The organism is Streptomyces sp. NTD107, assembly GCF_059510435.1.
This window is the reverse complement of record NZ_JCAJZV010000010.1, coordinates 1-113,562: the sequence shown is the minus strand read 5'-3', so window position 1 is coordinate 113,562 and position 113,562 is coordinate 1. Positions and strand designations below refer to the sequence as shown.

99 protein-coding genes, 2 tRNA genes, 2 pseudogenes and 1 riboswitch (1 of these 104 only partly in view) are annotated in these 113,562 nt (G+C 72.2%); of the genes and pseudogenes, 49 read left to right on the top strand and 54 right to left on the bottom strand.

Annotated elements, in window-relative coordinates; all coding sequences use genetic code 11:
• Both AC5WRL_RS20415 and AC5WRL_RS20410 read right to left on the bottom strand, forming a co-directional pair.
• Positions 1-270: the 5' end (the start) of a helix-turn-helix domain-containing protein gene (locus AC5WRL_RS20415; RefSeq protein WP_496090061.1), read on the bottom strand. 960 nt of this gene lie to the left of the window's left edge; the window shows 270 of its 1,230 coding nt (coding positions 1-270); its start codon is at positions 268-270; the stop codon falls past the left edge of the window.
• A gap of 209 nt (positions 271-479) precedes the next feature.
• A tRNA-Leu gene (locus AC5WRL_RS20410) sits at positions 480-561 on the bottom strand.
• A gap of 398 nt (positions 562-959) precedes the next feature.
• On the opposite strand from AC5WRL_RS20410, the gene AC5WRL_RS20405 reads away from it, so the two are divergent.
• Together AC5WRL_RS20405 and AC5WRL_RS20400 are read left to right on the top strand one after the other, a co-directional pair.
• The gene (locus AC5WRL_RS20405) at positions 960-1,739 is read left to right on the top strand and encodes an ABC transporter ATP-binding protein (protein WP_496090060.1); all 780 of its coding nucleotides are present in this window, start codon (positions 960-962) and stop codon (positions 1,737-1,739) included.
• Between the two features lie 57 nt (positions 1,740-1,796).
• Positions 1,797-4,337 (top strand): ABC transporter permease, encoded by a 2,541-nt coding sequence (locus tag AC5WRL_RS20400; protein ID WP_496090059.1) that lies wholly within the window; start codon positions 1,797-1,799, stop codon positions 4,335-4,337.
• Here the strand turns inward: AC5WRL_RS20400 and AC5WRL_RS20395 are convergent.
• Both AC5WRL_RS20395 and AC5WRL_RS20390 read right to left on the bottom strand, forming a co-directional pair.
• Entirely contained in the window at positions 4,324-5,643 is a 1,320-nt protein-coding gene (locus AC5WRL_RS20395; protein WP_496090058.1) for a class I SAM-dependent methyltransferase, read from the bottom strand. The genes AC5WRL_RS20400 and AC5WRL_RS20395 overlap by 14 nt on opposite strands.
• 175 nt (positions 5,644-5,818) lie before the next feature.
• Positions 5,819-7,207, bottom strand: a complete 1,389-nt coding sequence (locus AC5WRL_RS20390; protein WP_496090057.1) for an NAD(P)/FAD-dependent oxidoreductase — start codon at positions 7,205-7,207, stop codon at positions 5,819-5,821.
• Between the two features lie 312 nt (positions 7,208-7,519).
• Between AC5WRL_RS20390 and AC5WRL_RS20385 the strand changes: the two genes are divergently transcribed.
• Complete coding sequence (locus tag AC5WRL_RS20385; protein WP_496090056.1) at positions 7,520-7,669, top strand: hypothetical protein; 150 nt, start codon at positions 7,520-7,522, stop codon at positions 7,667-7,669.
• Between the two features lie 7 nt (positions 7,670-7,676).
• Here AC5WRL_RS20385 and AC5WRL_RS20380 read toward each other — a convergent pair whose 3' ends face one another.
• From AC5WRL_RS20380 to AC5WRL_RS20345, 8 genes are all read right to left on the bottom strand, one after another.
• On the bottom strand, positions 7,677-8,618 hold the full coding sequence (locus AC5WRL_RS20380) for a Ppx/GppA phosphatase family protein (RefSeq protein ID WP_496090055.1): 942 nt from the start codon (positions 8,616-8,618) through the stop codon (positions 7,677-7,679).
• On the bottom strand, positions 8,615-9,163 hold the full coding sequence (locus tag AC5WRL_RS20375; protein ID WP_496090054.1) for a DUF501 domain-containing protein: 549 nt from the start codon (positions 9,161-9,163) through the stop codon (positions 8,615-8,617). The genes AC5WRL_RS20380 and AC5WRL_RS20375 overlap by 4 nt, the downstream gene beginning before the upstream one ends.
• Before the next feature lie 5 nt (positions 9,164-9,168).
• Positions 9,169-9,678: an FtsB family cell division protein gene (locus tag AC5WRL_RS20370; RefSeq protein WP_496090053.1), complete on the bottom strand. Its 510-nt coding sequence runs from the start codon at positions 9,676-9,678 to the stop codon at positions 9,169-9,171.
• Between the two features lie 103 nt (positions 9,679-9,781).
• The gene (gene eno, locus AC5WRL_RS20365) at positions 9,782-11,062 is read right to left on the bottom strand and encodes a phosphopyruvate hydratase (RefSeq protein ID WP_496090052.1); all 1,281 of its coding nucleotides are present in this window, start codon (positions 11,060-11,062) and stop codon (positions 9,782-9,784) included.
• A gap of 307 nt (positions 11,063-11,369) precedes the next feature.
• Positions 11,370-12,059: a transglycosylase family protein gene (locus tag AC5WRL_RS20360; RefSeq protein ID WP_496090051.1), complete on the bottom strand. Its 690-nt coding sequence runs from the start codon at positions 12,057-12,059 to the stop codon at positions 11,370-11,372.
• A 3-nt stretch (positions 12,060-12,062) separates the two neighbouring features.
• Positions 12,063-12,207, bottom strand: a riboswitch (cyclic di-AMP (ydaO/yuaA leader).
• Positions 12,208-12,554: 347 nt separating this feature from the next.
• Positions 12,555-13,562: a LysM peptidoglycan-binding domain-containing protein gene (locus AC5WRL_RS20355; RefSeq protein WP_496090050.1), complete on the bottom strand. Its 1,008-nt coding sequence runs from the start codon at positions 13,560-13,562 to the stop codon at positions 12,555-12,557.
• Between the two features lie 154 nt (positions 13,563-13,716).
• Positions 13,717-14,991, bottom strand: coding sequence for a cytochrome P450 family protein (locus AC5WRL_RS20350; RefSeq protein ID WP_496090049.1), 1,275 nt, complete (start codon positions 14,989-14,991; stop codon positions 13,717-13,719).
• Positions 14,992-15,001: 10 nt separating this feature from the next.
• Entirely contained in the window at positions 15,002-16,396 is a 1,395-nt protein-coding gene (locus AC5WRL_RS20345; protein ID WP_496090048.1) for a sensor histidine kinase, read from the bottom strand.
• A gap of 64 nt (positions 16,397-16,460) precedes the next feature.
• Here AC5WRL_RS20345 and AC5WRL_RS20340 point away from each other — a divergent pair, with 64 nt between their 5' ends.
• Both AC5WRL_RS20340 and AC5WRL_RS20335 read left to right on the top strand, forming a co-directional pair.
• Positions 16,461-16,793 (top strand): hypothetical protein, encoded by a 333-nt coding sequence (locus tag AC5WRL_RS20340; protein ID WP_496090047.1) that lies wholly within the window; start codon positions 16,461-16,463, stop codon positions 16,791-16,793.
• Between the two features lie 15 nt (positions 16,794-16,808).
• Positions 16,809-16,881, top strand: a tRNA-Gln gene (locus tag AC5WRL_RS20335).
• A gap of 62 nt (positions 16,882-16,943) precedes the next feature.
• Here AC5WRL_RS20335 and AC5WRL_RS20330 read toward each other — a convergent pair.
• From AC5WRL_RS20330 to AC5WRL_RS20320, 3 genes are all read right to left on the bottom strand, one after another.
• Positions 16,944-18,209, bottom strand: a complete 1,266-nt coding sequence (locus AC5WRL_RS20330; protein WP_496090046.1) for a serine/threonine-protein kinase — start codon at positions 18,207-18,209, stop codon at positions 16,944-16,946.
• Positions 18,206-18,883, bottom strand: a complete 678-nt coding sequence (locus tag AC5WRL_RS20325; protein ID WP_496090045.1) for a hypothetical protein — start codon at positions 18,881-18,883, stop codon at positions 18,206-18,208. Before AC5WRL_RS20325 ends, AC5WRL_RS20330 begins: the two co-directional genes overlap by 4 nt.
• 78 nt (positions 18,884-18,961) lie before the next feature.
• Positions 18,962-20,851 carry an N-6 DNA methylase gene (locus AC5WRL_RS20320; RefSeq protein WP_496090044.1) on the bottom strand — a complete coding sequence of 630 codons (1,890 nt, stop codon included), beginning with the start codon at positions 20,849-20,851 and terminating at the stop codon, positions 18,962-18,964.
• A 169-nt stretch (positions 20,852-21,020) separates the two neighbouring features.
• Between AC5WRL_RS20320 and AC5WRL_RS20315 the strand changes: the two genes are divergently transcribed.
• Both AC5WRL_RS20315 and AC5WRL_RS20310 read left to right on the top strand, forming a co-directional pair.
• Positions 21,021-21,704: a DUF4352 domain-containing protein gene (locus AC5WRL_RS20315; protein WP_496090043.1), complete on the top strand. Its 684-nt coding sequence runs from the start codon at positions 21,021-21,023 to the stop codon at positions 21,702-21,704.
• Between the two features lie 117 nt (positions 21,705-21,821).
• Positions 21,822-22,394, top strand: coding sequence for a hypothetical protein (locus tag AC5WRL_RS20310; protein WP_496090042.1), 573 nt, complete (start codon positions 21,822-21,824; stop codon positions 22,392-22,394).
• 79 nt (positions 22,395-22,473) lie between these two features.
• Here AC5WRL_RS20310 and mfd read toward each other — a convergent pair whose 3' ends face one another.
• On the bottom strand, positions 22,474-26,028 hold the full coding sequence (gene mfd / locus AC5WRL_RS20305; protein ID WP_496090041.1) for a transcription-repair coupling factor: 3,555 nt from the start codon (positions 26,026-26,028) through the stop codon (positions 22,474-22,476).
• Between the two features lie 241 nt (positions 26,029-26,269).
• Here mfd and AC5WRL_RS20300 point away from each other — a divergent pair, with 241 nt between their 5' ends.
• Complete coding sequence (locus tag AC5WRL_RS20300) at positions 26,270-26,788, top strand: hypothetical protein (RefSeq protein WP_496090040.1); 519 nt, start codon at positions 26,270-26,272, stop codon at positions 26,786-26,788.
• On the opposite strand, the gene AC5WRL_RS20295 is transcribed toward AC5WRL_RS20300, so the two are convergent.
• The 3 genes from AC5WRL_RS20295 to AC5WRL_RS20285 form a co-directional block, all read right to left on the bottom strand.
• Positions 26,778-27,374, bottom strand: a complete 597-nt coding sequence (locus tag AC5WRL_RS20295; protein WP_496090039.1) for a Uma2 family endonuclease — start codon at positions 27,372-27,374, stop codon at positions 26,778-26,780. The genes AC5WRL_RS20300 and AC5WRL_RS20295 overlap by 11 nt on opposite strands.
• A 97-nt stretch (positions 27,375-27,471) precedes the next feature.
• Positions 27,472-28,092 carry a TetR/AcrR family transcriptional regulator C-terminal domain-containing protein gene (locus AC5WRL_RS20290; protein ID WP_496090038.1) on the bottom strand — a complete coding sequence of 207 codons (621 nt, stop codon included), beginning with the start codon at positions 28,090-28,092 and terminating at the stop codon, positions 27,472-27,474.
• Between the two features lie 47 nt (positions 28,093-28,139).
• Positions 28,140-30,749, bottom strand: coding sequence for an ABC transporter permease (locus AC5WRL_RS20285; protein WP_496090037.1), 2,610 nt, complete (start codon positions 30,747-30,749; stop codon positions 28,140-28,142).
• Positions 30,750-31,055: 306 nt separating this feature from the next.
• On the opposite strand from AC5WRL_RS20285, the gene AC5WRL_RS20280 reads away from it, so the two are divergent.
• The 4 genes from AC5WRL_RS20280 (at position 31,056) to AC5WRL_RS20265 (ending at position 35,302) form a co-directional block, all read left to right on the top strand.
• Positions 31,056-32,183 carry an acyltransferase family protein gene (locus AC5WRL_RS20280; RefSeq protein ID WP_496090036.1) on the top strand — a complete coding sequence of 376 codons (1,128 nt, stop codon included), beginning with the start codon at positions 31,056-31,058 and terminating at the stop codon, positions 32,181-32,183.
• 63 nt (positions 32,184-32,246) lie between these two features.
• Positions 32,247-33,563: a DUF6716 putative glycosyltransferase gene (locus tag AC5WRL_RS20275; protein WP_496090035.1), complete on the top strand. Its 1,317-nt coding sequence runs from the start codon at positions 32,247-32,249 to the stop codon at positions 33,561-33,563.
• Positions 33,564-33,650: 87 nt separating this feature from the next.
• Positions 33,651-34,310 carry a SurA N-terminal domain-containing protein gene (locus tag AC5WRL_RS20270; protein WP_496090034.1) on the top strand — a complete coding sequence of 220 codons (660 nt, stop codon included), beginning with the start codon at positions 33,651-33,653 and terminating at the stop codon, positions 34,308-34,310.
• Positions 34,307-35,302, top strand: coding sequence for a nucleoside triphosphate pyrophosphohydrolase (locus AC5WRL_RS20265; protein ID WP_496090033.1), 996 nt, complete (start codon positions 34,307-34,309; stop codon positions 35,300-35,302). Before AC5WRL_RS20270 ends, AC5WRL_RS20265 begins: the two co-directional genes overlap by 4 nt.
• A gap of 128 nt (positions 35,303-35,430) precedes the next feature.
• On the opposite strand, the gene AC5WRL_RS20260 is transcribed toward AC5WRL_RS20265, so the two are convergent.
• Positions 35,431-36,225 (bottom strand): TetR/AcrR family transcriptional regulator, encoded by a 795-nt coding sequence (locus tag AC5WRL_RS20260; protein ID WP_496090032.1) that lies wholly within the window; start codon positions 36,223-36,225, stop codon positions 35,431-35,433.
• Between the two features lie 246 nt (positions 36,226-36,471).
• On the opposite strand from AC5WRL_RS20260, the gene AC5WRL_RS20255 reads away from it, so the two are divergent.
• Complete coding sequence (locus tag AC5WRL_RS20255) at positions 36,472-37,995, top strand: FAD-dependent monooxygenase (protein ID WP_496090031.1); 1,524 nt, start codon at positions 36,472-36,474, stop codon at positions 37,993-37,995.
• 46 nt (positions 37,996-38,041) lie between these two features.
• Here the strand turns inward: AC5WRL_RS20255 and AC5WRL_RS20250 are convergent, their stop codons facing one another.
• Complete coding sequence (locus tag AC5WRL_RS20250) at positions 38,042-38,518, bottom strand: SUKH-3 domain-containing protein (protein ID WP_496090138.1); 477 nt, start codon at positions 38,516-38,518, stop codon at positions 38,042-38,044.
• A 156-nt stretch (positions 38,519-38,674) separates the two neighbouring features.
• A pseudogene (locus AC5WRL_RS20245) lies at positions 38,675-39,112 on the bottom strand (YwqJ-related putative deaminase); the annotation flags it as partial.
• 133 nt (positions 39,113-39,245) lie between these two features.
• Here AC5WRL_RS20245 and AC5WRL_RS20240 point away from each other — a divergent pair.
• The 7 genes from AC5WRL_RS20240 (at position 39,246) to AC5WRL_RS20210 (ending at position 47,409) form a co-directional block, all read left to right on the top strand.
• Positions 39,246-40,223 carry an SMI1/KNR4 family protein gene (locus tag AC5WRL_RS20240; protein WP_496090030.1) on the top strand — a complete coding sequence of 326 codons (978 nt, stop codon included), beginning with the start codon at positions 39,246-39,248 and terminating at the stop codon, positions 40,221-40,223.
• 7 nt (positions 40,224-40,230) lie between these two features.
• A complete protein-coding gene (locus AC5WRL_RS20235; RefSeq protein WP_496090029.1) occupies positions 40,231-42,750 on the top strand; it encodes an SUKH-4 family immunity protein in 2,520 nt (839 codons plus the stop codon).
• A gap of 96 nt (positions 42,751-42,846) precedes the next feature.
• On the top strand, positions 42,847-44,310 hold the full coding sequence (gene glmU / locus AC5WRL_RS20230; protein WP_496090028.1) for a bifunctional UDP-N-acetylglucosamine diphosphorylase/glucosamine-1-phosphate N-acetyltransferase GlmU: 1,464 nt from the start codon (positions 42,847-42,849) through the stop codon (positions 44,308-44,310).
• Positions 44,311-44,455: 145 nt separating this feature from the next.
• Positions 44,456-45,433, top strand: coding sequence for a ribose-phosphate diphosphokinase (locus tag AC5WRL_RS20225; RefSeq protein WP_496090027.1), 978 nt, complete (start codon positions 44,456-44,458; stop codon positions 45,431-45,433).
• Between the two features lie 189 nt (positions 45,434-45,622).
• Complete coding sequence (locus tag AC5WRL_RS20220; RefSeq protein WP_496090026.1) at positions 45,623-46,219, top strand: 50S ribosomal protein L25/general stress protein Ctc; 597 nt, start codon at positions 45,623-45,625, stop codon at positions 46,217-46,219.
• A gap of 62 nt (positions 46,220-46,281) precedes the next feature.
• A complete protein-coding gene (gene pth / locus AC5WRL_RS20215) occupies positions 46,282-46,884 on the top strand; it encodes an aminoacyl-tRNA hydrolase (RefSeq protein WP_496090025.1) in 603 nt (200 codons plus the stop codon).
• 42 nt (positions 46,885-46,926) lie between these two features.
• Positions 46,927-47,409, top strand: a complete 483-nt coding sequence (locus AC5WRL_RS20210) for a hypothetical protein (RefSeq protein ID WP_496090024.1) — start codon at positions 46,927-46,929, stop codon at positions 47,407-47,409.
• A 1-nt stretch (position 47,410) separates the two neighbouring features.
• Here the strand turns inward: AC5WRL_RS20210 and AC5WRL_RS20205 are convergent, their stop codons facing one another.
• Positions 47,411-48,367, bottom strand: coding sequence for a DMT family transporter (locus AC5WRL_RS20205; RefSeq protein ID WP_496090023.1), 957 nt, complete (start codon positions 48,365-48,367; stop codon positions 47,411-47,413).
• A 10-nt stretch (positions 48,368-48,377) separates the two neighbouring features.
• On the bottom strand, positions 48,378-49,661 hold the full coding sequence (locus tag AC5WRL_RS20200) for an MFS transporter (protein ID WP_496090137.1): 1,284 nt from the start codon (positions 49,659-49,661) through the stop codon (positions 48,378-48,380).
• 82 nt (positions 49,662-49,743) lie between these two features.
• Here AC5WRL_RS20200 and AC5WRL_RS20195 point away from each other — a divergent pair, with 82 nt between their 5' ends.
• The 3 genes and pseudogenes from AC5WRL_RS20195 (at position 49,744) to AC5WRL_RS20185 (ending at position 52,611) form a co-directional block, all read left to right on the top strand.
• A complete protein-coding gene (locus AC5WRL_RS20195; RefSeq protein WP_496090022.1) occupies positions 49,744-50,712 on the top strand; it encodes a GlxA family transcriptional regulator in 969 nt (322 codons plus the stop codon).
• Between the two features lie 36 nt (positions 50,713-50,748).
• Positions 50,749-51,471, top strand: coding sequence for a hypothetical protein (locus AC5WRL_RS20190; protein ID WP_496090021.1), 723 nt, complete (start codon positions 50,749-50,751; stop codon positions 51,469-51,471).
• Positions 51,464-52,611: pseudogene (locus tag AC5WRL_RS20185) on the top strand (dihydrofolate reductase family protein). The gene AC5WRL_RS20190 and the pseudogene AC5WRL_RS20185 overlap by 8 nt, the downstream one beginning before the upstream one ends.
• Here AC5WRL_RS20185 and AC5WRL_RS20180 read toward each other — a convergent pair.
• Positions 52,577-52,789 carry a DUF397 domain-containing protein gene (locus AC5WRL_RS20180; RefSeq protein WP_496090020.1) on the bottom strand — a complete coding sequence of 71 codons (213 nt, stop codon included), beginning with the start codon at positions 52,787-52,789 and terminating at the stop codon, positions 52,577-52,579. The pseudogene AC5WRL_RS20185 and the gene AC5WRL_RS20180 sit on opposite strands and share 35 nt — an antisense overlap.
• Positions 52,786-53,649, bottom strand: a complete 864-nt coding sequence (locus tag AC5WRL_RS20175) for a helix-turn-helix domain-containing protein (protein ID WP_496090019.1) — start codon at positions 53,647-53,649, stop codon at positions 52,786-52,788. The genes AC5WRL_RS20180 and AC5WRL_RS20175 overlap by 4 nt, the downstream gene beginning before the upstream one ends.
• A gap of 144 nt (positions 53,650-53,793) precedes the next feature.
• On the opposite strand from AC5WRL_RS20175, the gene AC5WRL_RS20170 reads away from it, so the two are divergent.
• Together AC5WRL_RS20170 and AC5WRL_RS20165 are read left to right on the top strand one after the other, a co-directional pair.
• Positions 53,794-54,114: a hypothetical protein gene (locus AC5WRL_RS20170; RefSeq protein ID WP_496090018.1), complete on the top strand. Its 321-nt coding sequence runs from the start codon at positions 53,794-53,796 to the stop codon at positions 54,112-54,114.
• Between the two features lie 231 nt (positions 54,115-54,345).
• Complete coding sequence (locus AC5WRL_RS20165) at positions 54,346-54,828, top strand: hypothetical protein (protein ID WP_496090017.1); 483 nt, start codon at positions 54,346-54,348, stop codon at positions 54,826-54,828.
• On the opposite strand, the gene AC5WRL_RS20160 is transcribed toward AC5WRL_RS20165, so the two are convergent.
• Together AC5WRL_RS20160 and ppc are read right to left on the bottom strand one after the other, a co-directional pair.
• A complete protein-coding gene (locus AC5WRL_RS20160; RefSeq protein WP_496090136.1) occupies positions 54,777-55,280 on the bottom strand; it encodes a GNAT family N-acetyltransferase in 504 nt (167 codons plus the stop codon). The two genes, AC5WRL_RS20165 and AC5WRL_RS20160, sit on opposite strands and share 52 nt — an antisense overlap.
• A gap of 89 nt (positions 55,281-55,369) precedes the next feature.
• A complete protein-coding gene (gene ppc / locus AC5WRL_RS20155; RefSeq protein WP_496090016.1) occupies positions 55,370-58,126 on the bottom strand; it encodes a phosphoenolpyruvate carboxylase in 2,757 nt (918 codons plus the stop codon).
• A gap of 272 nt (positions 58,127-58,398) precedes the next feature.
• Here ppc and AC5WRL_RS20150 point away from each other — a divergent pair, with 272 nt between their 5' ends.
• Together AC5WRL_RS20150 and AC5WRL_RS20145 are read left to right on the top strand one after the other, a co-directional pair.
• Positions 58,399-59,469 carry an acyl-CoA desaturase gene (locus tag AC5WRL_RS20150; protein WP_496090015.1) on the top strand — a complete coding sequence of 357 codons (1,071 nt, stop codon included), beginning with the start codon at positions 58,399-58,401 and terminating at the stop codon, positions 59,467-59,469.
• A 7-nt stretch (positions 59,470-59,476) separates the two neighbouring features.
• Positions 59,477-60,169 carry a TetR/AcrR family transcriptional regulator gene (locus AC5WRL_RS20145; RefSeq protein ID WP_496090014.1) on the top strand — a complete coding sequence of 231 codons (693 nt, stop codon included), beginning with the start codon at positions 59,477-59,479 and terminating at the stop codon, positions 60,167-60,169.
• Positions 60,170-60,394: 225 nt separating this feature from the next.
• Here AC5WRL_RS20145 and AC5WRL_RS20140 read toward each other — a convergent pair whose 3' ends face one another.
• From AC5WRL_RS20140 to AC5WRL_RS20125, 4 genes are all read right to left on the bottom strand, one after another.
• Entirely contained in the window at positions 60,395-60,799 is a 405-nt protein-coding gene (locus tag AC5WRL_RS20140) for a rodlin (RefSeq protein WP_496090013.1), read from the bottom strand.
• 143 nt (positions 60,800-60,942) lie between these two features.
• A complete protein-coding gene (locus AC5WRL_RS20135) occupies positions 60,943-62,841 on the bottom strand; it encodes a rhamnogalacturonan lyase (RefSeq protein ID WP_496090012.1) in 1,899 nt (632 codons plus the stop codon).
• Positions 62,842-62,946: 105 nt separating this feature from the next.
• The gene (locus tag AC5WRL_RS20130; protein WP_496090011.1) at positions 62,947-63,315 is read right to left on the bottom strand and encodes a VOC family protein; all 369 of its coding nucleotides are present in this window, start codon (positions 63,313-63,315) and stop codon (positions 62,947-62,949) included.
• A complete protein-coding gene (locus AC5WRL_RS20125; protein WP_496090010.1) occupies positions 63,312-64,115 on the bottom strand; it encodes a trans-aconitate 2-methyltransferase in 804 nt (267 codons plus the stop codon). The genes AC5WRL_RS20130 and AC5WRL_RS20125 overlap by 4 nt, the downstream gene beginning before the upstream one ends.
• An 87-nt stretch (positions 64,116-64,202) precedes the next feature.
• On the opposite strand from AC5WRL_RS20125, the gene AC5WRL_RS20120 reads away from it, so the two are divergent.
• The 8 genes from AC5WRL_RS20120 (at position 64,203) to AC5WRL_RS20085 (ending at position 71,827) form a co-directional block, all read left to right on the top strand.
• Positions 64,203-64,703, top strand: a complete 501-nt coding sequence (locus AC5WRL_RS20120) for a MarR family winged helix-turn-helix transcriptional regulator (protein WP_496090009.1) — start codon at positions 64,203-64,205, stop codon at positions 64,701-64,703.
• A gap of 209 nt (positions 64,704-64,912) precedes the next feature.
• Positions 64,913-66,328 (top strand): outer membrane protein assembly factor BamB family protein, encoded by a 1,416-nt coding sequence (locus AC5WRL_RS20115; RefSeq protein WP_496090008.1) that lies wholly within the window; start codon positions 64,913-64,915, stop codon positions 66,326-66,328.
• Positions 66,329-66,367: 39 nt separating this feature from the next.
• Positions 66,368-67,840: a hypothetical protein gene (locus AC5WRL_RS20110; protein WP_496090007.1), complete on the top strand. Its 1,473-nt coding sequence runs from the start codon at positions 66,368-66,370 to the stop codon at positions 67,838-67,840.
• Between the two features lie 56 nt (positions 67,841-67,896).
• The gene (locus AC5WRL_RS20105) at positions 67,897-68,844 is read left to right on the top strand and encodes an SDR family NAD(P)-dependent oxidoreductase (protein ID WP_496090006.1); all 948 of its coding nucleotides are present in this window, start codon (positions 67,897-67,899) and stop codon (positions 68,842-68,844) included.
• A gap of 197 nt (positions 68,845-69,041) precedes the next feature.
• Complete coding sequence (locus AC5WRL_RS20100; protein ID WP_496090005.1) at positions 69,042-69,239, top strand: hypothetical protein; 198 nt, start codon at positions 69,042-69,044, stop codon at positions 69,237-69,239.
• On the top strand, positions 69,236-69,964 hold the full coding sequence (locus AC5WRL_RS20095) for a MerR family transcriptional regulator (protein ID WP_496090004.1): 729 nt from the start codon (positions 69,236-69,238) through the stop codon (positions 69,962-69,964). The genes AC5WRL_RS20100 and AC5WRL_RS20095 overlap by 4 nt, the downstream gene beginning before the upstream one ends.
• A 68-nt stretch (positions 69,965-70,032) precedes the next feature.
• A complete protein-coding gene (locus AC5WRL_RS20090) occupies positions 70,033-70,974 on the top strand; it encodes a bile acid:sodium symporter (RefSeq protein WP_496090135.1) in 942 nt (313 codons plus the stop codon).
• Between the two features lie 232 nt (positions 70,975-71,206).
• Positions 71,207-71,827, top strand: coding sequence for a DUF4232 domain-containing protein (locus AC5WRL_RS20085; RefSeq protein ID WP_496090003.1), 621 nt, complete (start codon positions 71,207-71,209; stop codon positions 71,825-71,827).
• A 277-nt stretch (positions 71,828-72,104) separates the two neighbouring features.
• On the opposite strand, the gene AC5WRL_RS20080 is transcribed toward AC5WRL_RS20085, so the two are convergent.
• Complete coding sequence (locus AC5WRL_RS20080) at positions 72,105-72,755, bottom strand: LuxR C-terminal-related transcriptional regulator (RefSeq protein ID WP_496090002.1); 651 nt, start codon at positions 72,753-72,755, stop codon at positions 72,105-72,107.
• 328 nt (positions 72,756-73,083) lie between these two features.
• Here AC5WRL_RS20080 and AC5WRL_RS20075 point away from each other — a divergent pair, with 328 nt between their 5' ends.
• Positions 73,084-74,004 carry a sterol desaturase family protein gene (locus AC5WRL_RS20075; RefSeq protein WP_496090001.1) on the top strand — a complete coding sequence of 307 codons (921 nt, stop codon included), beginning with the start codon at positions 73,084-73,086 and terminating at the stop codon, positions 74,002-74,004.
• Here the strand turns inward: AC5WRL_RS20075 and AC5WRL_RS20070 are convergent.
• The 13 genes from AC5WRL_RS20070 to rsmI form a co-directional block, all read right to left on the bottom strand.
• Positions 73,974-74,276: a hypothetical protein gene (locus tag AC5WRL_RS20070; protein WP_496090000.1), complete on the bottom strand. Its 303-nt coding sequence runs from the start codon at positions 74,274-74,276 to the stop codon at positions 73,974-73,976. The genes AC5WRL_RS20075 and AC5WRL_RS20070 overlap by 31 nt on opposite strands.
• A 65-nt stretch (positions 74,277-74,341) precedes the next feature.
• Entirely contained in the window at positions 74,342-75,511 is a 1,170-nt protein-coding gene (galK, locus tag AC5WRL_RS20065) for a galactokinase (RefSeq protein ID WP_496089999.1), read from the bottom strand.
• Positions 75,508-76,485, bottom strand: a complete 978-nt coding sequence (gene galE / locus AC5WRL_RS20060) for a UDP-glucose 4-epimerase GalE (RefSeq protein WP_496089998.1) — start codon at positions 76,483-76,485, stop codon at positions 75,508-75,510. The genes galK and galE overlap by 4 nt, the downstream gene beginning before the upstream one ends.
• Positions 76,482-77,537, bottom strand: coding sequence for a galactose-1-phosphate uridylyltransferase (gene galT / locus AC5WRL_RS20055; RefSeq protein WP_496089997.1), 1,056 nt, complete (start codon positions 77,535-77,537; stop codon positions 76,482-76,484). The genes galE and galT overlap by 4 nt, the downstream gene beginning before the upstream one ends.
• A 205-nt stretch (positions 77,538-77,742) precedes the next feature.
• Positions 77,743-78,315, bottom strand: a complete 573-nt coding sequence (locus AC5WRL_RS20050; protein ID WP_496089996.1) for an AAA family ATPase — start codon at positions 78,313-78,315, stop codon at positions 77,743-77,745.
• Positions 78,312-79,007: a response regulator transcription factor gene (locus tag AC5WRL_RS20045; protein WP_496089995.1), complete on the bottom strand. Its 696-nt coding sequence runs from the start codon at positions 79,005-79,007 to the stop codon at positions 78,312-78,314. Before AC5WRL_RS20045 ends, AC5WRL_RS20050 begins: the two co-directional genes overlap by 4 nt.
• Entirely contained in the window at positions 79,004-80,413 is a 1,410-nt protein-coding gene (locus AC5WRL_RS20040; RefSeq protein WP_496089994.1) for an outer membrane protein assembly factor BamB family protein, read from the bottom strand. Before AC5WRL_RS20040 ends, AC5WRL_RS20045 begins: the two co-directional genes overlap by 4 nt.
• Positions 80,414-80,728: 315 nt before the next feature.
• On the bottom strand, positions 80,729-82,591 hold the full coding sequence (locus AC5WRL_RS20035; protein ID WP_496089993.1) for an ABC-F family ATP-binding cassette domain-containing protein: 1,863 nt from the start codon (positions 82,589-82,591) through the stop codon (positions 80,729-80,731).
• A 2-nt stretch (positions 82,592-82,593) separates the two neighbouring features.
• Positions 82,594-83,529, bottom strand: a complete 936-nt coding sequence (locus AC5WRL_RS20030) for a 4-(cytidine 5'-diphospho)-2-C-methyl-D-erythritol kinase (RefSeq protein ID WP_496089992.1) — start codon at positions 83,527-83,529, stop codon at positions 82,594-82,596.
• Between the two features lie 291 nt (positions 83,530-83,820).
• Entirely contained in the window at positions 83,821-84,693 is an 873-nt protein-coding gene (rsmA, locus tag AC5WRL_RS20025; protein ID WP_496089991.1) for a 16S rRNA (adenine(1518)-N(6)/adenine(1519)-N(6))-dimethyltransferase RsmA, read from the bottom strand.
• Entirely contained in the window at positions 84,686-85,528 is an 843-nt protein-coding gene (locus AC5WRL_RS20020) for a TatD family hydrolase (protein ID WP_496089990.1), read from the bottom strand. Before AC5WRL_RS20020 ends, rsmA begins: the two co-directional genes overlap by 8 nt.
• 45 nt (positions 85,529-85,573) lie before the next feature.
• Complete coding sequence (locus tag AC5WRL_RS20015; RefSeq protein WP_496089989.1) at positions 85,574-85,879, bottom strand: hypothetical protein; 306 nt, start codon at positions 85,877-85,879, stop codon at positions 85,574-85,576.
• A 32-nt stretch (positions 85,880-85,911) separates the two neighbouring features.
• Positions 85,912-86,790: a 16S rRNA (cytidine(1402)-2'-O)-methyltransferase gene (gene rsmI / locus AC5WRL_RS20010; RefSeq protein ID WP_496089988.1), complete on the bottom strand. Its 879-nt coding sequence runs from the start codon at positions 86,788-86,790 to the stop codon at positions 85,912-85,914.
• Between the two features lie 31 nt (positions 86,791-86,821).
• Between rsmI and AC5WRL_RS20005 the strand changes: the two genes are divergently transcribed.
• The 3 genes from AC5WRL_RS20005 to AC5WRL_RS19995 all read left to right on the top strand — a co-directional run bounded on the left by AC5WRL_RS20005 (position 86,822) and on the right by AC5WRL_RS19995 (position 91,245).
• Positions 86,822-88,567, top strand: a complete 1,746-nt coding sequence (locus AC5WRL_RS20005) for a dolichyl-phosphate-mannose--protein mannosyltransferase (protein ID WP_496089987.1) — start codon at positions 86,822-86,824, stop codon at positions 88,565-88,567.
• Positions 88,568-88,631: 64 nt separating this feature from the next.
• Complete coding sequence (locus tag AC5WRL_RS20000) at positions 88,632-90,275, top strand: penicillin-binding transpeptidase domain-containing protein (RefSeq protein ID WP_496089986.1); 1,644 nt, start codon at positions 88,632-88,634, stop codon at positions 90,273-90,275.
• 28 nt (positions 90,276-90,303) lie between these two features.
• Positions 90,304-91,245 carry a ribose-phosphate diphosphokinase gene (locus AC5WRL_RS19995; RefSeq protein WP_496089985.1) on the top strand — a complete coding sequence of 314 codons (942 nt, stop codon included), beginning with the start codon at positions 90,304-90,306 and terminating at the stop codon, positions 91,243-91,245.
• A gap of 99 nt (positions 91,246-91,344) precedes the next feature.
• Here the strand turns inward: AC5WRL_RS19995 and AC5WRL_RS19990 are convergent, their stop codons facing one another.
• On the bottom strand, positions 91,345-93,582 hold the full coding sequence (locus tag AC5WRL_RS19990) for an MMPL family transporter (RefSeq protein ID WP_496089984.1): 2,238 nt from the start codon (positions 93,580-93,582) through the stop codon (positions 91,345-91,347).
• A gap of 187 nt (positions 93,583-93,769) precedes the next feature.
• On the opposite strand from AC5WRL_RS19990, the gene AC5WRL_RS19985 reads away from it, so the two are divergent.
• The 3 genes from AC5WRL_RS19985 (at position 93,770) to AC5WRL_RS19975 (ending at position 97,954) form a co-directional block, all read left to right on the top strand.
• The gene (locus tag AC5WRL_RS19985) at positions 93,770-97,090 is read left to right on the top strand and encodes a S41 family peptidase (protein ID WP_496089983.1); all 3,321 of its coding nucleotides are present in this window, start codon (positions 93,770-93,772) and stop codon (positions 97,088-97,090) included.
• Positions 97,091-97,162: 72 nt separating this feature from the next.
• Positions 97,163-97,342 carry a hypothetical protein gene (locus AC5WRL_RS19980; protein ID WP_496089982.1) on the top strand — a complete coding sequence of 60 codons (180 nt, stop codon included), beginning with the start codon at positions 97,163-97,165 and terminating at the stop codon, positions 97,340-97,342.
• A 93-nt stretch (positions 97,343-97,435) separates the two neighbouring features.
• Positions 97,436-97,954 (top strand): pyridoxamine 5'-phosphate oxidase family protein, encoded by a 519-nt coding sequence (locus AC5WRL_RS19975; RefSeq protein ID WP_496089981.1) that lies wholly within the window; start codon positions 97,436-97,438, stop codon positions 97,952-97,954.
• Here AC5WRL_RS19975 and AC5WRL_RS19970 read toward each other — a convergent pair.
• The 5 genes from AC5WRL_RS19970 to AC5WRL_RS19950 all read right to left on the bottom strand — a co-directional run bounded on the left by AC5WRL_RS19970 (position 97,933) and on the right by AC5WRL_RS19950 (position 103,596).
• Complete coding sequence (locus AC5WRL_RS19970; RefSeq protein ID WP_496089980.1) at positions 97,933-98,385, bottom strand: ankyrin repeat domain-containing protein; 453 nt, start codon at positions 98,383-98,385, stop codon at positions 97,933-97,935. The two genes, AC5WRL_RS19975 and AC5WRL_RS19970, sit on opposite strands and share 22 nt — an antisense overlap.
• 7 nt (positions 98,386-98,392) lie before the next feature.
• Complete coding sequence (locus AC5WRL_RS19965) at positions 98,393-99,793, bottom strand: LCP family protein (protein WP_496089979.1); 1,401 nt, start codon at positions 99,791-99,793, stop codon at positions 98,393-98,395.
• Between the two features lie 88 nt (positions 99,794-99,881).
• Positions 99,882-102,575: a magnesium-translocating P-type ATPase gene (mgtA, locus tag AC5WRL_RS19960; RefSeq protein WP_496089978.1), complete on the bottom strand. Its 2,694-nt coding sequence runs from the start codon at positions 102,573-102,575 to the stop codon at positions 99,882-99,884.
• On the bottom strand, positions 102,559-102,960 hold the full coding sequence (locus AC5WRL_RS19955; RefSeq protein WP_496090134.1) for an ArsR/SmtB family transcription factor: 402 nt from the start codon (positions 102,958-102,960) through the stop codon (positions 102,559-102,561). Before AC5WRL_RS19955 ends, mgtA begins: the two co-directional genes overlap by 17 nt.
• 36 nt (positions 102,961-102,996) lie before the next feature.
• Complete coding sequence (locus tag AC5WRL_RS19950; protein ID WP_496089977.1) at positions 102,997-103,596, bottom strand: TetR/AcrR family transcriptional regulator; 600 nt, start codon at positions 103,594-103,596, stop codon at positions 102,997-102,999.
• A gap of 95 nt (positions 103,597-103,691) precedes the next feature.
• On the opposite strand from AC5WRL_RS19950, the gene AC5WRL_RS19945 reads away from it, so the two are divergent.
• Entirely contained in the window at positions 103,692-104,687 is a 996-nt protein-coding gene (locus tag AC5WRL_RS19945) for an ABC transporter permease (RefSeq protein WP_496089976.1), read from the top strand.
• A gap of 1 nt (position 104,688) precedes the next feature.
• Here the strand turns inward: AC5WRL_RS19945 and AC5WRL_RS19940 are convergent, their stop codons facing one another.
• Positions 104,689-105,183, bottom strand: coding sequence for a GNAT family N-acetyltransferase (locus tag AC5WRL_RS19940; protein ID WP_496089975.1), 495 nt, complete (start codon positions 105,181-105,183; stop codon positions 104,689-104,691).
• 97 nt (positions 105,184-105,280) lie between these two features.
• Between AC5WRL_RS19940 and AC5WRL_RS19935 the strand changes: the two genes are divergently transcribed.
• From AC5WRL_RS19935 to AC5WRL_RS19910, 6 genes are all read left to right on the top strand, one after another.
• Positions 105,281-105,466, top strand: a complete 186-nt coding sequence (locus AC5WRL_RS19935) for a hypothetical protein (protein ID WP_496089974.1) — start codon at positions 105,281-105,283, stop codon at positions 105,464-105,466.
• Positions 105,467-105,828: 362 nt separating this feature from the next.
• On the top strand, positions 105,829-106,644 hold the full coding sequence (locus AC5WRL_RS19930; RefSeq protein ID WP_496089973.1) for an exodeoxyribonuclease III: 816 nt from the start codon (positions 105,829-105,831) through the stop codon (positions 106,642-106,644).
• Positions 106,645-106,863: 219 nt separating this feature from the next.
• Positions 106,864-107,862 carry an ABC transporter permease gene (locus AC5WRL_RS19925; RefSeq protein ID WP_496089972.1) on the top strand — a complete coding sequence of 333 codons (999 nt, stop codon included), beginning with the start codon at positions 106,864-106,866 and terminating at the stop codon, positions 107,860-107,862.
• A gap of 56 nt (positions 107,863-107,918) precedes the next feature.
• Positions 107,919-108,794 (top strand): carbohydrate ABC transporter permease, encoded by an 876-nt coding sequence (locus AC5WRL_RS19920; RefSeq protein ID WP_496090133.1) that lies wholly within the window; start codon positions 107,919-107,921, stop codon positions 108,792-108,794.
• Positions 108,795-108,811: 17 nt separating this feature from the next.
• Positions 108,812-110,476 (top strand): extracellular solute-binding protein, encoded by a 1,665-nt coding sequence (locus tag AC5WRL_RS19915; RefSeq protein ID WP_496089971.1) that lies wholly within the window; start codon positions 108,812-108,814, stop codon positions 110,474-110,476.
• Positions 110,477-110,610: 134 nt separating this feature from the next.
• Positions 110,611-112,476: a Dyp-type peroxidase gene (locus AC5WRL_RS19910; protein ID WP_496089970.1), complete on the top strand. Its 1,866-nt coding sequence runs from the start codon at positions 110,611-110,613 to the stop codon at positions 112,474-112,476.
• Between the two features lie 12 nt (positions 112,477-112,488).
• On the opposite strand, the gene AC5WRL_RS19905 is transcribed toward AC5WRL_RS19910, so the two are convergent.
• Positions 112,489-113,562 carry an LLM class flavin-dependent oxidoreductase gene (locus AC5WRL_RS19905; protein ID WP_496089969.1) on the bottom strand — a complete coding sequence of 358 codons (1,074 nt, stop codon included), beginning with the start codon at positions 113,560-113,562 and terminating at the stop codon, positions 112,489-112,491.

Sequence of the window (113,562 nt, the reverse complement as noted above, 5' to 3'; positions counted from 1 at the left end):
GACCAGTTCCTCCAGCTGATCCTGGCGCAGGGAGTCGAAGAACGGCTGTCCGGTCAGGTCCGTGACCGGCACCCGCAGGGCCCGGGCGCAGGCGGCGGTCAGGGTGGGGGTGGCGGCCCGGTGGCCGGATTCGACCTTGGTGATGGCGCTGTACGAGACGTGGGCCCGCTGGGCGAGGCCCTGCTGGGTCAGCCCGCGCTGGAGGCGGATCGCCTGGATGCGCTTGCCGATCGCCGCGTCGTACCGGCTGCTGTCACTGCTCTCGGACATGATGAACTCTCCCATCCGAACGGGACATTCAGACGGTACCGCCCGGCGCGACCCGGGCAACAGCGATCGGCTGCCTTCGCGCACCGCGCGAGCCGCGCACCGGGTGTTCTTGACTCGTTCGTGGTGCGTTCGGGTCGGTGTGCGAGCCTTCGGCGGCGGCGCCGCCGGTGCGTGGCCGTTTTCGCAGGTCAGTCGCTTGGGGGGTGGTGTGCCCGGAGCCGGACTTGAACCGGCACGACCCGAAGGTCAGCGAGTTTTAAGCTCACCGTGTCTGCATTCCACCATCCGGGCACAGAATCCCCAAGCCGTACCAAGCGCGTGCGCGCAACAGGGTGAGTCTGAGCTTATCCGGGTCACGAGCTGCTAACACCGGTGCCTGGCACCGTTGTTGTCTGATTTTATGAGCCCCTGATGGTCCATCAGCTGCGGACCCGGCCCTCAGCGGCCTCTCCGCCCGTGCCCGACCCCCTGAGGAATGACGCAAATCAACCCTCGGAAGCACCAGGGGTGACGTCATACCCAGGGATGACGGGCCGGTCCCGCCCGTAGCCCTCAAGAAGGCCACACAACCACCAGCGGGACGGATCCCAGGGGGGCGGGCGGGCGGAAGGATGGGGCGTGGGGATTCGTGGGCGCGCCGTCCGCGCCGCCCGTCACCCGCAGCCCGTCCCATCCGACAGGAGACCACCGTGTCCACCATCGTCACCGAGACCCCGACCACGCCGACCGGCTCCGCGGCGGCCCGGGCCACGGACCTCACCAAGATCTATGGAGAGGGCGAGACCAAGGTGGTCGCGCTCGATCATGTGTCGGTGGAGTTCCGGGCCGCCGAGTTCACCGCGATCATGGGGCCCTCCGGGTCCGGCAAGTCGACCCTGATGCACTGCATGGCCGGGCTCGACTCCATCTCCGCCGGGTCCGCGCGGATCGGCGACACCGAGCTGACCGGGCTCAAGGACAAGAAGCTGACCCAGCTGCGCCGGGACCGGATCGGGTTCATCTTCCAGGCGTTCAACCTCCTCCCCACCCTGAACGCCCTGGAGAACATCCGGCTCCCCATGGACATCGCCGGCCGCAAGCCCGACCAGGAGTGGCTGGACCGGGTCATCGAGACCGTCGGGCTGTCCGGGCGGCTCAAGCACCGGCCCGCGCAGCTCTCCGGCGGCCAGCAGCAGCGCGTCGCCGTGGCCCGCGCGCTGGCCAGCAAGCCGGACATCATCTTCGGTGACGAGCCCACCGGAAACCTCGACTCCCGGGCCGGCGCCGAGGTGCTGGGCTTCCTGCGGAACTCGGTGCGCGAGCTGGGCCAGACCGTGGTGATCGTGACCCACGACCCGGTGGCCGCCTCGTACGCGGACCGGGTGGTCTTCCTCGCCGACGGCCGCATCGTGCACGACATGGCCGAGCCCACCGCCGACCGGGTGCTGGAGCACATGAAGCAGTACGACGCGCGCGGCCGTACCAGCTGACCCGAGCCACCCACCCCGCTTCCGCAGACTTCACCCACCATCTCCCGGGACCGCTCCATGCTCCGTACCGCCCTGCGCAATGTGCTCGCGCACAAGGCCAGGCTGCTGATGACCACCCTCGCCGTACTGCTCGGTGTGGCGTTCGTGTCCGGCACCCTGGTGTTCACCTCGACCATCTCCTCCGCGTTCCAGAAGAGCGCCGAGGAGGGCCTGACCCATGTCGATGTGGCCATCCGGCCCGACAACGACGCGAAGGCCGCCGGACCCGGCGGCGCCGCCGACCTCAGCCAGGATCTGCTGACCGAGGTCACCGCGCTGCCCGGCACCGGCACCGCCATAGGTGAGGCGTCCGGCTTCGCCGCCCTCGCCGGCAAGGACAACAAGCTGGTCGGCGGCGGCTTCGACTCCCGGGGCGCCAACTACTACCCGGGCCCGGACGGGGCCGGCGAGGACTCCCGCTACCCGATGGCCTCCGGCCGGGCGCCCGAGCAGGCCGGGGAGATCGCTCTCGACGCCAGGACCGCCGAGCGCACCGGCTACGCCGTGGGCGACACCGTCCGGCTGTCGGTCAACGGCCCGGTCCGCGAGGAGACCGTCACCGGCATCTTCACCACCGACGACGGCAATGTGGCGGCCGGCGGCACCCTGGTGCTGTTCGACAACGCCACCGCGCAGAGCCTGTACACCGCGCCCGGCGCGTACGACCAGATCACCGTCGAGGCCGCCGAGGGCACCACCCAGCAGCAGCTCAAGGACGCGATCACCGCGCTGCTGCCCGCCGACGCCGAGGCCATCACCGGCCAGCAACTGGCGGACGACCAGGCCGCGATGATCAACTCGCAGATGAGCGTGCTGCGCACCGTGCTGCTGGCCTTCGCCGGCATCGCGCTGTTCGTCGGCATCTTCATCATCGCCAACACCTTCACCATGCTGGTCGCCCAGCGCACCAAGGAACTCGCCCTGCTGCGCGCCGTCGGCGCCAGCCGCCGCCAGGTCACCCGGTCCGTCCTGATCGAGGCGCTCGTCGTCGGCGCGGTCGCCGCCGTGTCCGGGCTGCTGATCGGCGTCGGCGTCGCCGCCGGGCTGCGCGGGCTGATGAACGCCTTCGACCTCACCGTCCCGGACGGCCCGCTCGTCGTCACCGGAATGACCGTCCTCGCCTCGGTCCTGGTCGGCGTCGGCGTGACCATGCTGGCCGCCTATCTGCCGGCCCGCCGCGCCGCGAAGATCCCGCCGGTGGCCGCGATGAGCAGCGTGCACGCCGCCGCGACCACCCGCGGTCTGCTGGTACGGAACACCCTCGGCTCGATCCTGGCCGCCGGCGGTGGCGCCCTGGTGCTGGCCGGCACGACCATGGACGACAACGGCGCCACCATGGGCCTGGGCGCGGCCGTGCTGGTGGTCGGGGTGTTCGTGCTCACCCCGCTGCTGTCCCGCCCGGTGATCGCCGCCGCCTCCCCGCTGCTGCGGATCGGCGGGATCTCCGGCAAGCTGGCGCGGCTCAACGCGGTGCGCAACCCGCGCCGTACCGCCGCCACCGCCTCCGCCCTGATGATCGGGCTCACCCTGATCACCGGGATGACGGTCATCGCGGGCAGCGCCCAGAAGGCCATCGACAAGCTGGCCGCCGAGTCGATCACCGCCGACTATGTGGTGTCCACCGCCAACTTCACCCCGCTCGCCCCGGAGGTCGCCGACACCCTCGCCGAGCGCTCCGACGTCACCGCCGTCTCCCCGCTGCGCGCCGCGCCCGTCTACCTGGACGGCTCCACCAAGGACGAGTATCTGACGGGCGTCAACGGCGACTCCATCGCCGGCCTCGTCAAGCTGCCCTTCGACGCCGGCTCCTTCGACGGCCTCACCGGCGACAGCGCGGTGGTCGACTCCGACACCGCCGAGAAGCACGGCTGGCAGCTCGGCGACAGCTTCGGCGTCACCTACGAGGACGGCACCCCGGGCGAGCTGACCATCACCGGCGTCTACGAGGCCAACGAGATGATCGCCGGGATCATGCTTGACAACGCCACCCTCGCACCGCACATGCAGCGCGTGCAGGACTTCCAGGTGATGGTCAGCACCACCGGCGGGGTCTCGGACGCCACGAAGACGGCGCTGGAGGAGGCGCTGGGCAACAACCCGGCGATCCTCGTCCAGGACAAGCAGGACATCTCCGAGGACATCGCCTTCATGTTCACCCTGATGCTGAACATCCTGTACGGGCTGCTCGCGATGGCCGTCATCGTCGCCATCCTGGGCGTCATCAACACCCTGGCCATGTCGGTCTTCGAACGCCAGCAGGAGATCGGCATGCTGCGCGCGATCGGCCTGGACCGGCGCGGCACCAAGCGGATGGTCCGTCTGGAGTCGGTGGTGATCGCCCTGTTCGGCGGCGTGCTCGGCATCGGCCTGGGCGTGTTCTTCGGCTGGGCGGTGGGCGAGATGATCGGCGCCTCCATGGACACCTACGAGCTGGTGCTGCCCTGGGAGCGGATGGGTGTCTTCCTCGCCCTCGCCGCGCTGGTCGGCGTCCTGGCCGCCCTGTGGCCGGCCAGGCGCGCCGCCAGGCTCAACATGCTGATGGCGATCAAATCGGAGTGATCCAGTCGCGGGTGCGCAGCGGCATGCCGGACGATCCGCCGGGGGTCATCCGCACCGCGAGAACCTGGTTGACGCCGATGCGCGCCCGCTCGAACGCCAGCGCCGAGGCGGCCATGTACAGGCGCCACACCCGGGCCCGGCCGGGGGTGGTCAGCCGGGTCGCCTCGGGCCAGCGGTCCTCCAGGTTGCGGACCCACTCGCGCAGTGTGAGGGCGTAGTGCTCGCGCAGCGCCTCCACGTCGCGCACCTCGAACCCGGCCGCCTCCAGGAGGGACACGGTGCGGCCGACCGGGGCCAGCTCGCCGTCCGGGAAGACGTAGGCGTCGATGAAGGCGTCCACGTGGTACCGCTTCTCGCCCCGCTCCCCGCCGGGAGCGGGGCGGCGCCCGATCTGGTGGTTCAGCAGCCGGCCGCCGGGGAGCAGCAGCTCGTACAGGCGGGCGGCGTACTCGCGGTAGCGGTCGGCGCCCACGTGTTCGGCCATGCCGACCGAGGAGATGGCGTCGTACGGGCCGTCCCCCGTTTCGCGGTAGTCCTGGACCCGGATCTCGACCCGCTCCTCCAGGCCCTCCTCGGAGATCCGGCGGCGGGCGTGCGCGGCCTGCTCGGCGGAGAGGGTGATGCCGGTGGCCCGCACCCCGTAGTCGCGGGCGGCGTGCAGGACGAGGGCGCCCCAGCCGCAGCCGACGTCCAGCAGCCGCTGGCCCTCGCGCAGATCGAGCTTGCGGCAGATCAGGTCCAGCTTGGCCCGCTGGGCCTCCTCCAGGGACGCGGTCTTGTCGTCCCACACGGCACACGAATAGACCATGGACGGGCCCAGCACCAGGCGGTAGAAGTCGTTTCCCACGTCGTAGTGGTGGGAGATGGCGCGCCGGTCGCGGCGCAGCGAGTGCAGCGGGCCGCCGCGCCGGTGCCGCATCTCCTCGCGGGGCGGGGGCGGGGGCAGTCCGGGGCCGGCCAGCGCGGCGAACTCCCGTACGGCGGCGAGCCTGCGCCGCCCGGTGGGTGCGGCGACATCGCCCGCGGCGCGCTCCCACACGAGGGGGGCGAGGGCGCCGAGCACCTCGTACAGGTCGCCTTCGACGTCGATGTCGCCGGCCACCCAGGCGCGGGCGAGGCCCATCTCTCCCGGCTTGTACAGCAGCCGGCGCAGGGCCCGCCGGTGCCGCAGCACGATCACGGGCCCGCCCTGGTCCCGGTCCCCCGGCGGCCCCGCCTCGCTGCCGTCCCAGGCCCGGATCCGTACCGGCACAGTGGCGCCGAGCATCTGCTCGGCGAGAGCGACAAGGCGAGGGGCAACGGCCATGCGGACACACCTCCGTCACGGGGAGTGGGGCATTCCCACCCACCATGGCATGAACACCCGTGTTTTCCGGGAGATTCCGCCAGGGGTGGTGCGCCGCGGGGCGATCCGGGGCCGGGAATGACGAAGGGACCCCGGCTTCCGCCGGGGTCCCTCGTCTGGGGTGCTGGTCGGTGTGTCAGCCGGCCGTGGCCTTGGGCTGGTCGGCCTTCTTGGCCTGGGCCGCCGCCGTGACCGGGGCCGCCGCCTCGTAGAACTCCTCGCGCGGGTTCTCCATCGCGCCGAGCGAGACGACCTCGCGCTTGAGGAACATGCCGAGCGTCCAGTCGGCGAAGACCCGGATCTTGCGGTTCCAGGTGGGGACCGCCATGCCGTGGTAGCCGCGGTGCAGATACCAGCCGATGCGGCCCTTGAAGCGCAGCGTCATCTTGCCGAACTTGAGCGCCGCGACGCCCTTGTGCAGGCCGAGGCCCGCCACCGCGCCCTTGGAGGCGTGCTTGTACTCGCCCTGCGGGAAGCCGCGCATCCCGGAGATCACGTTGTCGCCCAGCGCCTTGGCCTGGCGCAGCGCGTGCTGGGCGTTCGGCGGGCACCAGGCGTTCTCGACGCCCTGGGCGCGCAGCACGAGGTCGGGGACCTGGGCGTTGTCGCCGGCCGCCCAGATGTAGTCGGTGCCGCGGACCTGGAGGGTGCCGTCGACGTCGACGTGGCCGCGCGGGCCCAGCGGGATGCCGTAGCGGGCGAGCGCCGGGTTGGGCTTGACGCCGGCCGTCCACACCAGGGTGTTGGAGTCGACCACGACGCCGTTGTTGAGCTCCACGTGGCCGTCGACGCAGGAGTTGAGGGAGGTCTTGAGGTGGACCTCGATGCCGCGCTTCTTGAGGTGTTCCAGACCCCACTCGCCGAGCTTGGGGCCGACCTCGGGGAGGATCTTGTCGGCCACGTCGACCAGCAGGAAGCGCATGTCCTCGCGCTTGATGGAGGCGTAGTACTTCGTGGCGTCGCGGGCCATGTCCTCGACCTCGCCGATGGTCTCCGCGCCGGCGAATCCGCCGCCCACGAAGACGAAGGTCAGCGCCTTGCGGCGGACCTCCTCATCGGTGGTGGAGTCGGCCTTGTCGAGCTGTTCCAGCACGTGGTTGCGCAGCCCGATGGCCTCTTCGACGCCCTTCATGCCGATGCCCTGCTCGGCGAGCCCGGGGATCGGGAAGGTACGGGAGACGGCGCCGAGCGCCACCACCAGGTAGTCGAAGGGCAGTTCGTACGGGGCGCCGACGATCGGGGCCACCGAGGCGACCTTGCGGTCCTGGTCGATGGAGGTGACCCGGCCGGTCAGCACCTCGGCCTTGGGCAGAACGCGACGGAGCGGCACCACCACGTGCCGCGGGGAGATGCTGCCGGCGGCAGCCTCGGGGAGGAAGGGCTGGTAGGTCATGTACGACCGCGGGTCGACGACGGTGACAGTCGCCTCGCCGTAACGCATCTTCTTCAGGATGCGGCGGGCGGCGTACAGACCGACGTACCCGCCACCCACGACGAGGATTCGGGGACGCTCCGTGGTGCTCATGCCATCGAGTATCCACCCACCCCCGGGGGGCACCTCGTGAGGCCCTTCACAAGGTTCACAGACCCCTCTGTTACACTACGCGCCCCTTTCGGGGCCTTACCCCCGCGACCTGCGGAGTTGTCCCCCGGCCCGGGGGCGGATGGCGGGTGGGCCGGTGGCCCGGGGGCCGGGTGGATCACGATTCGGCCGTCCCCGCGCACTCACCACGGCGCGCCCATGTGAAAAACTTCACGAAGGTCCTCGCCGGTCGGGCGCCCGCGCCCGGACCCCTACGGTGAAATCCTCCACCGATCTACGGAAGGACCGTTCGCCGTGCCCGAGTTCTCCACCCGCCCGCCGGCGCCCGCGCCGCCGCCACGCCCGATCGCCGCCCCGATCGACCGGCTGCTGGTGGGCGCCGGCTGTCTGCTGGTGATCGGGGCGCCGCTCTTCGCGCTCGCGTCCTGCACCGTGTGGCGTTAGGCCGTCCCTAGGGCCTGGGACCCCGCTCCACCGCGCTCCACAGCAGTCCGTCCAGGATGTCGTGCTCCGACACCACCACCTCCGCCGCCCCGCTGCGCGCCATGATCCGGGACAGGATCAGCGCGCCCGCGCCGATCACATCGGTGCGGCCGGGGTGCATCACCGGGATCGCCGCGCGCTCGGCATGGCTCGCGGCCAGCAGCCGGTCGGAGATCGCCCGCACCGTGCCGGCCGGAATCCGGGAGTGGTGGATCGCCGCCGGGTCGTACGCGGGCAGTTCCAGGGCGATCCCGGCCACCGTGGTGACCGACCCGGCCAGGCCCACCAGGGTGTCCGCCTCGGTCAGCGGCACGTCCCGGGCCGCCTCGTCCAGCGCGGCATCGATGTCGGCGGTCATGGCGGCGAGCTGAGGAGCCGTCGGCGGATCCGCCAGCGCGTGCCGCTCGGTGAGCCGTACGCAGCCGATGTTCACGCTGCGGGCGGCACGTACCGCCCTGTCCCCCAGTACGAATTCGGTCGAGCCGCCGCCGATGTCCACCACCAGCGCGCTGCCCAGGCCGGCGCCGGACAGTTCCCGGGTCGCGCCGGTGAACGACAGGGCCGCTTCCTCATCCCCCGTGATGACTTCGGGACTCACCCCCAGGATGTCCCTGATGCCCGCGACGAACTCCGCCCGGTTCCGGGCGTCCCGCGTCGCCGAGGTCGCCGCGAACCGGATCCGGTCCGCCGGCACTTTGTGTTCCTCGATCGCCGCCGCGTACCGGCGGCAGGCCGCGAACGTACGCTCCAGCGCCTCCGGCGCCAGCCGCCCCGTACGGTCCACGCCCTGCCCCAGCCGGACGATCTCCATCCGGCGGTCCAGCTCCCCCAGCGCCCCCGTGGCCGGGTCGGCGTCCGCGATCAGCAGCCGGACGGAGTTCGTACCGCAGTCGATCGCCGCCGCCCTCATGCGGCCGGCTCCTCGGCGCTCACACACGGGCCCTTGCGCCACCACTGGGGAAGCATCGCGATCGCCTCGTCGCCCAGCGGGTTGACCCCCGGGCCGGCCGCCAGCGAGTGCGCCACCAGCACATGCAGGCACTTCACCCGGTCCGGCATCCCGCCGGCGCTCGGGAAGCCCTCCAGCACCTCGATGGCGTCCCGGCGCGCGAGATAGTCCTCGTGGGCCGCCCGGTACGCCGCCGCCAGCTCCGGGTCGGTGGCCAGCCGCGCCGTCATCTCCTTCATCACCCCGTTCGCCTCCAGGGTGCCGATCGCGGACGCGGCCCGCGGGCAGGTCAGGTAGTACGTGGTGGGGAAGGGGCTGCCGTCCTCAAGCCGGGGCGCGGTCTCCACCACATCCGGGTTGCCGCACGGGCAGCGGTGCGCCACCCCGCGCAGCCCGCGCGGAACCCGGCCCAGCTGGGCCGCCACCGCGGCGGTGTCGGGGTCGGTGGCGGCGTCGGTGGCGGCGTCGGTCTCGGTGTCGGTGTCGGTGTCCGTGTGGTTCTTCATCGCTCTCATTGTTTCAGGGGGGCCGCTCGGTCGGCCTTGTCGATGCCGTCCCACAGATTGTCGTACCAGGGGCGGTTGGCCGGGGCACCACGGTTGCGGAGCCGGTCCTCCGCGGCCTCCTCCTGGGCGCCGGGCGGATCCGGCAGGATGAAACCGGTCTCCCCGGGCCGTACGTAATGGAGGTGACGGCGCGCCTGCTGCTCCACGTACGCCGGGTCCTGCCAGCGGGCCTTCTCGTCCCGCAGCTCCTCCACCCGTTCCTTCGCCTCCGCCGCCTTGCGGCGTTCGTCGCCGATCTCCGAGCGCTGGGACACGTACTGCCGCAGCGGATAGGCGAGCGCAACGATCAGCGCGCAGATCACCAGCGCCAGCAGCGCCGCCCGCCCGGTGAGCCGGCTGCGGCGTACGGGGCGGCGCAGCCGCCGGTTCTGCGCCCGGTAGACGCGGGCGGCGGCCTGCTCGCCCAGCGCCCTGATCCGGGTCGCGGTGGAGAACCGGTCCCGGTTCGCCGCCACATCAGCCTCCCCGTCGCCCCTGTCCTGTACAAACAGCTGTCCCCGCCACCGTACGGGACGGGTGGCGGGGACGGTGGCAGCGGCGTCGGGGTTCGGTCCCGGATCAGCCCTGGAAGCGCGGGAAGGCGCTGCGGCCCGCGTACACGGCCGCGTCGTCCAGGATCTCCTCGATGCGCATGAGCTGGTTGTACTTGGCGACCCGCTCGGAACGGGCCGGCGCACCGGTCTTGATCTGGCCGCAGTTGGTGGCGACGGCCAGGTCGGCGATGGTGACGTCCTCGGTCTCGCCGGAGCGGTGCGACATCATGCAGCGGTAGCCGTTGCGCTGGGCCAGCTCGACGGCGTCCAGGGTCTCGGTCAGCGAACCGATCTGGTTGACCTTCACCAGCAGCGCGTTGGCGGTGCCGGCGTCGATGCCGCGCTGGAGCCGCTCGGGGTTGGTGACGAACAGGTCGTCGCCGACGATCTGCACCTTGTCGCCGAGCTGGACGGTGAGGGTGTGCCAGCCGTCCCAGTCGTCCTCGTGCAGCGGGTCCTCGATGGAGACCAGCGGGTACGCCTCGACCAGCTCGGCGTAGTAGGCGGTCATCTCCTCGGCGGTGCGGGACTTGCCCTCGAAGGTGTAGACGCCGTCGCTGTAGAACTCGCTGGCCGCCACGTCCAGGGCGAGCGCGATGTCCTGGCCGGGGGTGTAGCCGGCCTTCTGGATGGCCTCGATGATCAGGTCGAGGGCCTCGCGGTTGGAGTCCAGGTTCGGGGCGAAGCCGCCCTCGTCGCCCAGGCCGGTGGACAGGCCGCGCTCCTTGAGGACGGCCTTGAGGGTGTGGTACGTCTCGGCGCCCCAGCGCACCGCCTCCGAGAAGGACTCGGCGCCGATCGGGGCGATCATGAACTCCTGGATGTCCACGTTGGAGTCCGCGTGCGAACCGCCGTTGAGGATGTTCATCATCGGCACCGGCAGCAGGTGCGCGTTGGGGCCGCCCAGGTAGCGGAAGAGCGGCAGGTCGCGGGACTCGGACGCGGCGTGCGCCACGGCCAGCGACACGCCGAGGATGGCGTTGGCGCCGAGGGAGGACTTGTCGGCGGTGGCGTCGAGGTCGAACATCGCCTGGTCGATCAGGCGCTGCTCGGTGGCGTCGTAGCCGACCAGCTCGGGGCCGATCTGCTCGATGACGGCCAGTACGGCCTTCTCCACGCCCTTGCCCTGGTAGCGGCCGGCGTCTCCGTCGCGCAGCTCAAGCGCCTCGAAGGCTCCGGTGGAGGCGCCCGAGGGGACAGCGGCGCGGCCGGTACTGCTGTCGTCGAGGCCAACCTCGACCTCGACCGTGGGGTTGCCTCGCGAGTCGAGGATCTCGCGGGCTACGACGACGTCGATGGACGGCACAAGGGGCTCCTTCGTCTGGCTGGACGTCTTATGGCGTCTTGAAACCCTCTGAGCCTAACCGGCCGCCGTCCCGGCGCCGCTCACAACCTCGCCACAATCTGCCGGATGGTTGGCATTTCCGCTGGTCAGGTGCGGTTTTGGCGCAAGGCATCTTTTTGTTTAAGAGCGGAAGAAAACCCGGCGCGGGGCGGCTGAACGGCAGATTGCGCTGCCGTACGAGCCGCCCCGCGCCGCCGGGTTGCCGATCGCGTCCGCCAGGGTGCGGATCGCGTCGCCGATCACGTCGCCGATCGCGTCGCCGGTCGGGTCAGAGGGCGAGCTCCTGGCCGGGGAAGATCAGGTTGGGGTCGTCGCCGACGACGGACTTGTTCTGGTGGTACAGCTGCTGCCAGCTGATGCCGTGGGCGGCGGCGATCTTGGACAGCGTGTCGCCGGACACCACCGTGTAGGTGTCGCCGGAGGCCGCCGGGGCGCTCTCGCTGACGGTCTCGGCGGCCTGCGGGGCGGGCGCCGGGGTCTCCTCGACGGGGGCTTCCCGCACGGGGGCCGGGGCCTCCTCGGCCGGGGCCGGGGTCTCGGTGGTGGCGCCGCCACCCGGGTTGACGTCGGCGGCCGGGCCGCCGGCGGACAGACCCGCCCGGGCGCCGCACACCGGCCAGGCGCCGGGGCCCTGCATGGACAGCAGCACCTCGGCGGTGGCGATCTGCTGCTCCTTGGTGGCCTGGTCGGCCTGGGAGGCGTACTGGGTGCCACCCGCCGCCGCCCACGAGGAGTTGGAGAACTGGAGGCCGCCGTAGTAGCCGTTGCCGGTGTTGATGGACCAGTTGCCGCCGGACTCGCACTGGGCGACGGCGTCCCAGGTGTCGACGGAGGCGGCGTGGGCGCCGGTGGCGCCGATCAGGGGGATGGCGACGGCGGCACCGGTGACACCGGCGGCGGTCGCGAGGCGGGTCGGCTTGGAGGGACGGCGGTGACGGCCCTTACCGGAGAACAGCATGACGATCCTTCTCACCGGACGCCTGCGAGGTGAGCTGTCGGGTTCGGGTCAGTGAGTTGCCCGGCCGGGACGGATGGGCTCCGTCCCGGCTTCACCCCAAGCCGCTCCGGTCCGGCCCGCTCCGGGGAGGAACGGGTCGTTCTCGGTTCGGCGTTCCGCTTCCCCGGCTGCCTGCTGGCCGCCGGGTGACGGACTGGGTCCCCCGCTCCTGCCAAGCGGTTGTGGCGCAGTGGTGGTCCCCCGGCCGGCGGCAGGATTCGGCGTACGGCCAGAGCACCCGGTGTGTAAAACCGAGCGGGGGACACTAAACACACGCCGAATCACGATTCAAGAACGATGAAGATCGCGGCGCGGGCGTGGCTTGACTCCGAACGGGGGATGTTCGCGCAGGTCAGCGGGGAAACGGACAGTGTGGACCAGTCGGGCGGCATCGTCTCATAAGGAGACGATGGTCACACTTAACACCATCCGGAAGTCGCTCCCCGCCACCGGCCCTTAATCGCCCGTTACGCCCAACTCAAGCTGAAGACCTGGGACTATATGATCGGGGTTGTCCCCAATGACCGATTCATTCGCCGCGTAGAGCGCCGGCCAACCACCGTCCACCGTGAGGGCATCGGCGATCCCGGAGAGCGTGTCACCGGTCAGCACCTCGTACGGGCCGCTCTCGCTCTCACCCTCGGCGGCGTCCGGGGCGCTGTCGCCGGACTGCTCACCCGTGGCGGGCTCGGTGCGCTCCCCCGCGCGGTCGGCCGGGCGATCGGCGTGCCGTCCGGCGCCGTCCGCGTTCTCACCCGGCTGGCTGTCCGGTTCGGTGGCCGCGCCACCCCGGTGGCGGCCGGTGCCGGAGCCCTCCGTCGTGCCCTCGGCGGACGCACTGTCGGCCGGCGCGTCCGCGGCCGGATCGGTGGCCTTCCCGGTGGACTTCTCACCCGCCGGGTCCGTCGCCCCGCCGGCCGGCGCGCCAGTGGCGGGCTTGCCGGTGCCGGAACCCGCGTCGCTCGCCTCGTCCGCCGCCCCGCCGGGCACCGTGCCGCCGCCGATCCCGCTCTCGGTGGCCTCCGGGGCCCCGGCCGGGTCGGCCGGGACCCCGGCGTCCGCCCCGGCCTCCTCGCCGCCGGTGCGGAACTCCTGCCACAGCCCGGTGGACACCGCGCAGCTGGGGAACGCGGACTTGCCCTGCGCCGCCAGCATCCGCTCGGCCACCGTGATCTGCTGCGCCCGGGAGGCGAGGTCGGGGCGCTCGGCGAAGTCGGTGCCGCCGTGCTCCTCCCACTGCGCGAGGGGGATCTGGAGCCCGCCGTAGTAGCCGTTGTCGGTGTTCGCGGTCCACACCCCGCCGCTCTCGCACTCGGCGGCGGCGTCCCAGGTCTCGGGGGTGACCGCGCCGGCGGATGTCGCGCCCAGCAGGGGCAGTGCGAGACCCGCTCCGGTGACGCCTGCTGCCACCACGAACGCGGGGGCCTGCTTGGGACGACGATGACGACCTGTGCCGGAGCGCATGTGACTGCCTCTCGTGCGAACGACGTGGAAACGGTGCTGCGATGACGCGATGGTGCGATGACGCATGGCCGCAGTGGTGCGGTTGAGCGCAGAACCTAGCTCGCCCGCCTGTGCGATCACAAGCTGATCCCGTGGAGATCACATACAGATCACACTACTGACTGTGCGTCACATGGCTGGATGTGAACTCTACCGGCAGTGAGCGCAGCCCCCGCATGATCAGGCCACCCCGCCAGCGCAGATCATCCGGATCCACCGCAAGCCGGATATCCGGCAGTTCGGTCAGCAGCATCCCGATCGCCGCCCGCCCCTCAAGCCGCGCCAACGGGGCGCCCAGACAGTAATGAATGCCGTGCCCGTACCCCAGATGCTGATTGTCGCGGCGGCCCAGATCCAGCACATCGGGCCGCTCGAACCGGCGCGGATCACGGTCCGCCCCGGCCAGCACCACCAGCACCGGATCACCCGCCGCCACCGGCTGACCGCCCAGCACGAGCGGCTCCCGCGCGAACCGCCAGGTGGCCAGCTCCACCGGGCCGTCGTACCGCAGCAGTTCCTCCACCGCGCTCGCCAGCAGCGCCTCCTCACCGGCCGCCAGCGATCGGCGCAGACCGGCCAACTCCGCCGGATGGCGCAGCAGCGTATACAGGCCATTGCCGATGAGATTGACCGTGGTCTCGAACCCGGCGAACAGGAGGATGAACGACATGGCCGCCGCCTCCTCCTCCGTCAGATGTTCGCCGTCGTCCGAGGCCCGGATCAGCTCAGAGATCAGGTCGTCGCCGAGATCCGCCCGCTTGCGGTGGATCAGCTCGCCCAGATAGGCCCGCATCCGCTTCACCGAGCGCCCGACCCCGCCCCGCTTTCCCGACGGATGCAGCATCATCCCGGCCCAGTCGCGGAAGTCGTCCTGGTCCTCCGGTGGGACACCGAGCATGTCGCAGATGGCGTAGATCGGCAGCGGGAACGCGAACTCATGGATCAGATCCGCCTCGCCCCGCCCCGCGAAGGAGGCGATCAGGCCGGCCGTCAGCTCCCGCACCCGCGGCTCGAAGGCCGCCACCCGGCGCGGCGTGAACGCCTTCGCCACCAGCCGGCGCAGCCGGGTGTGATCGGGCGGATCGATGTTCAGCAGATGCGTCATCACATTGGCGCCGCGCTCCCCCGGGATACCCACTCGCCCGCTGTGGTGCGCCTGGGCGCTGTGCCGGTCCGGGTTCTTGCTCAGCCGCGGATCGGCGAGCGCGGCCCGGGCGTCCGCGTACCGGGTGACCAGCCAGGCCGCCACCCCGCTGGGCAGCTCCGCCTTGTACACCGGGGCGTTCTCCCGCAGCCAGGCGTACGCGGGATACGGGTCGGCGCCGAATTCCCGGCTGAACAGGGCGGGCGTCGGGGACGGGCCGGGCGAAGGGGGTGGGGTCGTCTGCACCCGTACGACGCTAACCGGCCGCCGGCACCGCCCGGACGGCGGCCGGGGAACGGTCCCGGTCCGGGATCACCGCCGAGACCCGGAAGCCGCCGCCGTCCACCGGCCCGGACACAAAACCGCCGCCCAGCGCGGTGACCCGCTCCCGCATCCCCACCAGGCCGTTGCCGCCGGACGGCAGCGCCGCCCGGCCACCGCCGGGGTCGCCACCGCCGAGCGGGGCCGGCGCCTCGTTGAGCACCTGCACCGCCACCTCGCCGTCCCGGTGCGCCAGCCGCACCCGGGCGGCGGCGCCGGCCGCGTGCTTGTGCACATTGGTCAGCGCCTCCTGCACCACCCGGTACGCGGTGGACTCCACCTGCGCCGCGTAGCAGCGCGGCTCGCCCTCCACCGACAATTCCACGGCCATCCCGGCCGCCCGGGACTGATCCACCAGTGAGGCCACCTCACTCAGCCGCGGCCCGCCGGCCGCACCGCCGCCCACCCCGCGCCGCCCGGCCGCCGCGATCTCCGCCAGCCGGGCGGCGGCATCCGCGCTCCCGCCCGCGCCCGCGCCGGGCCCCGGCTGCTCGCCGGGCGTCTCGCGCAGCACCCCCAGCATGGTCCGCAGCTCGGTCAGCGCCTGCCGCCCCATGTCCGCGACCAGGCCCGCGTTCTTCTCCGCCTTGCCCGGATCCTTGGCCACCACCGCCTGGAGCGCCGCCGCGTGCACCACCATCAGCGACACCCGGTGCGCCACCACGTCGTGCATCTCGCGGGCGATCCGCCGCCGCTCCTCGCCGCGCGCCCACTCGGCGCGCTCCTCGGCCCGCTCGGCGAGCAGCCCCAGCTCCCGCTCCAGACCGTCGGCCCGGTCGCGCAGCGACTCCACCAGCCGGCGGCGGGCGCGTACGTACATGCCCAGCAGCACCGGCGGCACGGTGGACGCCACCCCGAACAGAATCGCCACGAACGGCTTGAACCACATCGGTATCGGCTGCTCGCGCAGCCCGGCGTCCTGGTCGATGAGGAGGAAGGTCACCAGGGCGGTGCCCACGCACAGCATGGACGCCATCGCCCCGGTGATCCGGCGCGGCGCCTCGGTCGCCGCGAGGGTGTACAGACCGATGACAGCCATGGCCATGCCCATCTGGGCGGGCAGCACCGCGATGGACACCAGGATCACGGCGAGCGGCCACCGGCGCCGTACCAGCAGGGTGGCCCCGGCCAGCGCGCCGAGCAGCGCGGCCGGCAGCACGGGCAGCCCGGTACGGCCGGCGAACGATATCCCCTGGAGGGTGCACTCGGCGGCCGAGCCCAGCGCCAGCACCACATCCAGCGCGACCGAGCGCCGCCGCTCCCACCACCACAGCACGGCGCCGCCCCCCGGCCCCGCCTCCCCGCCCCTGTCCGCCCCCGGCTCGCTCATACCACCCACCCTACGGGCGCGGTCCACCCCATTTCCGCCCCCCGACCGAATCGCGCCCAGCCACGTGGGCAGCGAGAAAGGTCTGACCACGGCCCAGCGGGCGGCCTTTCTGATGGTCGTCGCGCAGTTGGCCGCCGACCTCCGGGAAGGCGTACCGCCCCGCCCGTCGCCGCGGGTCAAGAAGACGCAGGGGCACGACGGGGGGTGGGAAATCTCCTGGGCGCCGGACGAGCCCGCCACCTTTCCGTACGGCGAGCCGCTTCACAAGGGCGACCCGCACATCATGTGGCGGCGCATCGGCACCCACGCCCGTCTCCGTCCGGCCCTGAACCCCGCCAGGGGCGGTGAAGTGCCGTTGGGGGGCGTGGATTCCGAGTGGTGGGGTGGGCTCGGGTAGGGTCTGTCCCGGCGATCCGCCGTGGGGTAATCGGTAGCCCGCAGGACTTTGAATCCTTGTAGTGCTGGTTCGAGTCCAGCCGGCGGAGCACAGCCGCAGCGGGGCCCGGTCACCGGCCGGGCCCCGCTCTTTCGCGCCCGCCTCGCCGCGTCAGCGGTGACCCAGCAGCCGCAGGCACTCCGCCTCGTCCGAGCGCAGCTGGATCACGGTCTGGTCGTACGGGCCGCGCTCGGTGGTGAAGTCCTGGAGCAGCCGCTGGATCTCCGGCAGCGCGCGGGCGTACTGGGCGGTGGCCATCAAGGTGGCGGCGTACTGCTTGCGCAGCGTGCGCACCACCGGCGAGTGCTGGCCGTAACGCACGGCCGCCCGCGGCAGGGTGTGGCTGAGCAGTTCCGCCGCCTGCGCGTAGTGGTGCTGGGCCAGCAGCCGCCGTACCTCCTCCACCACCGCCGACAGATCCTGCTCGCGACCGCGCGGCCGGGTGGCGGGCCAGGGCGACATCGGCTGCCGGAACGGCCGGCTGGGGTCCATGGGGACGGCGGGCGGCGCCCCGGCCATGCCGGGGGCGGGCAGCAGCGGGGTGAGCGCCGCGAAGACCTCGTGGGCGTCGGCCGGGCGGCCGAAGGGGTCCTTCGCGAGCAGCCGGTGGATGAGCACGGCGAGCGAGGGCGGGGCGTCGGGGCGCAGCTGCTGGAGGGGCAGCGGGTCCTCGTGCAGCTTCTTGTAGAGCAGCCCGGCGGCGTTCGGGGCGCGGAAGGGTGCCTGCCCGGTGAGCAGTTCGTAGCCGATGGCGCCGAGCGCGTACAGATCGGCGGCCGGGCCGACCGGGGGGCCGCCCACCGCCTGTTCGGGGGCCATGTAGACGGGGGTGCCGAGCAGCGCGCCGGTACGGGTGAGGCGGGTCTCCTCGTGTTCGCCGTGCACGGCGGCGATGCCGAGGTCGAGGATCGTGACCCGACCGTCCATGCGGATCATCACATTGCCGGGCTTGAGGTCGCGGTGGACGATCTCCACGGCGTGGACGGCGGCGAGCGCCGAGCACAGCTGGGCGAGCGTGGCCACGGCCCAGGGCCAGGGGTAGGGGTCGTGTTCGGCGAGATGGTCGGAGAGGTCGCTGCCGTCGATGAGCTGCATGACCAGATACAGCTCCTCGCCCTCACTGCCCGCGTCGTGCACGCCGACCAGCCCCGGGTGGTCGATGCGGGCGGTGGCGCGCGCCTCGCGCAGAAAGCGGCGGCGCAGCTCGTCGGGGTCGGTGGTGCCGGACAGGGAGGCCAGCCGGTTGGCGTGCAGCAGCTTGACGGCGATGCGGCGCGCGCCGAGCGCGGTGTCGTGGCCGGCCCAGACCTCCCCCATCCCGCCCTTGCCCAGCGGCTCGGTCAGTTCGTAGCGGCCGGCCAGCAGCCGGGGGCTCACCGGTTACCGCCTTCTTCGTCCTTCCGGAGGTACGCGCCCAGTTCGTCGAGTTCGTCGGCGACCTGCCGCATCCGGGGCGAGGCGGGCGGGGCGGGGGTGTGGGGCGGGTGGGGTGCGTGGGGTGCGTGGGGCAGGGGCCCGGGCTGGAGCGGTGGCTGGGCCCCGTAGTGCGGCGACGGTGCGTACTGCGTGGGCGGTGCGAACCGGGTCGGGGTGTACGCGACGGGTGCGGCCGGGACGCGCCCCGGGCGCTCGAAGCGGTCACCGCGTACCGCGTGAACGGTGGCGACCACGATCAGCGAGAGCCAGCAGAAGGCGAACAGCGAGGACACTTCCGTGACGTCGGAATCGTCGCCCGAGGCCGCCTTCACCCCAGCGCCCGCGCCCGTGCCGGTGCCCGTCCCGGTGCTCGGGAAGGATTCCAGCCAGAGCAGCAGACCGACCGACACCAGCACGTACCCGCACAGGACCGCCCAGTCCACGCCGCGCTTGCGCTGGAGGGCGAAGCGCAGCATGGGCACCCAGGTCAGCAGCCCGAAGGAGAGGGTGGGGATGGCGGCGAACAGTGCGCGGACGATGAGCGCCCGCGCACCGGGGCCCCTGGGTGGTGCGACCGGTCCCGGCTTCGGCACCGGCGGGGGGCCGGCCGGCGAAGGCGGCCCATACCCGTACATCTGCATTCCCCGTCCACCCGTTCGGTCAATTCTCGCGGACGAGGATGATATCCGGGGCCGGGCGGTACGGTCGCCCGGTCATTCGCCGGGCGGCAGTGTCCCCTCGGTGAGGCCGTCGACCGTTCCCTGGGCCAGTTGCCGGCCGAGATCGGCGGCGTGCCGCAGCGCCTCCTCGAAGGCGGCCAGATCGCGGAACCGGCGGCCGTAACGGCGCTGGGTCGCCAGCGGCAGCCGGGGCACCTTCAGCCGGCGCACATCAACGCGCGTTGCGCTGGACGCGTAGCTGCTGGCCTGCCGGGTGTTGGCGGTGCCGCGCAGAAAGCCGGCCAGGAACCAGGGGTCGAGGGCGGCGGTGTCCGGGCGCAGCAGCGACACCCGGCGGTCCGGCTGCTCCCCGCCCGCGTCGTCGGTGACGACCTGGGTGGGGGAGCCGTCCAGCAGCAGCGGGACGAGAACGTCGCCGGGGCGGGTGGCGGGGGGCGGTTCGCCGGCGGCGGTGTGGGCGTGCAGTTCGAGGGCGCCGGTGCGGATCAGTTCGCCGATGGTGACGGTGGACCAGTGGGCGCCCGGCGAGTCGGCGTCGATGTCGGGGTGGACGACGGCGGCCAGGGAGTGGGTACGGCGCAGGGTGCCGCGCAGTTCCTTCTGTACGGCGGTGAGCGCGGCGGTGCCGGTGGCCTCGGCGGGCGGCGGGAGATGGCGGGCGGGGGCGAGATCGACCTCGTCGTCGAGGAGGTCGATGACGGGCAGGGCGCGCCGGGTGCCCGGGACGGCGCCGATGTCGCCGTCCCGCTGGAAGTCGTGCCAGGCGTCGAGGATCGTACGGCGCAGCCCGTCCCAGTCGAGGTCGGCGCGGGCGCCGCTGGGCGGGCGATAGGTGGTGGCGGTGTCCACGACCAGCAGCCGGGGGTCGGGGGTGGCGGAGCCGTCCGGCTTGCGCAGCACCCACAGATGGAGGGGGAGGCTGTGCGGCGCGGCGGCACCGGCCGGCAGCGCGATGACGGCGCGCAGGGCGCCGCGGCGCAGCAGGGCGCCGCGGACCCGGCGCCCGGTACGGCGGGAGGCGGCGGCGGGCGGCATCAGCACGACGGCGGTGCCGCCGGGGCGCAGCCGGGCCAGGGCGTGCTGGACCCAGGCCAGTTCGGACTCGGCGCGGGCGGGCAGGCCGTACTCCCAGCGGGCGTCGTAGGTCAGCTCGGCGTGGCCCCAGTGGCGTTCGTTGAACGGAGGGTGACACAGCACGGCGTCGACCGTGAGGTGCGGGAAGGCGTCGGCGAGCAGGGTGTCGCCGTCCCTGACCTGGACGGTGGCGGCGCCGCGCAGCGCCAGGCGCAGGGCGCCGAGGCGGGCGAGGACGGGGTCGGTGTCCTGCCCGTACAGCTCGGTGGGCGCCTCGCGCTGCCGCCGGGCGGCGGCGAGCAGGCCGCCTGCTCCGCAGGCGGGGTCGAGCACGGAGCCGGCCGGGCCGGCGAGGGCGGCCATCAGCGCGGCGGTCTCGGGCGGGGTGAGCGTGAGCCGGGCGGCGGCGCCGTCGGTGTAGCGGCCGAGGGCGAACTCGTACGCGTCGGCCGGGCCGATCTCCGCGGCGAGCGCGGCGGCGGCGGCGGTGAACGGGCTCTCGCCGGCCACGGGGGTGGTGGCCCCGGGTTCGGCGTCGTGGGCCAGGTAGTGCTCGCCCAGGGCGATGAGGGCGCCGGTCTGGCCGGCCGGGTCGGCCTCGATCAGTTGCCACAGCCGTTCCCGTGGCGGTACTTCGGCGAGCTTGCCGTGGTCGCGCAGCCACTGCTCGATCTCGGCGAGGGAGAAGGTGGGGCTGGTGTCGGTGCCGCCGACGGGGCGGGGGAAGTGTGCGTAGCGGCGCCGCCAGTTGCTGACGGCGGCGCGGCCGACGCCGGCGAGACGGGCGATCCCGGCCGCGGTGACCTCGGTGACCTCGGTGTTGTGCCCCGGCACCTGCATCACTCCCATCCCTCTTCCTGTTGTGTAACGGACCTTACCTACCCCAACCTGCCCACTCGATACACGGGAGCCAAAGTTCTACTCATTATTTCTCGTGTTGACTCGGTTCACAGGCTGTGCTGTGATTACGCCATCGGTCCACCAAAGGCCGTGACAGCACATCAGGAGGGGACTCACCATGACCGCCACCGTCACACCGCAGCAGACGCGGACCCGGACCCGCGCCCAGATCCGTACGCCCTTCCGCCGGCAGCGGCTCCAGGCCCTCGCCGGCCTCGCGGCCGTCACCCTGGCCATGGGCGCGCTGACCGCTTGCAGCGAGGACCAGCCGGTGAAGAGCGACGGCGGAACGGAGAGCACGGGCAACGGCGGCGCCGCCGGCGGTGGCGGGACCGACGACGCGGGCGACGACACCTCGGCCGACACCGGCTCCGACACCGGCTCCGACACCGGCTCCGACACCGGCTCCGGATCGGACTACTTCGACCTCGACAGCGTCGCCATCTGGGAGGACACCGGCCTGGAGATCAGCGTCAACGAGATCTCCGCCTACACCCCGGGCGAGTACGCGCTGCTGGAGAACGAGGACTACGACGCCTACAAGGTGGAGTTCAGCCTCACCAACAGCGGCACCGAGCGGCTCAGCACCCTGCTCATCCTCCCCACCGGCTACGACGAGAACGGCGTCGAGGCCGCCCGCATCTACGACGGTGACGTCGGCATGGGCTTCCAGGAGAACGTCGACCCCGGGGTCACCGTCACCGCCGAGTACGCCTTCGAGGTCCCGCCGGGCAGCACCTCGTTCACCGTCGAGATCGGCGACCTGCTGGACGAGCCGGCCGTCTGGAAGTTCGAGCTCTGACGCCCCCCGGCCGACCCGGCCGGCCCACCCCTCACAGCCGGGGTGCCGTACCGCTCACGGCACCCCTCCTCACCCAGCCCCACTCCAGCAAGTCCCACGACCAAGGACTCTGATCTCATGTCGCACGCGCCGAACGCCGCGTACCAGCAGCAGCCGCAGCACCAGCAGCAGTACCCCGCCGCCCCTCCCCACCACGGCCGGGGCGGCACCGGCGGCACCCCGAAGAAGCCCGCCACCCTGCTCGCCATGCTCGGCACCGGACTGCTGAGCGCGCTGGTGGCCGTCATCGGCTCGGTCATCGTCATCAGCGGCGGCTCCGACCTCGCCAAGGACAACCTGGAGAGCATCTTCGGACCGCTCGGCGACCCGGACGACTACTTCACCCAGCTGCTCGTCGACGAGCGCAGCGACCAGCTCATGGCCCGCGCCATCCTCGTACTCACCGGCGCCCTGTTCATGCTGCTCTTCGTGCTGCTCTCCCACAAGGGCGCCACCTGGGCCCGGGTACTGACCACCCTCAACGCGCTCGGCCAGATCGGCTCGCTGATCGTCTTCGTCGGCGACGAAGCCCCCGGCTCCATGGTCGCCACCGGCTGGATCGCGCTGATCGCCGCCGCGGCCCTGATCGTCACCACCTGGCTGCCGGCCAACGGCCGCTATGCCAAGGAGCTGAAGGCCGCCCGCCGCTGACCGCACCGCACCACTTCGCGGCGCACCAAGGGCCCCCGGTACGTACCGTCGTACGTACCGGGGGCCCTTGGCCGTGCGCTCAGGACCCGGGGATCGTGGTCAGGAACTCCCCCGTCCACGCCAGCAGCTGCCGCCCCGTCAGCGGCTTCCCGCCGATCTTCGCCGTCGCCGGCCTCGGCACCAGCACCTGCCCCGTCGCCCGCTTCACCACCGACCCCGGATACACCCGCGTCAGCCGCAGCTCCTGCGACTCCCGCAGCTCCACCGGCGAGAACCGGATCTTGTTCCCCTGGAGCGTGATGTCCCCCACCCCGCACGCCCGCGCCAGCATCCGCAGCCCCGCCACCAGCAGCAGATTCTCCACCGGCTCCGGCAGCGGCCCGTACCGGTCCGTCAGCTCCTCGCGCACCGCCGCGATGTCCGCCTCCGTCGTCGCCGCCGCGATCGACCGGTACGCCTGCAACCGCAGCCGCTCCCCCGGCGCGTAGTCGTGCGGCACATGCGCGTCCACCGGCAGCTCGATCTTCACCTCAAGCAGCGACTCCTCCGGCTCCCCGCCGCCGGCCCCCGCCTCCAGCGTCGCCCGGTAGTCCGCCACCGCCTCGCCGACCATCCGCACGTACAGGTCGAAGCCCACCCCGGCGATGTGCCCGGACTGCTCCCCGCCCAGCAGATTGCCCGCGCCCCGGATCTCCAGGTCCTTCATCGCCACATACATGCCCGCGCCCATCTCGGTGTGCTGCGCGATGGTGGCCAGCCGCTCGTGCGCGGTCTCCGTCAGCGGGCGCTCCGGCGGATACAGGAAGTACGCGTAGCCGCGCTCCCGCCCCCGCCCCACCCGGCCGCGCAGCTGATGCAGCTGCGACAGACCGAAGGTGTCGCCCCGCTCCACGATCAGGGTGTTGGCGTTGGAGATGTCGATCCCGGACTCCACGATCGTCGTCGACACCAGCACATCGAACTTCTTCTCCCAGAAGTCCACCACCACCTGCTCCAGCGCCGACTCGCTCATCTGCCCGTGCGCCGTCGCGATCCGCGCCTCCGGCACGATCGCCCGCAGCCGCGCCGCCGCCCGGTCGATGGAGTCCACCCGGTTGTGGATGTAGAAGACCTGGCCCTCGCGCAGCAGCTCCCGGCGCAGCGCCGCGCCGATCTGCTTCTCCTCGTACGGGCCGACGAACGTCAGCACCGGGTGCCGCTCCTCCGGCGGCGTGGTGATCGTCGACATCTCCCGGATGCCGGTCACCGCCATCTCCAGGGTGCGCGGGATCGGCGTCGCCGACATCGTCAGGACGTCCACATTCGCCCGCAGCTTCTTCAGTTGCTCCTTGTGCTCGACGCCGAACCGCTGCTCCTCGTCCACGATCACCAGGCCGAGGTCCTTGAACCTCACCTCGGAGGAGAACAGCCGGTGGGTGCCGATCACCACATCCACGGTGCCGTCCCGCAGCGCCTCCAGGGTGGCCCGCGCGTCCGTCTCCGACTGGAAGCGGGACAGCGCCCGTACCGACACCGGGAACTGCGCGTACCGCTCCGAGAAGGTGCCGAAGTGCTGCTGTACGAGCAGGGTGGTGGGCACCAGCACCGCCACCTGCTTGCCCTCCTGCACCGCCTTGAACGCCGCCCGCACCGCGATCTCGGTCTTGCCGTACCCGACATCGCCGCAGATCAGCCGGTCCATCGGGACGGACTTCTCCATGTCCTCCTTGACCTCCCCGATCGTCGTCAGCTGATCGGGGGTCTCGGCGTAGGGGAAGGCGTCCTCCAGCTCGCGCTGCCAGGGGGTGTCCGGGCCGAAGGCGTGCCCGGGCGCCGCCATCCGCGCCGAGTACAGCTTGATCAGGTCGGCGGCGATCTCCTTGACCGCCTTCTTCGCCCGCGCCTTGGTCTTGGTCCAGTCCGCGCCGCCGAGGCGGTGCAGGGTGGGGGCCTCGCCGCCCACGTACTTGGTGACCTGCTCCAGCTGGTCGGTGGGCACGAACAGCCGGTCGCCGGGCTGGCCGCGCTTCGCCGGCGCGTACTCCACCAGCAGATACTCGCGGGTTGCGCCCTGCACGGTGCGCTGCACCATCTCGATGTAGCGGCCCACCCCGTGCTGCTCGTGCACGATGTAGTCGCCGGCCTCCAGGGTGAGCGGGTCCAGCGTCTTGCGGCGCCTGGCCGGCATCCGGGCGCCGTCCCGGCCGGCCGCCTTCTGGCCGGTGAGGTCGGTCTCGGTGAGTACGGCGAGGCGCAGCGCCGGGTCGGTGAAGCCGTGCTCGACGGCGCCGCGCGCCACATGCACGACGGACGGGGCGATCGGGTCCCCGGCCGGCAGGCCGCTGACCGCCGGCCGGGCGGCGATGCCCTCGCCGGTGAGCACCTCGGCGGTACGGGCCGCCGGCCCCTGCGCCTCGGTGAGGTAGACGACGCGCCAGCCGTCCGCCAGCCAGCCCTTGGTGTCGGCGAGCGCGCGCGCCATGTCGCCCCGGTAGGACTCGGCGGCCCGCAGGCCCAGCCGGATGGTGTCGTCCTCGGCGGTGACGTCCGCGCTGAACGGGCTGACCGTCCACCACGGCATGCCCAGCTCGGCGGCGTGCTCGCGCACCTCGGCGATGCCGCGCAGCGAGGCCGCGCCGACATCGATGGGCGCCTCGCCGCCGCCGGCGGTCGCCGCCCAGGAGGCCATCAGGAACTCCTGGCTGGTGGCGACCAGGTCGGCGGCCCGGGTACGGACCCGCTCCGGGTCGCACACCACCGCCATCGATCCGGCGGGCAGCACGTCCAGCAGCAGCTCCATGTCATCGACCAGGACCGGGGCGAGGGACTCCATGCCGTCCACGGCGATGCCCTCGGCGATCTTGCCGAGCAGTTCGCCCAGCTCGGGGTGCAGCTCGGCGAGCGCGGCGGCCCGCTCCCGTACGGCGTCGGTCAGCAGCAGCTCGCGGCAGGGCGGCGCCCACAGGCCGTGTTCGGCGATCTCCAGGGAGCGCTGGTCGGCGACCTTGAAGTAGCGGATCTCCTCGATCTCGTCGCCCCACAGCTCGACCCGCAGCGGGTGCTCCTCGGTGGGCGGGAACACGTCGAGGATGCCGCCGCGCACCGCGAACTCGCCGCGCTTCTCCACCAGCTCGACGCGCTGGTACGCGGCGGCGGCGAGGGCTGCGGTGACGGCCTCCAGCTGTACGGTCTGGCCGCCGCGCAGGGCGACCGGCTCCAGGTCGCCGAGCCCTGCCACCTGGGGCTGGAGCACGGAGCGGATCGGCGCGACCACGACGGAGACCGGCCCGGCGCCCGGGTCGTCGGTACGGGGGTGGGCCAGGCGCCGCAGCACGGCGAGCCGGCGGCCGACCGTGTCGGCGCGCGGCGAGAGCCGCTCGTGCGGCAGCGTCTCCCAGGACGGGAACTCGGCGACCGTGTCCGGTGGCAGCAGCGAGCGCAGCGCGGCGGCCAGGTCCTCGGCCTCCCGCCCGGTGGCGGTGACGGCCAGCACCGGGCGCCCGGCGCCGCGCGCCAGGGCGGCGACCGACAGCGCCCTGGCGGCGGGCGGCCCGACGAGATCGACCTGCCGCCGGCTGCCGCCGCGCGCGGCGGCGACCGCCTCGGCGAGGGCGGGGTCTTCGATGACGGCGTCGAGCAGGCCGTGCAGGCTCATGGGAGATCCATCCGGTCCGGTCACGGGGGCGGGCGAGGCGGGGGCGGGGCGCCACGGGGGCACGCGCAACAGCCCGGTACGGGCGCCGCACCGGGTTTCCTTCAGCCTACGCCCCCACACCTCCACCCAAATGGGTGCATCGTGCAAGCGGATGGATACGGGGGGTGAGCGGTGGTAGAGGGCGCCGGGGACGGGGAACGAACCCTGTGGGTCGTTCGCGTCAAAGCTACGGGGTGGTCGGGTGTACAGGCAGCGGGGCACGTACGCGCGTACCCGGCGCCGCAGACCGGGCCGGGGCCGGGGCCGCCCGCTCACCTTCCGCTCGCTGGCGGCGATCGCGCTGGGCATCACGCTGGGCGCCTTCGCCGGGCAGTGGTACCTGGACCGCACGCTGAACCACGCGGCGGGCGGCTGGCGGGAGAGCTCGTGCGAGGAGGCGTACGCGGCGGCCGGCTTCGACCCGCCGGCCGACCCCACGGACACCCGCTGCGCGGCGCGCCGCACCGGCGGCTACGCGGCGGTGTTCACGGTGCCCGGCGAGGAGTTCGAGGACTGGCTGCGCCGCGAACACGGCCTGACGGAGACGGCACTCCACCACCCCCACCCCCGCCCCCCGGCGGACACCTCGGCGGACCACACCTTGAACTGGTCCCCGCCCGACCGCGCCCCCCTGCTGACCCCCACCCTGGGCGGCGTGACGGTCACGGCGTATGTCACGGACGACGGCACCACCCGGGTCCGCTGGCTCTTCAACGGCTGAGCAGCAGGTCCGCCTCGATCTCGATCTTCGCGCCGATGGACTCGGGCAGAACGAGCGACTCCCCCGGCCGGTACACGGACCGGCTGCGATACTCACCACCCACCGGACCGGTGAGAACGACGACCTCGTTGTGCTTGCGGTCACCGATCAGATAAACCGGCACGGAGGCGGCGGCATACGCATCGCGCTTGCGGTGCAAGTCGTCGCGCCAGTTGGAGGAGGTGATCTCGACCACCATCCGGAAGACGGAAGGCCGGTAACAGTTGAAGCCGACCAGATGATCCTTGTAGTCGTCGTCCACCACCGCCAGATCGGGGGCGGCATGGTCCTCCCGGCCGGTGGGCAGCCAGAGCCCGATGGCTTGGATGACCTGGGTCTCACCGCCGTGCAGCGACGCCAGTGCCAGCGTCAGACCGGTGAGCGAGGAGCCGTGGGGTCCGTCTGCGGGGGGATTCACGATGAGCTGCCCTTCGAGGATTTCCGAACGGTAGCCGGGCAGTACCTGGTTGGTCAGCTCGGCCAGATCCATGAGGGTCTTGGCGCGCGCCACCACGGGCAGATCCGTTCGCTCGGGGGCAACAGTCATGTCGTTCCTCCTGCGGGACTCGTCGGCCATATCGCCTCTCCTTCCATCATGAAATCCGCTCACTCCCACCCGAATCGATTCTGCTACGCGGGACACGTCAACGGGGGGAGGTGGTCAGACCGTCCAGGAGGAAGTCCAGGCCGGTGTGGAATTCCTCGGCCGGGGGGACGGGGCGGGCCTCGGTGGCGGTCGCTGTCAGGAGGGGGTACGTGTCCGGGGGGAGGGCCGTCAAGGCGGTCGTCGCCGGGCCGGTCAGGGGGGCCAGGTGTTCGTTCTGGAGGGCGCCGGTCAGGTACGCGAGCAGGGCGCGCAGGGCCAGGGCGCGGCGGCGGGGGGTGAAGCCGGCGGTGGTGAGGATCCGCAGGGCGGCCTCGGACCACCGCTGGACGGCGGCCGAGGTGTGCCGGTGGGTGACGGTGAGCGGTACGACGCCGGGGTGTACGGCGACCGCCGCCCGTACCCGGTCCAGCAGGGCGGCGAGCTGGCGCTGCCACGGCTCGCCGGCCGGCGGCGCCGTGTCGACGGCGCCGAGCACCAGGTCGACGACCTGCCGCTCCAGGGCCTCGCGGTCCGGGACGTAGCGGTACAGCGACATGGTGGCGATGCCCAGTTCGGTGGCCACCGCGCGCATGGACAGGCCGCCGAGCCCGTCGCGGTCGATGACGGTGAGGGCGGCGGTCGCGAGCTGCTGCGAGGTCAGCGAACGGGGACGAGGCACGGCGGAAAAGCGTACACCATACGCTCACCGCTGCCCCGTCCCTCCCCTTACTCCGTGCCGATCGCCGACAGGATGTTCATCCGGCCGGCCCGGAACGCCGGGGCCAGCGCCGCCACCAGGCCCACCAGCGCCGCCCCCGCGAACACCGCCGTGATCACCGGCCACGGGATCTCCAGCACCGGCATCCCCTCCAGCGCCATCAGCCGGTGGCTCGCCCACGCCCACGCCAGCCCGAGGCCGAGCCCCAGCAGCGCGCCGAACAGCGCGATCACCACCGACTCCAGCCGGATCATCCGCCGCAGCTGCCGCCGCGACAGCCCGATCGCCCGCATCAGACCGATCTCCCGGGTGCGTTCCACCACGGCCAGGGCCAGGGTGTTCACCACCCCCAGCACCGCCACGATGATGGCGAGCGCCAGCAGCCCGTACACCATGTTCAGCAGCTGCCCGATCTGCGCGCGGATCTGCTCCTTCAGCTCGTACTGGTCGAGCAGTTCCATCTGCGGGTACGGCTCCAGCGCGGTCTCCAGCGCCGCGCGCGCCGCGTCCGCCTGCCCGCCGCGCGCCGTGACGAACAGCATCCGGGGCAGCGGCAGCGCCTCGTCCGGTACGTGGGCCCGCGCCGTCTCCAGCGAGATGGTCCATACGCCGCCCTCCAGCGAGGACTTCTCGGTGATCGCCCGCACCGTCAGCGTGGCGGTCGCGCCCCGGTCGAAGGCGACGCTCAGCTCGTCACCCACGCCCAGACCGAGATCGGCCGCCGCGTCCTCGTCGATGGCGATGCCGTCGCCGCCGGCCTCGTACACCCGCTCCTGGTCACCGGCGGCCGTACCGATCGTCAGATCGGACAGCATGCTGGGCTGCGCGGCGGCCAGCTGGCGCCGCGTCACCTTCCCGTCCGGCGTGGTGGCCTCGGCGGCCAGCACCCGGTACTCGGTGACCGAGGCCAGCAGGCCGTCCCGCGCCCGTACGTTCTCCACCGCCGCGCTCACATCCGGCAGCACCGGGCCGAAGTTGGCCGGGCTGAGCATGAAGTCCGCGCCCACCGAGGCGTCGATCTCGCGGGTCGCCGAGGCCACCATCGAGGAGCCGACCACCGAGAGACCCGACACCAATGCCAGTCCGATCATCAGCGCGGAGGCGGTGGCCCCGGTACGGCGCGGGTTGCGCAGCGCGTTCCGCTCCGCGAGCCGCCCCACCGGCCCGAACACCCGCAACAGCAGCAAGCTCAACACCCGTACCACCAGCCCCACCAGCACCGGAGCGGCCAGGATCAGACCGACCAGGCTCAGCACAATGCCCAGCGCCAGATACGGCACCCCGGCCGAGGCCACCTCCACCGTCGCGGTCCCGGCCAGCAGCGCCAGGCCCGCCACCGACAGCACCCCGGCGACCACCACCCGTGCCCGCCCCGCCCGGGTATCCCCGGGGGTGCCGGCGTCCCGCAGCGCCGCCATCGGCGTGATCCGCCCGGCCCGCCGGGCCGGCACATAGGCGGCCAGCACCGTCACCAGCGTGCCGACCAGCACCCCGATCACCGGCACCGACCACCCGATCGTCAGCTCATCGGTGCTGAGGTTCATCCCGAACGCCCGCAGCGCCGCCATCAGCCCCACCGCCAGACCCACACCCGCCGCGAAGCCCAGCACCGAGCCGATCAGCCCCAGCAGCAGCGCCTCGGTGATCACCGAGCGGTTCACCTGCCGCCGGTCCGCCCCGATCGCGCGCAGCAGCCCGATCTCCCGGGTGCGCTGGGCGACCAGCATCGAGAAGGTGTTGACGATGAGGAAGACCCCGACCAGCAGCCCGATCCCGGCGAAGCCCAGCAGGATGTACTGGAGGACGTCCATCACCTGGCCGATGGCGTCCCGGCTGTCCTCCACATACTCCTGGGCGGTACGCAGCTGGTACGTGTCCGGGCCGACCGCCGCCGCGACCGCGTCGCGCAGTTCGCCGTCGGTACGGGAGCCGTCGCCGTCCACGTACAGCTCGGTGTAGGCGTCATCCCCGCCCAGCAGGAACTCCCGCGCGGTCGGCAGATCGACGTACAGGACGGTGGCGCCCGGGTTGGTGACGGTGAACGCGGCGATGCCGCTGATCCGTACCGGGAAGTCGCCGAACGCGGTCAGCACCCGCAGCGGATCGCCCACCGACAGGCCCTTCCTGCCCGCTGTGTCGGCGTCCACCATGATCTCGCCAGGACCGTTCGGCGGCGCCCCCTCCCGTACCTCCATCGAGCGCAGCTCCACCTCCGACCAGCTGCTCGCGATGGTGGGCGCGCCGGTGGTCGGCCCGATGCTCTCGTTGGCGGCGTCCACGACCACCGCGAGCGGCGAGGACACCGTGCCGGTGACCCCCGCCACCCCCGGTACGGCCGCGATCTCGCCGGCCAGCGCGGCCGGTACGGTGTCGGGCTTGCCGACCGCCGACGGCATGTCGAAGCCACCGCCCCCGCCGGAACGTTCCGCCGTCGCCGGACCCACCATCACATTGGAGGCCGTGGCACCGAACAGCCTGTCGAACGTCGTGTACATGGTCGCCGTCAGCACCAGCGTCCCGCACACGAACGCCACCGACAGCAGCACCGCCATCCCCGACAGCGCCATCCGGCCCTTGTGCGCGTACAGGTTGCGCACCGAGGTTCTGAGCACGGTCATGCCGCCACACCCCTCCGCCCACTCCACTCAGGCAAACTCCGCCATTCAGGCTAGAAGCCGCCGTCTCTCCTGTCGTCGTCCGCCCGGACGAGACCCCGGCACGCCACTACCTAGGGGCGATCCAGGGGCCGCCCCTGACCCGGTACCGCCCGTTCACCCGGGCGTTCCCCGCCGTGCATCCAACGGCGCCCCGGCCTCGCTAACCTCCCCCGGCCCCATCCCGTTGTCCCGCCCCGCCAACCCCCGCCAACCCGAGCCATCCCGAGCCATCCCGAGCCATCCCGAGCCAACCCGAGGTCGCCCGCCATGCGTCTGCCCATCCCCCGGCAGCGATTCCGCACCCGTGCCAGCCGAGCCAGCCGCGACCCGCACTGGGACAACATCCGCTATTTCTCCGGCGTCCTCGTCGTCTTCGGACACACCATGGACTCCATAGCCGACCGCGACGGACTGCGCTGGCTGTACCTCGCCAGCTGGGCCATGCGCGTCCCGGTCTTCGTCATGGTCGCCGGCTACTTCTCCAGCGCCGGCGCCCTCACCCCCCGCGAGGGCCGCCGGCTCCTGGAATCCGTCCTGGTCCCGTACCTGGCGATCGGCCTGCTGCACACCCTCCAGCGGCACTACTACGACGACAACGGCGAATGGACGTACTACACCGTCGAACCCGCCTGGGGCCTGTGGTTCCTGCTCTCCCTGCTGGTCTGGCGGGCCGGCCTGCCCTACCTCGCCCAACTGCGGTACCCGCTCGCCACCTCCGTCTTCGTCGCCCTGCTGGCCGGCTACGTCGCCGACTTCGGCACCGCCTTCTCCTTCTCCCGCACCCTCACCTTCCTCCCCTTCTTCCTGCTGGGCTGGCGACTGCGGCAGGGCCTGTTCCAGGACGCGATGCGGGCCGCCTGGAGCCGGTACGCGGCCCTCGCCGTCCTCGCCGCCACCCTCGTGCTGACCTGGGCCTACCGCCACGACATCAAGCTCGGCTGGCTGTACATGAAGGGCCCTTACGGCAAGGGCCACCTCTTCGACGCGCCCTGGGCGTGGACCACCCGGGCCGGCGTCCTGGCGGCCGGCGTTCTCATCGCGCTCGCCTTCATCCGGCTCATCCCGCGCCGCCGCATCCCCGTCATCACCTACCTCGGCGCCGGCGGCCTGTACATCTACCTGCTGCACCCCCTGATGCTGCGCCCGCTGCTGAACCGGTACGGCGTGGACTGGGTGGGCCCCTGGCCCGAGCAGGCCGCGCTGCTGCTGTTCGCCATCGTGCTCGCCTCGCTGCTCGCGACCGCGCCGGTACGGTGGCTGGCCCGCCCGCTGGTACAGCCCAGGCTGGGCCGGCTGTTCCGGCCCGAGACCGCGCCGCGCCCCAAGGCGCCCGCCGACAAGCCGGACACCTCTGGTTCACCCACACGCCAACCGGAGGTCGCGCAACGGGTGTAGACATGGACGGCGCCCAGCACGACCGAGGACCTCGCGTCCCATCGAAGGGAAACGTAAACAGAGATGGGAAGCGGAACCCCACGCGTCGTCGTTCTCGCCGACTCCGACAGCCGCTGGAAGTGGGCCGCCTCGGTCGCCAGGCGGATCGCCCCCGAGCACGCGATCGACGCCCGCTTCCTGGCCGTCGCCACCACCCCCACCGCACGGCAGATCGCCGAGGTCGGCATCGTGCCCGACACCACGGCCGTCGTCAGCTGCGTGGAACTGCTGGCGGACCCCGCCGTGCACGCCGCCGACCTGGTGGTGCTGGGCACCACCGGCGGCACCGTGCTCTCGCTCATCCACTCCCTCGGCGTCGCCTGGGAGGGCCGCCCGCACCGCCCGCTGCTGGTCACCGGCTACGTCGGCGTCGTCTACGAGAACCTCGTCGACGGACTGCTGCTGCGCGTCGGCTCCGATCTGGTCCTCGCCAACTGCGCCCATGACGCCGAACGGTTCAGGGGCGTGTACGCCAGCATCGGCGCCGACCCGGCGGACATCGTCGAGGCCGGCCTGCCCTTCCTCGGCGGCGCCCCGTACGACCCGCCCGCGGTCTTCGGCTCCTTCGGCCGCAAGGACGCCACCCGGCCGTTCACCGTCACCTTCGCCGTACAGCCCTCCGTGCCCGGCACCCGGGCCGCCCGGCTCGGCATGCTGGAGAAGCTGGCCCGGCACGCGAGCCTGCACCCGGACCGCGAGGTCCTCATCAAGCTCCGCAACCGCCCCGGCGAGGCCGTCACCCACACCGAACGCCACTCGTACCAGTCGCTGTACGAGGAGCTGACCGCCCCGCCCGCCAACCTCACCCTCCAGTACGGCGACATGGGCGAGGTCCTGGACCGCACCGACCTGCTGGTCACCGTCTCCTCCACCGCCGCCATGGAGTCCATCCACCGGGGCATCCCCACCGCGATCCTCACCGACTACGGGGTCCGCGAGGCGCACGGCAACCACTACTTCATCCACTCCGGGCTGCTCGCCTCCTGGGCCGAACTCGACAAGGGCCTCATCCCCACCGTCGATCCCGAGTGGGCCGCCAGCCGCGGCGTGGGCCACCCCGACCCGTACGCCGCCGCCCGCGCCCGGATCGCCGAACTGCGCGCCGCCGCGCCCGGCACCCTCCCCGCCACCCGCCCCTACTACACGCCGCGCAGCGCCGCCGACTACCTGGAGACGCTGCTCAACCGGCGGGGCCTCGGCCTGGACGGCAAGGCCCTGCCACCCAGCCACGACCGCCCGGACACCGCCGTACGCCGCCTCATCCGGCGCGGCGCCGGCGGCCTCTACCAGGTCGGCCGCAAACGCGTCGCCCCGGTGATCCGGCGGCTCGCGAAGGGTTGAAAGCGGGGCCGCTCAGGGTAGTCAGCGCGGTGCAGCCTGCTTAAGATCGATCCGACCCGGATAGACCGCCACTCGCGGGGAGCCGCAATGAAGCGCCGCACCACTGCCCTGTCCGTCACAGCCGCCGCCGTGCTGGTGGCCGCGCCGCTGCTCACCGGCTGCTCCACCGGCGCCCATCCGGGCGCGGCGGCCGTGGTCGGCGGGGAACGTATCTCCATCTCCCAGGTGCAGGGCCAGGTCGAGGCGGTACGCGCCGAACAGCGCGAGCAGCCCAACGCCGACGAGCTCATCGCGGCCAGCAGCACGCTCACCAGGGAGACCGTCAACTTCCTCGTCTACCTCCAGGTCGTGGACCGCGCCGCCCAGTCGCAGGGCGTGGAGGTGACCCGCCGCCAGGTGCAGGAGGCCCGCGCGGAGGCCGAGGCCAACGCGGGCGGCCCCGAGGCGCTGGCGCAGAGCGCGCTCACCGCGCAGGGCGGGCTGCCGCTGACCTCCGCCCAGATCGACGACGTGCTGCGCAGCAACCTCCAGATCCAGGGCATCGCCGCCCGGCTCGGGGTCCTGGAGGACCCGCTGGGCGGCGAGAAGGTCGGCCAGTTGCTGGCGGAGACCGCCGAGGAGGTCGGGGTGGACATCAATCCCCGGTACGGCACCTGGGACGCGCAGACCGTGGGCCTGGTGGACCTGCACGAGCCCTGGCTGCGGATCACGGACCGCGATCAGCAGGCGGTTACGCTCGGCGGGTGACTTCCGTCGATTCCACCGGGTCCGCCGGGTCCACCGGCCGCATCGTTCTGCTGACCACCAGCCACCGGGTGGCGCCCGGGCTGCTGTCCTGGCCCGCCTGGCAGCTGCTGCGCACCGCCGACCGCGTGTACGCGCGGGACGGGGGTCATCCGCTGCTGCCGTACCTCAAGGAGGCGGGGGTGACGGCGCACGGCGCGGCGCCGGGCGCGGCCGGGCTGCTGGAGGAGTGCGCGGGCGGCCGTACGGTCGTGGTGCTGGCCGGCGCGGACGGCGAGCGGCGGCTGACCGACGAGCTGGCCGCCCTGGCCGGCTCGGGCCGGCATCCGATGCCCGCGCTGGAACTGCTGCCGGGCGCGTACGACCTGCCCGGCGCCCGGCTGCTCGACCTGGTGCAGGTGATGGACCGCATCCGCAGCGAGTGCCCGTGGTCCTCGACGCGGACCCACCAGGATCTGGCGAAGCACGGCCTGGAGGAGATGTACGAGCTGGTCGAGGCGATCGAGGCCGGTGACCGGAGCGAGCTGCGCGAGGAGCTCGGTGATGTGCTGCTCCAGGTGGTCTTCCACGCGCGGATCGCGCAGGAGGACCCGGAGGAGCCGTTCGACGTGGACGATGTGGCGGGCGGCCTGGTGGCGAAGCTGATCCACCGGCACCCGCACATCTTCGGCGACGAGCACGCCGAGACGCCGGAGGAGGTACGGGAGTTGTGGCTGCGTACCAAGGCGGAGGAGAAGCGGCGCGACTCGGTGACCGAGGGCATCCCGCTGAGTCAGCCCGGCCTGGCCCTGGCGGCGAAGCTGGCGGGCCGGGCCCGCACGGCCGGGCTGCCCGCCGAACTCCCCGCCCCCACCGGCCCCGACGACTTCGGCGCGCGGCTGCTGGCCCTGGCGGCGGAGGCGGAAGCGGCCGGCGTGGACCCGGAGACGGCCCTGCGCACGACGGCTCGCGCCTACCGGGAGACGATCCGTGCGGCGGAGACACCGGCCTCGTGACGTACCGCCGCCGAGGGCGGGCCGGGCCGCCCTCGGCGGGACGGGTTCCCGGTTCGTGTCGTGGATACCGTCGTCCGTGAGCGCCGGGCGATCGCGCGATGCCCCGCGCGCCGGTGCCGGCTTCCCGGTCAGGCCGGGACGCGCGCCGTGGCGTCCCCGGGGCCGGCGGTGTGGCGTTCCAGGCCCGCGACGAGGAGGTCGAGGCCGAAGCGGAACTCCTCGGTGAGGGGTACCGAGGTGAGGGCGGTGGCGGCCCGCGAAATGGCCGGGTACGCGGTGGGGTCCAGGTTCCGGTAGAAAGCGGCGAGTTGGGGGGCGGCGTCGGGTGACGCGGCCGTGGGGCCGTGCTGCTGGGCGGCGAAGCCGATGACGTAGTGGCCGACGGCGGTGAAGGCCCGGGCCGCGAGGCCGGCCGGGACGCCGTGGTGCAGCAGGGCGCGCAGGACGTGTTCGCGCCGGGCGAGTCCGTTGGGACCGACCGGGACCTGGGCCATGAGCGGCGCGACGATGTTGGGGTGACGACACAGGGTGTCGTAGAAGCGGTGCGCCATGACGGTCAGCACTTCTTGCCAGGTGTCGAGGGCGTCGAGGGTGTCGAGGGTGTCGAGGGCGTCGGGGTCGCCCGGGCCGGTTTCCCCCAGGACGCGGTCGACGAGGTGGGCCAGGATCTCGTCCTTGCCCGCGAAGTGCCGGTAGAGGGTGGCGGTGCCGGAGCCGAGGGCGTCGGCGAGCATGCGCAGGGTGAAGGCGTGGACACCGTGCGCGTCGACGAGGCGCAGGGCCGTGGCGATGATGTGGTCGGCGTCCAGCGCGGGGCGGCCACGGCGGGGGGTGTCGCGCGCGGCGGGGCGGTCGGCCCACCAGGCCGGGCTGCCGGGTGCCGCCGCGCCGGCGGGGGTGTCCGGGGTGGCGGCGGTGGTCATGTCCGGGAGCCTTCCGGTCGGGTGTGCCGCGGGCCCGCGTCGCGTTTTGGTCATGGCGTAGCCACATTACCGTCCGTCGCTCCGGTGCCGCCCCTGGGGCGGGGGCCCGGCGTGGACCGCGCCACTAAAAACGGCTACGGTGTAACCATAATTGTTTCGGATACACCGTAGCCGCTGAAGAGGGCGCGGCAGGCCCGCGGCACTCCGCGCCGCCCTCCCCGGCGAGACCACCGGAGAACGATCACCATGAACGATCAGCGCAACGACATCGACGTCCTCATCGCCGGAGCCGGCCCGACCGGCTCCACCCTGGCCGCCGACCTGCTCCGTCGCGGCCTGCGCGTCCGCCTCATCGACAAGGCGCCGCACGCCTTCACCGGCTCCCGCGCCAAGGGCCTCCAGCCCCGGACCCAGGAAGTCCTCGAAGACCTCGGAGTCCTGCACGAAGTACTCGCGGAAGGCGGCCCCTACCCACTGGCCGGTCTGCACTTCGGGCCACTCACCGTGCCGTGGCGCATGCAGCGCACGTACCGGCCGACCCCCGACGTGCCCCACCCCAACATCTGGCTGCTGCCACAGCACCGCACCGACGCCGTACTGCACCGCCACCTCGACCGCCTCGGCCTGCGCGTCGAATTCGGCACCGCGCTGGAGGACTTCGGGCAGGACCCCGGCGGCGTGACCTCCACCCTGGCCTCCGGCGAACGCGTACGCAGCAGCTACCTGGTGGGCGCCGACGGCGGCGCCAGCACCGTACGGAGCCGGGCCGGCCTGCGGTTCACCGGAGAAACCGATGACTCCGACCGCACCCTTCTCATCGACGGCACCATCGACAACCTGTCCCGCGACCGGTGGCACATGTGGCCGCGCACCCACGGCACATCCGTCGGAGCCTGTCCGCTGCCCCACTCCGACCAGTTCCAGATCATGATCAAGCTACGGCCGGACGAGACGGTGGACCTCGGCCACGCGGCACTCGCCGCCCGTCTGCGCACACTCACCGGCCTGCGGCTGCGCGACATCACCTGGACCTCGGTCTTCCGGCCCAACGTGCGCCTGGCCGAGCACTACCGCACCGGCCGCGTCTTCCTGGCGGGCGACGCCGCCCACGTCCACACCCCGGCCGGCGCGCAGGGACTCAACACCGGAGTGCAGGACGCGTACAACCTGGGCTGGAAGCTGGGCCAGGTGATCGCGGGCGCGCCCGAAACCCTCCTCGACAGCTACCAGGCCGAGCGGCGGCCGGTCGCCGCCCGCGTGCTCGGCACCTCAAGCGAGCTCTACCGGAACCTCCGCCGGCACCGCCTGGCCGGCCTCAAGCGCGGCGACGAGGAGCGACAGCTCTCCCTCTCCTACCGGGGCGGCCCGCTCGCCCCCGCCCCCGCCGCCGACACCACCGCCGCGTCCAGGACCCTGGCCGCGGGCGACCGGGCACCCGACGCGCCCTGCGCCGGACCCGGCACGGCGCGCCGCCTCTTCGACCTCTACCGGGGGCCGCACTTCACCCTGCTGGCCTTCGGCGCCGAGGCCGCCGCGGCGCTCCCAGGACTGACCTGGCCCACCGGCGGCGCCGCGCTCCACCGCTACCGGGTCGGCGGCCACGACGGGCCCGGCGACACCGTCGTCGACACCACCGGTGCCGTGGCCGACCGCTACGGCATCACCGGGGGCCTGGTCCTGGTACGGCCGGACGGATATCTCGCCGACATCATCACGACCGACCGCATCGCCGCCTTCGGCACCACGGTCACGGCGCTGGCCCCGGCCTGAGCCGACTGCGGGACGGGCGCGGGCGCCGGCGGCGGCCCGCCGGACGTCAGCCGGCCTCTCCCGATCCGGGCACCGGGCCGAGCAGCCGGGTCGGTTCCGCGCCGGTCAGCAAGGTGGTGAGCGCGGTGCGCAGGTCGGGACCCAGGTACCAGTCACCGGTGTGGTCCAGGGCGTACACCCGCGCCTCCCGGTCCATCGCCAGCAGCGCCGTGCCGCCGCCCTCCGCGCCCAGCGGGCACAGCTGTGTCCCCAGCGCCCGGCCCAGGTCGCCCAGGGTGCGGGCCCAGTGCAGGCCGCGCAGCGGGTCGATGACCACCGAACTGGGCGCGTACCGGCGGCCGGGTCCCATCGGATGCAGCCGCAGGCCGCCGAACTCGGCCCAGGTCTCGAACGCCGCCGGGAACAGCGCGTGCGGATGGCCCAGCGGTGAGCGGTGGCCGCTGAGGGTGTCGGCCCAGCGCTCCGCCTGTTCGATCAGCCGGCGGCCGGGGTGCCAGCCGGCGTAGCCGAGCACCTGATCCAGATCCGGATGCGGATCGGGGTGCGGATCCGGATCCGGGTCCGGGTCCGCGCGCTGCCGGGTCGCCTCGGCCGGCAGCCGCAGGGTCAGCGTCGGGCCGGTGGCCCCGGCCGCCGCCTCCGGCGCGCTCCCGCTGACGCTCTCCACCCCGAAGTGCGCCAGCAGCGCGGTGCAGGAGCGGCAGTGCGGCGCGTACGTGCCGTGCCGCGGGTCGCCGTCCTCCCTGATGTGCCGGGTGGTGATCACCGCGCCGCGCAGCAGCCGGGCATCACCGCCCTCGCCCAGATGCCGGGAGATCAGCGCCACCTCGGGGCAGCGCCCCGCGTGCCGCTCCCGGTCGGCGGCGCCGAGCCGGTCCAGTAACTCCCGCACCTGCGGATGCAGTCCCGGGGCGGCCCCGGCCGACCGGATCGCCGCCGTGCCCTTGAGGGGCTGCTCCCGCCCGGGCAGGGACAGCGCGGCGGCGGTGGTGGGCAGGATGCCGTCCCGCCGGTGTCGCAGCGCGGGGGCGGCGGGCCCGGCAGCCGCCCGGCCCTGGCTCTCAAGATCCCGAATCACCCGGCATCCTCGCCTTTCCTCCCCCGGTCCTCCCCACATTGCCGATCAGCTTGCCACAACCGGCTGTCACAACGGCTTAAGCAGCCCTGGGGCAGTGCCCATGACACCTACACCTCGTAGGCTGTCCGCGAACAGCGTGACCGCGCGCAGGAGCAGCAGGGGGCCAAACGCCATGACGACAGGTCGGCTCGGGCAGCACGCCGCGCCACCGAACGGGGCCTATGCGGGACAGCTGGTGCAGTTCCCGGACCCGGTACGGGCGGCCCGCTTTCCGCAGGGCGTCCGGGTGGACGCGGAGGGGTTCCCGGACTTCTCCCCGTTCGCCAGAGCCGCCGCCGAGATCGCCGAGCCCCCCGAGGGCTTCGGCATCGACGAGCTGCGGCTGACGGACTACGTCTCGGCCAACGCCGCGCTGCACGCCGCCGGACACGAACTGTGGGCCGACCTGCCGCCGGTGGCCACCCCGCACGGCTGGACCTGGCACCATGTCGCCCGCTCCCGCCGGCTCGAACTGGTCCCGGTCGAGGTGAAGGCGCTGCTGCGGCACCATGCGGGCCTCGCCACCACGGCCGTCGACCAGAACAAGCGCGGCACCCGCCCGCTCCAGGACCCCAAACCGGTGCATTTCGCCGCCCCGTACTCGGTGGCGGTGGAGGAGGACCGACTGCGCGCGGCCGAGGACAAGCTGGGCTACCGGCTGCCCGGCGCGTACCGCTCGTTCCTCAAGGCGGCCGGCGGCTGCGCCCCGGTGGGTCTGGCGCTGGACGCCGAGCTGGGGCTCCTGATCGACCAGCCGTTCTTCACCCTGAGGGAGGAGGCGGCGGTCAACGATCTCGTCTACATCAACAAATGTCTGCGTGATCATCTGACGAAGGACTATCTCGGGGTCGCGTTCGTCAACGGCGGGATCATCGCGGTGAAGGTCAAGGGCGACGACGGCATCGGTTCGGTGTGGCTGTGCGCCTACGACGACGCCCGGGACCGCGACGGGCTGACCGTCCAGGAGCGGGTGGAAACCCTGCTGCTGCCGTGCGGGGCCGATTTCGACGAGTTCCTGCTGCGACTGGCGGGCCGGCCGCCGGAGCTGGAGACGGTGGCCGATCTGATGGTGGACGGCGGCTTCGCCCGCGCCGTCCCGGTGGAGGGGTGAGGCGGCGATGGTGACCTTCGCACAGGCGCAGGAGCGCGCCGACCGCTGGGTGAACGGCTCCACCACCGGGGAGCGCAGCCGCGAGGTGCGGGTGCGCGAGTTCGATCTGGGCTTTGTGGCCTGGGCCGAGGACTGCGGCGGCAAGCTGGTGATCGCGCGGGACAGCGGTGAGTCCACGCTGTGGCCGGCGCTGCCGGTGAGCGAGGTGATCCGGCGGTACGAGGAGACGTACGGCGCGGCGGTCGCCGCCGCACCGGCGGCGGGTGACGGCGCGGCCGGGCGGATGGACCTGGAGGCCACGTCGTTCCTGCTGACACCGCCCGACTGGCTCCAGGCGGCGGCGGACCGGGCGAGCGGGGCGGCATCCGCGCCGGATGCCGGCGCCGACGCGTGGGCCGGCACCGACACCGGCGCGACGCCCTCCCCGGGCGGCCAGGACCCCGGCCCCGACGCCGGGCCGGCCGCCTCCGGTGACCCGGGTGAGGACGCCGATGCCGAGGCGGGCACCGGCACCGGCGCCGGCCCCGACGTGTGGGCTGGCACCGACACCGGCGGGGCGCCTTCCCCGGGCAGCCAGGACCCCGGCGCCGACGCGTGGGGATCTTCGCCGGGCGACTGCGAGGCCGAAGCCGACTCCGGAGCCGAGGCTGCCGAAGCCGAAGCTGCCGAAGCCGAGGCCGACCCGTGGGCCGGCACCGACACGGGAGCGGGGGCGCACTCCGCCGGCGGATCGGTGTGGGACGCCACCGACACCTCCGGCAGTGGTACGGACATGGCGTCCGTGGCACCGCCCGCCACCGTGTTCTCGCCGCCGGTCGTGCTGGACCGGGAGCCCCCGGCCGGGCTCGGCGGCCAGGAGAAGCCGGCCCCGGCGCAGCTCGCCTCGGAGGCCCGTACCTCCGTGATGCCGCAGGGCAGCGCGCTGCCCAGGACCGCGCTGCACGACGCGCTCCCGCCGGGCGCCCCCGCGCAGCAGCCGCCCGTACCGCCGGTGCCCGCGCCGGCGGTCCGCACCGGCGGCGGGGCGGCCGATCTGGCCTCCGCCGACACCGCCAAGGCGGCCATGGCGCCCACCGCCCCGCAGGGCGGCCCGTCCCGGCCCGGCCCCGGGGTGCCCCCGCCGCCGCCCCCCGCGCCCAGCCTCCCGGGGGCGCCGGGCGGCACCACCGGCGGTGCCGGAGCCGGTGGTGGCGGCGCCGACGCGTATATCCCCACCCAGCAGGTCACCCCGGAGGAGATCGCCGCGCTCAAGGCGGCGGCCTCCCGGCCCACCTCGCCCAACCCCGCCGTTCCCCCGCCGCCCGGCGGCCCGACCGGCGGCGCCGCCGCCAACGTGCACGCCGCCGCCACGATGCTCTCCCCCGCCCCCGGCGGCCCGGGCATGGGCGACACCGGTGGCGTACCGTTCCCGCCCCCCGCACCCGCCGGGCCCGGCCACGGCACCCCGCCGCCGCCACCCCCGGGACCGGCGATCCAGGCGCCCGGCGGCCCCGGCACGCCACCACCGCCCGCCCCCGCCGTGCAGGGGTACGGCTATCCGCACACCGGCCTGCCCACCGTCGGCTCCGGCTACATGGCGGTGCTCCGCTACCGCGCGCCCGACGGCTCCGAGCAGCAGCTGATCCGCCGCTCCGCCCCCGGCATGCCGCACCCCGAATGGCAGCTGCTGCGCGAGCTGCACGCCATGAACGTGCCGCCGCACCAGGTCCTGGAACTCCACACCGAGCTCCAGTCCTGCGAGCTGCCGGGCGGCTACTGCGCCCGGATGATCCGCGACAACTGGCCGCAGGTGCGCATCACGCACACCGCCCCGTACGGCCACGACCACACCACCCGGCAGGCCGGCGTCCGCCACCTCGTCGAGCACCAGGACGAGCTCCAGCAGTTCGCGGACGGCCCGCCGCGCTCCGCCCCCGTACGGGCCCCGCTGCCGCATCAGCAGCCGGCCCCGGCCGTCGGTCTCGACGTCATCGGGCAGGAGCTGGCCGAGGCGTACGGCCCGCAGGCCGTCTTCCGCTACGACCAGCAGTCGGTCTCCCGGCAGGGGGTGCCGGAGATCGTGGCGCACACCCTGCTGTGGTCGGGGCTGCCGCTGGAGATCGCGCCGATCTTCTGGGCGCACGCGCAGCCGGGCCGGCTGGTGCCCACCCTCGCCGAGGTGGCGGTGGAGCGCGGCGTGCAGCCGGCGCCGGACGCGGGTTCGTACCTCGTGATGGGCACCGACTTCGGCAAGCAGCTGTGCGTGCAGTACGGCACGGCGCACATCGTGGCGGTGCCGCTGGAGGCGGGCCCCGGCGGCGCGGTGGCGACGCCGCAGTTCGTGAACGCCTCGCTGCCGCAGTTCGTGCGGTCACTGGCGCTGCTGGGCCGGATGTGGCGCCTGCGGTACGGGCTGAACCCGGAGCAGGCGGGGCGCTGGACGACGGACTTCCAGGCGCAGCTGGCCTCGCTCGACCCGCAGGCGGTGGCCGATCCGGAGAACTGGTGGTCGGTACTGCTCGAACAGATGTGGGACGGTCTGCTCTAGGGGGTGGCGATCGGCCGGATGCCGCGGGACCTCCGGGTCGGGGGTCCTGCGGTTATCCTGCGGGAACCGGCCATTTCCATCGAAGGGCACAGTCACGTGAGTTCCGTTCGTCCGGCAGCCGTCATCGTTCTCGCAGCGGGCGCGGGGACCCGCATGAAATCCGCCACCCCCAAGATGCTGCACGAGATCTGCGGCCGGTCACTGGTCGGCCATGTGGTGACCGCCGCCGGTGAGCTGGACCCGGAGCGCCTTGTCGTGGTCGTGGGCCACGCGCGGGAGCAGGTCACGGCCCATCTGTCCGAAATCGCCCCGGCGGCCTTGACGGCGGTGCAGGAGAACCCGAACGGCACCGGCCACGCGGTCCGGGCCGCGCTCGCCGAGCTGGGCGGGGCGGGTGAGCTGTCCGGCACGGTCCTGGTGACCTGTGGCGACACCCCGCTGCTGACGGCCGGCACGCTGGCGGACCTGGCCGGTACCCACGCCGCCGAGGGCAACGCGGTCACGGTGCTGACCGCCGAGGTGCCGGACCCCACCGGCTACGGCCGGATCGTGCGCGACCCGGCGGACGGCTCGGTGACGGCGATCGTGGAACAGCGCGACGCGGACGGGGCCCAGCTGGCCATCCGGGAGATCAACTCCGGCGTCTTCGCGTTCGACGCCCGCCTGCTGGGCGAGGCGCTGGCGCAGCTGTCCACGGACAACAGCCAGGGTGAGGAATACCTCACCGATGTGCTGGGCATCCTGCGCGCCGCGGGCCACCGGGCGGGCGCGGCCCGGGCGGCCGACCACACCGAGATCGCCGGGATCAACAACCGGGTGCAGCTGGCCGCCGCCCGCCGGCTGCTGAACGACCAGTTGCTGGAGCGGGCGATGCTCGCCGGCGTCACGGTCATCGACCCGGCGACGACCTTCATCGACGCGACCGTGACGTTCGAGCCGGACGCGGTGATCCACCCGGGCAGCCAGCTGCTGGGCACCACCCACATCGGGGGCGGTGCCGAGATCGGGCCGAACACCCGGCTGACGCACACCTCGGTGGGCGAGGGGGCCACGGTCTCCAACACGGTGGCGGACAGCGCGCGGATCGGCGACGGCGCGAGCGTGGGCCCGTACGCCTATCTGCGCCCGGGTACGGTGCTGGGCCGTTCGGCCAAGGCGGGCACGTTCGTCGAGCTGAAGAACTCCACGGTCGGTGAGGGTACGAAGGTGCCGCATCTGACCTATGTCGGGGACGCCACGATCGGTGACTTCACCAACATCGGTGCGGCGAGCGTCTTCGTGAACTACGACGGGGAGTCGAAGCACCACACCACGATCGGTTCTTACTGCAAGACCGGCGCGGACAATATGTTTGTGGCGCCGCTCACGGTCGGGGACGGTTCTTATACGGCGGCGGGTTCGGTCATCACCAAGGATGTGCCGGCGGGTTCACTGGCGGTGGCCCGTGGGCAGCAGCGGAATGTGGAGGGCTGGGTGGCCCGCAGGCGCCCGGATTCCCCGGCCGCGCGGGCGGCCGAGGCGGCCCGGGCGGCCGGCGAGCACAAGCCGTCCGACAGCTGATCGGCGGGCCGGCGCGGGGGCCGGGTCCGTGCCGGGCGCTGTCCGAAGGGCGAACCGTGCCAAGCCGCCGCGATGGGCGGGAAGTACCGTAGAGGTGCCCCGAACGGGCCGATACGCGCAGAAGCGGACTCCAAGGAGACACACTGTGACCGGGATCAAGACGACCGGCGAGAAGAAGATGATGCTCTTCTCCGGCCGCGCCCACCCCGAGTTGGCGAAGGAGGTCGCCGCCGAATTGGGCGTGGGTCTGGTCCCGACCACGGCCAGGGAATTCGCGAACGGCGAGATTTACGTACGTTTTCAGGAGTCGGTGCGCGGTGCCGACTGTTTTCTGATCCAGAGCCACACGGCGCCGATCAATACCTGGATCATGGAACAGCTGATCATGATCGATGCCCTGAAACGGGCCTCCGCGCGCAGTATCTCCGTGATCATTCCGTTCTATGGCTATGCCCGGCAGGACAAGAAGCACCGGGGCCGCGAGCCCATCTCGGCCCGGCTGATGGCGGATCTGCTGAAGACGGCCGGCGCGCACCGGATCATCACCATGGATCTGCACGCCGACCAGGTGCAGGGCTACTTCGACGGCCCGGTCGACCACCTCTTCGCGCTGCCGGTGCTCACCAACTACATCGGCGGGCGGGTCGACCGCGACAAGCTGACCGTGGTCTCCCCGGACGCCGGGCGGGTACGGGTCGCGGACCGCTGGGCGGACAAGCTGGGCGCGCCGCTGGCGATCGTGCACAAGCGGCGTGACCCGGATGTGGCGAACCAGGTGACGGTGCACGAGGTGGTGGGCGATGTGGACGGCCGGGTGTGTGTCCTGGTCGACGACATGATCGACACCGGTGGCACCATCTGCGCGGCGGCGGACGCGCTGTTCGCGAACGGCGCGGAGGACGTCATCGTGGCGGCCACCCACGGGGTGCTGTCGGGGCCGGCCGCCGACCGGCTGAAGAACTCCAAGGTGTCCGAGTTCATCTTCACCAACTCGCTGCCCACCCCCGGTGAGCTGGAGCTGGACAAGGTCACCGTGCTGTCGATGGCGCCGACCATCGCCCGCGCGGTGCGCGAGGTCTTCGAGGACGGCTCGGTGACCAGCCTGTTCGAGGGCGACGCGTAAGACGCGTAGCCGATTCGGGCGCCGCCTCCCCCGCCGGGTAGACTTCCCGGGTTGCTCGGCGAGGGAGGCCCTTCGGGGTCGTCCGTAATCGACGCGCTCATGCTGTACACAGCAGGTCGCAGCAGGTCAGGTCCCTACGGGCCGGGTGACACGAGTACCGTCCAGCACCCGATACCCAGGGAGAACACCATGGCCGATGTGAAGATCGCCGCCGAGATCCGCGAAGAGTTCGGCAAGGGCGCCTCGCGCCGCATCCGTACCGCCGACAAGGTTCCGGCCGTCATCTACGGGCACGGCGCCGACCCCGTGCACGTCACCCTGCCGGGCCACGCCACCATGCTGGCGCTGAAGAACTCCAACGTCCTGATCACCCTGGACGTCGCCGGCCGCGAAGAGCTGGTCATCCCCAAGGCCGTGCAGCGCCACGCGCTCAAGGGTCACCTCGTCCACCTCGACCTGCTGGTCGTGAAGAAGGGCGAGAAGGTCAACGTCGAGGTGCCGCTGCTCACCGAGGGCGACCTGGCCCCGGGCGCCGGTCTGCTGGAGCACGTGCTGTCCGCGCTGCCGGTCGAGGCCGAGGCCACCCACATCCCGCAGTCCCTCACCGTCTCCGTGCAGGGCCTGAACACCGGCGACTCGGTGCTGGCCAAGGACGTGCCGCTGCCCAAGGGCACCACGCTGGCCATCGACGGCGACGACATCGTCGTGCAGGTCGTGCAGGCGCAGGCCGAGGAGCCGGCGGCGGGTGCCGGCGAGGGCAACGGCGAAGAGGCCGCGTCCGCCTGAGCCGACCGACCGGCTCACCCGGTGAACCCGGGCCCGCGATCGCAGGATCGGAGGATGGAAGGATGCGGAGCATGAGTGAAAGCACCTCACCCTCCCCGTCCCCCTCCCCCTGGCTGATCGCGGGCCTGGGAAACCCGGGGCCGCAGTACGCGGGCAACCGCCACAACGTCGGCTTCATGGTGGCCGATCTGCTGGCCGACCGGATCGGCGCCACGTTCAAGGCGCACAAGTCCCGGGCGATGGTGGCGGAGGGGCGGCTCGCCGGCCACCGGGTGGTGCTGGCCAAGCCGATGACGTACATGAACGTCTCCGGCGGCCCCACCGGCGCGCTGAGCGCCTTCTACAAGATCCCCGCCGAGCGCGTCATCGCCGTCCACGACGAACTCGACATCGGCTACGGCGTGCTGCGCCTCAAGCTGGGCGGGGGCGACAACGGCCACAACGGTCTCAAGTCGCTGACCGCGACGCTGGGCCGCGACTACCACCGGGTCCGTTTCGGGGTGGGCCGCCCGCCGGGGCGGATGGAGGTGGCGGCGTTCGTGCTCAAGGACTTCTCGGCCGCCGAACGCAAGGAACTGGACTACTTCGTGGACCGCGCCGCCGACGCGGTGGAGGCCCTGATCGCCGAGGGCCTGGAGCGGGCGCAGGGTACGTACAACGGCTGAGGGGGTTGACCCCGCGTACGGGCTTGGCCAAGGATCTGCGCCATGCCCGTCAGACGCAGCCGACTGCGGCGAGCAGGGGAGAGCGCGTTCGGCGCGCTGCTGCTCACCCGGATCATCGTGATGACGTTCCTCGCCCTGCTGCTGATCGTGGGCGGGGCCTGGAGTTCGTGGGACACCGCGCGGCACGCGCTGCGCTCCGCGGACCGGGAATCGGGCGCCATGCTGCTGGATGCCTGCGACCGCGAGCGCTGCACCGGCCGCTTCGAGCCGACCGGTGAGACCGTCGTCCTCAGGCAGCCGATCGCCCGCGCGCCCGGCGAGACCGTGCCGGTGGCGCTGCGGCCCGGCACGGTGGAGGCGGTACGGACCGGGGCGCCCGGCGTGCTGTACGCGTCGCTCCCGCTGGCCGGTGCCCTTCTGCTGGCCGCCGTGGTGATCGCGGGCGGGCTGCGGATGTACCGCACCGCGTGGACCACGGCCGGCGCGGGCGTCGCGCTGCTGGCGGCGGCGTTCGTGCTGTGGTGAGTCAGCGGGCGGTTTCGGGCGCGGCCTCGGGCGCGGGCGCCGGGGCGGGTACGGCCGTACGGTCCCGGTCCCGGGGCCGGGAGCGGGAGACGGCGACCCCGGCGAGGCACAGCACGCCACCGAGCAGGCCGAGGACACCCGGCACTTCGCCCAGCAGCACCCAGGCCATCAGCACCACGAGCGCGGGGACCACATAGGTGGTGGCGCTCATCTTCCCGGCGGTGGTGCGGGCCAGCGCGTACGCCCAGGTGGTGAAGGCCAGGGCGGTGGGGAACACCCCCAGATACACCATGTTGAGCGTGGCGGACGCCGGGGCGTCGGCGACCTCGGCCACCAGTTGCCCGGTGAACGGCAGCGCGGCGACGAGCCCGGTCAGCGCGCTGAAGGTGACCACCTGGAGCGGCCCGGCGTGCGCGAGCGCCGACTTCTGAAGCACCACGCCGGCCGCATACGACAGGGCGGCCAGCAGACAGAGCAGCACCCCGAGGCTGGACGCGTCTCCCTCACCGGACAGCGAGAACCCGACGACGATCGCTCCGAGGAAGGAGACCCCCATCCCGGTCAGCAGGGTGCGCGGCAGCCCCTCCCCCAGCATCCGGCCGCCGATGACCGCGACCAGCAGCGGCGCGACATTGACCAGCATGGCGGCGGTACCGGCGTCGACCTCCTGCTCGCCCCAGTTGAGCGCCACGTTGTAGACCCCGAACCACAGAAACCCGGAGGCCAGGATCCACGGCCAGGCCGCCCGGGCCGGCCACCCCACCCGGCGCACCAGACAGAACACCGCGAGCACGACCACGGCGGCGAGCAACCGCCCCAGCGTCAGCGCCCCGGGGGAGTAGGCTTCCCCCGCACTGCGGATGGACACAAACGCCGAGGCCCACAGCACCACGGTCACCCCAGCGGCGCCCAGCGCCAGCCACTTCTGCCGCCCGCTGTCAGGCGCATCGCTGCTCATGGTGCTGACATTAGACGGTGGTTGCCCGCCCCTTCAATACACTTCCGGCATCCGCTGCCGGCTCGGCCGGGGGCCTGATCCCCATCACCAGCAACGCGGCCAGCGCACACAGCACCCCCGAGGAGATCCAGGCCAGGTCGTAGGAGCCGGTGACATCCCGGATCGCCCCGGCGCCGAAGGCCACCACCGCCGCCCCCAACTGGTGGGAAGCCAGCACCCAGCCGAAGACGACCGCGCCGTCCGCGCCGAAGTGCTCCCGGCACAGCGCGATGGTGGGCGGCACGGTCGCCACCCAGTCCAGCCCGTAGAACAGGACGAACAGCAGCATCGGCGGATGCACGTTCTCGGCGAAGAGCGCGGGCAGGAACAGCAGCGAAAGACCGCGCAGCCCGTAGTAGACGGCCAGCAGCAGACGCGGATCGAACCGGTCGGTCAGCCAGCCGGAGAAGACCGTCCCCGCGATGTCGAAGACCCCGATCAGCGCCAGCAGCCCGGCCGCCACCGGAACGGCCATGCCGTGATCGTGGGCCCCGGGCACGAAGTGGGTGCCGACCAGGCCGTTGGTCGACGCCCCGCAGATCGCGAACGTCGCCGCGAGCAGCCAGAACACCCGGCTGCGCACCCCGGTGCGCAGCGCGCCCACCGCCCGCCGCCCGGCCCGCTGCGTCGGCGGAGCCGGCGGCGTGTAGCCCTCGGGCGCCCCGTACGGCAGCACCCCGGCGTCCTCGGGCCGGTCCCGCATGACCCACACCACCAGCGGAACGACGGCCAGCGCCGCCAGCGAGACCACGACCGCCGCCGTACGCCAGCCGGGGCCGTCCGCCAGCAGCCCGACCAGCGGCAGGAACACCAGACCCCCCGCCGCGCCGCCCGCCGTCAGCACCCCGGTGACCAGGCCCCGGCGGGCCACGAACCAGCGGCCCGCGATGGTGGCGGCGAACGCCAGCGCCATCGACCCGGAACCCAGCCCCACCAGCACCCCCCAGCACAGGACCAGTTGCCACTGGCTGGTCATGAAAACGGTGAGCCCGCTGCCCGCCGAGATGAGCACCAGCGCCCCCGCGACCACCCGCCGCACCCCGTACCGCTCCATCAGCGCCGTGGAGAACGGCGCGGTGAACCCGTACAGCAGCAGATTGATGGAAACGGCAAAGGAGATGGCCCCCCGCGACCAGCCGAACTCCTCGTGCAGCGGGTCGACCAGCACCCCCGGCGTGGCCCGGAACCCGGCCGCGCCGACCAGCACCAGGAACGCCACCACAGCCACCCACCAGGCGGGATGCACCCGCGACATCGCCTTGTTCACCCCCCGATCGTGCGCCGGTGCACCGATCCCATCGAGTGGCCCGAAGGACACACTGTGCAAAGATCGGGCCATGGCCACCCGACGGCATCAGGTGGCGGTCCTCGTCCGCCACGGACTGCTCCCCATCGAACTGGGCATCGCGCACCGGCTGCTGGGCCGCGCACGCTCCGCGACCGGGGAGCCGCTGTACGACGTCCGCACCTGCACGGCGACCCCCGGCCCGGTCCGTACCGACGCCGACTTCACGATCAACGTCGAGCACGGCCCCGAACTCCTGGCCCGCGCCGACACCGTGATCATCCCCGCCGCGCACGAGCCCGACGAGACCTACACCGCGGGCACCCTCCCCGCCCCGCTCGCCGACGCGCTGGCCCGCATCCGGCCGGGCACCAGAATCGCCTCGATCTGCACCGGCGCCTTCGTCCTGGCCGCCGCCGGACTGCTCAACGGCCGGACCGCCACCACCCACTGGGCGGAGTGCGACCGCTTCCGCACCCTCTACCCCGCGGTGGACCTGCGCCCGGACGTCCTGTTCACCGACGAGGAACACCTCCTCACCTCGGCGGGCGTGGCCTCCGGCATCGACCTGTGCCTCCACATGATCCGCAAGGACTTCGGCTCGGCGGTCGCCGCCTCGGTGGCCCGCCGCACCGTCGTCCCGCCGCACCGCGACGGCGGCCAGGCCCAGTACATCGAACACCCCCTGCCACCCCCCGGCCGCCCCACCACCGCCGACGCCCGCGACTACGCCCTGGCCCACCTCGCCGAACCGCTGACCCTGCGGCAACTCGCCGCCCGGAACGCCATGAGCGTGCGCACCTTCACCCGCCGCTTCCGCGAGGAAACCGGCGTCTCCCCCCAGCGCTGGCTCACCCAGCAACGCCTGGACCGCGCCCGCCACTTGCTGGAGACCACCGACCTCCCGATGGACCGCATCGCCCACACCACCGGCTTCGGCACCGCCGCCTCGCTGCGCCACCACTTCCACACCGCCCTGTCCACCACCCCCACCACCTACCGCCGCACCTTCCGTCCCTGACCATCGCTTTGCCCGGTGGTCGGTAGGGTGCGGGACGTGGTGATCGATGACAACCGGCTGGCCGCACTGCACAACGAGGCGGTGACCGGGAATCCGGCGGCGGCCTGCGAGCTGGGACGGCTCCTGTGCCTCGTTCCGGGCGAACGGGCCGACGAGGACTGGCCGTTACCCCAATGGCCCGGCGAACCCTGGCTGCGCGCGGCGCTGACGGCCCGCCCCGGCGACGCCGTGGCCGCCGTCCTGCTGGCCGGGGTGCTGGCCCAGCAGATCGAGCTGAGTTACGTGCAGGGCGACCCCGGCTCCGCCATCGCCCGCCGGCAGGGCGAGGCCCTGCATCTGTACCGGTCCGTACTGCGCGCCGACCCCGACGACCCGGCGGCCCGCGCCGGCCTCCAGGCCCTGCGCCGCCCCGCCGCCGCACCCGCCTGCGACGCCCCGTACGCGTACTACCGGCTGGACGCCACCCTGGCCGGCACGACGGCCCGGCTGATCACCCCGGACCCGCACGAACTCCGCTGGGCCGCCCAGCCACTCCTGGGCGCCGCCGACGAACTGACCCTCACCGTCCACACCCCCGACGCCAAACCCCACACCACCCCCCTCCCCACCCAACTGCCACCCCTCCCCGGCCCACCCCTCCCCCCGGGCCACCCCGTCCACCTCACCCTGGACCACGCCGACGTGATCGCCCACTACGGCTACGGCCTGAGCCTGTCACCGAGCCGAACACCCACCAGCGCGGAGCCGCCGCATGACTGATCTTCCCTACGTGCTGCTGTCCTGCGCGGCTTCCGTGGACGGCTGCATCGACGACACGAGTGATGAGCGCCTGCTCCTGTCGAACGACGAGGACTTCGACCGGGTTGACGAGGTGCGAGCCGGCTGTGACGCGATCCTGGTGGGTGCGAACACCATCCGCCGGGACAACCCGCGCCTGCTGGTACGCTCCGCCGCCCGGCGCGCGGCCCGCGTGGCGGCGGGCCGGGGCGAGAGCCCGCTGAAGGTGACCATCAGCGGCTCCGGCGACCTCGACCCTGCGGCACGGTTCTTCACGACCGGGGCGGTGGACAAGCTTGTCTACTGTGACGGTGGAGGCGTCCACAAGGCTGCCGAGCGGCTGGCGGAAGTGGCCACGGTCCTGAACGGCGGCCAACCACTCGATCTGAAGCTGGTGTTGGCCGACCTCGGGAAGCGCGGGGTGGAGCGCCTGATGGTGGAAGGCGGCAGCACCCTGCACACCCAGTTCCTCCGGGCCGGCCTCGCCGACGAACTCCAGCTGGTGATCGCGCCGTTCCTCGTGGGCCAGCCGACGGCCCCCCGCTTCGTCGGCTCCGGCCCCTTCCCGCAGAATGCCGGAAGCCGCATGCGGTTGGCCGAGACACGGCAGATCGGAGACTGCGTGCTGCTGCGCTATCTGCCGGGAAGGGAAGTGCGCCAGTGAACGGCCCCTCCCACGAGCAGTGGATGCGCGAGGCCATCGCGCTGTCCCGCCAGTGTCCCCTCTCCGAGACGGCGTTCTCGGTCGGCGCGATCATCGTCAGCGACGCGGGGGACGTTCTCGCCACCGGCTTCTCCCGCGAGGGCGGACCCCACAACCACGCCGAGGAAGCGGCCCTGGCCAAGCTTCCGCCGGCCGATCCCCGGCTGGCCACGGCCACGCTCTACAGCTCACTGGAGCCGTGCAGCACCCGGGCTTCCCGCCCGCTGACCTGCACCCAGCACATCCTGCGCGCCGGCCTGCCCACCGTGGTCTTCGCCTGGCGGGAGCCGCTGCTCTTCGCCAACTGCGACGGCGCCGAGGCCCTGGCCGCGGCCGGGGTGCGGGTGGTCGAACTACCCGCCCTGGCGGACGAGGCCCGGGCGGTCAACGCGCATCTGCCGCCAGAACCCCCCGCCTGACGGCGGCCAGCAGCCCGGCCACCCGACCGGGCGTCGCCACCAGTTCGACGGCGGGGTCGGCGCTCTCGCGGACCAGGACAATGCGTTCTGGCACGATCGCGGTCTGGAGGCAGGCATCCCCTTCACCGCAGAACGATGACTGCTGCCAAGCATGAGTCAACACAGTGACCTCTTTCATAGTTCACGTGCCAGGCGATGGATGAAGTCGCGCGAATCGTCTGGGTCAAGAGCTGCGGCTTCCATCTTGTCCAAGAGCAAACGGTATCTCGCCAACTGAGCCTCCGCGTCCAGAAACAGGAGGCCATGAGACTGATCCACCTGAACCGTGTCCAGAAGGGGCACCTGGCCCGACGCGTAGCAGATGGAGTGCCCAGCGTGCCCTGACCCCAGATACGCGCCGGCTGAGAAGGGGATTACACGAACACAGATGTGATCTCGCTCGCTCATCTCCACGATATGGCTCAACTGCCGTTTCATCGCATCGGCGCCTCCAAAGGGGATGAGGAGGGCGGATTCATGAATGACCGTGCTGTAGTTGACTGGCGAAGCCCTATAGATCACGTCTTGGCGCTTCACGCGAAAAGAGACCCGATGTTCTGCCTCCGAGGGAGTCAGCGGTGGAACAACCACGCTGAAGATCCCTCGCGAATGTTCGGCCGTCTGCAACAGGCCGGGAACGTGGGTGCTGTAGGCGCACCGCAAGGCAGTGGCGTGATCTTCGAGTTCCGCCAGATCCAGCATCCCAGTGGGAACGATCTCTCGGTACTGATCCCACCATCCACGCCTGCGGCCCGAAGCCATGTCAACCAAGGCATCGATGAGTTCGCCGTCATCGCAGTTGTAAATCCGGGCCAGGGTACGCACCCGCTCGGCGCTCACACCGTACCGGCTGGACTCTATGTTGCTGATCTGCGCCGGTACGGTTCCCAAACCGCGTGACGCCTCCGTGACATTCAGTCCCGCCCGCTCGCGCATCTTGCGCAACTCCACGCCGAGTCGCACACGACGTCCGGTCGGAGCGGCCCGTACGGCAGCCATCCGCAACCACCTTCCTCCAGCACCATGCCTGGTCATCCACTCACACGAGTGAAATGCATGAGATTTTTTCAATCTACGCCAAAATTTAATGCCATTGCCCTAGAGTCTACGTCAGGCAACTCCCCTCTGGCACAGGAGGCTTCCATGAGCGATCCGATCCCGCCGACCCCTTCCCCGTTCCTCCAACGTCTCAATGATCCTGAGGTCTACGAACGCGACCTCACCGCCATGGTCAACGACACCGCGCCACGGATGTTCGCCGTCGTGGCCGATGTGGTCGAGGAGGGCGGCATCCGTAACGGGTGGGTGATGTCCTGGGGGTTGCAGCACCCGGACGGCGCGACCCAGGTGATCAGCGACGACGGGCAGCGCCTGATGCGTCTGCGCTCCCCGGAACGGATCCCGTTCCTCTTCACCCAACTGCTGGGCGGCGACGGCACAGCTCGCCTGAAGTGGGTGGACTGACCCACTCCGCCGGAAATCATCACCCCGTACGACACACCCATCCACTGATCAGCACCCACCTCGCCACTGGGGTTCGGCCGGCCTCGGCCGGACCCCTTCGCAGCATGGAGACCGGAGACCTTCACGCTCGCCCTGCGCCCGACGCCCTATGCCTCCACCACCTGGACGTACGACAACGGCAGTTACCTCACATCGGACCGCACCGGTGCCGTCACACCGTACAACCACCCCATGCTCGAACATCTCGCTGTGACTGACGGTGCGCGCACACTGCTGGTCGTGCGGGAGAGCGGCTCCGAGACGCTGTTCACCGGAACTCGGCGACTCACTGAACGCTCCACCGCCGTCTTCGGAGGCGACCTGCATCTGCGCTATCCCGCACCAGCCCTGCACAGCAGCCCCCGGACCTTGGCTCCGGAGGCTGATGTCCTGGCAGCCTTTGGCGAAGCGATGGACCAGTCACTCGACATCCACCCCTGGGAACCGGAGTCCACGGTCTTCCACCTCACCGGCGGCTTCGATTCCGGGACCACCGCCACCCGAGCCGCCCAGCGCGTTCCGGGAACGCTGGACACTGCCGCCCTCGGAGTCACCGGTGTCGGACGCAACCAGCAGATCCGACGTCGCAGGGAAATGCGGGCGACCTGCCCTTCGGAACACGATCACCACTCGGGTAGTTCCTCGATCGGCTCGGCCCGGCGGCCGAGCAGGTAGAGGCGGTACTTGGTGCGTTCCACCTCGTGCACAAGGCTGAATCCCTGGGCCGTGTAGTAGCGCACCAGCTCCGGCCGCACGCAGTCCCGACGTACCCAGGTCCGGCCGGCGCGGGCAGCGCGGTCCACCGCCCACAGCGCCATCAGTGTGCCCGGCCGCAGATGGCGCAGCTCGGGGTCGGTCACCGAGGTGTTGAGGTAGTGGGCGGGCTCCGCCCGCTCCGCTTCCGTCCAGCCCCAGGGCGGACCCTCATCCTGGACAGTCGTCCGGCCGACAATCCGCGAACCGTCCATCTCCAGCAGCCACACGTCCCCGCATGGGTTGTCACACTGACCGGCGAGATCGTCCACGCTCTCCCGCCAACTGGGCAGACCCCGTTCCTCCATCCAGCAACAGCGCGCGCGGATCATCTCCGCTACCGCCGGAATGTCGGCCGACACCGCAGGACGCATCACCAGCACGGCCATTCCTTCCCTTCAACACCACCGAGGCCCCGCCCGGCACGGTAGCCGGGCGGGGCCTCGGAAGGGTGCCGTCGTGGTCAGCCGGTGTTGCGGAGGCCGGCCGCCACCCCGTTGACCGTCAGGAGGAGGGCCCTGGTCAGCAGCGGGTCGGGGGTTTCGCCGCGTTCGGCGGCCTCGCGCTGGCGGTGGAGGAGGGAGACCTGGAGGTACGAGATCGGGTCGAGGTACGCGTCGCGGATGTGGAGGGTGCGGCTCAGGGCCGGGTTGGCTTCCAGCAGCTCCGACTCGCCCGTGATGCGCAGCACTTCGGACACCGTCAGCGCGTGCTCCGCCTCGATCACGTCGAAGATGTGCTGCAACTCCTGCGGCACCAGCGTGTCCACGTAGTGCCGGGCGATCCGCAGGTCCGTCTTGGCCAGCGTCATCTCCACGTTGGAGAGGAAGTTGCGGAAGAAGTGCCAGCGGGTGAAGGCTTCGGCGAGCGTGTCCTCCAGGCCCGCCTCGCGGGCCGCCCGCAGGCCGGTGCCCGCGCCGAACCAGCCGGGCACGATCTGCCGGGACTGGGTCCAGCCGAACACCCAAGGGATCGCCCGCAGTCCGTCCAGCCCCGCGCCGCTGTCCGGGCGGCGGGAGGGGCGGGAGCCCAGGTGCAGCTCCGCCAGCTGGTCCACCGGGGTGGCCGCGAAGAAGTACGCCGGCAGGTCCGGGTCCTCCACCAGCTTCCGGTAGGCGCCGTGCGCCGCCTCCGAGACGGTGTCCATCGCCGCGTCCCACCGCGCCAGGTCCTCGTCCGACTGACGGGGGGCGGTGTGCAGCGCGGATGCCTGGAGGGTGGCGGCGACCGTCAGCTCCAGGTTCTCCCGTGCCAGTGACGGCACCAGGTACTTGTCCGAGATGACCTCGCCCTGCTCGGTCACCTTGATCTCGCCCTCCAGCGTGCCCCACGGCTGCGCCAGGATCGCGTCCTGCGTCGGCCCGCCGCCGCGCCCCACCGTGCCGCCGCGGCCGTGGAACAGCCGCAGCCGTACCCCGTGCCGGTGCGCCACATCGCGCAGCCGGCGCTGCGCCCGGTGGATCTCCCACTGGGAGGTGGTGATGCCGCCGAACTTGGAGGAGTCGCTGTAGCCGAGCATGACCTCCTGCACGTCGTCGCGCAGCGCGACAAGACGGCGGTAGGAGGGGTCGGACAGCATCGCGTCCAGCAGCTCGTCGGCGATCTTGAGTTCGTCCGTGGTCTCCAGCAGCGGGACGATGCCGATCTTCGCCCAGCCGGCGTGCAGGTCCAGCAGCCCGGCCTCGCGCGCCAGGATCGCCGCCGCGAAGACGTCGTCCGCGCCCTGGCACATCGAGATGATGTACGACTCGATGATCTCGGGGCCGAACGCCTCCAGCGCCTTCCCGATCGTCCCGAAGACGCCCAGCGTCTTCGCGCCCGCCGCGTCCAGCGGCGCCGGGGAGGGGGCCAGCGGGCGGCGCGAGCGCAGTTCCTTCGCGAGCAGCTTCAGCCGGTACTCGCGCGGCATGTCCGCGTACCGCCACGACTCCTCGCCGAGCCGGTCGAAGAGCTGCCCCAGCGCGTGGTGGTGGGCATCCGCGTGCTCGCGTACGTCCATCGTGGCCAGTTGGAGCCCGAACGCCGCCACCGTACGCATCAGTCGCTCAAGGCGCCCGTCCGCGATCAGCCCGCCCCGGTTCTCGCGCAGCGAGCGCTGCACGACGGCGAGGTCGGCCAGCAGCTCGCCGGTGCCCAGGTAGTCGTGCCCGGGTACGTGGACGGCGCCCGCCGCCAGCCGGGTGCGGGTGTTGAGCAGCTTCTGCCGGACGCAGGTGACCTTCAGCCGGTAGGGCTCCTCGGCGTTGAGCCGCTTGTAGCGCGGGGTGATCTCCGGCAGCGCCTCCAGGTCGGCGGCGAGCGAGTCCAGCAGTTCCTCGGTGGCGCCGCTGTTGCGGATGGAGTTGGACAGCGCGCTGCGCAGCTGGTCGATGTGCTCCAGGGCCATGGTGATGCCGTGCTCGTGCTGGAGCAGCAGCACGTCCCAGGTGACGGACGGGGTGACGTTGGGGTTGCCGTCGCGGTCGCCGCCGATCCAGGTGCCGAAGGTGAGCGGGCGGGAGCCGGCCGGGAGCGGTGCGCCGGCCCGTTCCAGCTCGTCGGCCAGGTCCTCCAGCAGGTCGCCGACCGCGCCGTGGTGCAGCTCGTCCAGGTAGTAGACGGCGTTGCGGGCCTCGTCGGTGGGCTCGGGGCGGGTGACGCGCAGTTCGTCGGTCTGCCAGATGAGGTCGATGTTCTCGGCGAGCCGCAGTTCGGTACGGCGCCGGTCCGCGCCGTACAGCTCGCTCTCGGGGCGGTCCAGCAGTTCGGCGATCTTGCGGAGCTTGGTGAGCACCGAGCGGCGGGCCGCCTCGGTGGGGTGTGCGGTGAAGACGGGCCGTACCCCCAGGTTGGCCACGGTCTGCCGCAGATGCGCGGGGTCGGCTTCCTTGAGCATGTCGGCGGTGCGCGACAGCGGCCCGCCCTCGGTCGCCCGGCGGGCCGCCAGTTCGCGCCCCCGGTGCACCTGCTCGGTCACATTCGCCAGATGGAAGTAGGTGGAGAACGCGCGTACGAGCTTGGCCGCGGTCTGGAGATCGGTATCCCCGAGCAGGGCGGCGGCGGCCTCGCCGTCCGTACGGGTCAGGGACCGGACCCGCTCGACGAGGTCGAGCAGTTCAGGACCGTCCTGCCGGACCAGCGTCTCCCCGAGCAGGTCACCCAAACGACGGATGTCCGCGCGCAGCGCGCTACCACTTTCGGGGCTTTCCACTCTCTCCGGCTTACTGTCGGCACTGCTCACAGTTGCGGCTCCTCGCAGCTGAATGAAGCTGAATGGGCAGGAATCTGGCAGGTCACGGACCGCGCTGTCCGACGGACCCCCATGGTAATGAGGCCGCCCCGCAAGGGAGGGGGCGCTTCAGGGCGTGAGATGACCTCACGGATTGCAATACATACGTCGCCGTAGGTTACGGTCCCGTAGGTAAGCCGTAGACGCCGACATCAGCCTCTACGTACCCCCTTTCCCCCCTTTCCCCATTTCCCTCACCCGAGGAACGCTGAGGAACGCTGCCGATGACGACCAGCCCCGACCTCGTACCCTCCCAGGCGGCGCCCCCCGACCCCGCCGACGACCCCACCGACTCCCCCGCGCCACCACCTCCCCCGCTGTCCGGCACCCTGGGCGGTGAACGGCGCGGCACGGTGGAGCAGGTGGCCCTCACCGTCTTCATCGTCCTGCCCTTCCTGGCGCTGCTCGCCGCCATCCCCGTCGCCTGGACCTGGGGCGGGGTGAGCTGGCTGGACCTGGGCCTGCTGCTCGCCTTCTACTTCACCGGCTGCCACGGCATCACCGTCGGCTTCCACCGCCACTTCACGCACAGCGCGTTCAAGGCGAAACGCCCGCTGCGCATCGCCCTGGCCATCGCCGGCTCGCTGGCGCTGGAGGGCCCGGTGGTGCGCTGGGTCGCCGACCACCGCAAGCACCACCAGCACTCGGACGCCGAGGGCGACCCGCACTCCCCGTGGCGGTACGGGGAGACCGTCCCCGCGCTGCTCAAGGGCCTGTGGTGGGCGCACACCGGGTGGCTGTTCAACGTGGAGCAGACCCCGCAGCACAAGTACGCGCCCGACCTGATCAAGGACCCGGACGTACGCCGCGTCTCCCGGCAGTTCGTGCTGTGGGCCACCGTCTCGCTGGCGCTGCCGCCGCTGATCGGCGGGCTGGCCACCTGGTCCTGGCAGGGGGCGGTCACGGCCTTCTTCTGGGGTTCGCTGGTACGGGTGGCGCTTCTGCACCACGTCACCTGGTCGATCAACTCGATCTGCCACGCCACCGGCAAGCAGCCGTTCCGCTCCCGGGACCGGTCCGGCAATGTGTGGTGGCTGGCGGTGCTGTCCTGCGGGGAGTCCTGGCACAACCTGCACCACGCCGATCCGACCTGTGCCCGGCACGGTGTGGACCGCGGGCAGCTGGACTCCAGCGCCCGGCTGATCAGCTGGTTCGAGAGGGCGGGCTGGGTGTACGACGTGCGCTGGCCGAAGCCGGAACGGCTGGCGGCACGGCGTACCGGGAGCGGGCCGGGCACCGTGGAGCCGGCCGCTGGGCGAAACCCCGAGGAGGAGGGTTCCGCCAAGACGGCATGATGGTGGGGTGGCGACCGACGAGAGCAGCAGCAGCAGCGGCAAGGAGCAGGCGGTCCGGGGCGGCAAGGAGCGTCCGCCCCGGCGCGCACGCCGGCGGATGACCGGCACCGAGCGCCGTGAGCAGTTGCTCGACATCGGTCGCACCCTGTTCGCGGAGCGCGGCTTCGACGGCACCTCGGTGGAGGAGATCGCGGCGAAGGCCGGCGTCTCCAAGCCGGTGGTGTACGAGCACTTCAGCGGCAAGGAAGGGCTGTACGCGGTGATCGTGGACCGCGAGATGACCCGGCTGCTGGACATGGTGCAGGGGGCGCTCACCGCCGGGCACCCGCGCGAGCTGTGCGAGCAGGCGGCCTTCGCGCTGCTGGACTACATCGAGCAGTACACGGACGGCTTCCACATCCTGGTACGCGACTCCCCGGTCGCCCAGTCCACCGGGACCTTCGCCTCCCTCATCGGGGACATCGCCACTCAGGTCGAGGACATCCTGGGCCTGGAGTTCCAGGCGCGCGGCTTCGATCCGAAGCTGGCGCCGATGTACGCGCAGGCGCTGGTGGGGATGGTGGCGCTGACCGGTCAGTGGTGGCTGAACGTCCGGCGGCCGGAGAAGTCCGAGGTGGCGGCGCATCTGGTGAATCTGGCGTGGAACGGCCTCCAGGGCCTGGAACTGCACCCGCGCCTGGTGGGCCACCGCCGGGTGTGATCGCCCGGCGGGCGGGCCGGCGCCGGCACAGGGGGAGCCCCGAAGCACCGAAGCAGAGAAGCAGAGAAGCACAAGGGAAACCGCCCCCCGGCTGTGTGCACAGCCGGGGGGCGGTTTCGATGCGGGGCATTGCCGCCGGGGTGCCGGGCGGCGCCGGGGCCGTACCGGAGGTAGTACGGGCCCGGCGCGCCGGCGATCCGGCGGGCTTGGTCAGCCGGAGCTGGATCAGCCGTTGCCGACACCGTTGTTGGAGAGGATCCCCAGGCCGGTGAGGACGTGCGACAGCGGCGCGTCGCCCTGAACGGAGCTGGAGTTCTCGGCGCAGGTCTGGTTCTGCTTCTGGGTGAGCAGGTCCTGGATGCCGACGTTGACCAGGCCGACGACGTTCTGCACGTCGACGCTGTTCAGCGGGACGGCGATGCACGGCTTGTTCAGCGAACCGTTGATCAGCGCGAAGTTCGGGGAGAACTTGCCGCTGGTCGTGGTGTTGCCGTAGATCTGGTCCGACGCGTTGCCGTTGGCCGAGATCGGGCCCAGCTGGTTGTCGGTGGCCATCGCCGGAGCAGCGGCCGCGCCCGCCATACCAACAGCCGAGGCGGCGACAGCGACCGTGGCAAGGGTCTTCTTCACGAGATGTTCCTTCCGTGTGTGGATGCCCCGCTGCGGGAGCACCTTGAACAACACGGCAGAGCGGATTCGGTTGTCATTGTTCACTCGGTCGGACCTCTTACGTACCCCTTTCAGGGGAAATGCAGGATTCAACCATTACCTGTTCACTCCCCCGTGGGAGCGGCGAGCGGTGCGGTGAAGGCGGTCGGCCGGGGCGCGGCGCCCATCCCGTGCCCGAGGTAGAAGCTGGTGTGCGGCGGCTGGTTGTACGCCGTGTTCTGCCACGCCAGACCGGTGCGGTACATCCGGTCGTGCAGCAGCGTGGTGATCTTGCGGTCGGTCTCGATCGGGGTGGAGTAGATCCGCAGCGCGCTGTTGTTGCTGGTGCGCCAGATGACCTCCTCGCGCCAGTCGCCCAGGATGTCGCCGGAGAGCACCGGGGTGGCCTTCGTCCCGTTGTTGGACGCCACGCCCGAGCCGGTCAGCAGCCGGGTGTCGCCGCTGGGCCCGTACTTGTCGATGCGGGTGTCGTCCAGCAGCTCCCGCACCGGATCGCCGTCCCACCACACCAGGAAGTTGATGCTGGAGGGCTTGCGGCCGATCTCCTGGCCACTTATGTTCCGCAGCTGCCCGTCCCGCGCCGACCACATCTGCGCGCCGACCGAACCGGACCAGATGTTGCCGGCCACGCCGCGCCCGTTGTCGCCGTTGGGGGCGGTCTGCCAGCGGATCTGGCCGTTGGCCGGGTTGATGTAGAGGGAGGACGGCTGGCTGCTGCCCTCGGAGACCTTGAAGTAGTCCAGGCCCGAGGTGTTGGGGTTGAAGTTGCCCAGGTGCTGGGCATCGCCGTGGCCGGTGCGGGTGGTCCACAGCCGGTAGCCGTTGTCGTCGACGGCCATCGCCCCGTACACGATCTCGTCGCGGCCGTCCCCGTCCACGTCGCCGATGGACAGGCTGTGGCTGCCCTGCCCGTCGTAGCCCTGGCCGACGTTGGTGGAGCTGTTGGTGTCGAAGGTCCAGCGCCGGGTCAGCTGCCCGTTCCGCCAGTCCCAGGCGGCGATGACGGTGCGGGTGTAGTAGCCGCGCGCCATGATGATGGAGGGGCGGGAGCCGTCGAGGTACGCGGTGCCGGCCAGGAAGCGGTCCACCCGGTTGCCGTAGTTGTCACCCCACGAGCTGACGGTGCCGCGCGGCGGCACGTAGTCGACGGTGGCCATGGCGGCGCCGGTGAGGCCGTTGAAGACGGTGAGGTACTCGGGGCCGTCCAGCACCCGGCCGGCGCTGTTGCGGTAGTCGGCGTTGGCGTTGCCGATCACCCGGCCCGTACCGTCCACCGTCCCGTCGGCGGTCTTCATGACCACCTCGGCGCGGCCGTCGCCGTCGTAGTCGTACACCTGGAACTGGGTGTAGTGCGCGCCGGAGCGGATGTTACGGCCCAGGTCGATCCGCCACAGCCGCTGCCCGGCGAGGGTGTAGGCGTCGATGATGGTGTTGCCGGTGGTGCCGTCGTTGGCGTTGTCCTGGGAGTTGGACGGGTCCCACTTGAGGACGATCTCCAGCTGGCCGTCGCCGTTGAGGTCGCCGACCGAGCCGTCGTTGGCGTTGTAGGTGTAGCCGGAGCCGCCGGGGGGCTGCTGGATGGGGATGTCGTAGTAGCCGTTGCGGAACTGGATGGCGTGCGGCGAGAACGGCTGCTCGACGCCGCCCACGACGGCCCGGACCCGGTAGTCGGCGCTGTTGGGGACGTCGCGGTGCAGGAAGTTGGTGGAGCCGGTGATGGGCTGGTCGGTGACCTTGATGTCGCCCCGGTAGACGTTGAAGGCGACGTTGTCGGGGTCGGTGGCCAGATAGCGCCAGCTGACCAGGTTGTTGCCGCCGGAGTGCACGCTGATCAGGCCGCGGTCGAGGTTCTCCAGCTGGGAGGCGGCGACGGTGATGTCGCCGGGATCCTCGGCGGCGACGGCGGCGGGCGCGGTCGGGGCGGCCAGCACCCCGGCGAGCAGCGCCGCCCCCAACAGGATCCATGAGCGGCGCCGGGTTCGGGGATTGCGTGGAGGGGCCACGGTCTCTCCTCGGTAGGTGGGGGGTGGACTTCACGCGATACGTGCCGTGCAAGCGACACGAGCGAAAAGAAGTCGCCACACCCCACCAAAAGGTTGCCGAACCGCTCAGCTCTCTTCGTCCGGTTCGAGAAACTCCAGCCGGTTGCCCACCGGATCGTCCGCGTAGAACCGCCGGTACCCGGGCAGGTGCGGATCCCAGCCGACCGCCACGCCCCGCTCGGCCAGCCGGCGGCCGAACTCCTCGATGCCGGAGACGAGAATCCCGGGATGCGCCTTGCGCGCCGGTACGAACTCCCGCTGGATGCCCAGGTGCAGCACGCACGTCCCGGACCCGAACCAGCAGCCGCCCCGGGCCGCCAGCACCGGCGGCTTGGGCAGCTCGGTCATCCCCAGCACGCCCCCGTAGAACTCCCGCAGCCGCTCCTCGCTGCCGGGCGGGGCGGCGAGCAGCACATGATCGAAGCCACTGATCACGGCGCCACCGCCACGGCGAAGATCCGGCGGAAGGGGTACAGGGTGCCGTGCGGACCGGCCGGGTAGGCGGTGCGCAGCGCGTCGCGGTAGGCGAAGAGGAAGTCGACGCGGGCCTGCGGATCGTCGTCGAGGGCGGCGAGCACGGGCCGCAGCCCGGTGCCCATGACCCAGTCGAGGACCGGGTCCTCGCCGGTCAGCTGGTGCAGATAGGTGGTCTCCCACGCGTCCACGGCGCAGCCCTGGCCGGCCAGCGCCTCGAAGTAGCCGGCCGGGGTACGTACCGGCTCGGCGTCCCGCAGCACCCCGGCCAGCCGGTCCCGCCAGGGCGCACTCGCGGCCAGTTCGCGCATGAGGACATGGCTGGGCGCGTCGAAGTTCCCCGGCACCTGGAACGCGAACACCCCGCCGGGCGCGAGACCGGCCAGCCAGGCGGGGAAGCGTTCGGTGTGCCCCGGCACCCACTGGAGGGCGGCGTTGGAGATGATCAGCTCGTACGATCCGGGCCGTGGCGTCCAGCTGCCGAGATCGGCCGGCGCGAAGGCGATGGAGCCGTCGCCGTCCGTGGGCCCGGCGTACGCGGCGGCATCGGCGAGCATGGCGGGCGAGCTGTCGTACCCGGTGATCGCGGCGTCCGGCCAGCGGTCGGCGAGCAGCCGGGTCGGGGCGCCGGGCCCGCAGCCCAGATCGGCGATCCGGGGCCGCTCGCCGAGTCGTGGCACCCGGGCGAGCAGGTCGAGCAGCGGCCGGGATCGGTGTCCGCTGTAGCGCTGATATTGACCGGGATCCCAGAGATCACTCATGTCCCGACCATGCCCGGCCGACTATCTCGATGTCAAGATAAACGGCTTCAAGAGACTTCACGTCGACAGAACTACTACACTGCTCCCATGAAGGACGAGGTCGATCGACTGGTCGCGGCCTGGCGCCGGGAGCGCCCCGATCTCGACGTGGAGCCGCTGGAAGTGCTCAGCCGCGTCAGCAGGCTGGCCCGCCACCTCGACCGGGCCCGGCGCCAGGTCTTCGCCGACCACCAGCTGGAGTCGTGGGAATTCGACGTCCTCACCGCACTGCGCCGGGCCGGCACCCCCTACCAGCTCTCCCCCGGCGCCCTCCTCACCCAGACCCTCGTCACCTCCGGCACCATGACCAACCGCATCGACCGGCTGGCCAAGAAGGGCCTGGTCGAACGGCTGCCCGACCCCAGCGACCGGCGCGGCGTCCTGGTCCGCCTCACCCCCGACGGCCGCCACCACGCGGACGCCGCCCTGGCCGGCCTCCTCGACCAGGAACGCGCCATCCTGGCCGACCTCACCCACCCCGAACGCCAGAACCTGGCCACCCTCCTGCGCACCCTGACCGCCCCCTTCGACAACACCCCCGCCTCCTGACTCCGCCCGGCATCCCCGTACCTGCCGCACACTTTGGGTAGTCGTCCGATCAGCGGATAGCTAGGATCGGGGCTCGTCGTACACGCATCGCTCGATGCGGGAGGGGATACGCCGTGGCCGACCCGGGGGGATTTGCCATGCCCGCACCACCACCATCACCACCCACACCACCAACGTCACCGCCACAGGGCCCAGGACCGGGGCCGGAGTTGGGACCCGGGCAGGCGCAAGGGCGTGCGTCGCGCACACCATGGCCCGTCCTGCTGCTGGCCGCCCTGCTGACCTTCGCCATCGGCACCGGCGGCGGCTGGCTGCTCGGCCGGGGCGGCGACACCACCCCGTCCAGCGCGGGCGGCGCGCCCAGCATGCCGCGCGCCGACAAGGAACCGGCGGCGTTCGGCGGCCGGCTCGAAGGGAACTGGCGGACCCCCGACCTCCCCACCGCCGAGAACCCCGGCGGCTTCGGGTCGCCCACCTGGATCCAGAACGGGGTCCTCATCCGCCTCGACGCAACCGGCCCCAGAGCCCTGGACCCGGCCACCGGGGAATACGCCTGGGAAGCCACGCTGCCGGACGCCGCCGAAAGCCTGTGCGCCCGCATGGCCATGTCGCAGGACGAACGCCTCCTCGTCCTGGCCTTCCGTGGCAGTACGACAGCAGGCTGCGACGTCGTCGTCACCGTGGACACCACCAACGGCGAGGTCGTGTGGTGGGACACCCTGCACCACATCGAAGGCGGCAACGAAACAACGCGGTTGCTCGTCAGCGACCGCACCGTCGCCGTACTGCGGGCGGGCGGAGAAGCCGTCGTGGAGCGCTTCGCACTGCGCGACGGAGAGCCACTGGACCCGCTGCGGCCGGCCGGCTCGCGCGAGTGCTGGGGCGACCAGCGGTACCTGCCCGGCACGGACCACCTGCTGCTGTGGTCACGCTGCGAGAACCCGGCCGCCGCCGGACCCGGCGCAGGCGAGGGAGAGGCCGAACTGTGGCAGGTCGAGGCGTTCGCCCCGGACGGCGGGCCGCAGGACGGGCCCACCTGGTCCGTCCAGGTCGACACCGCCCCCTACTCGGTGCACGGCGTCCTGTCCGAATCACCACTCGTCCTCTTCCGGAGCGAAGGCATCCGCGCCTACACCACCAGTGGCGTCACCACGACGCCCGAACCCGTGTGGACCGCCGAGGAGGAAGGCACCGTCACCGAGACCCTGATCTCCCGGACCGACGGCCCGCCCCTGCTGATCCTCCTGCTCACCCGGCACGGCGAAACACTGCTGAGCGGCTACGACCTGACCACCGGCACCCGGCTGTGGGACGGGCAGGTCCACCGCCAGCAGTTGGTCGGCGTCGAGGGCGACCATGTGCTGATGGTCGATCAGCCGGCCGACGACTCGTTCCTGGATCTGTCCGGTGAAGCACGCGAACCGGACGAGCTACGGGTGCGATGGGTCGCCTTTCACGACGGCAAGCAGGTCATCGAGGGCTCCGTACCCGCGAACCTCGGGGACCCCGCGCTGAGCGGGGACAGCGACCACACGGCCGTCTTCGCCTGGGACCGCGACGGGTTCTACGTCACGGTCAGCGGCAGTGACTTCGTCCGCACCGTCAGCTTCGACCGCCAGCTCTGAGGGGAGCGAACCGCCATGGCCAACCCGCCCACTCCGCCCATGCTCCCGCCACCGCCGGCGCCACCGGCACCACCGCTCCCTTCCTTCCCACCCGTCCCGCCGGTACCGGAACGCCGCCCCGGCCGCGCCTGGCGCCGGTGGCTGCCGGCCGGCGCCGGGCTGGTCACCCTGCTCCTGCTCGGCGGTGCCCTCGGCAACTCGCTGGCCGAACGGGGCACCACAGCCGGTACGACCACCGGCCCGGACGACGGCGCCGGCGACGGCTCCGGCGACGGCTCCGCCCCGGCCGGCGAGAACGGCACCCCACCGGGCGGCACCATGCCCACCGCCTGGCACAGCCCGGTCGCGGACAGAACGGCAACCGGCGGGTACGTCACCGCCTGGCTCACCCCCGCCGACACCCTGGTGACCGCGAGCCAGAAACTCTTCACCGGCCATTCCCTGGCGGACGGCGAGGAGGTATGGCAGACCGGCCTCCCGGAGGGTGCCGACCAGCTGTGCACCGCGTCCCGCGAGATCAGCGAAACGGGCCTGGTAGCGGCGCTCTTCAGGGCCGAGGACAGTCCGCCACCGGACCCGGCGGACCGCCGGCTCTGGCAGAACTGCACATTGCTCTCCGCCATCGACACCGGCAGCGGCGAAGTCGTGTGGACCAAGGACCTCACCGAGCTGAAAGACGTCCGCCCGGCCACGTACGTCCCGGTCGCCGTGCACCCCGAGACCGTGTCCGTACTGACCGACGACGGCAGCCGGATCCACCGCTTCCGGTCCTCGGACGGCGAGCCGCGCGAGCCGCTGGTCATGACGGAACTCTGCGAGGACCGGAGTTCGATCGCGGTCGGCACCCGTCAGGTGGTCGCCTCCTGCGGCAACGGGGTGAGGTATCTGCCGCTCGCCGAGATCTACGACGTGGACACCGGCGAACAACTGCACCTGTTCAACGACCATGCCCGGCACGTCAGCGCCGTGATCTCCGAAGAGCCGCTCGTCGTCGAGATGGCCAACTCCTACGGGTGGGACTGGGCGATCCACACACTGCGGACCGAGCCGGGAGAAGATCCGCGGTGGGAATCCCTCACCCGGCTCAGAGACCGGGAATCCCCCGACCCCTCCTGGGCGCAGGGCGAAGGTCTGCTGGTGACGGCGGAAAGCGGCACCTACGATCAGGGGTTCACGGCGTACGACATGACCTCCGGCGTCAAGCGCTGGGAGATCTCGGCGACGGAGTCCGACCGGCTCGTGGAGATCGGGGAGGAGTACTCCCTGCTGGTCGCGGACGAGGGCGGGCGGGGCGGCCACTGGCTGTACCTCTCCCGGCTCAGTGAACGGTCCGGCATCCCGCAGATCGAGGGCAGCGCGCTCGTCCCGGGCGGGCTGGACGCCCTGGGAAGGGTACTGGTCCTCACCGACGAGAAGCGGATGTACGTCCACGTCGACGTCTACGACGGCACCCCGCTCTCCATCCACGCCTTCGACCGCAACCTCCCGGCGGCACCGGCGGAGACCGCCTGAGGCGCCCGGGCAGGACGTCTTGTACTGGAGCGCACTCCCAGCCGTACGGTGGCGGCATGACGACCACCACCACCGCGCAGCACCCCATCGGATCAGGGTTCGGCGCGCACAGTACGGCGCAGGACGTGCTGCGCGGCGTCGATCTGTCCGGCAAGCTCGCCCTCGTCACCGGCGGGTACGCCGGGCTCGGCCTGGAGACCACCCGCGCGCTGGCCGCGGCCGGGGCGGATGTCGTCGTACCGGCACGGCGGCCGGAGCGGGCGCGGGCGGCACTCGACGGGATCGCGGAGGTGGAGATCGCCGAGCTGGATCTCGCCGATCTTGAGAGCGTACGGCGCTTCGCCGACGCCTTCCTCGCCTCCGACCGCCCCATCGACATCCTGATCGCCAACGCCGGCATCATGGCCTGCCCCGAGACCCGGGTCGGCCCGCAGGGGTGGGAGGCACAGTTCGCCACGAACCACCTCGGCCACTACGCCCTCGTCAACCGGCTGTGGCCCGCCCTCGCCCGCGACGGCGGGGCGCGGGTGATCGCCGTCTCCTCCGCCGGGCACCTGCGCGGCGGCATCCGCTGGGACGACGTGCAGTTCGAGCACGGCTACGACAAGTGGCGGGCGTACGGCCAGGCCAAGACGGCGAACGTGCTGTTCGCGCGGCATCTCGACACCCTCGGGCAGTCCGCCGGGGTCCGCGCCTTCTCCCTCCACCCCGGCCCCATCATGACCACCCTCCAGCGGCATCTCACCAGCGAGGAGATGACGGAGCTGGGCTGGATCGACGAACACGGCACCCCCCGCACCGACTTCAAGACCCCCGCCCAGGGCGCCGCCACCCAGACCTGGGCCGCCACCTCTCCCCGGCTGGCGGGCGAGGGCGGCGCGTACTGCGTGGACTGCGACATCGCCGCCCCCGAAGCCGTACGAGCCTGGGCCACCGACCCGGCCCAGGCGGCCCGCCTGTGGACCCTGTCGGCCGAACTGACCGGAGTCAACGCCTTCGACTGAGGCGAACGGCCCGACCGTCCACGGGCGTTGGGCCCCTGCACGGCATCGGTCCGGACCCGGGCAGCGCCCGCCTCCTCCGACTACGAACACGAGAGACGGTGCGCCGTCTCCTCCTGTCCCGGACGGCTGGAGGTGGACCTCGGGTCCACCCCGGAGCCGGAGTTCGGACAGGTGGGGGACGGCGGCTTCAGCGTTCTGTGGGGCGAACCCGTGGCGCCGCGTCCGGGATGGGCGTCGATGTGGCCCATCTGCCCGGGCTCGCCCGGCACCACGTGCCGCACGCCCGCACCGCCATCGAACGCGCCCGCCCCGGCCACCCCAGCCACCCCGGCCACCCCGGCCACCCCAGCCGCTTGACCTTCCAGTCGAATCGAAGGTTTACCTTCGAGGGGTGAGCAGCACCACCCCGCCCACCGCCCCGATGCGGATCTCCCAGCTCGCCGAGCGCTCCGGCGTGCCGGCCACCACCCTGCGGTTCTACGAGACCGCCGGACTGCTGCCCGCCGGGCGCAGCCCCGGCGGGTACCGCCTGTACGGGGAGGACGCCGCCGAACGCCTCGCCTTCATCGGCGCGGCCAAACACCTCGGGCTGCCGCTGGAGGAGATCGCCGAACTGCTGCGGGTGTGGCAGTCCGGGGCCTGCCGGGACGTGAAGGCCGACCTGCGGCCCCGGATCGCCGAGCGCATCGCGGACGCTCAGCACCGCGCGGCCGAACTCGCCACCCTCACCGCCACCCTGCACCGCGCCCTGGACCACCTCGACGCGCTCCCCGACCGCGACGGCCGCTGTGATCCGCGGTGCGCCTTCCTCGCGCCCCGGGCCCGGGCCCACCCCGTGGCCTGCACCCTGAGCGGCGAGGCCGCCACCGAACGGGCGGCACGGTGGCATCAACTGCTGGCCGGCGCCGAACGCGCGGAGAGCGAGGGCGGCGGGTGCGTACGGCTGACCGTGCCGGCCGGCCGGGCCGGCCAGATCGCCGAACTCGCCGTCGCCGAGCAGCGCTGTTGCCCGTTCTTCGACTTCCGCCTCCACCTCGACGGCCCGGTGCTGCGCCTGGAGGTCCGCGCCCCGGCGGAAGGCGCCGCCATGCTGGCCGAGCTGTTCACCCCGGCGGGCTGATCTCATCCGCCCTTCCCCCTCTGCAAGGAGCAGGTACGTTGTCGCAGTCATCCGGCCTGGTAGCGGGCATGGAACGGCACCAGGTCGCCGTCTATCTGGGCGCGTTGGCGGCCGGGGCGCTGGTGGGACGGGTCGCACCCGGTGCGGGGCCCGGGCTTGAACACGCCATCAACCCGGTCCTGGCGGCGCTGCTGTATGTGACGTTCCTGCAAGTGCCGGCGGCGGAGCTGCTCCGCTCGCTGCGGTCCGGCCGGTTCCTGGTGGCGGCGCTCGTCGTGAACTTCGTCGTGGTGCCGCTGGTCGTCGCGGCGATGTTCCCGTTCCTCCCCGCCGACCAGGCCGTACGGCTGGGCGTGCTGCTGGTCCTGCTCGCCCCGTGCGTCGACTACGTGATCGTCTTCAGCGGCCTGGCCGGCGGCAGTAGCGAACGGCTGCTCGCGGCGACGCCGTTGCTGCTGCTCGCACAGATGCTGCTGCTGCCCGGCTTCCTGTTCCTGTTCCTGGGCTCGGAGCTGGGTGACGTGGTCGAGGCCGGCCCGTTCGTCGAGGCGTTCGTCGTCCTGATCGTCATCCCGCTGACGCTGGCCTGGCTCACCCAGGCGTGGGCCGCCCGGCGGCGCGGCGGCGCGCGGGCCGCCGACGCGGTGGGTACGACGATGGTGCCGCTGATGGCGGCCACGCTGCTGACCGTGGTCGCCTCCCAGGTGCCCAAACTCGGCGACAGCCTGGGCGATGTGGCCCGGGTCGTACCGTTCTATGTGACGTTCCTGGTGGTGATGGCCTTCGCCGGGCTGGGCGTCACCCGCCTCTTCCGCCTCGGCGTACCGGCCGGCCGCGCCATCGTCTTCACCGGCGCCACCCGTAACTCGCTGGTGGTGCTGCCCCTTGCCCTGGCCCTGCCGGACCGGCTGGCGATCGCCGCCGTGGTGGTGGTCACCCAGACCCTGGTGGAGGTGGTCGGCATGGTGGTGTACGTACGGGCAGTGCCGCGGCTGCTCCCGCCGCGGTGAACGGGCTCGAAGCGTCCTGACCAGGGACGTGGCGGCGGCTGGCCGGGCGGGTCGGAGGCACACGCGTTCCGGGCCCGGAATGTTGCAGGCCAACGGTGCACATCAGTGGTGGCCGCGGGGGCATCGAAGGGACAGAACCCCGACATCGGCGGGATCATTTGAAGATCGCATCAACCCTAGTGTTGTCCATGTCAGCACGACACACCGCAACCACAGTTGATGGAGACCTCCGATGAGCTCGCGCCGCGCCTCCCGCCACACCCGCCTCGTCCTGGCCATCGCCGCCGCCGCTGCCCTGACCGCCACCGCCACGGCGTGCGAGGCCGACGAAGCCGCTCCCGACAACTCCGCCCAGGAGCCGGGTGGTTCGCAGCAGGACATCGACAACCCGGACGCGGACGACACCGACATCGACATCGAAGACGACATGGAAGAGGGCGGCGGCCAGGCCTGCGGCACCACCGAGGTCACCTTCACGGTCAGCTCGGAGACCCAGGCCGGCGGCTACCTGCTGGTCACCGCCAAGGCCAACGAAGGTGTCTCCTGCGGCCTGTCGGGCACCTTCCCGGACGCCGCGTTCGGCTCCTCCGAGGACTCCCACGTCTCCCCCGACGGGCAGGCCGTCGGCGAGCCCTTTGAGCTCTCCGGCGACACCGTCGCCTACGCCGGCATCAACCCCAAGAGCACCAACACCGACTACGGCACCGAGTACGAGCAGCTCATCATCGCCTTCTCCGAGACCGTGAGCGACCCGGTGACCCTGCCCCTCGACGAGCCGGTCCTCGTCGACGAGCCCCTCGCCACCAACTGGGTCACCGACCCGGCCGACGCCGTCCCCTTCTCCTCTCGCTGACCCCCCGCGAACGAGCCGCCCCGCATCGCTCCGACCCCGTGCCGCACTCCCCGTGTCGGGTCGGAAGACGAAGGGACGGCGGGCGCGTACGGCCGAAGCCGATCTGCGAATGGGCCCACGCTCTCCGGAGCATGGGCCCGTTCGCATGTCCGCCCGCCCGCCCGCCCGAAAACGGGACAACCACCGACCACCGACCACCGGCCAACCCACCCGCACCTCTTCCGTCCCCGTGCCGGTGACGGCAGCGCGAGGCCGTCGTCGTCGAGCGACGCCCGCGTCAGTCGGCCGGCGGGACTCCGGCGCGGCGGGCCAGGGCGACGGCGGCCAGGGTGGAGTGCACTCCGAGTTTGCCCAGGACGTTCTGCATGTGGGTGCGGACCGTGTGCGGGGAGAGGTACAGCCGTTCCGCGACCGCCTTGCGGCCGAGGCCGGACAGCATGCAGCGCAGGACTTCCAGTTCACGCGGGGTCAAGGAGGCGACCAGTCGCTGGTGTTCGGTGCGGTTGCGGCGGTCGTGGGTGAGTTCGCGTAAGACGCCGGTCAGCAGGGCCGGCGGGACGTGGGTCTCCTCGCGCAGTACGCCGCGTACCACCACCAGCAGTCGGGCCAGTGAACTGTCCTTCGCCACCCACGCGTTGGCTCCCGCCGTGAGGGTCTGGGCGGCGCGGCGCGGGTCGTCGTAGGTGGCGAGCATCACCGGGCGCAGGTCACCGTGGCGTTCCCGGACGAGGGTGAGGAGGGTCGCCGAGTCCGCCATGTCGACGTCGAGGAGCAGGACGTCGTACGCGGCGCGTTCCAGTTGGTGCACCGCCGCCGGGACGGTGCCGACCGCCGCCGCCTCCACGTCCGTTTCGGCCGTGAGCGCGGTGGCCAGCGACTCGGCGAAGATGCGGTGCTCGTCCACCACCAATACGCGTATGCGATCCACTGGATTCCGCCCCCTGACGCGAACGGGCGGGCCTGGTGGGCGCAGTCGGGTACGGCCGCCGCCGTCCCGTAGCACCCACCGCTCTCGCCCCCTGAAAAACAGCTGTCGGCCCCCACCGATGCTGTCCCTCCAATGTACGGGCGGAAACGTCTGGGTGAAGGGGTTTGGCAGAAGTCAGCCATCCCGGAAAGAGGTACGAAGACGGGATCGCACGCCCCATCGGGCGCCGTGCTGTGCGGGGTGCACGCCTTCCGCGCACACCATTCATGCTATGGGATGGTTTATCTGATAGAGGGGTGGTATATCGCGCATCTGGGTAGCATGCGCCGTGGATACTCTCCCGCAGACAGATTCCGTACGCGTTCGGTCGAATTCCTTTCTGCGCAAGGCCGCTTACCCGTTCCTTCTGATCGCCCTCGTCGTCACCGTCTGGTCGACGCTCGCCTTCGGCTGGGATCTGAGCACCGCCAGCATGCCGTTCCTCATCGGCACCATCGCTTACCTCGCCATCCTGGAGCGGCTGATCCCGCACAACCCGGACTGGCATCCCAGCCGCCGCGAGTGGGGCCGGTACGGGATGTACTACGCCCTCACCACCATCGGCAGTGTCATCGCCGAACTCGCCGTGCTGGAGGGTGTCCAGTGGCTGTCACCCGACACGCCGCACCTCAGCCTGGGTGCCGAGATTCCGCTCGCCGTCCTCGTCGGGTCGCTCGCCAGCTATCTCATCCACCGCTGGGGCCACACCAACAAATACCTGTGGCGGCTGCACGGCGTGCATCACGCTCCGGACAAAGTCAACGTCGCCAATAACGGCGTCAATCACGTTCTTGACATCATGATCTCCCAGGGCATCGTGCAACTCGCCCTGGCACTCGCCGGGTTCTCGGCGCAGGCGGTGTTCGCCGTCGGTCTGTTCGTCGTCGCGCAGGGGTTCTTCGTGCACGCGAACATCGAGGTGCGGACCGGGTGGGTCGGCTATGTGCTCGCCAACCCGGAACAGCACCGGCTGCATCACAGCACCGATCTCGACGAGGCGGGGCACTACGGCAGCGATCTGTCCATCTGGGACACGCTGTTCGGCAGCTTCACCTGGTACCCGGGGCGGCGGCCCGAGCGAGTCGGGCTGCACGACCCCGCGTCGTTCCCCCCTACCGACGCGGTGGTCGCCAGCATGCTGCACCCCTTCCGGCCAGGCCGTCGCAGCCGTCGCAGCCGTCAGAGCGACAGGCGGCCCACGTCCAGCTGACCGGGGTCACCGGTGCCGCCGCGGTCGAAGGCGAAGAGCATGGAGTACGGGTCCTGGGCGTCGACCCGGACCGGCCGGCCCAGCCGTACGCACAGCGCCCGCGCCACCTCGGTCAGCCGGGTGCGCTCCTCCGGGGAGTACGCCGGGCAGCGCGCCCAGCTCTTCTCCTCCAGCTCCGTCGCGATGTGCTCCATCAGTACGGTGCGGAACCGCTGCTCCTCCTCCGCGGACAGCGGGCCGGGGTCTGCCACCGACCCCGGTCCACCGGTCATCTCACGCACGTTGTAGAGATCGCGGATCACTAACTCTCCCGTCCGGTAAGCGAGTTGGACGGCGCTCAGCGTACGGGCAGGCTCCGCGCGCCCGGCGACGGGATGGCGGTAAAGATCCGCGGGGTGGCGTACCCGGCCACCGCGAAGGCGTCGGATACGGCCTTTCCGGTCGCCTCCGCAGCGTCCTCCTCGATCAGCACGATCGCCGAGCCGCCGAAACCGCCGCCGGTCATCCGCGCGCCGAGCGCGCCCGCCGCCTCCGACACCTCGACGGTCAGGTCCAGTTCGGGGCAGGAGACCTCGAAGTCGTCACGCAGGGAGGCGTGGCCCTCGCTCAGCAGCGGGCCGATGTCGCCGACCCGGCCGGCGTCCAGCAGTCCGATGACCCGCTCGACCCGGTGGTTCTCGGTGACGACGTGCCGCACCCGGCGGCGGATCTCCTCGTCCGCCAACCGGGCCAGGGCGGCGTCCAGTTCGGCGAACGGGACATCGCGCAGTGCCCGTACGCCCAGGGCCGCCGCGCCCGCCTCGCAGGACGCGCGGCGCTTGCCGTACGCGCCGTCCGCGTGCGCGTGCTTGACCTGGGTGTCCACCACCAGCAGCCGCAGCCCCCGCGCGGCCAGGTCGAACGGGATCTGGCGCTGCGTCAGATCGCGGGTGTCCAGGTGCAGGGCGTGGCCCTCCGTACAGCAGGCCGAGGCCATCTGGTCGAGGATGCCGGTCGGGGCGCCGACGTACGCGTTCTCCGCCCGCTGCCCGATCCGCGCCAACTCCTCGCGGCTCAGCCCGAGACCGTACAACTCGCTCAGCGCCAGCGCCGTGACCACCTCCAGCGCGGCGGAGGAGGACAGGCCGGCGCCGACCGGGACGTCGGAGACGTAGTGGATGTCCGCGCCGCCGACCAGGTGGCCGGCGTCGCGCAGCGCCCACAGCACACCGGCCGGGTAGACGGCCCAGCCGCCGGTCGAGCCGGGGGCGAGGGTGGCGGGGTCGATGGCGATCGGGCGCGAGTCGATCTCACGGGAGTGGACGCGCAGCACGCCGTCCGTCCGGCGCGAGACGGTCGCCGTGGTGCTGTGCGGCAGGGCGAGCGGCATGACGAAGCCGTCGTTGTAGTCGGTGTGTTCACCGATGAGGTTGACCCGGCCCGGGGCGGTCCATATGCCGTCCGGGGCGACCCCGTACAGCTCCTGGTGGGTCTGCGTCTGCGTCCGCGTCGGGGACTGGGTGGTCATGCCGTGCTCTCCTGGTGCTCCTGCTGCCGGGCGAACGTCCACGCGTCCTCGATGATCCCGGCCAGATCGGTACGGGTGGGGTGCCAGCCGAGCACGTCGCGGGCACGGTCGGCGGAGGCCACCAGGACGGCCGGGTCGCCGGCCCGGCGCGGGGCCTCGGACTCGGGGATCTCGCGCCCGGTGACCTTGCGGGCGGTCTCGATGACCTCGCGCACCGAGAAGCCGTTGCCGTTGCCGAGGTTGCAGACCAGATGCTCGGCGGGGCGGGCGGCGGTGAGGGCGAGCAGATGGGCCTCGGCGAGGTCGTCGACGTGGATGTAGTCGCGCACGCAGGTGCCGTCGGGGGTCGGGTAGTCGGTGCCGAAGACGGAGATGGAGTCGCGGTGGCCGAGCGCGGTGCGCAGGACGAGCGGGATGAGGTGGCTCTCGGGGTCGTGGCGTTCGCCGTACGTGCCGTGCGCGCCGGCCACGTTGAAGTAGCGCAGGGAGACGGCGGCCAGGCCGTGGGCGGCGGCCTCGCTGGTGATCATGTGATCGACGGCGAGCTTGGTGGCGCCGTACGGGTTGGTGGGCGCGGTGGCGGCGTCCTCGGTGATGGGGGTGGTGGCGGGTTCGCCGTACACCGCCGCGGTGGAGGAGAAGACGAGGGTGCGCACGCCCGCGTCGCGCATGGCGGCGAGGAGTTCGATGGCGCCGCCGACGTTGTTGCGCCAGTACTTGGCGGGGTCGGTGACGGACTCGCCGACCTGCGAGCTGGCGGCGAAGTGCAGGACGGCGTCGTACGTGCCGTCCAGGTGCCGGGCCGCGTCCTGGACCCGGCCCTCGATGAACTCGGCGCCGGCCGGGACGCCCGCGCGGAAGCCGGTGGACAGGTCGTCGAGGACGGTGACCCGGTGGCCGGCCGCCAGCAGATGGGCGGTGACCACGCTGCCGACGTAGCCGGCGCCGCCGGTGACCAGGTAACGGTTGCTCATGCGGTAGCCACCTCTCGCAGCCGGGCGGCAGCGGCCTCCGGCAGGGAATCACTGACGAACACATTCATACCGGACTCGGAACCCGCCTGATACTTCAGCTTGCCCGGGCCGCGGCGGATCGTGAACAGCTCCAGATGCAGAGCGAAATCGGCGCGCGCCTCGTCCGTGATGGAGCGGAAGGGGGCCTGGTGCCAGCCCGAGATGTACGGGGTGGGGCCAAGTCCCGGGCCGAAGATCCGGTCGAAGCGGCGCAGGATGTCGAGGTAGACGGTGGGGAACTCGGCGCGGGCCGCGGCGTCGAGGGCGCGCAGGTCGGGGACGCGGCGGTTGGGGTACAGGTGCACCTCGAACGGCCAGCGGGCGGCGTACGGGACGAAGGCCGTCCAGTGGTCGGTGGCGAGCACGAGGCGGGAGCCGTCGGCGTGCTCCTCGGCGAGCAGATCGTCGTAGAGGTTGCGGCCTCCGGTGACGCGCCGGTGCTCGGCGACGGCGGCCAGGGCGCGTTCGGTGTGCGGGGTGAGGAACGGGTAGCCGTAGATCTGGCCGTGCGGGTGGGGCAGGGTGACGCCGATCTCGGCGCCGCGGTTCTCGAAGGCGTAGATCTGGGTGACGGCCGGGTTGTCCGCGAACTCGGCGGTGCGGTCCGTCCAGGCGTGCAGCACCAGGGCGGCCTGCTCGGGGGTGAGGTCGGCGAAGGAGTCGTCGTGGCGCGGGGAGAAGCAGACCACTTCGCAGCGGCCGAGGTCGCCGGAGAAGGAGGGGAAACGATTCTCGAAGACGACGACGTCGTAGTCCCCGGCCGGTATTTCGCTGAGCCGTTCGCCCTCGGAGGGGCACAGCGGGCACTCGTCGGCGGGCGGGTGGTACGTACGGGCCTGGCGGTGCGCCGCGTATCCGACGGACTCGCCGCGCAGGCGGTCGACGCGGATCTCGGAGGCGGGGGAGGCGATCTCCAGGGGTCGCCGGTCGAGCGCGGTGCGGTCAGCGTCCTCGCGGGAGTCGAAATAGATCAGCTCTCGCCCATCGGCCAGCTTGACCGTGGTCCTCTTCATGCCGTCCTCACTTGCCAGCACCCACTCGAACAGAATCAAACATAATGAAGCATACCCTTGCAGGGGGCGTCAACCGTGTACCGAGCCGCGGGTGAGTGGGGGAAGGGGTACGAAAGCGGGGCTTGCCCGCGGTGGGCTTGCGGGACGCCCGGAGGAGGGTGGGCCGCCCCGCCGACCGGCACCGCCGACCGGCGGGGCGGCGGGGTCAGGCGGTCGGCGGCAGGAGGTGGCTGCCCGCGCTGATGAGGGTGCGGACCGCCGTCGCCGTGGCCTCGGGGGTCAGGAGGGTGGTGTCCAGCGCGTACGCCTCGTACGAGCCCTCGCCGGAGTCAAGGCCCGAGTCCCGGCCCGAGTCCCGGCCCGAGTCCAGGTCCGCGAACTGCCCGTACATCGCCCGGATCGGGCCCGGATCGGTCAGCGGATGCCCCGTACGGGTGGTGCCCCGCAGCAGCGTCGTCCGCTCGTCCGGGCGCAGCACCACATAGTGCGCGGCCACGCCCGCCCGGTCGGCGGCCTCCCGGAACGGGGCGAGGAACCACGGACCGATGACCCCGTCGACCACCACCTCGTAGCCGCCGCGCGCATAGCCGGCCGCCGCCTCCGCGAGAACCCCGATGACCGTCTCGTTCTGCCGCTGGGCAGCCGGCAGGTGCGGCGGCACGCCCCGGCGGATGAAGGACCAGAAGTCGTCACTGTGCAGCCACACATCCGGCTCCAGCAGCTCCGCGACCGTGCTCTTGCCCGCGCCGGGCGGGCCGCTCAGCAGGATGACGCTCATGCCGGTGGTGGCTGCTCCCGTCCGGGGCGGGGCGGGAGGTGGTTCAGCAATCCCGTGCGGACGGCCAGTGCCGCCGCCTCCAGCCGGGACGCCGTGCCCAGTTTGGTCAGCAGCCGCTGGACATGGGTGCGCGCCGTGCTCGGGGCGACACCCAGGCCCGCCGCTATCAGGCGGGTGTCCTCGCCCTCCACGATCCGCAGCAGCACATCCGTCTCCCGCTCCGTCAGCAGCCCCGCCAGCCGCACGCCCTCCGCGTCCGGGCCGATGCTGGGGCTGAGCAGTTCGGCGAACGCCTCCCGCAGCAGCGCCGGCGCCACCGCCGCCTCACCCGCGCGGACCTTGGCCATGGCGCGCTCGACGCCCTCGATCCGCTCGTCGTGGCGGACGTACCCGCGCGCGCCCGTGGCGAAGGCCACCGCGACCCCGCGCGGGCTGGGCACCGGGCCCAGCACCAGCACACCCACCCGGGGCGCCTCGCGCCGCAGCCGCTGCACCAGGTCCAGCGCCCCCGGCGCCTCGGGCGCTGCCGAGCCGAGCAGGCACACCTCGGGCTGCTTGCCCAGCACCAGATCCGCGGCCCGCCCGGCCGGCGCGCCGGCCCCCAGCACCCGGTGGCCGCGGACCCGCAACGCCGAGGCCAGCGCCTCCGCCACCAGCCGCCGATCGTCGACGACCACAACCCGTACGCTCATCGGTAGACCAGCGCGGCCGGGGTGCCGGGCTCCTCATGGCTGTAGAAGCGCTCGGCCACCGCGACGAACGTGCCGTTGTGCCACCTGAGTACGTTGTTGTCGCCGAAGACATCTCTCATCAGCGTCCGTTCCACGTCCCGTTGCGCGCGGTCCAGCGTCATCAGCGGGGTGGCTTGCTCGGTTTCGGGATCTATGGCGACCACCATGCCCTCAGTCTGCGAGTCCGCGGGCTGATAGGCGAGGACTTGACCGTGCACCACCGCGAACGGCTTGATTTGGCCGCCGCCGACCGGCTTCACGTCGTACAGGGCGGTGCCGCTGCTGAGGTCGAAGGCGACCACCGAGTTCGAGTCGCCGTCCGGCCGGCCGGCCAGGAAGAGGAAGCCGTCGCTGACCATCGCGCCCCGGCAGTCCGCCAGGACGTTGACCGTGCACGGCCGCTGCTGCCGTTCCGGGTCGAAGTCGAGGATGTGCGCGATGTTCTCGTACGCGTCGTCGATCACCCAGATCTGCTGCACCGGGCTCTCGGTCATCTCCCCCACCCGGGCCACGACCACCAGCGGGGCGATCGACAGCACGGCGTCCACGCTGAACGGCTCCCCCTGGTGCTCGGCGCCGAACTCCCACTCCCACAGGTCCTCGCCGGACGGCGCGGTGGCGCGGACGCTGCCGCGGTCGAATCCCAGCATGCCGCCGCAGGTCATGAGCGCGACGAGGGTCTCGTCGATGTTCGCGTAGGACCGCTCGCGGCAGTCGTCGTCGGAGCGGGGCTCCCAGATCTTCTTGGCGTCGGTGACGCTGTAGCCGGAGCCGCCACTGGCGGTGCCGATGGCCACGATGTCGCCGACGATGGCGGGATAGTCCCAGCTGCCCAGGCCCAGACCGCTGTCGGTGGCCTCGTGCGCGATGGTGAACACCTCTTCCCCCGCGGCGATGTCCACCACCGTCAAGAACTCGCACTCCATGCCCTGGAGGACCGCCACCCGGTCCTGGGACGCGGTCACCGACGCCCGGCAGCCGCCGGCCTGGTGCTCCAGCGGTACGGTCCACAACTCGGCGCCGCTCACCAGGTCGTACGCCACCATGCCCGCGGGCATCAGCCGCACCAGATGGTCACCTGAGATCCAGGTGCCGACCGCGTCGACCAGGCCGTCGCCCACCTCGGGGCGGGGCTGCCGCCAGGCCAGCGAGGCGTCGACCGGCTCGGTGGGCAGCGGGTCCTGCTCCCGTGCCCACGCCGGGACGTCGCGCTCGCCGTCCTTGCCCTCGTCGCCGGCGGCGGCACCGCCCCGGTCGCCGAGCAGCCACACCGTGCCACCGCCGATCAGCGCCAGGGCCAGCAGCCCGGCCATGCCCATCAGCGCCAACTGCCAGCGGGGCCGCCGCGCCTTCCTGACCTCGATCACCGGCGGCCGGCTGTACGGGGACGGTGCGGGCAGCGGGGTGCCGGGCGCGGGCGGCGCGCCGGGGACGGTCGCGGGGCCGAACCCGCCGCTCGCCGGCCCGGACGGCAGGGGGGTGGCCGGGCCGAACCCGCCGCCGGGAGGGCCGGCTTGCGGGGGCCCACCGGGGCTGTACGGCGACGGCGACGGTGGTGGCGGTGGCGGTGGCGGTGGCGGTGGCGGCTGAGACATCTACTCCCCCTGGGCGGCTGCACGCCCGTTCTTTCTACCACCGCGCACCGACACCACGGACCGTGGTCCCGCGCCCACCAACCGCTGTCAGGCGCCCTCGGACAGCTCCAGCCAGCGGGTCTCCAGCTCGTCCCGGCGCGCCGCCAGTTCCCGCAGCTGGGTATCAAGACCGGCCACCCGCGTGAAGTCCGTGGCGTGTTCGGCCATTTCCTTGTGCAGCTCGCTCTCCTGGCCGTCGATGCGCTCCAGTTGCCGCTCGATCTTCTGGATCTCCTTCTGCGCGGCCCGGGACACCTGTGCCGGAGCGGGCGCGGGGGAGGCGCCGGCCGGTGCCGCGGCCTGCGGCTGCGCCGCCGCAGCCGTCCGGCGCGCCGAACGGCGCTCCAGGTACTCGTCGATGCCGCGCGGCAGCATCCGCAGCGTCTGATCGCCCAGCAGCGCGAACACCCGGTCGGTGGTGCGCTCCACGAAGTACCGGTCGTGGCTGATCACCACCAGCGATCCGGGCCAGCCGTCCAGCAGGTCCTCCAGCTGGGTGAGCGTCTCGATGTCCAGATCGTTCGTCGGCTCGTCCAGGAACAGCACGTTGGGCTCGTCCATCAGCAGCCGCAGGATCTGGAGCCGGCGCCGCTCACCGCCGGACAGATCGCCGACCGGCGTCCACTGCCGCTCCTTGCTGAAGCCGAACCGCTCGCACAGCTGCGAGGCGGTCATCTCCCGCCCCTTGCCCAGCTCGACCCGGGAGCGTACGGACTCCACGGCCTGGAGCACCCGCCACGACGGGTCCACCTCCCGTACCTCCTGCGAGAGATACGCCAGCCGTACCGTCTTGCCGGTCCTGATCCGGCCGGCCGTCACCAGGGCAGAGCCGCCCCGGTCGCCGTCCGGGTCGGCGGCCGACTCCGCCATCGCGCGCAGCAGGGTGGTCTTGCCGGCGCCGTTGACCCCGACCAGGCCGACCCGGTCGCCCGGGCCGAGCTGCCAGGTGAGATGCCGCAGCAGCTCCCGGCCCGCGCCCTCTTCGCCGCCGACCCGTACGGTCACGTTCTCCAGCTCGAAGACGGTCCGGCCCAGCCGGGCGTTGGCGAACTTCATCAGCTCGGCGGTGTCGCGCGGCGGCGGTACGTCGGCGATCAGGTTGTTGGCCGCCTCGATCCGGAACCGGGGCTTGCTGGTACGGGCCGGGGCGCCGCGCCGCAGCCAGGCCAGCTCCTTGCGCATCAGGTTCTGCCGCTTGGTCTCCTCGGTGGCGGCGATGCGTTCGCGCTCGGCGCGGGCGAACACGTAGTCGCTGTAGCCGCCTTCGTACGCGTGCACCGTGCCGCGCTGCACGTCCCACATGCGGGTGCAGACCTGGTCCAGGAACCAGCGGTCGTGGGTGACGACCACCAGCGCGGAGCGGCGGGCCCGCAGATGGCCGGCCAGCCAGGAGATGCCCTCCACGTCGAGGTGGTTGGTGGGCTCGTCGAGGACGATCAGGTCCTGCTCGGCGATCAGCAGCTTGGCGAGCGCGATCCGGCGGCGCTCGCCGCCCGACAGCGGGCCGATGACGGTGTCCAGGCCCTGCGGGAAACCGGGCAGGCCGAGGCCGCCGAACAGGCCGGTCAGCACATCGCGGACCTTGGCGTCGCCGGCCCAGACGTGGTCGGGCAGGTCGCCGATGACCTCGTGCCGGATGGTGGCGGCCGGGTCCAGGGAGTCGTGCTGGGTGAGCAGGCCGAGCCGCAGCCCGCCCACGTGGGTGACCCGGCCGGCGTCCGGTTCCTCCTGCTTGGCGAGCACCCGGATGAGGGTGGTCTTGCCGTCGCCGTTGCGCCCGACCACGCCGATCCGGTCGCCCTCGCCGACGCCGAGGGACAGGCCGTCCAGGAGCGTACGGGTGCCGTACACCTTGCGGACGGACTCCAGGTTGGCGAGGTTGCGGGGCGAGCGGGCAGAGGGGGTGGACAAGGTCAGACTCCTGAGATGGTGAGAACGCCGGCGCCGGGGGCCGGAGAGGTGGTGGCGCGGGCGGCGCGGCAGGTGCCGGAGCCTTCCAGCACGGTGGCGATACGGGCGGCGGTGGGGGCGTCGGCGGCGAGGAAGGCGCAGGTGGGGCCGGAGCCGGAGACCAGGCCGGCCAGGGCGCCGGCCGCGCTGCCCGCCTCCAGGACGTGTTCCAGGGCGGGGCGCAGGGATACGGCGGCCGGCTGGAGGTCGTTGCTGAGGGCGGCGGCGAGGGCGTGGGCGTCGCCGTCGCGCAGGGCGGCGAGGAGGGCGGGGGACGCCTCGGGGTCGGGGACCGGGGCGGTGCCGCGCAGCCGGTCGCACTCGCGGTAGACCTCGGGGGTGGACAGGCCGCCGTCGGCGAGGGCGAACACCCAGTGGAAGGTGCCGCCGACCGGGAGCGGGGTGAGGAGTTCGCCGCGCCCACGGCCGAGGGCGGCGCCGCCGACGAGGGCGAACGGTACGTCGGAGCCGAGCCGGCCGGCCAGGGTCAGCAGCTCATCGCGGGGGGTACGGGTGCCCCACAGCTCGTCGCAGGCGAGGAGGGCGGCGGCCCCGTCGGCGCTGCCGCCGGCCATGCCGCCGGCCACCGGGATGTCCTTGTCGATGTGGATGTGCACATCGGCCCGCTCGCGGCCGGTGTGCGCGGCGAGCAGTTCGGCGGCGCGGGCGGCGAGGTTCGTCGCGTCGAGGGGGACCAGGGAGCTGCCGGGTCCGGCGCAGGTGATGGAGAGCCGGGGCGCGGGGCGGGCGGTGACGCGGTCCTGGAGGCCGACCGCGAGAAAGACATTGGCGAGATCGTGGTAGCCGTCCGCGCGCGGCGGTCCGACGGCCAGCTGCACATTGACCTTCGCGGGGACACGGATGGTGACGGCCGGTACGGAGGCGGCGGGATGGGACATGCGCTACAGCCTAGGGCTTGCCGGCCGGGCCCCTGATGGCCCCGGGGGAACGGCGTCCGGCGGACGGCCGGCGGCAGCGGGCGGCCTGCGGGCGGTGGGAGGGAGCGACGGTCCGGCGGAGGGCCCGAGCCGTGCGCGGACGGGCCCCGGCGGACGCTCCGGCCGGCGGCCGGGGGGGACGGCCCGCCGGGGCCGATGCCCGCCGGCCGGGATCGCCGGCCGGCCGGAGCACCGGCGGGCGGCCGTCGTCTGCGGCTCGTGGCCCCGGCGTCAGGCGTCAGGCGTCAGCCGTCAGGCGGGGCCGTGTTCGGCGATCCTCGTGAAGTCCTCGACCGACAGCGCCTCGCCCCGGGCGCCCGGGCTCACGTCCGCCGCCCGGCAGGCCGCCTCCGCCGCCGCCGGGGAGCCGGCCCAGCCGGCGAGGGCCGAGCGCAGCGTTTTCCGGCGCTGCGCGAAGGCCGCGTCGATCACGGCGAAGACCTGTTCGCGGGTGGCGGTCGTGCTGGGAGGTTCGCGGCGGGTGAGGGCGACCAGGCCCGAGTCGACGTTCGGGGCCGGCCAGAACACGGTGCGGCCGATCGCCCCGGCCCGGCGGACGTCCGCGTACCAGGCGGCCTTGACGGACGGCACCCCGTACACCTTCGAGCCGGGTGGCGCGGCCAGCCGGTCGGCGACCTCGGACTGCACCATCACCAGGCCGTGCCGGATGCTCGGGAAGAGCGCCAGCATGTGCAGCAGCACCGGGACGGCCACGTTGTAGGGGAGATTGGCGACCAGCGCGGTGGGTGCCGGGCCGGGCAGCGCGGTGACGCGCAGCGCGTCCTGGTGCACCAGCTCGAAGCGGTCGGCGCGGTCCGGGAGCCGGGCGGCGACGGTGGCGGGCAGCGCGCCGGCCAGGGTGTCGTCGATCTCGACCGCCGTGACATGGCCGGCGGTCCGCAGCAGGGCGAGGGTGAGCGATCCGAGGCCGGGGCCGATCTCGACGACCACGTCGTGCTCGCCGACACCGGCCGCGCGCACGATGCGGCGCACCGTGTTGGCGTCGATGACGAAGTTCTGGCCGCGCTGTTTGGTGGGGCGTACGCCGAGCGCCGCCGCGAGTTCGCGGATGTCGGCGGCGCTGAGCAGTTCGGCGCCGTCCAGTGCGTCGGGGGCGTCAGTCATCGCCGAACACCCGCGCCGTGTTGGCCGCGATGTGCGCGGCGAGGTCGTTCTCGGGCATGCCCTTGATCTTTGCCATGGCGCGCAGGGTGACGGGGATGAGGTACGGGGCGTTGGGCCGGCCCCGGTGGGGGGCGGGGGTGAGGAAGGGCGCGTCCGTCTCCACCAGGAGCAGTTCCGGCGGGGCCGCCGCCAGCGCGTCGCGCAGTGGCTGGGCGCTGGCGAAGGTCACGTTTCCGGCGAAGGACATGAAATATCCTTCGGCCGCGCAGATTTCTGCCATCGCCGCGTCCCCCGAGTAGCAGTGGAATACGGTGCGTTCGGGGGCGCCTTCCTCTTTCAGAATGCGTAGCACATCGTCGTGGGCGTCCCGGTCGTGAATGACGAGTGCCTTGTCGTGTTCTTTGGCGATGGCGATATGGCGGCGGAAGGAGTGGTGCTGGGCCGCTTTTCCGTCTTCCCCGGTGCGGAAGTAGTCGAGTCCGGTTTCGCCGATGGCCCGCACCTGCGGCAGTGCGGCCAGGCCGGCGATCTCGTCGAGTGCGGCGGCCAGGCCGTCCCCGAGCCGGGGCGCCTCATTGGGGTGCAGGGCGACGGCGGCCCAGATCCGGTCGGGGTGCTCGGCGGCGGTCTTGGCGGCCCAGTGGGCGCGCTCCACGTCGCAGCCGATCTGCACGACGCGGGTGACTCCGACGGCGGCAGCGGCGGCCAGCGCCTCCTCGACGGTGGTGTCCTGCATGTCGAGGTGCGTGTGGGAGTCGGCGACGGGCACGGCCAGCGGCTCGGGCGGCGGAGGCGGTACGGACTGCTCCGCCTTCGCCTTGGCGGACTTGGGCATGGGGTCGATCCTACGGCGCCGGGCGCCGGGGGCTGTTCCCCGCCCTCAGCCCCAGGCCCGCCGGATGGCCGCCACCCGGCCGGGGCGCATCACCCGCACCCGGTGCCCGTCACAGATGGGACAGGTCGGGTAGGTGAGCGGGGAGCGGACCCGCTTTCCTTCCACGTAATACTCGACAATGGGCCGGCCGTGCGGGTCGCGCAGATGCTCGACGCTGAATTGCTGTTCCCAGCCGTGGCCGCACCGCAGACAGGCGAAGGAGTACGCGGCATGTGTCGTATAGCCTTCCGCGCTGCCTTCTTCGGGCGGCACATTCGGATCTGGATTCAGATTCGGATTCGGCTCGTTCATGGTGTTGGCTCCTTGGAGACCTCCACCCCATTTTAGTCCGCTTTCGCCGCCACCACCGCGTCGAATACGTCCCGCTTGGGCAGCCCGGCTTCCTTGGCCACCTCCGCGATGGCTTCCTTCCGCCGCTGTCCGGCCTCCTCGCGGGCCGCGACCCGGCCGGCCAGCTCGGCGCCGGTCAGCTCGGCGGGCCCGGCGGCCGGGGCGCCCTCGACGACGACGGTGATCTCGCCGCGTACCCCGTCCGCCGCCCAGCGGGCCAGCTCGGCGAGCGGCCCGCGCCGTACCTCCTCGTAGGTCTTGGTCAGCTCCCGGCACACCGCCGCCCGCCGCTCGGGGCCGAACGCCTCGGCCATCGCGGTCAGGGTGGCGGCCAGCCGGTGCGGGGACTCGAAGTAGACGAGGGTGCGCGGCTCGCCCGCCACCTCGCGCAGCCGCGCCGCCCGCTCCCCGGGCTTGCGCGGCGGGAAGCCCTCGAAGCAGAACCGGTCCACCGGCAGCCCGGACAGCGCCAGCGCGGTGAGCACGGCGGACGGCCCCGGGACGGCGGTGACCCGTACCCCGTGCTCCACGGCGGCGGCGACCAGCCGGTAGCCGGGGTCGGACACCGAGGGCATCCCGGCGTCGGTGACCAGCAGCACCCGGGCGCCGCGCACCAGCTCCTTGACCAGCTCGGCGGTACGGACCGTCTCGTTCCCCTCGAAGTACGACACCACCCGCCCGCCGGGCTGCACCCCGAGCGCCTGGGCGAGACGGCGCAGCCGGCGGGTGTCCTCGGCCGCCACGATGTCGGCCGCCGCCAGTTCGGCGCCCAGCCGGGGCGGGGCGTCCGCCGGATCCCCGATCGGGGTGCCCGCCAGCACCAGGGTGCCCAGCTCCCCCTCGTACGCCGTGTACTGCGTCTCCTCCGTCATACGCCCCATCCTCCCAGGCCCGGATGTCAAGATGGCCCGCGTGAGGAGTAGCGAGAGCGGCCCGACGCTGACCGGCACCCCGCCACCACCGCCCCACCCCGACCCGGGTGGCACCGGAGGCTGGGCGCGGCGGCTGCGCGCCTTCGGCTACTCCCCGCCGCCCGGTCCCGGCGGGGTGCGCGAGCGGCTGGTGCCGCCGTACCCCACCCCGGCCGGCCGGCTGTGGCGCTACTTCGGTATCGCGCCGAAGCCGGCCGCCGCGCTGGCCCGCGCCATGGGCTGGATCGGCCCGCTGCTGGTGGCGGCGCTGGCCGGGGCGCTGCGCTTCGCGCGGCTCGGCGAGCCGGACGCGGTGATATTCGACGAGACGTACTACGCGAAGGACGCCTGGTCACTCCTCCAGCACGGCTACGAGACGGTGTGGCCGGAGGACGCCAACCAGCGCATCATCGACGGCGACATCCCGGTCACCGACGCCGCCGCGTACATCGTCCATCCGCCGGTCGGGAAGTGGATGATCGCGCTGGGCGAGTGGGCGTTCGGCATGAACCCCTTCGGCTGGCGCTTCATGGTGGCGCTGCTGGGCACCCTGTCGGTGTTCCTGCTGTGCCGGATCGGCCGCCGGCTGTTCCGCTCCACCACGCTCGGCTGCCTGGCCGGGCTGCTGATGGCGGTGGACGGGCTGCACTTCGTGATGAGCCGCACCGCGCTGGTCGATCTGGTGCTGATGTTCTGGCTGCTGGCGGCGTTCGGGGCGCTGCTGGTGGACCGCGACCGGACCCGCGCCCGGCTGGCCGCCGCGCTGCCCACCGCCGCCGAGCCCGTACTGCGCCCGGACCGGCGCACCGCCGAGCGGCTGGGGCTCGGGCTGCGCCCGTGGCGGCTGACGGCCGGGGTGTGCCTGGGGCTGGCGTGCGCCACCAAGTGGAGCGGGCTGTACGTGCTGGCCGCGTTCGGCATCCTGACCGTGCTGTGGGACGCCGCCGCCCGCCGTACCGCCGGCGCCCCGCACGGCCCGCTCGCCGCGCTGCGCAAGGACGCGCCGCCCGCCTTCCTCTCCCTGGTGCCGGTGTCCCTGGCGGTCTATCTCGCGTCCTGGGCGGGCTGGTTCGCGACCTCCGGCGGCTACTACCGGGACTGGGCGGAGCGGGCCGGGGCCGGGCCGAGCGACTGGGCGTGGGTGCCGGGGCCACTGCGCTCGCTGTGGCACTACACGAGCGAGGTGTACAGCTTCCATGTGGGGCTGACCTCGGCGCACTCCTACGAGTCGCACCCGTTCAGCTGGCTGGTGATGGGCCGCCCGGTGCTGTACTTCTACGAGTCCCGCGACCCGGGCGAGGACGGCTGCGGGCAGAGCGGGGGCTGCGTGCGCGAGGTGCTGGCGCTGGGCACCCCGCTGCTGTGGTGGGCCGCGTGCGCGGCGCTGGGGTACGCGCTGTGGCGCTGGCTGCTGCGCCGCGACTGGCGGGCGGGCGCGGTGCTGTGCGGGGTGGCGGCGGGCTATCTGCCGTGGTTCCTGTACCAGGAGCGGACGATCTTCTCCTTCTACGCCGTGGTGCTGGTGCCGTTCCTGTGCCTGGCGGTCACGCTGCTGATCGGCGCGCTGCTGGGGCCGCCCGGCTGCTCGGAGCGGCGGCGCGCGATCGGGGTGGTCGCGGCGGGGGTGCTGGTGCTGCTCATTGTGTGGAACTTCATCTACTTCTACCCCATTTACTCCGGGCAGGAGATCCCGGTGGACGGCTGGCGCGCGCGGATGTGGCTGGGCACCTGGGTGTGAACACAGCGTGTCAGCGGGTGCTTGTAGGCTGCCGCACGCGGGGTGGATCGAGGGGCAGGGACGGATGCGGAACGGGCAGAAGGTTGCCGTGATCGCCGGGGTTTTCGTGGCGGTGGCGGCGGGCGCCGGGTTCGGTGCCTACAGCATGCTGAACGGCGACGACGCGGACGGCGGGCAGCAGAACACGTCGGCCACCTCGGACGGGAAGCCGGACGTGGACGCGGGCGCGCCGCCGTCGGCCGCGGAGGTGCTTGAGGTGTCCGGGGAGTTCCTGGACGCCTGGGCGGCCGGTGACGCGGCGGGTGCGGCGGCGCTGACGGATGACGCGGCGGCGGCCCAGGAGGCGCTGGGAGCACTGGCCGGGGACGCGTCGGTGACGGAGCTGACGCTGAGCGCGGGCGTCCCGGACGGCGAGTCGGTGCCGTTCAGCGTGGCGGCGAGCATCGGCTACCAGGAGCTGCCGGAGCGCGAGTGGAGCTATGACTCCGAGCTGACGGTGGTGCGGGACGCCGCCTCGGGCGCGGTCCTCGTGGACTGGGAGCCCCAGGTGCTGTATCCGGGTCTCGCGGCGGGGCAGCACATCGAGACGGGGCCGAGCGATGAGCTGCCGCCGGTGACGGTGCTGGACGCGGAGGGCGGTGAGCTGACCGCCGAGGCGCATCCGACGCTGAAGGGCGTGCTGGAGGACATCGCGGAGCGGTTCGCCACGCACTCGGGCGGCAGCCCGGCGATCGTCACCCGGATCGCGGACGGCGAGGGCGGGACGGTCGAGGAGCTGCTGGAGCTGGCGGAGCCGGTGGGCGGCGAGGTGCCGACCACGATCGTGCCGGCGATCCAGGCGGCGGCCGAGGCGGCGGTGGCGGACAAGGACCGGGCCGCGGTGGTGGCGATACAGCCGAGCACCGGCGCCATCCAGGGTCTGGCCAACGCCCCGGCGGACAGCTTCGACATCGCGCTCCAGGGCAGTTACGCGCCCGGCTCCACCTTCAAGATCGTGACGGCCTCGCTGCTGATAGACGAGGGTCTGGCGTCGGCCGGGGCGCAGCATCCGTGTCCGAAGTACTTCGAGTACGGGGGCTGGAAGTTCCAGAACCTCGACGAGTTCGAGATCAAGAACGGTACCTTCGCGGACTCCTTCGCCCGTTCCTGCAACACGGCGTTCATCAGCCAGGCCGGTGAGCTGTCGGACGACGCGCTGGGCAACCAGGCGCGGGACGTGTTCGGGCTCGGGATGACCTGGAGCGTGGGGGTGGCCACGCTGGACGGGGCGGTGCCCACCCAGTCGCAGGCGCAGATGGCGGCCTCGCTGATCGGGCAGGGCGGGGTGCGGATGAACCCGATGACGATGGCGTCGGTGTCGGCGACGGTGAAGTCGGGGGCGTTCCGGCAGCCGTATCTGGTGCCGGTGGAGATCGGCGGCCGGGAGCCGGCCACCGCCGCCGGGCCTTCGGCGGCGACCGCCGAGGAGCTGCGCGCGCTGATGAACCGTACGGCGGTCAACGGCACCGCCGCCGAGGCGATGGCCGGGCTGTCCGGGGACATCGGCGCCAAGACCGGCTCGGCCGAGGTGGACGGGCAGGACAAGCCGAACGCCTGGTTCACCGCGTACCGCAATGATCTGGCGGTGGCCGCCGTGGTGCCGGACTCCGGCCACGGCGGGTCCAACGCCGGGCCGGTGGTGGCCCAGGTGCTGCGCGCCGCGCCGTGAGCCGCAACGACAGAACGGGAACGGAACCATGCGGGACATCGTGGTCTTCGGCGGCAGTGCCCATCCGGAGCTGGCAAAGGAGGTGTGCGCCCAGCTGGGGGTGGAGCTGAGCCCGGTGCGGGTGGACCGGTTCGCCAACGACTGCCTCCAGGTGCAGTTGCAGGCGAACTGCCGGGAGCGGGATGTGTATCTGATCCAGCCGCTGGTGCGGCCGGTGCAGGAGAATCTGGTCGAGCTGCTGTTGATGCTGGACGCGGCCAGGGGCGCCTCGGCGGCCCGTACCACGGTGGTGATGCCGCATTACGCGTACGCCCGGTCGGACAAGAAGGACGCGCCGCGGATCTCCATCGGCGGGCGGCTGATCGCCGATCTGCTGGTGGCGGCCGGGGCGGGGCGGGTGCTGGCGATGACGCTGCACTCGCCGCAGGTGCACGGCTTCTTCAGCGTTCCGGTGGACCATCTGCACGCGCTGCGCGAGCTGGCGGCGCACTTCAGGGGCCAGGATCTGTCCAACGCGGTGGTGGTCTCGCCCGATCTGGGCAACGCCAAGGAGGCGGCGGCGTTCGCGCGGCTGCTGGGGGTGCCGGTGGCGGCGGGTGCCAAGCAGCGGTTCAGCGACGACCGGGTGTCCATCAGCGCGGTGATCGGCGACGTGGCGGGGCGGGATGTGATCGTTCTGGACGATGAGATCGCCAAGGGTTCCACGGTGCTTGAGCTGCTGGAGCGGCTGCGCGAGCTGAAGGTGAACTCGGTGCGGGTCGCCTGCACGCACGGGCTGTTCTCGGCCGGGGCGCTGGAGCGGCTGAGTGGTCAGCCGGAGGTGGTGGAGATCGTGTGCACCAACACGGTGCCGGTGCCGGACGCGGGGCGCACCGGGAAGCTGACGGTGCTGTCGATCGCGCCGGCGCTGGCGGAGGCGATGCGCCGGATCCACAACGGGGAGTCGGTCAGCGCCCTGTTCGACAGCTGAGGACGCCGCCGGGCGGAACGGCCGGAGCCCGGCGCCCGTACCCCGCGAGGGGTTCGGGTGCCGGGCTCCGGCCGGTTCACGGTCCCGGGCGGTCGGCGGTCAGCTGACGCCGGCCGGCTCGGGCTCCCTGGTGGTGACGTCCTGGCGGCCCTTGCCGTTGGACTCCAGGTACTTCTCCAGCGTCTCGCCCTCGACGTCGACGTTGGGCAGGACACGGTCCAGCCACTTGGGCATCCACCAGGCGCGCTCGCCCAGCAGGCCCATGACGGCCGGCACGATCGTCATGCGGACCACGAAGGCGTCCAGCAGGATCGCCATCGCGAGGCCGAAGCCCATCATCATGACCATCGACTCGCCCATCGTCATGAAGCCGGCGAAGACCGAGATCATGATGACGGCCGCCGCGGTGACCACCCGGGCGTTCAGGTTGAAGCCGGTGATGATCGACTGCTGCGGGGACTCGCCGTGGACGTGGGCCTCGCGCATCCGGGTCACCAGGAACACCTCGTAGTCCATGGCGAGACCGAACACCACACCGATCATGAAGATCGGCATCATGCTCATGATCGGCTGCGGTTCGGCGCCGAACGCGCCGAGCCAGCCCCACTGGTAGACCGCGACCACGGCGCCGAGCGCGGCGAGCACCGAGAGCAGGAAGCCCAGGGCGGCCTTGAGCGGCACCAGCACGGAGCGGAACACCAGCATCAGCAGGACGAAGGCGAGGCCGACGACCAGCGCCAGATAGGGGACCAGCGCGTCGCTGAGCTTCTGGGAGAAGTCGCTCTGGGCGGCGGTCTGGCCGGAGACCAGGATGTTCAGGCCGGTCTCGGCCTTCAGCTGCGGGGCGAGGTCGCTGCGGATCTGGGAGACCAGGTCGGTGGTCTCGGCGCTGGAGGGACCGCTGCCCGGGAAGACCGTCATCATCGCGACGTTGCCGGTCTCGTTGGGGAACGCGGGGGCGGTGGCCACCACGTCGTCCAGTCCGCCGATGGCCTCGGCGACGCGGTCGGCCGAGGCCATCACGTCACCGCCGTCGGGGGCTTCGAGGACGATCATCAGCGGGCCGTTGAAGCCGGGGCCGAAGCCGTCCGAGAGCATGTCGTACGCCTGGCGCTGGGTGGTGTCCGTGGCCGCCGTGCCGTTGTCGGGCAGGCCGAGTTCCAGGCTGGCGACCGGGGCGGCCAGCAGTCCGAGGCCGGCCACGGAGGCGATCAGCACCAGCTTGGGGCGGCGCAGGACACCCTTGGCCCAGCGGGAGCCGAAGTTCTCCTGGCCGTTGCGGCTGAGGGTGGTGGGCACGCCGGTCTCGGGGTTCTGGTTGCGGAGCTTCTTGCCGAAGATCCGCTTGCCGATGATGCCGAGCGCGGCGGGCACCAGGGTGAGGGCGACGAGGACGGCGACGACCACGGTGGCGGCGGCGGCCAGGCCCATCTTGGTGAGGATCGGGATGCCGACGACGGCCAGCCCGGACAGCGCGATGACCACGGTGAGGCCGGCGAAGACGACGGCCGATCCGGCGGTGCCGGCGGCGCGGCCCGCGGCCTCCTCGCGGCTGTGCCCGGCCATCAGCTCGGCGCGGTAGCGGGAGGCGATGAACAGGGCGTAGTCGATGCCGACCGCCAGGCCGATCATGGTGGCGAGGATGCCGGTCATCTCGGTCAGGCCGAGGGTGGCGGACAGCGCGGCGATGCCGGAGACGCCGATGCCGAGGCCGATGAGCGCGGTGACCAGCGGCAGTCCGGCGGCGACCAGCGAGCCGAAGGTGATGACGAGTACGAAGGCGGCGACGATGATGCCGATGATCTCGCCGCTGCCCATGTCCATGTCGGCGGTGACGAGCTCGCCGCTGGACTCGACGGTCAGACCCGCCTGGGTGCCGGTCTCGACGGCGGCGGCGAACTCGTCGCGCATCTCGTCGCTGACATCGGCCCACGAGCCCTCGTAGGTGACGTCGACGTAGCCGACGGTCTCGTCGGGGCTGAGCTGGCCGCCCTCGTACGGGTCGGTGACGGATATGACCTTGTCGGCGGTGGCCAGCTGGTCGATGACGGCGTGGACGGCGTTCTCGTTGGCGGCGTCGGTGAGGGTCTGGCCCTCGGGGGCCTGGAAGACCACCTTGGTGCTGAGCGCCTCGGCGTTGGCCTGGGGGAATTCCTCGGCCAGCAGGTCGAACGCCTGCTGCGACTCGGTCCCGGGCAGCGAGAACTCTTCCTCTGCGGGGTCTCCGGCGGTGGCCGACGCGGCGCCGATGGCGACCAGGACCGCCAGCCACACCGACACCACCAGCCACCGGCGCCGGAAACTCAGGCGGCCGAGCTTGTATAGAAACGTAGCCACTGGGCAGGTTCTCCTGTCCGGGTATCAGGGTTGAGCAGGGATGAGGGGGAAGCAAAAGTGTCAGTTCATGCCACGAGACGCCCGACCCGGCGGGCAGGATGAGAGAAATAGCCATAATGTGGCCTAGATCACATGAACTGATCCTTCACGAGTTGCCCTGGGGCATGCTGCGCCGAAGCATGGAACCGTGAGCGACGAAGCCGAACACGTAGACAGCTATCTTCGGTTCCCGCATCTGAACGGTGCCCTGGTGTGCTTCACCGCCGAGGACGACCTCTGGCTCGCCCCGCTGCCCGCACCCGGCCACCGCACCGACCGCGCCTGGCGGCTGACCGTGGACCGTACCCGGCTCGGCACCCCGCGCTTCTCACCGGACGGCACCCGGATCGCCTTCACCACCTGGCGCTCCCTGGACCCGGAGATCTACCTGGCCCCGGTGACGGGCGGCCCGGCCCGCCGGCTGACGTACTGGGGATCCTCCGACACCCGGGTCTGCGGCTGGACCCCCGGCGACTCCCCGCACGAGCCGCGCATCCTCGCGGTCGGCTCGCACGATCAGCCGTTCTCCCACTTCACCTGGGCGTACCAGGTGCCGCTGGACGGCGGCCCCGGCGAGCGGCTGCCGTGGGGCCCGGTCGCCGACATCGCGGTCTCCGGCTGCGGCGGGGAGCGGCGCACCCTGCTGCTGACCGGCAAGGCGCCGCACGAGCCGGCCGCCTGGAAGCGCTACCGGGGCGGCGCCACCGGGCAGCTGTGGCTGCACGGCGAGCGGCTGCTCCCCGACCTGGCCGGGCATGTCGAATGCCCGATGTTCGTCGGTGACCGGATCGCCTTTCTCTCCGACCACGAAGGGGTCGGGAATCTCTACTCCTGCCGGCCCGACGGCGGCGACCTGCGCCGGCACACCGATCACGACGCGTTCTACGCCCGGCACGCCGCCACCGACGGCGAGCGGGTCATCTACAGCTGCGCCGGGCAGCTGTGGATCGCTGAGGACCTCACCGACCCGGCCGCCGTACCGCGCCGCCTGGACATCCGCCTCGGCGGCCCGCGCGCCGGGCGCCGCCGCTACCAGGTGCCCACCGGCAGCCACATCGACTCCCTCGCCGTGGACACCACCGGGCGGGCCTCGGCCGTGTGCGTACGCGGCGGCCTCTACTGGCTCACCCACCGCGACGGCCCGGCCCGGGTGATCGCCGCCACCCCCGGGGTACGGGTCAGGCTGCCCGAGATGCTGGGCGACACCGGCCGCATCGCCTACATCACCGACGCGGACGGCGCCGACGCCATCGAGATCGCCTATCTGCCGCGCGCCAGCGGCGGCCGGGATCCGCGCCGGCTGCGTACCGGGGAGCTGGGCCGGGTGCTGGAGCTGATCGCCGCCCCGGACGGCAAGACCCTCGCGGTGGCCTGCCACGACGGCCGGCTGCTGGTGGTCGCCGTCCCCGAGGCCGAGGAGGAGCCGGACGACACCGCGCCGCTGGAGCTGATCCGCTCCATCAACGGCCCGGTCCGCGATCTGTCCTTCTCCCCCGACTCCCGCTGGCTGGCCTGGGCGCACCCCGGGATCGGCCGCTCCCTCTCGCAGATCAAGATCGCCCGCTGGGCGGAGGCCGAGCGCACCGTCCTCGATGTCACCGACGGCCGCTTCGAGGACGAGGAGCCGGTCTTCACCAGCGACGGCCGCTTCCTGGCCTTCCTCTCCTGGCGCGGCTTCGACCCGGTGTACGACGTGCACAGCGGCGATCTGTCCTTCCCGCTCGGGTCGCGCCCGTATCTGGTGCCGCTGTCCTCGGCGACCCGCTCGCCGTTCGCGATCACCCCGGAGGGGCGGCCGGCGGCCGGCGGCCTGGACCCGGACGAGACCAGCAGCGCGACCGGGGCGGACGGCTCGGTGCGGGTGGAGGCGGAGGGGCTTGCCAGCCGGGTGGTGCCGTTCCCGGTGTCCGCCTCGAAGTACTCGGCGCTGTGCCCGGTCAGCGGCGGCGGCCTGGTGTGGCTGCGCTGGCCGATCTCGGGCGCGCTGGGCGAGACCTTCCTCAACCCGGCCGACACCTCGGGCAAGCCGACGCTGGAGCACTTCGACCCGGTGAAGGCCAAGCGCACCGAGCTGACCGACGACGTGGACTGGTTCGCGCTGAGCGCCGACGGCACCCGGATGGTGGTGTGCGAGGACGACGAACTGCGCGCCATCCCGGCCACCGAGCCGGGCGACGGGGACTCCATGGTGCAGCTGGATCTGCGCCGGATCGTGCACGAGGCGGATCCGGCGGCGGAGTGGCGGCAGGCGTACGCGGAGGCGGGCCGGATCGTACGGGCCTACTTCTGGGAGCCGGACATGTGCGGCATCGACTGGGACGCAGTGCTGGCGCAGTACCGGCCGCTGGTGGAGCGGGTGGCGACGCCGGACGAGTTCGCGGATCTGCTGCGCGAGGTGATGGGCGAGCTGGGCACCTCGCACGCCTATGTGACGGGTGCGCGGCGCAGCGAGGGGCCGCGGCACTATCAGCGGGCGCAGGGGCTGCTGGGGGCGGATTTCACCCGGTCCAAGGAGGGTGAGTGGCTGCTGGCGCGGATTCTGCCGGGTGAGTCCTCGGATCCGAAGGCGCGGTCGCCGCTGGCGGGCACCGGGGTACGGGAGGGGGCGGCGCTCACCCATGTGGACGGGCGTCCCGTCGATCCGGTGGCGGGCCCGTATCCGCTGCTGGCGGCGACCGGCGGGACCTCGGTGGAACTCACGTTCACGGAGGAGGGCGGGGCGGGGGCGCGCCGGGTGGCGGTGGTGCCGCTGATCCATGACCGGCCGCTGCGGTATCAGGACTGGGTGGCGCGGCGGCGGGCGGTGGTACGGCGGCTGAGCGGCGGGAAGTGCGGCTATGTGCACATCCCGGACATGGGGGGTTCGGGCTGGGCGCAGTTCAACCGGGATCTGCGGCGGGAGTTCGCGTATCCGGCGCTGATCGTGGATGTCCGGGGCAACGCGGGCGGTCATATCAGCGAGCTGGTGGTGGAGAAGCTGACCCGGACGATCGTGGGCTGGGACCTGACGCGTAACGCGCAGCCCGTCTCGTACGCCTCGGACGCGCCGCGCGGTCCGGTGGTGGCGCTGGCGGACGAGGCGACCTCCTCGGACGGTGACATGATCACGGCGGTGTTCCGGTTGCAGGGGGTCGGCCCGGTGGTGGGCAGCCGCACCTGGGGCGGGGTGGTCGGCATCACCGGGCGGCACCGGCTGGGCGACGGCTCGGTGATCACGGTGCCGATGAACGCGGCGTGGTTCGAGGGCTATGGGTGGGGCGTGGAGAACTGGGGCGTGGCGCCGGACATCCCCTCCGGGCGGACCCCGCTGGACTGGGCGGAGGGCCGGTACGGGGTGCTGGATGTGGCGGTGCGCACCGCGCTGGATCTGCTGGAGCGGCATCCGCCGCTGGCGCCGCCGGACTACCGGGAGGTGCCGGACCGGCGGCGGCCGGTGCTGCCGCCGCGGGCTGCCGGGATGCCGGATTAGACCGTTCGTGGGACGGTGGATAAAAGGGATGCGACGGACATTTCTTACTGCCGACTCTGCGAAGGAGCACCGATGGGTATCGGAGACCAGTTCAAGGACAAGGCGCAGGAGCTCCAGCAGCGCGCCAAGGACGCCATGGACAAGGACAAGAACAAGAACCAGAACTCGGACGACAACCAGCCCGAGCGCGGTCAGCAGCAGGGCTCCGAGCAGGACCAGCAGGGCTACCAGGACGATCGGGACGACACCTGACCGTCCCGCGCCCTTCCGTGCGCCGTGCCCTCCACCCTCCGGTGGGGGGCACGTGCGGTGGCGGACCCCGGCCCCACGCGCCACCGTGGAACCATGACCGGCACCCGCGATGAGCCGCTGACCTCGCTCGATGTGCGCTACAGCAGCCCCGGGGCGCGCGCCATGCCCTGGGCCGAAGCCTGGACGATGCTGGAACGGGCCGAGCTGTACTGGCTCTCGACGGTACGGCCCGACCACCGCCCGCACGTCACCCCGGTGCTGGCCGTCGCCCACGCCGGCGCGCTGTACTTCACCACCGGCGAGCAGGAGCGCAAGAGCCGCAACCTCGCCGCCAACCCGGCCTGTGCGCTGACCACCGGCCGCAACTCCGTCGAGGAGGGCACCGACCTGGTGGTCGAGGGGCGCGCCGAGCGGATCACCGGCGACGCGCTGCTCCAGGCCGTCGCCGACGCGTACCTGGCCAAGTACGGAGGCGGCTGGCGGCTCACCGTGCGGGACGGATTCCTGGTGCTGCCGAACGAGGGGCCCCGGGCGGCGGCCTACGAGGTACGCCCCGCCACCGCCTTCGGCTTCCGCAAGGGCGTCTACGGTCAGACCCGCTGGCGCTTCTGAGCGTCCCCGTTCCCATCCCCGTCCCGGGCCGCGGCCCGCAGCAGCTCCGCCGTCTCCGCGTGCCCGCCGGCCTCCGCCCACTCCAGCGGGGTGTGCCCGGTGCCGCCGTCCTCGCGCAGCGCCGGATCGGCGCCGCCCGCCAGCAGGACGCGCACCGCGTCCGTATGACCCCAGCAGGCCGCCGCGCACAGCGGAGTGCCCTCGTCGCCGTGCCCGCTCTCCGCGTCCGGGTCGGCCCCGGCCGCCAGCAGCACGGCGGCGGTGTCCGCCGCGCCCTGCACCGACGCCACGTACAAGGGAGTGCTGCCCTCCGCGTTGGCCCGGGACGGGGACGCGCCGCCCCGCAGCAGCCGCGCGGCGTCGGCGGCCGTACCGAACCAGGCCGCGCGCACCAGCGCGGCGGTCAGCTTCTTCGCCCGGCGGTTGTTCATCCGGCCCTCAGCCCCTGACGCCCTCGAAGTCGCTGCCGACCGTGAGCGTGAGCACCCCGGGCAGATCGTCCGTGGTCTGCCGGGTCTCGGCGCCCGGCACCCGGGAGCCCAGCACCTCGGCGTGGCCCTCCAGGCCCTCCGGGTAGCTGATGGTGGTGGTGTCCGTGTTGACCTCGGCGTTGCCGGTCGACACCACCTGGAAGCCCAGATTGCGCAGCCGGTCGGCGACCTCGCCGGCCTGGCCGGGGGTGCCCGTACCGTTCAGCACCCGGACCCGGACCTCGGACGGCGACGGCGCGGACTCGGCGGCCCGCTCCAGCTGCTCCTTGGTGATCTCCTCGTCCTTGGCGAGCGAGGTGAACAGCAGCTCGGTGGCCGGGTAGTCCCACACCACATTGGCCTTGTCGGTGGGGACATCCAGCTCACGCGGGTAGTTGGGCACCGTGATGAAGGTGAGCTTGTCCTTCGGCACCCCCTGGAGCTCGGTGGCCAGGCCGTACAGCGCGTCCAGGCTCGCCAGATCCGGGTCGGTGGTCAGCGACTTGGTGACCGCGTCCATGAACCCGTACAGCGAGGTGGGGCTGGTCAGCTTGGACTGCGCCTTCTCCGCCAGCGCGGTCATGAAGTCCTGCTGGCGTTCGATCCGGCCGATGTCGCTGCCGTCGCCCATGCTGTAGCGGGCCCGGACGAAGCCGAGCGCGTCCTCGCCCTCCAGCGTCTGGCAGCCGGCGTCCAGCTTGACGTGCGCCTTCTTGTCGTCCATCGGCTCGTCCAGGCACATGTCCACCCCGCCCAGGGCGTCGACCATGTCCTTGAAGCCGAGGAAGTCGAGAGAGACGAAGTTCTCGATCCGCAGCCCGGTGTTCTGCTCCAGGGTGCGGATGGTGCAGGCCGCCGCGCCGCCCGCGTCGCCGTTGATGCCGCCGAGCGCGAACGACTCGTTGATCTTGGCGTGGTGCGGCTCGGACATCACCCCGTCGCCCATGTCGCAGGCCGGGATCTCCACCCACGAGTCGCGCGGGATGGACACCACGGTGGCCCACTCCCGGTTCTCCGCGATGTGCAGGATCATCAGGGTGTCCGAGCGCATGCCCTCGACCGCGCCGTAGTCGTCCATGCCCTCGCGGGTGTCGGAGCCGGCCACCAGGATGGTCTTGGCGCCGGGGCTGAGGTCCTCGGGCCGGTCATCGCCCAGCTTGTCGTCGATCTTCGCCGAGGTGATGTTGCCGTTGAGCTTCTGATATATCCAGTACACGCCGCCGGCGCCGGCCAGGATCACGAAGGCGAGCACGGCCGCGGTCCACAGCAGGACGCGTTTGCCGCGCTTGCGCCCGCCCGACTTGGCGTCCGTGCCGCGCTTGCGTCGCGACGGAGTCGGTGCGTTCTTCGAGCGATGTGAGCCGGCCACGCTGCTCCCCCGTTACGACGTTACGCGCGTCAAGAGTCGTTCGATCCGACGCCCTGGGACGGACACCAGTTCCCCGATTGCGCAAACTCTAAAGTATGGAAATGGCGCTCCGGTAACGCGCCCTGGTGAAGCACAGTGCTCCGGCGTACAGCACGAGCACACCCCCCAGCAGCGGATAGTACGCCGGGGGCAGGGTCGCGGTCAGCCCCAGGGCCGGGGCGAGCGGGGACAGCGGCAGCAGCAGGCCGATCGCGGTCAGCCCGGCGATGGCCAGGGCGATGGGGGCGGGCAGCCGGCGCGCCGAGCCGGGCCGCAGCAGCCAGATGACCAGCGCCTGGGTGAGCAGATTCTCGGTGAACCAGCCCGCGTGGAAGACCGCGTGGGTGTCGAGCCCGGCGGCCGATGGCCTGCTCAGCAGCCAGCCGAGCGCGGCGAAGGTGGCCAGGTCGGCGGCGGCGTTCAGGGCGCCGAAGCGCAGCACGAAGGCGGCGAAGGCACGCGGGCGCAGCCCGGTGGGGCGGGAGCGGGCCGCGCCGGTACCGGCCGCGCCACGGGGCCCGGCCCGGTCGAAGGCGAAGGCCAGCTGGGCGGCGTCGAAACACAGATTCTGGGCCAGCACCTGGAGCGGCAGCATCGGCAGGAACGGCAGCAGCAGCCCGGCCACCAGCATCGCGATGACATTGCCGAGGTTGGAGGAGAGCACCACCCGCAGATAGGTGGTGATGTTGCGGGTGGTGTCCCGGCCGCAGGACACCGCGCGGTCGATCGCGGTGAGATCCTTGCCCGCGAGCACCACATCGGCGCTCTCCCGGGTCACCTCGGCCGCGCCGAGCGGGCAGATACCGACATCGGCGGCGCGCAGGGCGGGCAGATCGTTGACCCCGTCGCCCAGGAAGCCGGTGGGGCGCCCGGCGGCGCGCAGCACCTCCACGACGCGTGCCTTGTGGGCGGGGGTGCAGCGGGCGAAAACGGTACGGGCGCCGGCGAGTGCGGCCAGTTCGGCGTCGTCGAGGGTGTCGGTGTGGGCGCCGGTGACCACGGCGTCCGGCGGGCCCGGGTCCAGTCCGAGATCGCGGCAGGCGCGGGCGGCGGTGGCCGGGTGGTCGCCGGTGAGCACCTTGACGGCCACCCCGTGCCGGGCGAGCGCGGCCAGCGCCTCGGCGGCGCCCGGGGCCAGCTCGTCGCGCAGGGCGACAAAGCCCAGCAGGGTCAGCTCGCGCTCGGACGCGGTCGCGATCGCGGTGCGGGCGGCGGTACGGCCGGGGCGGCGGGCGATGGCGACGGCGAGCAGCCGCAGCCCGGCGGCGGCCTGGCGGTCGGCGAGCGCGAGCACCTCGGCCCGGCGTATCTCGTCCAGCGCGCGCTCCTCCCCCGCCCCCGTACGCAGGCGCGTGCAGCAGGGCAGCACATCCTCCACCGCGCCCTTCACGACCACGGTGTGGGTGCCGGGCCGGTCCGGCTCGCGGACCACGGCGGTGGCCCGGCGGCGTACCGGGTCGAAGGGCAGTGCCGCGATCCCGGTCAGCCGGCCGGGATCGCCCGCCCGCAGGATGGCCTCGTCCAGCGGGTCGGGGGCGGGCAGTTCGGCCAGCTGGAGCGTCCAGTGGGCGTTGACGGCGGCCCAGCGCAGCACCTCGGGGTCGGGGCGGCCCAGGGCGTCCAGCGCGCGCTCCAGCACCGGACGGTCCCGGGTGAGGGTGCCCGTCTTGTCGGTGCACAGCACCTCGATGGCGCCCAGGTCGTGCAGCGCGGGCAGCCGGCGGACCATCACCGAGCGCTCCCGGGCAAGCCGCACCGCGCCCCGGGCCAGCGACACGTTCACCACCACCGGCAGCATCTCGGGGGTGAGCGCCACGGCGACGGCCACCGCGAGCGGCACGGTGTCCAGGGCCGGGCCACGCAGCACGGTGTGCGCGGCCAGCACCAGCCCGGCGGCGCACAGCATCAGCCGGATCAGGGTCCAGGAGACACCGCCCATCGCCTGGTGGAAGGCGGTGCCGGCGGCGCGGCCCGGGACGGTACGGGACTGCTGGGCGCCGAAGGTGGCCGCACCGGTGGCGACCACCACCCCCGTACCGCTGCCGGTGGCCACGCTGCCGCCCTGGAGGCACAGTTGCGGCTGCTGGGGCAGCTCCCCCGGCGGCGGGGTGTCCACGGCGGTCCGGGGGACGGGGGTCGATTCGCCGGTGAGGGCGGGCTGGTGCACGGTCAGTCCGGTGGCGCGCAGCAGCCGGATGTCGGCGGGCACCACGTCGCCGGGCGCCAGCAGCACCACGTCGCCGGGCACGAGCTGGTCCACGGGCAGTTCGCGGACCCGCGGGGCGGCGGTGGGGGTGGGGCGGCGGCGTACGGTCGCGGTGGCGGCGGTCAGTTCGCGCAGTGCGGCGGCGGCGCGGTCGGCGCGGTGTTCGCCGGCGGCGCGCAGCGCGCAGCTGATGACCACCAGCACGGTGATGACGGCGGCGGTCGCCCAGGCGGAGACCCCGGCGGAGACCACGCCGAGGACGAGCAGCACGGCGCTGAACGGGTCGCGCAGGGTGCGGGCGAAGCGCCGGACGGTGCCGGGCGGGCGGGCGGCGGGGGGCGCGTTCTCGCCGTACCGCTCCAGGCGGTGCTGGGCCTGCGGTTCGTCGAGGCCGCGCGGTGAGGTGTCCAGGGCGCGCAGGACTTCGAGGGTGGTGAGCCGGCCGAGGGCGGCGGGGTCGGGGGCTCCCGGGGGTGCGGCGAGGTGGTGGTGCGGGGGCGCGGCGGGGCGCGCGGACGCTTCAGATGCCCAGGCCATGCGCGCGCCGGGGCGCCGGGGGGACGGCGGTCCGGCCACTCCTGCCGTTCCGGCCGCCGGTGCGGTCGGCGAGCTGGCCGACCATCAGCCGTACCACGGTGACCACATCGGGATCGTCCACCAGATAGACCACCCGGCGGCCCTCGCGCCGGGACCGCACCAGGCCGGCCAGCTTGAGCTTGGCCAGATGCTGGCTGACGGCCGGGAGGGTCCCGCCGACGCGTTCGGCGAGGCCGCTGACGTCGCTCTCGCCCTCGGCGAGCGCCCACACGATGTGCAGCCGGGCGGTGGAGGCCAGCAGCCCGAAGGCGGCGGCGGCCTCCGTCAGCAGCTCGGCGGACGGATCCCGCTCACCCTGCCCCGCCGCCCCCGCCGCTGTGCCCACCACGAACCTTCCGCCATCGGAACGCCTCCAAAGGCATCAGTCTATGGTCAAGGAGGTCAGCCCCCGAAGACCGTTGCGCAGCACGTCGGGTTGAAGATCGGGGGTGATCAGGGCGCGCTGGGTGAGGAAGCCCTGGGCGCAGGCGGCGATGGTGCGGGCCACATGCCCGGCGGGGATGTCGTCGCGCATGAGCCCCTGCTTCTGGTAGCCCTCGACGATGGCGGTCCAGGAGCCGATCACCGCGTTGATGCCGCGGTGGAGGATGGCGGCGAGTTCGGGGTTGCGCAGGGTCTCGGCCCAGACCTGGATGATCAGGGACGGCGGTACGTCGAGGGTGGCCAGTACCCCTTCCAGGGTGTCGGCGAGCGTGTCGCCGGGGTGGGCGGGGTGTTCGGGGTGGGCGGCGGCGCGGGCGAAGGCGCCGCCGACCCGTTCCAGGACCTCCAGGGCGAGCGCGCCGATGATCGCGTCCTTGGAGGGGAAGTAGCGGTAGACCGCCCCGGCGGAGAGCTCGGTCTCCTTGAGCACGTCCTGCATGGACGTGGCGTGGAAGCCGTCGCGCGCGAAGCAGCGCGCGGCGCCCTCCATGATCTGCCGGCGGCGGGCATCGAGATGTTCCTGGGAGACACGGGCCACGGGGTGGAGCCTAAAACGAACGTTCCTTCTTGACAAGGGGCGATCCCCGGTCGTAAAACGAATGCTCATTCTCTTTAGAAGCCGGAGCACCGACCATGCCGCCCTCCCAGACCCGGAAGCTGATCACCGTCGTGGTGGCGCTGCCGCTCGCCATCACCTTCGTCCTGTGGGCCTTCGCCTGGCCCGCCGCCAGAACCGCCCCCAACGACCTGCCGCTCGGCGTGGCGGGACCCGCCGAGGCGACCGCCCCCGTGGTGGCCGGACTCGAAGCCCGCGACGGGGCGTTCGACGTCCACCGCTACCCGGACGCCGAAGCCGCCACCGCCGCGATCCACGACCGGGACATCTACGGCGCGCTGGTGCTGGACCCCGACGGCGCCCAGCTGCTGACCGCGACCGCCGCCGGACCCAGCGTCGCGCTGCTGCTGGAGCAGGTCGCCGCCCAGGGGCTGCCCGAGGGCACCGCACTGACCGTCACCGATGTCGTACCGGCCCCGGCCGCCGACCCGCGCGGCGCCGTCTTCGGCGTCAGCGTGCTGCCCATGGCGATGGCCGGCATCGCGCTGGGCGCCCTCGTCACCCTGCTGCGCCTGCGCGGCCGGTACGCGCCGGCCGCGCTGATCGGTACGGCCGCCCTCATCGGCGTGGCCGGGGCACTGATCGGGCACAGCTGGCTGGGCGCCCTGACCGGCGACTGGTGGACGGTGGCCGGGGCGCTGGGCCTGATGGCGCTGGCCGGCGGGGCGACGGTGGCCGGGTTCGCGGCGCTGCTCGGGCCGCGCGGCATCGGGCTGGGCGCGCTGCTGTTGATGCTGCTGGGCAACCCCTGGTCGGGCGCCACCTCGGCACCGGAGATGCTGCCGAGCCCGGTCGGCACGCTGGGCCAGCTGCTGCCCACCGGTTCCGGGGCGACCCTGCTGCGCGACGTGTCCTTCTTCGACGGCGCGGGGGCGACGTACCCCCTGGTGGTGCTCACCGCCTGGAGCCTGGCCGGGCTGACCACGGTCGCCGTGGCCCACGCCCGCCGCCGCCCGCCCGTCCCCGAGCCGGCCGGCCCGCCCGCCGCCCCGAGCCCGGCGATGGCGGCCTGACTCAGCCCAGCGGCTTGGTGTAGCAGCGGCTGGTGTCGTACGTGCGGTAGTAGCCGAACTTGGCCTCGTCCGGGACCGCCGCGTAGCCGCTGGACTCGTACAGGCGGATCGCCTCGGGCTGCTTGGTGCCGGTCTCCAGCACCATCCGGTGCCGGCCGGCGGCGCGGGCGGTCTCCTCCAGGTGGGCCAGAATCCGCCGGGAGAAGCCGTGCCCGCGGGCCTCGGGGATGATGTACATCCGCTTGATCTCGGCGTCGCCGAGGGCGTAGCCCTCGGCGAGCGAGTCCTCGTCGTGGGAGCGCCAGCCGCCGGTGCCGACGACGGTGCCGTCGGTGTCGTACGCCAGGACGTACAGGCCGGCCGGCGGGTCGAACATCTCGGGGGCGAGCGGGGTGAGATCGCCGTCGTCCCCGTAGCGTTCGGCGTACTCCGCCTGGACCCGGTCGTTGAGCTTCCGGGCATCGGGGTGGTCGAACCGGACCGTCACCAGCTTCATGCAGTTCATCGTACAAACCGGGGGTGTTGCGACGGCACCGCACCGGGGAACCACTCCCCTACGGGCACCACCACGACATGAGAACCGGGGAGTGGGCATGGCGGAGCGCGAAACGGGCACGGTGAAGGGGCGGAACGCCGCCGGGCAGTGGCTGATCGGCCCCGAGCGGGACGGCGCCGACATCGCCGTGGACCCCGCGGCGCCGGCGGATCTCGGCCTGGGAACGCTCCGGGCCGGGCAGCAGGTGAGCTATCTCACCCGGGAGGGCATAGGGCCTGTCTGATGGATCCCGCCTGGCCCGCACCGCCTGGCACGGCACCTCGCTGCGTTGTCGAGACGCCCAAGTAGCCCACTACGAGGACGCCCCTCCGCCTTGCGATGCACCGCACCAGACGCCGCGGGCCCAACCGGCGCTATCCATCAGACAGGCCCAAGCCGTTGACCTGCGGCTGGAGGCCGGGAGCAGCGGCGCGGGCGACGACGGCGCGGTGCGGTCGCTCGCGGCGGGCGACAAGAAGGTGGACCACATCAAGTAGGGCGATTGATCACACTCTGGGCAGTTATCCCCCGGCTGATGCGGTGCGGTAGGTTCGCGCGGAATCCGCGTATCCCCGTACAACGGCATCAGCCGGGAGGACACTCACCGTGCAGCACACCGTCACCACGGTCAACGTCAACGGCTTGCGGGCCGCCGCCGCCAAGGGCTACCGGGAGTGGCTGGCCACCACCGAGGCCGATGTGGTCTGCCTCCAGGAGGTGCGCGCCGAGCGGGCGCAGCTGTCCGAGGAGGTACGGGAGCCGGCCGGCTGGCACGCCTTCTGGGCGCCGGCCGCCGCCAAGGGCCGGGCGGGGGTGGCGCTGCTCACCCGGCGCGAGCCGGACGCGGTGCGCACCGGGTTCGGCGTCGCGGAGTTCGACGACTCCGGGCGCTATCTGGAAGCCGACCTGCCGGGCCTGACCGTCGCCAGCCTCTATCTGCCCTCCGGCGAGGTGGGCACCGAACGGCAGGAGGAGAAGGAGCGGTTCATGGCGGCGTTCCTGCCGTATCTGATCGGGCTGCGGCGGCGCGCCGCCGAGCAGGGGCGCGAGGTGCTGGTGTGCGGCGACTGGAACATCGCCCACCAGGAGGCCGATCTCAAGAACTGGCGCGCCAACCGCAAGAACTCCGGCTTCCTTCCGGAGGAACGCGCCTGGCTCTCCCGGGTGTTCGCGGCCGGCGAGGGCGGCTACACCGATGTGGTGCGGGCGCAGCATCCCGGGCAGGAGGGCCCGTACTCCTGGTGGTCCTACCGGGGCCGGGCCTTCGACAACGACGCGGGCTGGCGGATCGATCTGCTCGCCGCGACTGCGGGGCTGGCCGGGCGGTGCGTCAAGGCGTACGTGGAGCGGGCCGCCGAGCACGGGGCGCGCTGGTCGGACCACGCGCCGGTGACGGCGGTCTTCGAGGCGGCGACCGCGTAGCGGCGTACGACGATACGACCGTTTGTTTCTGTCTGTTACTGGGTGCACCGCCGCTCCTGGGCCCCGTGGCGGATCATCGCAGCGATACGTTTGCTACCCCTCTCAACTGGCATTTCTGTCCGAACTGTTGACCTCTCCCAGCAATCGCTCTACCTTCCGTGAATCGTTTGAATCTGTTGGTTCCGTTGGGCAGATCGCTCTGAGCTGAGGGAGTGTTCGATGACGAGCACCGTCGAGCAGGCCGGCGGTTCCCCCGCCCCGTCCGCCGACCCGCCCGATCCGCCACCACCCGGCGGCCCCGGCACCGGCGGACGGGAGCCGCGCGCCGCCCGCTGGCGACGGCAACTGCGCGGCCAGCGCACCCTGCTGCTGCTCGCCGTCCCCGGCATCGCGTACTTCGTGGTCTTCCACTACGCCGCCCTGTTCGGCAACGTCATCGCCTTCAAGGACTTCGTGCCCTTCCAGGGCCTGTGGGAGAGCCCCTGGGTCGGTCTGGACAACTTCCAGCGGATGTTCGAGGACGCCGCCTTCTGGCAGGCCGCCTGGAACACCCTGGCCCTCGCCGTACTCCAACTGGTGTTCTTCTTCCCGCTGCCGCTCGCCCTGGCGCTGCTGCTGCACAGCCTGGCGCGCGGCGGGGTCCGCAAGCTCATCCAGTCGGTCGTCTACCTGCCGCACTTCCTGTCCTGGGTCATCGTGGTGGCCCTGTTCCAGCAACTGCTGGGCCCGACCGGCATGTTCGGCGGCAATGTGGCCTTCGTGACGGACGTGCTGTCCAACCCCGACGCGTTCAAGCCGCTCATGGTCGTCCAGATCATCTGGAAGGACTGCGGCTGGGGCACGATCATCTTCCTGGCCGCGCTCAGCCAGGTGAACCAGGATCTGTACGAGTCGGCCGCCCTCGACGGGGCGGGCCCGCGCCGCCGCTTCTGGCACGTCACGCTGCCCGCGATCCGGCCCATCGTCATCCTGCTGCTGATCATGCGGCTCGGCGACATCCTCACCGTCGGCTTCGAACAGATCCTGCTGCAACGCGACGCGGTGGGCCCCGAGGCCGGCGAGGTGCTCGACACCTTCGTCTACTACCAGGGCGTGCTCGGCGCCGACTGGGGCTACTCGGCGGCGGCCGGCCTCTTCAAGGGCGTCGTCGGCGCCGCGCTGGTCTTCAGCGCCAACAAGATCGCGCACCGGCTGGGCGAGCAGGGGGTCTACAAGTGAGCCAGAACAGTCTGCTCGACCGCGTCGCGGGCCCCAAGGAGCACCGCCCGTCCTGGATGGAGAAGCCGCACCCGCTCACCCAGGCGGGCAAGGCGGTCTCGCTGGTCATCATCTGCGCGCTGATCTTCGTCCCCATCCTGGTGGTGGTCTCCACCTCGCTCGCCTCCCCGGCCGAGGTGACGGCCAACGGCGGCTGGGTGCTCTTCCCCACCGAGCCGACGCTCCAGGCGTACCAGGACATCCTCTCCGGCGGCACCATCACCCGCTCGCTGGTGGTGAGCGTGGGCATCACGGTGGTGGGCACGGCGGTCAGCCTGTTCGGCACCATCACCCTCGCCTATGTGCTCTCCCGCGAGCACTTCAGCCTGCGCAAGCCGCTGCTGCTGATGGTGCTGTTCACCTTCCTCTTCCCGCCCGGGATGCTGCCCGGCTACCTGGTGGTCAAGGGCCTGGGGCTGCTCGACTCGTACTGGTCACTGATCCTGCCGGTGGCCATCAACGTCTTCAATCTGGTCATCATGCGCGGCTTCTTCCAGGGGCTGCCGCAGGAGCTGTACGACGCCGCCCGCATCGACGGCGCCGGCGAACTCACCGTGCTGCTGCGCATCGTGCTGCCGCTGTCCAAGGCGGTGATCGCGGTGATCGGCCTCTTCTACGCGGTCGGCTACTGGAACAGCTTCTTCTCCGCGATCCTCTACCTCAACGACTCCTCGAAGTGGCCGCTCCAGGCGGTGCTCCAGACGGTGGTCACCAAGGGCGCCAACCTGGGCGGCAACACGACGGACGCCCTGTCCGACTCGGGCGCGATCGCGGCGCCGCAGACGTACCAGATGGCCACGGTGGTGGTCGCGGTGATCCCGATCCTGATCATCTACCCCTTCATCCAGAAGTACTTCACCAAGGGCGTGCTGACCGGCGCCATCAAGAGCTGACCCGGAGGCCGGACACCATGACCGCGAACCCGCCTGCCAAGGCCCCCTCCCGGCGCCGCTTCCTGCGCGCCTCCCTCGGCGCCTCCGCCGCGCTGGCCGCCGGGCCCGCGCTGGTGGGCTGCGCCACCTCCCAGGTGCGCAGCGCCCGCAACGCCGGGACCGAGCCCGTACCGTGGCCCGAGTACGTACCGGTGGCGGGGCCCAGCCCCGATCTGCCGCCCGATCCGCGCGGGGTGGACGCCGGATTCCTGCGCTATCCGGACCGGCTGGCGACCTCGGTGCCGGAGCGGCCGGGCGGCGGTGAGACGGTGACCGCGATGGTGGAGACGTACGAGGCGCCGCCGCGCGGGCCCGGCTCGAACCGCTACTGGGCGGCGCTGAACGAGGCGCTGGGCGTCAACTTGAAGCTGCAACTGGTCCCCAGCGGCAACCTCAGCGCGAAGCTCGCCACGATGATGGCCAGCGGCGACATGCCGGACCTGGTGATGGTGCGCAACTGGATCCCGCGGATCGCCGACTACGCGGCGAATGTGGCGGCGGACCTGAGCGAGCACCTGGCCGGCCCGGCGGTGCGCGACTACCCGAACCTGGCGAATCTGCCGACCTATGCCTGGCGGGACATGGGGCTGATGGGCGGCAGGATCCGGGGCGTCCCGATCACCCGGCCACGGACCGGTTCGGCGATCCTGTCCAACCAGGAGGAGATGACCCGGCTGGCGGAGGGCACGTACAACGACTGGACGGCGGAGGAGTTCACCGACACCCTCAAGCGGGCCACGGAGGGCAAGCGGTACGGCTTCGGGGTGGCGTCGGGCGGCTGGCTGTTCGGGGTGCCGCTGCTGGCGTCGTGGCACGGCGCGCCGAATCTGTACGGGCTGCGGGACGGGGAGTTCGTCAAGGCGGAGCTGACGGAGGAGTACCGGGCGGCGGTGGAGTTCGCGCGGCGGCTGCACCAGACGGAGAAGGTGTACTACCCGGGCACGGCCACCATGCCGACCGAGACGATGAAGTCGCTGTTCTTCAACGGGACGGTGCGCGCGCAGCTGGACAATCTGCCGGGGTACCAGGCGGCGAACATCGCCGTGGGGGACGCGTTCACGGTGGATCTGCTCCGCCCGCCGACCGGCCTGGGGGCCGGGGCTTCCTCGCACTTCAGCGGCGGGACGTACGGCTACACGCTGGTGAAGCCGGCCGCGCCGGAGCGGATCCGGCTGATGCTGCGGATCATGAACTATCTGGCGGCGCCGTTCGGGACCACGGAGTACGAGCGGACGTACTACGGGGTGGAGGGGCAGCACTTCGAGCGGGTGGACGGGGATCTGGAGCTGACGGAGCTGGCGAAGACGGAGAACCCGAGCACGGTGCCGGTGAAGTACATCACCGCGCCGCCGCCGGTGCACTTCTACCCGGGCAATCCGGACGCGGTGCGGCGGGTGCACGCCTTCCAGACGCAGGATGTGGAGACCGGGATCGCGCCGCTGACCAGTGGTCTGGTGGTGCGGGACTCGCTGCGCCCTTACACCAGGATGCGCAAAATGTGGGAGGACACGGTGATTTCGGTGGTGCAGGGGCACGACTCGATGAAGCGGTGGGACGACGCGGTGCGGACGTGGCGCACCCAGGGCGGGGACCGGGTGGACGCGGAGCTGGCTGAGGAGTACGCGGCCGTCAATCAGACATAGCGCTGACCACTCGTTGGGGTGATCCTGCTCCCGGATCACCCCAACTGCCTTCACTTTGGGTAACGTAATCCGTGCGAATAGAAACACACAGTCACCATTGGGGAGTGGCTGAACCGACGCACGGGGGGCGTGCCATGGGGACCGACGAACAGTCGAACGAGCCGCGGAACGAGCCGCGGAACGCGCCGGCCGACGAGCCGACGCTGCGGGACAGCACCAACATCCAGGGCGACATCCTGGCGGGCTTCAAGAAGGACCACACCCGGCTCCTGCTGCTGCGCTTCGGCGACCGCCGACAGGCGCGGCAGTGGCTGGGCCGGCTGCGCCACCGCATCGCCACCACCTCGGAAGTGGCCGCGTTCAACGCGGCCTTCAGCCGGGCCAGGCGCATCGCGGACGGGGCCGACCCGGCCGGCACGACGGCGGTGTGGCGGGGCGTGGGGCTCACCTACCCGGGGCTCGCCGAACTGATCGGCGGCGATCCGCTCACCGATGTGCCGGCCGGCAGCACCCAGGAGGCGCTGGCACAGGGCTGCGCGCGCCGCAAGGAACTGCTGGGCGACACGGGTGCGAGCGACCCGGCCCACTGGCTGTTCGGCGCCGGGCACCAGGAGCCGGTGCACGCCGTACTGACCCTGGCCGCCGACCGGCCGGGCGAACTGCGCGGCGCCGTGGAGGAGGAGCGCGCCGAGTGCGCGCGGCACAAGGTGCACCTCGTCTTCGAACAGCGCGGCGCCACCCTGCCGGGCGCGCGGCGCGGCCAGGAACACTTCGGCTTCCGGGACGGCATCAGCCAGCCGGGAGTACGGGGCTTCGATCCACCCGACCCGGCCGACCCGGTCCACCAGAAGGGCAAACCCGGCACCCGGATGATCGCGGCCGGCGAATTCCTGATCGGCCACGAACCCGACCACCGGGTGGCGACCTGGCTGCCCGGCTGGATGCGGGACGGCACCTTCCAGGTGATCCGCCGCCTCGCCCAGGACGTGGCCGGCTGGTGGACCCAGGCCGAGGAACAAGCACAAGCGCTACGCCGGTCCGGGGCCATCCCGCCCGGCGCCACCAGGGAATGGCTGGCCGCCCGGCTGATGGGCCGCTGGCCCTCCGGCACCCCCGTGTGCCACTCACCGGACCGCGACATCCCCCTCCCACCCTGCGCGGCGGCGACCAACGACATCTCGTTCGCGGACGACCTGGACGGCCGGATCACCCCGCTCTTCTCCCATCTGCGCAAGACCAACCCCAGGGACGGCCTCAAGGCCACCGAGAACGACAAGGAGCCGCTGGCCCAGCAGGGCATCCTGGACGGCCGCCGGGTGCTGCGCCGGGGCATCCCCTTCGGCCCGCCCTACGACCCGGGACAACCGGACGCCGCCCGGGGCCTGCTGTTCATCAGCTACCAGTCGGATCTCATCGCCCAGTTCGAGTTCATCCAGCGCACCTGGGTGGACGCCGGGAACTTCCCCGAACGGCACAGCCCCGTCGGCCGTGACCCGGTGATCGGCGGTGAGGGCCCGGCGTCCTTCCCGACCGGAGAGTCCGGCTTCCATCCCCTGGACTTCAGGAAGTTCGTCCGCACCGAGGGCGCCCTCTACACCTTCGTCCCCTCGCTCTCCGCCCTGAAATGGCTGGCGGAAGGGATCATTCCGGTGGGCGGCGGCCCACTGGAGGACCAGGTCTTCGCCCCTCCCCTCACCCTGCGGCGCGGCGAAGTGATCAGCTCGGGAAAGGCCCGCCTCCGCTTCCAGGAGAGTGGCGACCTCACCGTCCACGACGCACACGAAACCGAACGCTGGCGCTCCACCACCAACAGCGGAGCGGTGCTGGCCCAATTCAAACCGACAGGCGAACTGGCCCTGCTCACGGACGAGGGCGAGCCCGTATGGACCACCCCCACCACCGGCGAGCCGGGAGCCACCCTGACCGCCCGCACCACCGGCGACGTGGAAATCCGGTCAGCGGACGGAAGGCTCCTGTGGCACACCGACACGGCCCACTGAGGCCGGAGCAGATCAGCCCTGCTGGTAGACGTCGGCGATCAGCTCGTAGCTCCGCAGCCGGGCATCGGCGCCGTGCCCCATGGAGGTGAGCATGAGTTCATCGACCCCGGTGCGCTTGGCCAGCGCGTCCAGTCCGTCGCGTACCGTCTCGGGGGTCCCGTAGACCACATTGCTCAGCCACTCATCCACCACGCTCTGCTCCATCTCGCTGTACGGGTACGCCTCGGCCTCCTCCGGGCTGGGCACAAGACCCGGCCGGCCGGTGCGCAGCCGGACCATCGACAGCGCACCGGTCAGCACCTGCCGGTGGGCCTCGCGCGGATCCTCGGCGGCCAGGGCGTTGACCCCGATCAGGGAGTAGGGCTCGGACAGCACCTCGGAGGGGCGGAAGGAGTGCCGGTACAACTCAAGAGCGGGAAGCGTGTGAGCCGAGGAGAAATGGTGGGCGAACGCGAAGGGCAGCCCCAGCCGCCCGGCCAGCTGCGCGCTGAACCCGGAGGACCCCAGCAACCACACCGAGGGCCGGCGGTCGGACTGCGTCCCGCCCTGGACCCGCCCCTGAATGGGCCCCGGGACGGCATGAATCCGGGAGTAGGGGTGCTCCTGCGGGAAGTCGTCGTCGAGGAACCGCACCAGCTCGGCCAGCTGCTCAGGGAACTCATCCGCACCATCGGCACGGCCCCGGCGCAGCGCGGCGGCGGTGGCCTGATCGGTGCCGGGCGCCCGGCCAAGCCCCAGGTCCACCCGGCCGGGCGCCAGGGCCTCCAGGGTGCCGAACTGCTCGGCGATCACCAACGGCGCGTGGTTGGGCAGCATGACCCCGCCGGAGCCGAGCCGGATCCGCTCGGTGTGCGCGGCGAGATGGGCGAGGATCACGGCCGGCGCGGAGCTGGCGACGCCGGGCATCGAGTGGTGCTCGGCCACCCAGAACCGGTGGTACCCGCGCCGCTCGGTGAGCTTGGCCAGCTCCACGGAGGTGGCCAGTGCCTGCGTCGACGTCCGCCCGCTGCCCACGGTGGCCAGGTCCAGCACCGACAGCGGTACCGGGGCCGTTCCGAAGCTGCGTCCCCTGATGGCGTCCGACAC

Excerpts from the sequence above, each read along its gene's own strand:
- AC5WRL_RS20345 (WP_496090048.1), bottom strand. The coding sequence starts at position 16,396 with ATGAGCGAGCCGGGGGCGGACAGGGGCGGGGAGGCGGGGCCGGGGGGC.
- AC5WRL_RS20050 (WP_496089996.1), bottom strand. The coding sequence starts at position 78,315 with ATGAGCGTCATCCTGCTGAGCGGCCCGCCCGGCGCGGGCAAGAGCACG.
- AC5WRL_RS19975 (WP_496089981.1), top strand. The coding sequence starts at position 97,436 with ATGACCGGCACCCGCGATGAGCCGCTGACCTCGCTCGATGTGCGCTAC.
- AC5WRL_RS20295 (WP_496090039.1), bottom strand. The coding sequence starts at position 27,374 with ATGACTGTTGCCCCCGAGCGAACGGATCTGCCCGTGGTGGCGCGCGCC.
- AC5WRL_RS20045 (WP_496089995.1), bottom strand. The coding sequence starts at position 79,007 with ATGAGCGTACGGGTTGTGGTCGTCGACGATCGGCGGCTGGTGGCGGAG.
- AC5WRL_RS20310 (WP_496090042.1), top strand. The coding sequence starts at position 21,822 with ATGTCGCACGCGCCGAACGCCGCGTACCAGCAGCAGCCGCAGCACCAG.
- AC5WRL_RS19995 (WP_496089985.1), top strand. The coding sequence starts at position 90,304 with ATGCGGGACATCGTGGTCTTCGGCGGCAGTGCCCATCCGGAGCTGGCA.
- AC5WRL_RS20195 (WP_496090022.1), top strand. The coding sequence starts at position 49,744 with ATGGCCACCCGACGGCATCAGGTGGCGGTCCTCGTCCGCCACGGACTG.
- AC5WRL_RS20220 (WP_496090026.1), top strand. The coding sequence starts at position 45,623 with ATGGCCGATGTGAAGATCGCCGCCGAGATCCGCGAAGAGTTCGGCAAG.
- rsmI (WP_496089988.1), bottom strand. The coding sequence starts at position 86,790 with ATGACGGAGGAGACGCAGTACACGGCGTACGAGGGGGAGCTGGGCACC.
- AC5WRL_RS19925 (WP_496089972.1), top strand. The coding sequence starts at position 106,864 with ATGACGAGCACCGTCGAGCAGGCCGGCGGTTCCCCCGCCCCGTCCGCC.
- AC5WRL_RS20030 (WP_496089992.1), bottom strand. The coding sequence starts at position 83,529 with ATGTCCCATCCCGCCGCCTCCGTACCGGCCGTCACCATCCGTGTCCCC.
- AC5WRL_RS20210 (WP_496090024.1), top strand. The coding sequence starts at position 46,927 with ATGCCCGTCAGACGCAGCCGACTGCGGCGAGCAGGGGAGAGCGCGTTC.
- AC5WRL_RS20020 (WP_496089990.1), bottom strand. The coding sequence starts at position 85,528 with ATGCCCAAGTCCGCCAAGGCGAAGGCGGAGCAGTCCGTACCGCCTCCG.
- AC5WRL_RS20280 (WP_496090036.1), top strand. The coding sequence starts at position 31,056 with ATGCGTCTGCCCATCCCCCGGCAGCGATTCCGCACCCGTGCCAGCCGA.
- AC5WRL_RS20360 (WP_496090051.1), bottom strand. The coding sequence starts at position 12,059 with ATGCTGTTCTCCGGTAAGGGCCGTCACCGCCGTCCCTCCAAGCCGACC.
- AC5WRL_RS20270 (WP_496090034.1), top strand. The coding sequence starts at position 33,651 with ATGAAGCGCCGCACCACTGCCCTGTCCGTCACAGCCGCCGCCGTGCTG.
- AC5WRL_RS20260 (WP_496090032.1), bottom strand. The coding sequence starts at position 36,225 with ATGACCACCGCCGCCACCCCGGACACCCCCGCCGGCGCGGCGGCACCC.
- AC5WRL_RS19945 (WP_496089976.1), top strand. The coding sequence starts at position 103,692 with ATGCCGCCCTCCCAGACCCGGAAGCTGATCACCGTCGTGGTGGCGCTG.
- AC5WRL_RS20355 (WP_496090050.1), bottom strand. The coding sequence starts at position 13,562 with ATGCGCTCCGGCACAGGTCGTCATCGTCGTCCCAAGCAGGCCCCCGCG.
- AC5WRL_RS20160 (WP_496090136.1), bottom strand. The coding sequence starts at position 55,280 with ATGCGTCCTGCGGTGTCGGCCGACATTCCGGCGGTAGCGGAGATGATC.
- AC5WRL_RS20400 (WP_496090059.1), top strand. The coding sequence starts at position 1,797 with ATGCTCCGTACCGCCCTGCGCAATGTGCTCGCGCACAAGGCCAGGCTG.
- AC5WRL_RS20105 (WP_496090006.1), top strand. The coding sequence starts at position 67,897 with ATGACGACCACCACCACCGCGCAGCACCCCATCGGATCAGGGTTCGGC.
- AC5WRL_RS20375 (WP_496090054.1), bottom strand. The coding sequence starts at position 9,163 with ATGAAGAACCACACGGACACCGACACCGACACCGAGACCGACGCCGCC.
- AC5WRL_RS20180 (WP_496090020.1), bottom strand. The coding sequence starts at position 52,789 with ATGAAAGAGGTCACTGTGTTGACTCATGCTTGGCAGCAGTCATCGTTC.
- AC5WRL_RS20390 (WP_496090057.1), bottom strand. The coding sequence starts at position 7,207 with ATGAGCACCACGGAGCGTCCCCGAATCCTCGTCGTGGGTGGCGGGTAC.
- AC5WRL_RS20275 (WP_496090035.1), top strand. The coding sequence starts at position 32,247 with ATGGGAAGCGGAACCCCACGCGTCGTCGTTCTCGCCGACTCCGACAGC.
- AC5WRL_RS20285 (WP_496090037.1), bottom strand. The coding sequence starts at position 30,749 with ATGACCGTGCTCAGAACCTCGGTGCGCAACCTGTACGCGCACAAGGGC.
- AC5WRL_RS20325 (WP_496090045.1), bottom strand. The coding sequence starts at position 18,883 with ATGTACGGGTATGGGCCGCCTTCGCCGGCCGGCCCCCCGCCGGTGCCG.
- AC5WRL_RS20320 (WP_496090044.1), bottom strand. The coding sequence starts at position 20,851 with ATGGGAGTGATGCAGGTGCCGGGGCACAACACCGAGGTCACCGAGGTC.
- AC5WRL_RS19920 (WP_496090133.1), top strand. The coding sequence starts at position 107,919 with ATGGAGAAGCCGCACCCGCTCACCCAGGCGGGCAAGGCGGTCTCGCTG.
- AC5WRL_RS20070 (WP_496090000.1), bottom strand. The coding sequence starts at position 74,276 with ATGACCGGTGGACCGGGGTCGGTGGCAGACCCCGGCCCGCTGTCCGCG.
- AC5WRL_RS20005 (WP_496089987.1), top strand. The coding sequence starts at position 86,822 with ATGGCCCGCGTGAGGAGTAGCGAGAGCGGCCCGACGCTGACCGGCACC.
- AC5WRL_RS20380 (WP_496090055.1), bottom strand. The coding sequence starts at position 8,618 with ATGAGGGCGGCGGCGATCGACTGCGGTACGAACTCCGTCCGGCTGCTG.
- AC5WRL_RS19970 (WP_496089980.1), bottom strand. The coding sequence starts at position 98,385 with ATGAACAACCGCCGGGCGAAGAAGCTGACCGCCGCGCTGGTGCGCGCG.
- AC5WRL_RS20240 (WP_496090030.1), top strand. The coding sequence starts at position 39,246 with ATGACGACAGGTCGGCTCGGGCAGCACGCCGCGCCACCGAACGGGGCC.
- rsmA (WP_496089991.1), bottom strand. The coding sequence starts at position 84,693 with ATGACTGACGCCCCCGACGCACTGGACGGCGCCGAACTGCTCAGCGCC.
- AC5WRL_RS20015 (WP_496089989.1), bottom strand. The coding sequence starts at position 85,879 with ATGAACGAGCCGAATCCGAATCTGAATCCAGATCCGAATGTGCCGCCC.
- mfd (WP_496090041.1), bottom strand. The coding sequence starts at position 26,028 with ATGAGCCTGCACGGCCTGCTCGACGCCGTCATCGAAGACCCCGCCCTC.
- AC5WRL_RS20110 (WP_496090007.1), top strand. The coding sequence starts at position 66,368 with ATGCTCCCGCCACCGCCGGCGCCACCGGCACCACCGCTCCCTTCCTTC.
- AC5WRL_RS19980 (WP_496089982.1), top strand. The coding sequence starts at position 97,163 with ATGGGTATCGGAGACCAGTTCAAGGACAAGGCGCAGGAGCTCCAGCAG.
- AC5WRL_RS20000 (WP_496089986.1), top strand. The coding sequence starts at position 88,632 with ATGCGGAACGGGCAGAAGGTTGCCGTGATCGCCGGGGTTTTCGTGGCG.
- galT (WP_496089997.1), bottom strand. The coding sequence starts at position 77,537 with ATGAAGAGGACCACGGTCAAGCTGGCCGATGGGCGAGAGCTGATCTAT.
- AC5WRL_RS20395 (WP_496090058.1), bottom strand. The coding sequence starts at position 5,643 with ATGGCCGTTGCCCCTCGCCTTGTCGCTCTCGCCGAGCAGATGCTCGGC.
- AC5WRL_RS19935 (WP_496089974.1), top strand. The coding sequence starts at position 105,281 with ATGGCGGAGCGCGAAACGGGCACGGTGAAGGGGCGGAACGCCGCCGGG.
- AC5WRL_RS20170 (WP_496090018.1), top strand. The coding sequence starts at position 53,794 with ATGAGCGATCCGATCCCGCCGACCCCTTCCCCGTTCCTCCAACGTCTC.
- AC5WRL_RS20205 (WP_496090023.1), bottom strand. The coding sequence starts at position 48,367 with ATGAGCAGCGATGCGCCTGACAGCGGGCGGCAGAAGTGGCTGGCGCTG.
- mgtA (WP_496089978.1), bottom strand. The coding sequence starts at position 102,575 with ATGGCCTGGGCATCTGAAGCGTCCGCGCGCCCCGCCGCGCCCCCGCAC.
- AC5WRL_RS20200 (WP_496090137.1), bottom strand. The coding sequence starts at position 49,661 with ATGTCGCGGGTGCATCCCGCCTGGTGGGTGGCTGTGGTGGCGTTCCTG.
- AC5WRL_RS20255 (WP_496090031.1), top strand. The coding sequence starts at position 36,472 with ATGAACGATCAGCGCAACGACATCGACGTCCTCATCGCCGGAGCCGGC.
- pth (WP_496090025.1), top strand. The coding sequence starts at position 46,282 with ATGCGGAGCATGAGTGAAAGCACCTCACCCTCCCCGTCCCCCTCCCCC.
- AC5WRL_RS20165 (WP_496090017.1), top strand. The coding sequence starts at position 54,346 with ATGCTCGAACATCTCGCTGTGACTGACGGTGCGCGCACACTGCTGGTC.
- AC5WRL_RS20175 (WP_496090019.1), bottom strand. The coding sequence starts at position 53,649 with ATGGCTGCCGTACGGGCCGCTCCGACCGGACGTCGTGTGCGACTCGGC.
- AC5WRL_RS20085 (WP_496090003.1), top strand. The coding sequence starts at position 71,207 with ATGAGCTCGCGCCGCGCCTCCCGCCACACCCGCCTCGTCCTGGCCATC.
- AC5WRL_RS20090 (WP_496090135.1), top strand. The coding sequence starts at position 70,033 with ATGGAACGGCACCAGGTCGCCGTCTATCTGGGCGCGTTGGCGGCCGGG.
- AC5WRL_RS19940 (WP_496089975.1), bottom strand. The coding sequence starts at position 105,183 with ATGAAGCTGGTGACGGTCCGGTTCGACCACCCCGATGCCCGGAAGCTC.
- galE (WP_496089998.1), bottom strand. The coding sequence starts at position 76,485 with ATGAGCAACCGTTACCTGGTCACCGGCGGCGCCGGCTACGTCGGCAGC.
- AC5WRL_RS19910 (WP_496089970.1), top strand. The coding sequence starts at position 110,611 with ATGGGGACCGACGAACAGTCGAACGAGCCGCGGAACGAGCCGCGGAAC.
- galK (WP_496089999.1), bottom strand. The coding sequence starts at position 75,511 with ATGACCACCCAGTCCCCGACGCGGACGCAGACGCAGACCCACCAGGAG.
- AC5WRL_RS19915 (WP_496089971.1), top strand. The coding sequence starts at position 108,812 with ATGACCGCGAACCCGCCTGCCAAGGCCCCCTCCCGGCGCCGCTTCCTG.
- AC5WRL_RS20235 (WP_496090029.1), top strand. The coding sequence starts at position 40,231 with ATGGTGACCTTCGCACAGGCGCAGGAGCGCGCCGACCGCTGGGTGAAC.
- AC5WRL_RS20125 (WP_496090010.1), bottom strand. The coding sequence starts at position 64,115 with ATGAGTGATCTCTGGGATCCCGGTCAATATCAGCGCTACAGCGGACAC.
- AC5WRL_RS20315 (WP_496090043.1), top strand. The coding sequence starts at position 21,021 with ATGACCGCCACCGTCACACCGCAGCAGACGCGGACCCGGACCCGCGCC.
- AC5WRL_RS20120 (WP_496090009.1), top strand. The coding sequence starts at position 64,203 with ATGAAGGACGAGGTCGATCGACTGGTCGCGGCCTGGCGCCGGGAGCGC.
- AC5WRL_RS20150 (WP_496090015.1), top strand. The coding sequence starts at position 58,399 with ATGACGACCAGCCCCGACCTCGTACCCTCCCAGGCGGCGCCCCCCGAC.